This is a genomic window from Allomuricauda sp. d1 (genome assembly GCF_039592695.1).
In the GTDB taxonomy this organism is placed as follows: Bacteria; Bacteroidota; Bacteroidia; order Flavobacteriales; family Flavobacteriaceae; genus Flagellimonas_A.
This window is the reverse complement of the sequence record NZ_JBBUTK010000001.1, coordinates 343,849-459,191: the sequence shown is the minus strand read 5'-3', so window position 1 is coordinate 459,191 and position 115,343 is coordinate 343,849. Positions and strand designations below refer to the sequence as shown.

Here is a 115,343-nt window from a genome sequence, read left to right as displayed (position 1 = left end):
GTTGTACTTTACCCAAGGCATCCCCTACATCATGGTCGTTACGGTTTCGGTCATCATGTACAAACGTTTGGGCATCAGCAATGCCGATATCGGGCTGTATACCAGTTGGCTGTACCTGCCATGGGTCATCAAACCGTTGTGGAGTCCTTTTGTGGATTTAAAGAGCACCAAACGCAATTGGTTCTTGTTGATGCAGCTCATCATCAGCTTGGCATTTTTGGGCATCGGCCTAACGCTGCAGACCAATATCTTTTTCGTGACCACGCTGGCCTGCTTTTGGATGGCCGCCTTCGCCTCTGCCACCCACGATATTGCGGCAGATGGCTATTATCTTATTGGGCTGACCGAAAAAAAGCAATCCTTTTTTATTGGGGTACGCAGCACATTTTATCGATTGGCGATGATTACTGGGCAGGGGCTTTTGGTCATTCTTGCCGGGTTTTTGGAAAATCAATATGGTGACAATGCCAAGGCCTGGTCAATGACCATGATCTGTGCAGCGGTGTTGATGTTGGCTTTGACCATTTCCAACTTTTTTGCCACCCCAAAATTTGAGTCCGCTTTTTCGAAAAGTCTCGAAAAACCCACCAGTTTTTTCGAAGTATTCGCTTCGTTTTTCAAGAAAAAACAGATTTGGCTGGGCTTGGCATTCGTGCTCACGTATCGCTTGGGCGAATCACAGTTGGTCAAAATGGCGTCACCCTTTCTGTTGGATGAGAAAGAAGCAGGTGGGCTGGCACTCTCCACCGAAGCTGTTGGAACCATCTACGGCACGGTCGGGCTCATCATGCTTTCATTGGGGGGCATCTTGGGCGGCATATTGATTTCAAGGGATGGACTCAAAAAATGGATGTTACCCATGATCTTGGCGCTCAACCTGCCCAATGTGCTGTATGCGATTTTGGCCATTACCAAAACCTCAAGCTTGGTCGCCGTGGTGGGCACTGTGGTGCTGGAGCAGTTCGGCTATGGCTTTGGCTTTGCCGCATTTTTAATGTACCTCATCTATTTGGCTGAGGGTGCCTCAAAAACCAGTCATTATGCCATTGCCACTGGCTTTATGGCCTTGGGCATGATGCTGCCGGGCATGATCAGTGGCTATGTGCAAGAGTGGTTGGGCTATGGCGGATTCTTTATTTGGGTGGTCATTGCGGCCATCCCGGCCATCATATTGCTTCAGTTTTTGAAATATCCTGCAGATTATGGAAAAAAATCAACGGTAAACGATGGTTGATTTGATGACATATCAAGAGGCTGCCAAAAAAATGACCCTAGCTGAAAAACTGGGGCAGTGTTTTATGCCCGCAGCCTTTATCAACGATACTGAAGAAGAGGTGCGGAACATTGAGACACTGATTGCGGAACACCACATCGGAAGTATTTGTTTTTTTCACAGCCGAGCCAGTGCCGCCACCAATTTTGAAGGCAAAAAGAAGGTGGTGCACAACGAAAAAAGCTATGAACGCCTGTTGCAACTGATCGAACGGTATCAAAAAGCAGCTAAATATCCATTGCTCATTGCCATTGATGCGGAATGGGGCTTGGCCATGCGCATCGAAAATACGCCACAATATCCGTACGCATTGACGTTGGGAGCCATGCAAAATCGGGCTGATCTGGTTTTTGAGGTGGGTCGACAAATCGGAATGGATTGCAGAAAAGCGGGAATCCACTGGAATTTGGCACCCGTGGTCGACATCAACCTGAATCCTGAAAATCCGGTGATTGGCTATCGCTCTTTTGGTGCCGATCGAGAAAAGGTCACCGAATATGCGTGTGCCTACCTCGATGGTATGAAGTCTGTCGGAATCCTGAACTCCGTCAAACATTTTCCAGGGCATGGCGACACGGCGGTGGATTCGCACTTGGGGCTTCCAAAAATCGATAAGGACCAAAAAACGCTGCTCCAGCAAGAGCTCTATCCCTTTAAAAAACTGATAGCGCATGGGGTGGATTCGGTCATGGTGGGGCATTTGGCCGTTCCCGCCTTGAGCGGTGGTAAATCCATATCCGCTTCCATATCCAAAGAAATCATCACCGATTTTTTGAGGAAGGAATTGAAATATAAAGGGCTGATAATTTCAGATGCCCTGAACATGCATGCCATTTCAAAGGATTTTTCGCAGGAAGGTGATGTGGAATATCAAGCGTTTGCGGCCGGCAACGATGTGCTCTGTTTTGCCGACAACGTTGAGGCGGGCATCAAAAAAATAATGGAACATGCTGCGCCACATCGCATCGAGAGCAGTTTTGAGCGTATCTGGAAGCTCAAACAGAAGGCATTTTCGGTGGACGGGCACGACACAACCATTCCAAAAGAAACAAACCTCAACCATCAATTGGCCAAGGAAAGTTTGACATTTTTAAAGGGTGCCAAAAAAGATTTGGACAATTTTAGAAAAAGCGGTTTTCACTATGTTCAATTCGGAGATGCCAAAAACAACTTTTTTGCGTCTGAACTGCAATCCTATCAAAGCAACCCAAATAGCTGTGTGCTGGGTATTTTTCCACCAAACGCAAAGCCCAAGGGCAATTTTGGCTTCACGGATATGCAAATTGACGCCATTAACAGAATGGTGCTTGAAAAGGATTGCGTTCTGTATTTGTTCGGAAATCCTTTCTTTTTGAATTTATTGGATTGGCAAAAAGCACAGGCCGTTATCGTGGTGTATCAAGATTTCAAGGAATTTCAAGAAGTGACCCTGCAACATTTTTTAGGAAAATTAGATGCTAAGGGAAAACTTCCCGTGACCTTAAATGTTTGGCAAAATGGATGACCCCATCATCAAATCGTGGAACGAGAATGCCGAAGAGTGGATTTCATTACTCTCAGGTGGCGGTATCGAGTCAAGAAAATATACCAACGAGGCCATTATTGAAGCAATCAAGGGCACAGAGGCAAAAAAAGCGGTTGACATCGGTTGTGGTGAAGGCTGGTTGACGCGGCAAATGACCGAGATGGGCATCAGTGCCATGGGCATCGATGCCATTGAACCACTTTTGAACAATGCCCGGAAAAAAGGTTCGGAGACCTACCTTCAAATGACGTTTGAAGAATTGATCGCTGGAAAAATCATTGAAAAAGGTCCGTTTGATTTGGCAGTTTACAATTTCTGCCTTTACAAAAAAGAGGGTTTGAAAGAACTGATGCGGCAGACCCTTAAAAATCTCTCCGATGATGGAAAAATCCTGATACAGACGCTGCACCCCTATTTTTTGATAGCAAACGAATTGCCGTACAAATCACAGTGGCTTGATGATGCTTGGAAAGGGCTGCCCGGAAACTTTGTCAGCGGGCATTCTTGGTATGCACGAACCATAGAAGATTGGGCCAACAATTTGGGCCAAATTGACAATGTTACTTTGCGCTTGCAAGAGGTCGTAAACGATGAATTGAAGCCTATATCCATAATCTTTACATTGCAGAAAATATGAAAAAATATAATATTCTCGGTATGATGTCGGGCACCTCTTTGGATGGCCTCGATATCGCCCATTGTGAACTTTGGCAAGAAAATGGGCAGTGGAACTACAGCATCCATCAGGCGACAACCATCGGCTATTCCGAAAAGCTGAAAGAACGACTCAAAAACGCCATTCATCTCTCGGAAAAGGAACATGAACAGTTGCATCTTGATTACGGAAAATGGTTGGGCGAGCAGGCCAAAGATTTTATCTCAAAACACGGCTTGAAAATCGATTTTATCGCCAGCCATGGCCATACTTCGCACCACAGGCCCGATGAGGGTATTACCTTTCAGTTGGGTGAAGGGCAAGAATTGGCCAATGCATCGGTGCAACAGGTGATTAACAATTTCAGGACCTTGGATGTAAAACTGGGCGGACAGGGTGCCCCTCTGGTACCCATCGGTGACGAACTCCTATTCGGAGAGTATGATTTTTGCTTGAATCTGGGCGGTATCAGCAATATTTCCTTTAAAAAGGATGAAAAACGAATTGCCTATGATATTGGCATGGCCAACATGCCCTTGAACCACATCACCCAAAAAATTGGATTGGAATACGATGAGAACGGAAAATTGGCGGCTTCGGGAAAACTGATACCATCATTACTTGAAGCACTGAACACATTAGATTATTACCAACTGCCCTACCCCAAATCTACAGGTTACGAGTGGTTTACAGAAAAAGTGCTTCCGCTCATCGAACACTCCGACGCTTCACCCGAAGATTTATTGCACACCCTTATTGTTCATAATTGCGAACAGATATCCGTAGAGCTGAAAAAAAACAGCGCTAATACAGACACGACAATATTGGTATGCGGTGGTGGAGCCTTCAACGATTTTTTTATCCAAACCCTAGAAGAAAAACTGAACGGCCAGTGCAAAGTTGTCGTTCCCAATAAAAAACTCATCAATTTTAAGGAGGCCTTGGTCTTTTGCCTCATGGGTGTTCTCAAAAATGAGGGGGAAATCAATGTGCTCAAATCAGTGACCGGGGCAACTCAAGATTCGTGCAGTGGTGAAATTTTTTATACCAAAGTCACCGATAACGAACTGTAACAAATCCATGACAAAATCGTCTTGTGTGAAAGGCTTAGACGATGAAAACCTGTTTTCCAATCTTTTTCTCTCTTTTTATCACCGTATCCTCTTTTTCACAAGCAAATACAGCACCTCAAATTTTATGTACTTCCAATGAAAAACCCTATCGTGACTTTGATTTTGTGTTAGGAACGTGGGATTTTTTAACTGTCAATGGTAAAAAGATTGGCGAACAAATTTATACAAAACGTGAAAATGGCTGTTTGATTCTTGAGGAGTGGATCACAAATTCTGGAAGTTCGGGCACAGGAATGAGCTTTGTAGACCCAGCTACAGGACTTTGGCGACAGGTATGGATGAGCCCAACGTTCCATATAGACTATTCAGGAAGTCTTGACGAAAACGGAGATATGGTGCTCGAAGGAACCATGTATCCCAATAATGGTGAAAAAAGTTCCCCGGTAAGGGGTGTTTGGTCCAGGCAAGATGATGGTTCCATCAAACAGGAGTTTCTTAAATACAACGATGTATCTGAGAAATGGGAGTCTTTTTTTCTAGGCTATGCCCATAAAAAGACAACTACCAACGACTAATAATAAAAAAATGGAATCTACCTTTGGCTATTTATAATCGGAATAAAAAAGTAGACAGCACTATGCAGAAGCCTACACGGCCACCAATCTTTTTCTTCTTCTGGCGACCAAAATAATCGCCACGGAAAGAAATCCACAAATGGAAAGGCCCAAAAACAATGGCAGGGCCGTTTTATCCAAATAGGAACCGATCCACGAAGCGATGGGCACTGAAATCATGGTCGAAACAAAGCCGTTGATGGCAGCACCGATTCCCGCAATATGTCCGATAGGCTCCATGGCAATGGAGCGAAAATTGCCCCACATAAAGCCCAAACAGAAAAACTGAAAGAACAGAAAAGACACCAAAACCACAACACTGGGGTTGGGCGAATTCCAAAAAAGTAAAACATAGACCAATGCAATGCAACTGAACGCAATGGTGGCCGCCAGCGAAAGCTTTCGCATGCCAAAACGCAACACCATGGTACCGTTGGTGAAGGTTGAGGTGCCAATCGAAATTGCCAAGGCGGCGAAGAGATACGGAAAAGCCTCACGCATGCCGTATTGGTCTTCAAAAATATGTTGGGCAGAACTCAGGTACACCAAAAACGCCCCTGTCACCAAACCGGAAATAAAGGTAAACGCCACCGTTTCGGGAAAACGTAACATTTCTTTGGTGCCCGCCACAAAACTTTTCAGTGAAAACTTGATCTTGTATTCCGGGTGTAGCGTTTCGGGTTGGCGTTTCCAGAACCATATCCATAGCATCAATGCCAAAAACAAATGCACATAAAATATGGTCTGCCAATTGAACAAATCTAGAATCAACTTTCCGATAGCGGGTGCCACCACGGGCACCAAAATGAAAAATGCCGTTACAAAAGACATCACGCGGGCCATATAGTCACCCTTGTACAAATCACGAATAATCGAAATGGCAATGGTTCTGTGGGCCGAAAGTCCAATCCCTTGAAGAATTCTACCGATGACCATCATCTCAAGGTTTGGCGCCGACAAACAAATGACACTGGCCACGCCAAATACGACAAAACCGGCATAGACCATGGGTTTGCGTCCATATTGGTCAGAAAGCGGCCCAAAGAAGAGTTGCCCAAAACCCAAGCCCAAAAAAATCATGGTCACAAAGAGTTGGTGCTCAGCGGAATCGTAACTATTTATCGTCTCTCCAATATTGGGTATGGCGGGCAATAGGGTGTCAATGGCCAAGGCCACAATTGACATCAAAGACGCCATCAAAGCGATAAATTCGAAATTAGGTTTGTCAGCACTTTTTTGCATTCGGCAAAAGTACAGCTACCCCTTTAACTGGTGAAGTTTTAGGTGTGATTGTTTTGTTAAGGAAAAAGCTTAGAAAGCTTACTTAAAAGTCATGAAAATGTCAATTTGAGCCTTTCGGCTGCGCTCAAGACAGGCTAAAATCGAAAAGCTGTCATCATGTTGATTTTCAATTCGGTTTCGACTGCGCTCAACCTGACAATAATGATTATTTCGGCTTTTGAGACAGCTTCTTGTTTTTTACAACGGAATATTCCCATGCTTTTTCCATGGGGCTTCCACTTGCTTGTTTTCCAACATGGCAAAAGCCTTCAATAATTTTCTACGGGTATGCTCTGGCAAAATCACCTCATCAATGAAGCCCCGTCTTGCCGCACGATAGGGATTCGCAAATTTATCCGCATACTCAGCTTCTTTTTCCTTGAGCTTTGCTCCGGGGTCGTCGGCAGCGGCAATTTCGCGCCTAAAGATAATTTCACTGGCACCCTTGGCCCCCATCACGGCAATCTCAGCGGTTGGCCATGCAAAATTGAAATCGGCCCCAATATGTTTGGAGTTCATCACATCATAGGCCCCACCGTATGCTTTTCTCGTAATAACGGTCACCCTTGGCACCGTCGCTTCACTTAATGCGTATAATAATTTTGCTCCATTCGTGATGATGGCATTCCACTCTTGGTCAGTACCCGGTAAAAAGCCCGGCACATCGACCAAAACCAAAAGGGGAATATTGAAGGCATCACAAAAACGGGTAAACCGAGCCCCTTTAATGGAGCTGTCCACATCAAGAACCCCGGCCAATACCATAGGTTGGTTGGCGACGATTCCGATGCTTCGGCCACCCAATCGGGCAAAGCCTGTGATGATGTTCTCCGCATAATCTTTATGTATTTCGTAGAAGGAATCTTCATCAATGATGCCCGCTATTACATCGTGCATGTCGTAGGGTTTGTTGGGATTGTCTGGCACAATGTTCCGCAACTGTTCTCGAACTTCATCTCCCAACCCATAGGGTAACTTTTCTGGTTTCTCTTGATTGTTTTGTGGCAAATAAGACAATAGTTTTTTGATGTCTTGCAAGCAAGCCGCGTCGTTGGGTGATGTCTTATGGGCCACACCAGATTTTGAAGCATGGGTGCTTGCACCGCCCAACTCTTCTGAAGTCACCTCTTCATTGGTAACCGTCTTGACCACGTTTGGGCCCGTGACGAACATATAACTTGTTTGTTCGACCATAATGATAAAGTCTGTCATGGCAGGAGAATAAACTGCCCCGCCAGCACAGGGACCCATCACGGCTGAAATCTGTGGTATCACTCCTGAGGCCTGCACATTTCGATAAAAAATATCAGCATAACCGCCCAAAGACTTTACCCCTTCCTGTATTCGGGCCCCACCAGAATCGTTCAGACCAATTATGGGTGCCCCCACCTTCATTGCCAAATCCATCACCTTACAAATTTTTTCGGCATGGGTTTCAGAGAGTGCGCCACCGAAAACTGTGAAATCCTGTGCGTACACATAGACCAATCGCCCATCAATGGTACCATACCCGGTGACCACACCATCACCAAAATAGATTTCTTTGTCCATGCCAAAATCAGTGGTGCGGTGGGTGACCAAAATACCCATTTCTTCAAACGAGCCCTCATCCAAGAGATAATCAATACGTTCCCTTGCCGTCAATTTCTTTTTGGCATGCTGCTTTTCAATACGCTTTTCGCCACCACCCAGATGGGCCAGTGCCATGCGCTCTTCCAGTTTTTTTAACTTATCATCCATTGAAATCAGTTTGTAGGAAGTTTTAGTTGTTTTTGGTCTCCAAAATAGCGCTGCAAGACAGCCAGGGCAGCGATTCTCGCTTCTTGTTCCTTGGCTTGCTGAATCATTTTTGGAGCGTAGTAGTCTTTGACAAAGTGCGTATCAAAATTACCTGAACGGAAGGCTTCGTGCTGCATGACAAAAGCCCCAAAAGGCAAGGTCGTTTGGACTCCTTCCACCTCATAGGCCTCAATGGCCTTGGTCATCAACGCTATGGACTCTTCACGGGTCTTGCCATACGTGATCAATTTGGCCAACATCGGGTCGTAGTAGATAGGTATATCCATCCCCTCTTCAAAACCATTGTCGACACGAATGCCTTCACCTGCGGGCAATCGGTAGCGTTTCAACCTTCCGACACTCGGCAAGAAATCATTCAAAGGGTCTTCGGCATAGACCCGAAGCTCCATGGCATGCCCATTTATCTTCAGGTCTTCCTGCTCAAACGGTAATACTTCATCACGGGCCACTTTGATTTGCAGCTCCACTAAATCCACTCCAGTGATGAGTTCAGAAACAGGGTGCTCCACTTGTAAACGGGTATTCATTTCCAAGAAATAAAACTTATGGTCGGCATCCATCAAAAATTCGACCGTACCCGCCCCAACATAATCACATGCCTTGGCAACTTTGGTGGCCGCAATGCCCATTTCGTTGCGCAGTTCTGGAGTCAAAATGGATGACGGTGCCTCTTCCACAACTTTTTGGTGACGGCGTTGAATGCTACATTCACGTTCAAAAAAGTGTAGAATATTGCCATGGGTATCGGCCATCACCTGAATTTCAATATGTCTGGGGGAAGTGACATACTTTTCAATAAATACGGAACCATCACCAAATGCAGAGGTCGCCTCACTTATGGCACGTGTCATCTGTGATTCAAGATTTTCTTCTCGGTCAACGATGCGCATCCCCTTTCCACCACCACCTGCAGAAGCTTTTATCAGGATGGGAAATCCGATTTCCTTTGCGATTTTATGGGCCTTGTCGACATCGGTTATGGCCTCTTCGATTCCTGGAACCATGGGGATGTCGTATTTTTTCACGGCCTCTTTGGCGGCAAGTTTGCTTCCCATTACCCGAATAGCGTGGGATTTCGGACCAATAAAAATCAGTCCATTTTTTTCTACAGCTTCTGCAAAGTCTGCGTTTTCACTCAGAAAACCATATCCAGGGTGAATGCCATCCACATCTAAATCCAAGGCAACCTTAATTATTTTATCACCCAACAAGTAGGATTGATTGGATGGCGGTGGCCCCAGACACACCGCCTCATCCGCAAATCGAACATGGGGGGCATTTCTATCAGCCTCTGAAAAAACAGCTACCGTTTTTATGCCCATTTTTTTTGCTGTCCGCATCACGCGAATAGCAATTTCGCCCCTATTGGCGACCAATATTTTGTTCATAACCTCTTATTCAAAAGTGATCAATGTTTGTTTTTTCTCTACTGCCTGTCCTTGTTTTACAGTGATGCTTTTTATGATTCCGTTTCGGGGAGAGGTAATCGTATTCTCCATTTTCATAGCCTCGAGAATCAGCAGGGCATCACCTTCTTGTACTTCTTGTCCTTTAGCAACAGGCACCTCAAGGATAAGGCCTGGCATAGGAGCCTCAATGCTACTGACCAAACTTGCCGAATTCAGGGCAAATCCCATTTCATTGATCAGCAAATCCAACGGATTCGCAATTTCTACCACATAACTGGTATTGTTGACCTTGACCTGATATGTTTTTCCATTGAAATCTTCTGAAACAAAACTTACATGGTACGATTGGTTATTTTCCAATATATGAAGGGAATCTGTTCCGGTTTTGACCGAATCCAAAGATTTCAGATCGTTTTCGGCCAATTGAAACTCATATTGATTATTGACCTTGAGTTTGTATTTTTTTTCCATGTGGATTAAGGATATCTGAAGTGTTTTCTAAGATAACTCTTTCATCAAAACTAACCTGAAATGTTTCGTGATTTCATGAATAATGTCATATTCCCAACAGTGCTTTTGTTATATCTATGTATTGAAAATTGGGCAAACCCTGACTTCAAGAGATGCTTTCAAATGTGTACATTTGGGTCAAACTTTCATCAATGCTCATCATTGGAATAGCGGGGGGTACAGGTTGCGGTAAAACCACCGTGGTCAAACAGATTGTGGATGAACTTCCCAAAGATACGGTGGGGGTCATTTCGCAAGATTCTTACTATAACGACCTCTCGCACCTCACGAAAGAAGAACGGGGCAAGGTCAACTTTGATCACCCCAATTCCATTGATTTTGAGCTGCTGATTAAGCATTTGAAAGAGTTAAGGGAAGGTAAATCCATTGAAAAACCTAAGTATTCTTTTGTCGAGGAAACGCGGTTGGACGAAACCGAAACGGTAAGTCCTCGAAAAGTCATGATCATTGAAGGCATACTCGTGCTGAGCAACCCAGAGCTGCGGGAGCTCTTTGATATCAAAATCTATGTGCATGCCGATTCTGATGAACGCCTCATACGCAGATTGCAGCGTGACATCAAAGAACGTGGCCATGATTTGGAAAAAGTGCTCCACCGCTACCAAACTGCGGTAAAACCCATGCACAACCAATTTATAGAACCTTCGAAAGAATTTGCCGACCTCATCATACCCAACAACCATTACAACACGGTCGCGGTCGATATGGTGCGCACCATCATCAACGATAAATTAAAATAGGATGGGCTGGAGGGAACTGAAAGAAAAAAAATGGTTCAAATTCATGACGAACACCTATGTGTTGGTATTGACCATTTTTGTGATATGGATGCTCTTTTTTGATACCAATTCATTGTTGATCCACCACGAACTACGAAAAGAAATCAAAAAATTGGAAAGCCAAAAGCAATTTCTGGAAACCGAGATTGCCAAGGATAAAGAAGAACTAGAAAAACTATCGACCAAAGATGGGCTCGAAAAATATGCCCGTGAAAAATACTATATGAAGCGGGAAAATGAAGAAATTTATCTCATAGAGTACGAAGACAGTGTAAAACAGAAGAAAAATGACTGATGCATCCCTTTTCGGTGAATTTTCAAAAGTTTCTGCCAAAGAGTGGAAACAAAAAATACAATACGATCTCAAAGGCAAGGATTACAACGAAACCTTGGTGTGGGAATCTGTGGAAGGCATTCAGGTAAAACCTTTTTACACCGATGAGGATGTAAATGAAGGCACACCATTTGAGATTGCCAAGAATCACAATTGGCAAATTGCCCAAACGATTTATGTCGGGGATAACAAACAGGCCAATCAAAAGGCACACCGGGCAATCGAAAGCGGCGTAGAGAGGCTTATTTTTACTATTGTCGATGCCTCCGTTTCATGGGAAGCCCTGTTGTCAGATATTGACCTGGCCACTACCCTATTGCATCTTGACTTTCAGTTTTTGGATGTTGCTGCGGTCAAAACCCTTTTAACATTTGTGGATGTAAAAAAGGCAAATATCCATCTAAATATCGACCCGCTCGGCCATCTTGCCAAAACTGGAAATTGGTTTCACTCCAAGGAAAAAGACCACCATCTTTTGGATGAAATTTATACCCTGTGCCAAAACAGAGCTGAAATCTCAATCCTTTCTGTAGATGCATCCCGCTATCAAAATACAGGTGCAAACATCGTACAGCAATTGGCCTATGCATTGTCACATGCCAATGAGTACCTGAACCACCTTGATGTCACTTCGAGCGCAGTCGAGAAGTCTTTATCTGTAAATTTCAAGGTCGCCATCGGTGGCAACTATTTTTTTGAAATTGCAAAATTGCGTGCCTTGAGATGGTTGTGGAAATCGTTGACCTCTGAATACGGTATTGATGGGGCTTGCCACATTCTGGCCGTTCCCTCACGAAGAAACAAGTCCGTTTACGATTACAACGTCAACCAATTGCGCACCACCACGGAATGTATGGCAGCTATCTTGGGCGGTGCCGATACGGTTTGCAACCTACCCTACGATGCGCTGTACAAAAAAGATAATGAATTCTCAGAACGATTGGCCAGAAACCAATTGCTGGTCTTGAAGAATGAGAGTTATTTTTCTGAAGTGGCCCATGCTGTCAATGGTACTTACTACATCGAAACCTTGACCCAACAACTTGCCGAAAAGGCACTACTGTTGTTTAAGCAACTGGAAAAAGGGGGGGGATTTCTTTCGAACTTGAAAGAGGGCACCATCCAAAGGAAAACTAAAGAGAGTGCCGAGAAAGAGCAACGTCTCTATGATTCGGGTGAACTGCCACTGGTTGGAAGCAATGTGTACCAAAACGATGCCGACAAGATACAGCATGAGTTGGAACTTTACCCCTTTGTAAAAACCGAGAAACGCAAAACCGTAATTGAACCTATCATTGAAAAACGATTGGCAGAAGCATTGGAACAAAAACGATTGGTACAAGAAAAAACCGCTAAATCAAAATAGAAGGCCGAGGTAATTTCGTTCGATTTATTCCAATTTTTTGGCTTTTATGATTTGGTAAACAAAGGTTTAACTTTATTTAACCCAAAATAGCCCCTTTGTTCATTTACTGTTGACAAATTCCATTCTTTGGCGTTGTATTTAATTGTATTTTTAGCCCCTAACTTACTTGAAAAATGGGCAAAGTAATTGCGATTGCAAACCAGAAAGGAGGGGTGGGAAAAACGACCACAACGGTAAATCTTGCAGCCTCTCTTGGCGTGTTGGAAAAAAGGGTGTTATTGATAGATGCAGACCCCCAGGCCAATGCCACTTCTGGTCTCGGCATTGATGTAGATGGGGTTGAACAAGGCACGTACCAATTGTTGGAACATACGCTGTCGGCAAGTGATGTGATTGTTAAGACCGACTCTCCCAACGTAGATTTGATTCCGGCGCACATAGACCTTGTTGCCATAGAAATAGAGCTGGTCGACAAAGACAATCGTGAGTACATGCTCAAAGAGGCACTTTACGATATCCGAAATGCTTATGATTATGTGTTGATTGATTGTGCCCCCTCATTGGGGCTTTTGACGCTCAACGCATTGACTGCCGCAGATTCTGTCATTATACCCATTCAATGTGAATATTTTGCGCTTGAAGGCCTTGGCAAGCTGTTGAACACCGTGAAAAGCGTTCAGAAAATCCATAACATTGATTTGGATATCGAGGGTATGCTCTTGACCATGTACGACTCAAGGCTCCGTCTTTCAAACCAAGTGGTCGAAGAGGTCAAAAAACACTTTGCCGATATGGTATTTGACACCATCATTCAACGAAATGTCAGACTCAGCGAAGCTCCCAGTTATGGAGAAAGTATCATAAAATATGATGCGAGCAGCAAAGGAGCGGCCAACTACTTGAATTTGGCCAATGAACTGCTAAAAAAGAACAAAGCGATAGTATAAATGGCGAAGGCAACAAAAAAGCAGGCCTTGGGCAGGGGCCTATCTGCGCTTTTAAAAGACCCAGACAACGACATTAAATCGGTAAGCGATAAAAATGCTGACCAGGTCATTGGTAACGTGGTCGAGTTAGATATCGATACCATTGAGGTCAATCCTTTTCAGCCAAGATCTAACTTCAGCGACGAGGCGCTCAAAGAACTGGCCAGCTCTATACGAGAGTTGGGCATCATTCAGCCGATAACGGTCAGAAAAGTGGATTTTGACCGCTACCAATTGGTATCCGGTGAACGACGATACCGCGCCTCGAAAATGGTCGGGCTAAAAACGATTCCTGCCTACATAAGAATTGCCAACGACCAAGAATCGTTAGAGATGGCCTTGGTCGAGAACATTCAGCGGCAAGACCTTGATCCTGTAGAGATTGCCCTCTCGTACCAACGCTTGATAGAAGAAATAGAGGTTACCCAAGAAAAACTCAGCGACAGGGTCGGCAAGAAACGATCGACCATTACAAACTATCTGCGGTTGCTCAAGCTTGACCCAATAGTGCAGACGGGTATGAGAGATGGGTTCATCACCATGGGGCATGGCCGTGCGTTGGTGAATATTGAAAAAAAGAAAGATCAGATCTCACTGTATGAAAAAATTGTTTCTGACGCACTTTCAGTCAGGGACACAGAAAAATTGGTCAAAGAATACCAACAAGAAAAAACAGGAGGTACGACCAAAAAACCAACGTCAAAGACCAAAGAATTGCCGGGCTTTATTGAAAAAAGCATAGATGATATCAGAGAGCATTTGGCCGCCAAGGTCGATGTTTCCGCTTCAAAAACGGGCAAGGGCAAAATTGTCATCCCTTTTCATTCAAAAGAGGAATTTCAACGCCTCAAAAAATTGTTGTCAGGTGATTAAGCAATTTTTCTTCGTGTTGGTTTTTTCCTTCGGAATACCTTTCTGTTTTGCACAAGAGGATGAGAAAAAGGAAAGCCCGAAAGATACCGTTCAAAACCCGGTGGATTCCCTCAGAACCGATTTGAAACGAAAGGGTGTGACGGTTGATGCGGTCAGTTTTGAAAAAAAGCCCATCAATCCGTTGGCCCCGAGCAAAGCTGCATTCTACTCGGCAGTGATACCGGGGCTTGGCCAAGTTTATAATAAACGTTATTGGAAAGTACCGATTGTCTATGGGGCTTTGGGCACTAGTATCTATGTGTATTCGTTCAACAATACCGAGTACAACCGCTTTCGCAATGCGTTTAAAAGAAGGCGGGCCGGGTTTACCGACGATGAATTTTTTGATATAAACGGAGATGGCAATCCCAATGGAATGGCCGACGTTTCCGATGCAGCTCTCGAAGATGCCCAAGAACGTTTTCAGCGCGATCGTGATCTTGCCCTGCTCATTACCATTGTTCTATATGCCCTAAACGTCATTGATGCCAATGTTGATGCCCATCTAAAGCAATATAATGTGGATGAAGACTTGGTTTTGGACATCAAGCCGTATCTCGATTTGAATCCCATTGATTCAAATCCCAATTATGGCCTCACGATGATTGTAAAATTTTAGTCCATGAACATTGCGCTATTCGGCTATGGAAAAATGGGCAAAATGATTGAACAGCTCGCCGTCCAAAGAGGGCATTTCATTGTCGCAAAAATTGATGAGCATACCAAAAGTGTCGATTTCTCGGCTATGGACGTTGCCATTGATTTCAGTATACCTGAATCAGCTTTTAAAAACATCACGAATTGTTTTGATTATGGCGTACCCATAGTTTCGGGTACTACGGGCTGGTTGAAACAGTACGATAAAGCCGTAGCGTTATGCAAAGAAAAACAGGGTGCCTTTATTTATGCATCCAATTTTAGCCTTGGGGTCAATCTATTTTTCGAGCTGAATGCCAAACTCGCCCAAATGATGGGGCCTTTTAAAGATTACAAAGTTGCATTGGAAGAAATACACCACACCCAAAAGCTGGATGCCCCCAGTGGCACTGCCATCACCCTCACCGAAGGCATCATATCCAATTCAAGTTACAGTGCCTGGAAGATGGAAAATGCTTCAGAAAATGAAATTCCAATCATTTCAAAACGAATCGGTGATACTCCCGGAACACATTCGGTACACTATGATTCGGCTATTGATTCCATCGAAATCAAACACATTGCCCATAATCGTCAAGGTTTTGCACTCGGTGCCGTAATCGCTGCGGAATGGCTTGTGGGCAAAAAAGGGGTCTTCACTATGAAAGATGTACTCGGCCTTCAGTAAGCTACTTTTGGCAAAGCCTGCGAAGTATTGAAAAGAACCCTTGGTTTTGATTTTGACACGACATTCGTAACATTCAAATCTCGATTATCGAGTACGTAACAAAATGTATCTTTGCACGTCTAACACCAAAATTCTGACATGAACGGAACCCAGTGGATCATTTTCATTCTGATAGTACAGGTCATTCATTTTCTTGGCACTTGGAAATTGTATCTCAAAGCAGGAAGAAAAGCTTGGGAAGCCGCTGTACCCATTTATAATGGCATCGTTTTGATGAAAATCATCAGAAGACCGGCATGGTGGGTGTTTTTATTGTTCATACCCATTATCAATTTGTTGATGTTTCCCGTGGTGTGGGTCGAGACCATTCGAAGTTTTGGCAAGAACAAACTCATCGATACTTGGTTGGTCATATTGACGCTCGGTTTTTATATCTACTACATCAACTACTTTGAAGATGTAAAGTATATCGAGGATAGAAGCCTCAAACCAAGAACAGGCCTTGGCGAATGGGTAAGCTCCATCGTATTTGCGATAGTCGCCGCCACTTTTGTACACACCTATTTTATTCAACCCTATGTGATTCCAACAGGTTCGTTGGAACGTACATTGCGCGTCGGTGATTTTCTCTTTGTGAGCAAGTTTCACTATGGCGCACGAGTGCCGATGACGACAATCGCTGCGCCCATGGTACATGATACTATCCCCGGATTGGGCATTCGTTCCTATCTTCGAAAGCCCCAACTGCCTTACATGCGCTTACCCGGATTTCAAAAGGTCAAAAAGAATGACATCACAGTTTTTAGTTGGCCAGCGGATACTGTCAGGGTTTTCTTTAAGGCTGAAAAAGGAGTGGAAAAACCGATTGACAAAAAATCCAACTATGTGAAGCGTACCGTTGGAACGCCAGGCGACTCGTTGGAGGTCATTGATGGCTTTGTACACATCAACGGAGAAAGGCTTCAACTTTCAGATAGGGCCAAAGTAATGTATGACCACACAGTCTACGGAAGCAAGGGGGTATCTACACGTTTATTGAACGAGGTCGATGCCACCGACTATTTTCGATTTTATGTCCCAACCGGATTAAACCAAAACCAATTGAATGCCCTTCAACAATTGGGCTACCAAGTAGGTGGAGATGGGCAGGGCAATCCTAAGATCTATACCGATGAAAATGGCATTCCGCCCAACATCATCAGGCAATTGCGTCTTTCTTTAAAAGAAGAGATTCCTACAGAACGCGTTGCCAATATGACCTTGGCGATTGCCGATGAGTTGCAAAAGAAAGAAGGTATTGATTCTGTAGTTATGAAGATAGCGCCCAAAGGACAACCGGGAATCAATGTTTTTCCGCAAAGCCCCTATTATAAGTGGAACACAGACAATTTTGGACCCATTTACATACCAGAGGTTGGTGCAACTGTAGCAATAAATAAGATGACCATCCCTTTGTATAAAAAGATTATTCAAGATTATGAGAATAATGACGTCAAAGTCACCGCTGACAAGGTCTATATAAATGGAGAAGAAGCTAACTCATACACTTTTAAGCAAAACTACTATTGGATGATGGGTGACAATCGTGACCATTCAGAAGACAGTCGTTCTTGGGGCTATGTTGCCGAAGACCACATTGTGGGCAAGCCCGTATTTATTTGGTTGAGCTTTGATAATTTTCAAGACGGCATCCGTTTTAACGAAAAACCCAGATGGGACCGTATTTTCACCACTGTTGGTGGCGATGGCGAACCGATCTCCTACTTTAAATACTTTTTGATTGCCCTAGCAGGTTGGTTTGTTTTTGACTTCTTTAGAAAGCGAAGAAAGAAAACTGAAGGGTGATTTGAAAATGGTTTAATTTGAAGATTTGTAAATGGCTTACTGTAAGATGGGTATTCATACCAAAGAATCTTCAAATTTTCAAATCAGCACATCTTCAAATTGACCTCAGATGAAAACCCTGCTCCATCCCACATATTTTCCTGATATAGTCGCATTTTCAGTGTTGGCCCAAAACGAAATTATGTGGGAGCGGCACGATAATTACCAAAAGCAGACCTACCGCAACCGTTGTTACGTATGCACCGACCAAGGTAGGCACATGCTGAACATCCCCATAAAACACGTTGGTGGCGAACAGGGCCGACAAAAATATAACGAGGTCAAGATTGACAACAGCTATCCTTGGCAGGTGCAACATCTGAAAACATTGCAGACAGCCTATCGTTCCTCTCCCTTTTTTGAATTTTATGAGGATGATATCATGCCCTTGTTCAAAAAAAAGTTTGATTTTCTGTTGGATGCAAATCTAGAAATCACAAAAGTGCTCTGTGAATTATTGGGGGTGGATTTCCCGAAAGAAAAAACCGACCATTATAGCAAAGAGCATCCTGACTTGGTGGATGCCCGGTTTTTGGTCAATGCCAAAAAAGACATTTATTTTGACCAGCAATCCTATACACAGGTCTTTCAAGACCGACATGGTTTTCTCAAAAACGTCAGTGTGCTCGACCTTCTGTTCAATGAAGGAACCAATGCCCTTTCGTATCTCAAAAATCAAAGTTTAACCTTTTTGAATGCTTAGGTTTTTACTGCATTACGGGATTCATTTTTTGGTGCCACCACTTGTTGCATTTCTGTTTTTCAGACCAAAATGGTTCAAAATTACCTTAATACTATGGGCTGGAATCTTGATTGACCTTGACCATCTCTTGGCCAATCCGATATTTGACCCTGACCGCTGCAGCATTGGTTTTCATCCACTACATAGTTACGTTATGGTTGCTGTTTATTTGATATTGCTGGGATTCAGAAAAACCAGGATTTTCGGATTGGCTCTGCTCATACACATTCTTGCCGATGCCTGTGATTGTTTATTCCTCAGATTTCAGCTGTAGCGTGGCCATTACAGGATAATGGTCAGAAAGCACCACATCATAATTTTTATGCGAAACGACTTCAAATGTTTCATCGGCCAAAATGTAATCAATGCGCATTGGTAAACCAAAGAGACTATAGGTCTTGCCGAATCCAGACCCCTTTTCAAGAAAAGTGTCTGCCATATCACCCTTTACGGTCTGATAGCTGTTTGAGAATTGGGTATTGTTAAAATCGCCAACAACAATTTTAGGTGACTTTGTCGAATCTAGATATTTCGCTATTAATTCAGTCTGTTGCTGCTGTTTTTTGAATGCGGTCTGTAACCGGCCAAACAATTTCTTTGAGTCCTCTTTTTGAAGGGTACGCATTTCAGGAATAATATTGAACGATTGCAAATGCAGATTGAACAAACGAATTGTATCTACACCCATAAGAATATCTGCATACATGGCCGTGTTATGGCTTTTGCGAAAATCAATGGTATGGATCTTTAAAATGGGGTATTTGGAGTAAATTGCCTGAATGACGTTGCCGGTCGGTTCTCCATAGACAAAATCCACATACTTGTATTCATAACCTCTCGGCACATTGCTACGTTTTAGTGCATAGTTTGCTTCTTGTATACAAATGATATCTGGATTTTCACGCTCTAAGAATTTCATGATCAGGCTATCGACATCAGGTTTATCAATCTGTCTCATATTATTGAAATTGCGAACGTTGAAAGTCATCACCTTCAAAACATCGTCAGCAGTAGTACCGGCTGTGGCTGTGCCAAATCGATAAAATGAACCAAAAAAGATAAAACCCAAAAAAAGCGCCAATCCAGAAACCAGTGCTTTTCTTTTTTTCTTCAACATCCAGAAAATCAGGAAGATGATATTTACCAGAATAAGTAGAGGCACGGTAAGACTCAGTACCGAAAGAAAAGAGAAAATGGTTACTGAAATATATTTTGCCACTATTGACAGCAACAACAGGGCGGCAAAAAACAAATTAATCCAATATATAAGCCTGTGGAACAGTGATTTCTTTTTCAATAGTCAATTTTCTTTTCCGGCCTTGAACAAAAAGTCTTTCTCAGCTTTTGTTAAGCTCTCATAGCCCGATTGACTTATTTTATCCAAAATCGCGTCTATCTTTTTTTGCCGGGCCATTTTATCGTAATCTTTATCGCGGCGAGTACTTCTATCGGCGCTTTTCTTGTACACTGTTTTGAGGGGAGGTTTTTTCTCCCTTGGCTTGAACCATTCACCCATTGAGCTGAAAAAATTGGAAAATCCTTCCCCGATATCAAGCCCATTCAATAGCTGTCTAGCATAAAAATAGCCCAGGAAAGCTCCGCCCAGATGGGCCAATCTCCCCCCGATATTGCTCCCGGAGGCAATCTGCACCAAATCGACCAACACAAAGAAAAGTCCAATATGCCATAATTTGACATTGAAAAAAATGATGCGCACTTCTTGGTTGGGTATATAGGTACAGATGAAAATCAGCACGGCAGTAACGCCCGCAGAGGCACCGATCAAAGCCGTATTTTGGTTGATCAAGGTTGGAAAGACATTGTAACTGAGCAAAAATACCAGTCCGCCCACCAAAACCCCCATAAAATAGACGGTCAAAAAACGTTTGGAATCGAATAGATTCAGAAATATTCTTCCTGTAAAATAGAGCATCAGCACATTCCAAAAAATATGGCCCAGCCCTGCATGAAAGAACGAGTAGGTGAACAGTGACCATGGTTGGACCAAAAAATCAAAGAAATCCTTGGGCAGTTGAAACCATCTTGATATGGAAACATCAAAAAGGGCAAGCAGAAGCCCTTCTAAAATAAATACCAGAACATTGGCGACAATCAGTTTTTCCGATATGCCCAAGCGCTTGAACTGGTATTGTAGGTTGCCCTGTGCCATTACTTATCCCACCGATTTTTATCAAACTGATTTTTTTTCCAGTACCACATCATGATAAAGCCTATCAAGGCCCCACCGATATGGGCAAAATGCGCAATGCCTGTATTGACCCTTGTAAAACCAAAAATAAGGTCGCCCAGAATAATCAAGGGCACAAAATATTTCGCCTTGATGGGGATGGGCAAAAATATAAGCATCAATTCAGCCTGTGGATACATGAAGGCAAAAGCCACCAGAACTCCGTATACAGCACCTGATGCCCCGACTGCGGGACTATTGTAGGCGCTCAAAAAAGAATCTATGGTGCTTTGAGAGGCTACTTTGTACCATTCGGGACTGTACTGCCCCCCTGATATGATTTCCAAAACCTGTTCCTTTGAAATGCCGGTGCCCAGAATTGCTTCCAGCCCTTGCTCAAAGAAGAAATAATTGGCTCCTGTGTGAATCAGTGCGGCGCCTAATCCAGCCGAAAAGTAAAAGAACAGAAACTTGTTTCTGCCCCAGATACGCTCCAAAGGCGAGCCAAATGCCCACAATGCATACATATTGAACAGAATGTGCATGAAATTGCCATGCATGAACATGTGCGTACCCACCTGCCACCAACGAAAATTTTCATTTTCGGGAAACCACAATGAAAACCATTGGTACATTTGGTCACCATACAGAAGTGTGGCGATAAAAAAAAGCACATTGATGATCAACAAGTGCTTGATGGCATCTGTCAGTCTACCCATTTATAAAAATCTTTTTTCAATATCATTTACAAGCAAAGTAATATAGGTCTTTTTTTTAGAGGGACTCAACATGGGCTCCTTACAACTGAACAAATCATTGACCAAGGCCTCCTGTGATTCTTGTTCCAATGGTTCACCGTTTCGTATGGCCAGATTCTTACTCAACAAATGCGCTAAAAGCTCAGCTTGTGATGTACCGCCATGAGACCTGCCTTCTTGATACTCTGAAATCAAACCGTCAAGAAAAGACGCAATCTGATGCTCTGCCATAATCGAAGGCACGCCAGAAAGTTTTACCCTATTGTCTTTCTTTACGTCCTCAAAAATGAAACCAATGTTTGCCAAACTATCTTTGATTTCATTCAAAACAGTCAATTCCTTTTTTGAAAACTTCACTTCAATAGGAAAGAGCAATTGTTGGCTCACCCCTTCTTGAACCGTAATTTCCTTTAAAAACTTTTCATACAAGATTCTTTGGTGCGCCCTATGCTGGTCAATGACCAACATACCTGATTTTATGGTCGTTACAATATACTTTCGATGTAACTGAAATGTTGGGGTTTGTCTGGCATGTTCTAAATAATCACCCTCAAAGGTTTTCTGCTCAGATTCTGATTCAAATTCCAAGGAACTAAAGGATTGCCTATCATCAGTACTCAGCCCTGCATACAAATTTTCCCAGCCTTTTACACTTGGTCGTGCGGGCATGGGCTGCGTTGACTTTTGCTCAAAAGGATTAAAGCCCCTATCCACGGTAACCCTGGGAAGAACAGCTTCCTTTTGTACATAATCGTAAGGAGTGTCAAGATTGGGATCGTGCTCAAAATCAAGTACAGGTGCCACATTAAACTGCCCCAGTGCATGCTTAACCGTTGAACGGAGCATGGCATACAGTGCATGCTCATTTTCAAACTTGACCTCGGTCTTTGTGGGATGTATGTTGATGTCAACGGTAGAAGGGTCTACATTCAGGTATAAAAAATAACCCGGATATGTATCGGGCTTGATGAGACCTTCAAATGCCGAAACCACGGCATGGTGCAAATATGGACTTTTAATAAACCGCCCGTTGGCAAAAAAGAACTGCTCGCCCCTACTCTTCTTGGCAAACTCTGGCTTACAGATAAAGCCCGAGATGTTGACGACATCGGTTTCTTCATGAACAGGCACCAATCGTTCTACCATTTTACTGCCAATGACATTTGAAATACGCTTTCGATAGGTGGTTTCTGAAAGGTTGAAAAGCTCAGCCCCGTTGTTGTAAAAATGGAATTCAATATCAGGATGCACCAATGCTACACGATGAAACTCATCGGTTATGTGACGTAATTCCACTTGATTCGATTTCAAGAAGTTGCGCCGAGCTGGAATATTGTAGAATAAGTTCTTCACCAAGATTGAAGTTCCCTTCTGGGTAGTTATGGGTTCTTGTGAAACCATTTTGCTTCCTTCAATCTTCAGACGTGTACCGAGTTCATCTGTTTCGGTTTTGGTTTGCATCTCAACATGTGAAATCGCCGCTATTGAGGCCAAGGCCTCACCACGAAATCCTTTGGTCTGAAGGTTGAACAGGTCGTCAGCAGATTTGATTTTTGAGGTGGCATGCCGTTCGAAAGAGAGCCGGGCATCGGTAGTGCTCATGCCGACCCCATTGTCAACAACTTGAATGAGGGATTTCCCCCCATCCTTAACAATCAACTTGACTTGTGTCGCCCCGGCATCAATGGCATTCTCAAGCAGTTCTTTCACCACAGAAGCGGGGCGTTGCACCACCTCACCCGCTGCGATTTGATTGGCAACATGGTCTGGTAAGAGTTTTATGATATCAGCCATTGAAAAAGAGAAATTCCAGCCCAAAATACTTGATGGCCAGATATGCTATCAGACATAGAATGGCCAGAATCACAAAGAAACGCCCTGCATTGTTGCCCGCTGGCTTAAAAGCTTTTCTGTGATTCCATTCTTCACGGAAATTGATGCGTTGTCGCCGTTCCGCAAAAGAAGTGTTATCGGGTAAATTCTGGTATTTTTTGCGCAGGTTTTCCAAACGCTCTTTACGTTCATCGTAATAACGGGGGGTGTAGTTGAACGTATTGTTTTTTATCTGTTTGAAAACACTGAACCGCATACATCAAAAGTACTCAAAATCACCATGGATTTTCAACCAAACATGCCAAAAATTGTTAACAGCGGAAAAGGGTCGGTGGGGCGGTTATTGAGTTTGAGCTTGACTTTTGAACTTTAAAAATTATTGAACAGAGTCTTTTTCAACGAGTGCCATTGGAATTTGGTGCTTGGAGTTTGGAATTTTTTGTCTGACACGAATTCCACTAATTATTACGGATTGTGTTTGAGTTTGAGTTTGTGTTCGATTTTGAGCTTGAGCTTAATTTAGCACACTTTCGCTCAGTCTCCCAAGGCAGCCATCCTGATAGCAGCTATCGCTGCCTCGACGCCTTTGTTGCCATGCTTGCCACCGCTACGATCTACGGCCTGTTGCAAGCTGTCATCGGTGAGTACACAGAATATGGTGGGCACGTCAAATTGCACGTTCAAATCTTTGATGCCTTGGGCTACGGCCCCGCAAACGTAATCAAAATGACTGGTTTCGCCCCGTATCACGCTACCAATGGCGATGACGGCATCCACATTTTGGGTGGACAACATTTTTTTACATCCGAAAGTGAGTTCAAAGCTTCCGGGCACATTCCAGCGGATAATATTTTCTTCGAGTGCCCCACAATCGATCAATGCGGCATAGGCACCCTTGTAGAGTTGTTCGGTGATGCTTTCATTCCACTCGGAGACCACGATTCCGAAGCGAAAAGATTTTGCACCGGGAATCTCGTTCTTATCATAAACCGACAGGTTCTTGGTATCCGTGGCCATAAAAAATCAGCTTTTGGCCTGGCCTATGAGCACTTCAATATTGTTGGACTCCTTTGCATCGGGAAACTCTTCTTTCAATCGCTCAAAATAGCCCAAAGCGGTTTCCTTTTGGTCAAGGCTCAATGCCACTACCCCGGCTTTATAAAGATATTTTGGGGTGGTGTAGTCGTTCGTATTGTGCGCAATTGCCTTTTGGTAGTAATCAAGAGCATCCTCAGGTTGGTTTAGCTGTGAAAAGGCATCGCCAATACCCCCTTTTGCCAATGCGCCCAAAACGGCATCCTCAGAAGAAAATTTTTCAAGATAGGAGATGGCCTCTTCATAGTTTTGCATATTCAGATAAGCCATGCCCGCGGAGTAATTTGCCAGGTTTGCCGCTTTGGTCCCCCTATATTCCTCGATAATATCCAAAAAACCATATTTGCCTTCGGCACCATTCAATGCCAAGGTCATCAATGAGTCCTTACTTTCATCATTGGTAAGAGCCTGGTCGAAATATTGCTGCGGATAGTACAGTTCGTTGGCCGCACTTGCTTCTTTTGGTTCCTGTACAAATCGGGCATAAGCCAAATAACCTAGAACGCCAAGTGCAATGACACCAATGACCCCCAAAATGTAATTTTGGTTTTTCGACACCCACGCCTCGGTCTTTGACGCACCTTCATCCAAACTGCTGAACACTTCAGCAGTGGTACTGTTCTGTTCATCAAGTTCTACCCGTTCTTCCTTATTTTTTGGCTTGTAGCCCCGCTTCTTATATGTCGCCATCCTACTCTAATTTGGTCGCGCAAAAATAACGTATTTCTCCAAAACCGAAAGGCAAAATATTCGTTATTTTTGGTGGCTTTTCGCAACAAGAAAATATCCATTGACCGCTCTGAACCACGGTTGCATTATGCTTTTAAAATCTTTATCCTTAGTTAATTACAAAAGTTTTGAATCTATAAAACTGGATTTTGACCCTGTTATCAACTGTCTAGTAGGGCAAAACGGGGTAGGCAAAACCAACATTTTGGACGCTATTTACCACTTATCGTTTGGCAAAAGTTATTTCAATCCCGTTGCGACCCAAAACATCAAGCACGGCAACGATTTTTTTGTCATCGAGGGGGAGTTTGAAAAAGAGGGCCGCTCTGAAAAAATCAGCTGTAGCTTCAAACGGGGCATGAAGAAACTCATCAAACGAAACGGCAAGGCGTACGAAAAATTTTCAGACCACATCGGCTTTCTGCCCTTGGTCATCATCTCGCCCGCAGACCGTGACCTTATCATCGAGGGCAGTGAAACCCGCAGAAAATTCATTGATGGAGTCATCTCACAATCAGACAAAGACTATTTGAGAACACTCATCAAATACAATAAAGTCCTCGCCCAACGCAATTCGCTGCTGAAATACTTTGCCGTCAACAACACTTTTGACAGCGATACCCTATCGGTCTACAATGAACAACTGCACGATTTGGGAACCCTTGTTCATGGCAAAAGACTGGATTTCATGCAGGCTTTTATTCCCATCTTCAAAGAACAGTACAAAAACATCGTCGGTAAAGAAGAGAAGATTTCGCTTCATTACAACAGCCAGCTTTTAGAGAGTGATTTGTTGCGCCTTTTGAACGCCGCCGTTGAGAAAGACCGAGCCTTGCAATATACTTCGGTGGGCATTCACAAAGATGACCTTGAGTTTCAGATAGATGGTCACCCGATGAAGAAATTTGGCAGTCAAGGGCAACAAAAATCATTTTTGATCGCCCTGAAACTGGCCCAGTTCCATTTTATCAAGGCCCAGGCAAAGACCACGCCCATTTTATTGCTTGACGATATTTTTGATAAATTGGATGAAAACCGTGTCTCTCAACTGGTCAAGCTGGTCGAAGATGATAATTTCGGACAGCTGTTTATCAGCGATACCCATGCCGAACGTACTGAAAAAGTGGTCAAGAGCATTCATCAGAGCTATAAAATCTTTACCTTGTAACATGCGGTTTGCTGTATTGATTTTGATGGTTGTGCTTGCTCTAGGATGTACAACATCCGTTTCAAAAGAAGATTTGAAACACCTCAATGGCTATTGGGAAATTGCTTCGGTAGAATTTCCCAACGGGCAAAAAAAAGAATATGGCAAGGTCAACCCGACCATTGATTATTTGGAGTGGGATGGCTCAAAAGGATTCAGAAAAAAAGTATATCCAAAGTTGGATGGCACCTTCGATACCTCAGACGATGCAGAGCCCTTTGAAATCATGGAAAGCGATGGTAGTTTTTCGATATGCTACAATAACCCGCTCAGTTCTTGGAACGAAACCTTGACACGACTGGATGCGAATCGTTTTTCAGTGGTCAATGAGGAAGGAATCACCTACAATTACCGCCGTCATGAACCTATTAATATTGAGCAGTAATGGCAAAACGGCAAAACGAACATTTGAATCTTGGGGATGCCCTAAAGGAATTCATCAAAGAAAACCGTTTGCAAAAGGGCATGGATAAAGTCGATGCCCGTGCGGCCTGGATTAAACTTATGGGTAATGGCGTGAACAATTACACTACCTCGGTCGAATTGAAAAACGACATCCTTTTTGTTTCGCTTTCGTCGTCTGTGCTGCGTCAAGAACTGAGCTTGGGCAAAAGCAAAATTATCACCATGCTGAACGAAGAACTGGGTAAGGATTTGATCAAAAAATTGGTGTTGAGATAAAAAAAGGCCGTCCGCCAATTGGCGGATGGCCTGAAATTCTAATTTTCTTTTCCTGTTTAGAAAACCTCGCGCCCCGAAAAGTGAAAGGCACCCTCAATAGTTGCATTTTCATCACTATCAGATCCGTGCACTGCATTTTCAGCAATATCGGTGGCAAATAATTTTCTAATGGTACCTTCAGCAGCTTCAGCAGGATTTGTTGCCCCGATCAATGCCCTAAAATCTTCAACGGCATTGTCTTTTTCTAGGATGGCGGCAACTATCGGGCCACGGGTCATGAAATCGACCAATTCACCATAGAAAGGTCGTTCTTTGTGAACGGCGTAAAACTCTCGGGCATCCCTTTTGCTCAACTGGGTATATTTCATCGCCACAATCTTAAATCCTGCAGCGGTTATTTTTTCAAGAATGGCCCCAATGTGTCCATTTTCTACAGCATCGGGTTTTATCATGGTGAACGTTCTGTTTCCGGTCATTTCAAAAATTTTGCGCAAAAGTACGCTTTTTGGCATAAGGGGCAAACGTCAATATGCCTGTTTTAATTCGTTGAGCAGTTCCCCTTCATCTCCCAACATTTTAAAAATGACCTCCCTTTTCAATAAATCCATTTCCAGATAACCAAAACTTGTAGTCGAAACGACTTCGCCCACTCGATAGGGGTTGGGTTCGCCCGAGTAATCGCTGTACGAATGCGTAAGGCCACTACTCGTAAAATCAACAATGGGATATGGAACCCCTTCAATTGTTGTTCGGGAAAATTCGGAAATATGTCGATCCCCCGATAAAAAAACAATCCCCTTGGCACCAGACTTCGCCAAAAGTACTTTCATGCGTTCAACCTCATGTGGAAAATTGGCCCATTTTTCAAAGCCATGCTCGTTTGAAAGAAACTGGATGCTGGTCACAATCAAATTGAAGTCTGCGCTTGATTGGCCCAACTCACGCTCTAGCCATTGCCATTGTTCATCGCCCAAGACAGTACTCTCCGGATTTGTGTTCAATTCGTACCGAACACCCTTTTTTTGGCTCTTCTCGAGTTGGCTTCGAAAATAGCGTGTATCCAACAAAATCAATTTTACGGCACCCTCGGGCTTTGAAATCAGGTGTGATGTGTATACGCCTTCTTGGGTTCGGCGAGGGCTGTCACTGGGTACATCCATAAAATCCAAAAAAACCTGCTGGCTTTCCTGTTTTACTTCAAATTCTTCACCACCGTCATTGAGTCCGTAGTCATGATCATCCCATGTGCCCGTGATGAAAGTAGCTTCCTTGAGCTGTGCGTAGCCATCAACTGCATTCTGTTCGGCATACATGGCACGCATTTTAGCCATATCATCAGTATCGGCATAGATGATATCACCTCCCCAAATGAACACATCAGGGTTTAGGTCACTGATATCATCCCAAAAAACATTTTTTTTGTCGTGCTTGTTGCACGAACCGAAAGTAACGACCACTTTAGAATCGGTTGCTTGATTGACCTGAACGGATTGACCACTGCTTGAACCAACCGGCTTAGGGCCACAACCCATGATCATTGATGCCAGTACTATTGATAAGAATATGTATCTCATGTCTACCCTTTTACAGCAGGTAAAAATAGTACTTACAAGATTATCTGAAGATTATATTATTGTATCTTTGCCCGCATGAATTCAACGGATGCCGCCGTAGTCAAAACACTTCTTGACAAGCCCCAAAACATTGTAATAATTCCGCATAAAAACCCAGACGGTGATGCCATGGGCTCGTGTCTGGGATTGCAACATTATCTGAAATTGCTTGGCCAAGAATCCACAATTGTGGCCCCGAATGATTATCCCAAGTTTTTAAAATGGTTGCCGGGCAGTGAGAGTGTCTTGAATTTTGAGCTCGACAATACTAAAGCAAAAAAAGCCCTTGAAAATGCTTCCTTGATTTTCACGTTGGATTTTAACGACCTTTCACGAACGGGACAGTTAGAAAGCAACCTTAAAGAATCAAATGCCGATTTCATCATGATCGACCATCACCAGCAGCCAAGTGACTATGCCAAGGTGACCTATTCAGATGTGGGTATGAGCTCTACCTGTGAAATGATCTATAAATTTATTGAAGCCTTGGGCAGAATTGGGATGATCGATGCCCAAATTGCGACCTGTCTGTATACCGGAATCATGACCGATACCGGCTCTTTCAAATTTGCCGCTACAACAAGCCAGACGCATAGGGTCGCTGCAGAACTGATGGAAAGAGGGGCCGACCATGTTGCGATACACCAAAAGGTTTTTGACACCAATTCGCCGTCACGATTGCAACTTTTGGGCGTGGCCCTCAAGAACATGGTCATCTTAGAGAATCATCATACGGCCTACATCACCCTGACACAAGAAGAATTGGATGCCAGTAATTTTAAAAAAGGGGATACCGAAGGTTTTGTGAATTATGGTTTGACCATAGAAAATATCATCTTTGCAGTCATTTTCATCGAAAACAAAGAAGAGGGTATCATAAAAATTTCATTCCGTTCCATAGGTGATTTTTCAGTGAACGAATTTGCACGGGCCCATTTTAATGGTGGCGGTCACACCAATGCTGCTGGGGGTCGCAGTGAATTGAGCATGGCAGCTACCATCAAAAAATTTGAGTCCCTTTTGAACGATTATAAAGCGCAATTGACTACATGAAGCAATTGATTTTCATCCTCATAGCATGTTTTGTGGTGAGCTGTGGCGGCCCTGAACCCCGAAAACCTGTAGAAGTGAAATCGGGCAGCTTTTTCAAGGAATCTGTTGAACGCAGCAAAAGATTGCTGACCAAAGAGCAAGCAGCCATTCAAAAAATCATTGAAAGAGATACCTTGCACGAATATTTGACAAGCGCAAATGGGTTTTCGTACTATTTTGATGCAAAAGAGGATTCACTGGCACCACTTCCAGAGACAGATGATAAGGTATTGCTGACGTATAATGTCACGACCTTTGGCAATGACACGCTGTACACATCTGATGAAATCGGTGTGTTTGAGATGCTGGTCGACAAGGAACAGCTTTTTCAAGGGCTTAGAAGTGCCATAAAACTAATGCGTGAAGGCGAGAAAGCCACTTTTTTGTTTCCTTCTTCATTGGCTTATGGGTATCTGGGGGATGGAAATAAAATTGCACCTGCGACCCCAATCAAATCAACGGTCACGCTTTTAAAAATTGAACAAAAACAAGACAGTATAAACTAAAAGAATATCGAATGAAAAATATATTTAAGATCGCCTTTTTGTCGCTCATGCTAGTAATAGTATCTTGTAAGTCAGGAAAATATGCTGATTTGGGCGATGGTATTTATGCCGACATTCAGACTTCAAGAGGTGATATCGTTGTTCAGTTATACCATGAGGCCACACCGGTCACCGTGGCCAATTTTGTATCATTGGCCGAAGGCACCAGCCCTTTTGTAACCGATAGTCTAAAAGACAAAAAATACTTTGACGGTCTGGTTTTTCACCGCGTCATCAAAGATTTTATGATCCAGGGAGGTGACCCGACGGGCACAGGCAGAGGCAATCCGGGCTACAAATTCAAAGATGAGTTTGTAGATACGTTGAAGCATATCAAAAAGGGGCTTCTTTCCATGGCCAATTCTGGGCCAAAAACCAACGGTAGCCAATTCTTCATCACCCATAAGCCCACCCCTTGGTTAGATGGCAAGCACACGGTATTTGGTGAGGTAGTACATGGCTTAGAAGTGGTCGACACCATTGCCAATGTCAAAACCGCAGTGCAAGACCGACCTGAGGTTGAGGTCAAGATGAACAAGGTCGAAATCATCAGAAAAGGCAAAACCGCCAAAAAGTTTGATGCCGTTCAAATCATGACCGATTATTTTAAGGAAGAGGAAGAGATTGAGGCTGCCTTCAATGCCATGAAAGCAGAAATGGCCACAGAATTCGAGTCCCAAATGGCAGAAGCAAAAGAAACCGATTCGGGCCTCAAAATTTACAGTATCAAAGAGGGTGAAGGTGAACAACCAAAAACTGGGCAACAAGTGTTGGTATACTATGCCGGTTATTTTATGGATGGGGGATTATTCGACAGTAATATTGAAGAAATCGCTGAAAAATACGGCCAATTAAACCCCGGAAGAAGAGACCAAGGTGGTTATCAGCCCGTGCCGATGCTGTACAGCCCAGAGGCCAGATTGGTGCCAGGATTTAAGGAAGCACTGCAGGCCATGACCGTTGGCGATAAGATTCGGGTATTCATACCACCACATTTGGGCTATGGCGACAATGATTACGGCCCGATTCCCGGGGGGTCAACCTTGGTATTTGATTTAGAGATCACCGGAATGGCCAACTAAATGTGAAGGCAAAGCTTAAAAACGGTATCGCCATTTCGCTTCTTCCCCAGATTATTCTGGTGAAGTGGTTGGCAGGCCATCCTGACTGGGTTGAAAAATACTATAGCGAAGGCATCTATCCACCCATAGCTAAGTCTTTAAGGCTTCTATTCGGATGGATTCCCTTTTCAGTCGGAGATTTGCTGTACTTGACATTGGGTATTCTTGCCACTCGTTATATCTACAAAAACTTTCAGTCCATCCGTAGAAAACCTCTTTTTTTACTTCGGGATGTGGTCATGGTATTTTCAATCATCTATTTTGTGTTTCATCTATTTTGGGGCATGAACTACCATCGTTTACCCTTGACCGATAAGCTCAAAATCAGCGCAGAATATGAGCAAGAAGAGCTAATCGCATTTACCGAACACTTGATTTCAGAAGCCAACCGATACCACATACAGATCACCCAAGACAGTCTTGCACCCGTAAATTTGACCCAATCAACACGAAAGATTTTTGATGGTAGCCGCAACGGTTATACGGCTTTGGAAGAAAAATACCCATTCTTCACCTACAAACGACCGAGCGTAAAAAAATCATTGTTCAGCCTGCCGTTGACCTATATGGGGTATGGTGGCTATCTGAACCCCTTTACCAATGAAGCTCAGGTAAACTCAAAAATTCCTTCGTTTCGGTTGATGACCATCAGTGCACATGAAATTGGGCATCAATTGGGGTATTCGGCTGAGGATGCCACCAACTTTATCGGATTTCTGGCCTCAAAATCCAATCCAGATATCAACTATCGGTATGGCTCCTGTCATCATGCCCTCGCCTACTGCCTGTCGGATGTATTTTCTAGGGATGAAGCTCAGTTTGAACGGCTGTATGAAAAACTAAATCCTGGCATTCAAGAAAATTACCAACAACTCCGGGATTTCTGGGCGAAGTATGAGAACCCTACGGAACCTGTTTTTAAATCAATTTTCAATACTTTTCTAAAAGCAAACAATCAACAGCAGGGCATTGAGAGCTACAACTATGTTGTCGGGCTGTTGATTGGCTATCACCAAAAATACGGGTTTTAAAATCGGTTTGTGCATTAGCCCGTCATCCGTTACCTTTAGTCAGACTAATTCAATGCTGATCAAATGACAAAATTGCGATTCATGGTACTCGCATTATTTTGCTGTACCACTGCGTTGTTCGCACAAGATTATTTTCCTGAAAATGACGGTGTAAAATCAAAGAACAACAACTACAGGGCATTCACGAATGCCAAAATCCATATCACTCCGACAGAAATTATTGACAATGGCACACTGCTCATCCAAAATGGAAAAGTAGTGCAAGTGGGGCGCTCAGTGACGATACCCGAGAACACTGTGATTGAAGATCTCAATGGAAAATCCATCTACCCTTCTTTTATCGATGTATTCTCAAAATTCGGTGTAGAACAACCCAAAAAAGCCCAAGGCCAAGGTCGTTCACCACAATACGAACCCACCCGAGAAGGTTTTTATTGGAATGACCATGTGATGCCCGAAAATCGTGCCGTAGAAAAGTTTAAATATGACAAAAAGAAGGCAGAAGAATTGTTGAAAGCAGGTTTTGGGGTAGTCAACAGCCACGTTCAAGACGGCATTGCAAGAGGAACCGGGATTTTGGTTGCCCTGAACAATGAAGGCACGGATGCCGACCGCATTTTAGAAGATGATTCGGGCCAATTTTTCTCATTTTCAAAAAGTGTTGCAAAACGACAATCGTACCCCACCTCGCTGATGGGAGCGACAGCACTGATGCGACAGGTCTATCACGATTTAGATTGGTACAGCAAGGGCAACGTACAAAGCAAAGACCGCTCTTTAGAAGCCTTAATGGGAAACAAAGGCTTACCACAGATTTTCGCCGCAGGCGATAACGGCAATGTCTTACGTGCAGATAGAATTGGCGACCAATTTGGTATTCAATACACGATTTTAGCAGGTGGTGATGAGTATGAGCGCATTGAAAACATCAAGGCGACCAATGCAAAGCTGATTGTGCCCATTGATTTTCCTGCGGCTTATGATGTCTCAGACCCCTATCAAGCGCAATATGTGACGTTGAAAGATATGCGGCATTGGAATTTGGCGCCTTCAAATCCGAAAGTATTGGCAGATAATGGAGTATCATTTTCACTGACAGTGCACAAGCTGAAATCTCCCAATGATTTTAGCAAAAAATTGAAGAAGGCCATAAAATACGGTCTTTCGCAAACCAAGGCCTTGGAAGCCCTGACAACTGTTCCTGCCCAGATTTTAGGAAAATCAGATAAAATCGGTTCATTGCAAGTTGGTCGGCAGGCCAACTTTTTGATCACTTCAGGAAACATTTTTGACAAATCGACCACGCTCTACGAAAACTGGGTGCAAGGGCAGCGCCATGTCATCAACGACAAAAATATGAAAGACGTTCGCGGTGAGTATGACCTATCTGCTAGCGGCGCCACCTATAAGATGTCGATTACAGGAGAAGTTGCCAAACCCAAGTTGGAAATCAAACAAGACACCAACAAACTCAAATCGAAAATCAGTTATTCAGACAACTGGCTGAATTTCTCCTTTTGGAAGGATGAAGGCGAAAAAGTGTATCGTGCCACGGCACAAATCAATCCAGATAGTGAAAGTTTAAAGGGAAAGTTGGTGCTTCCCAGCGGAAACGAATCTTCGTTCACGGCCAACAAAACTTCGGCCTTTGAAGACAAGGAAAAAGAAAGTAAAAAAGAAGCGTCCGACCCTGAATTGATGGCCATCACCCATCCCAATGTAGGTTATGGTTACCGGTCCATACCAAAACAAGAGAATATCATCTTTAAAAATGCCACGGTATGGACAGGCAACGAAATATTGGAAAATACCGATGTGCTGGTCAAAAACGGAACAATTGCCAAGATTGGAAAAGATGTAAGTGCAGGCGGTGCCAAAACCGTCGATGCCACCGGAAAACACTTGACCGCGGGTGTCATTGACGAACATTCGCATATCGCTGGGCTCTCTATCAACGAGGCAGGCCATAATTCATCTGCAGAGGTGAAAATGACCGATGTGGTCGACCCAGAAGATGTGGATATTTACCGCAACTTGGCGGGTGGGGTCACCACGATACAATTGTTGCACGGTTCGGCAAACCCCATTGGTGGGCGTTCGGCCATTTTGAAGTTGAAATGGGGCGAAGATGCTGAGGGATTGTTGTTTCCCAATATGCCCAAGTTCATCAAGTTTGCCTTGGGCGAAAACGTGAAACAATCGAACTGGCAGAGCTTTGAACGCTTTCCTCAGACGCGAATGGGTGTTGAACAGGTGTTTGTCAACTACTTTCAACGCGCCAAAGAATACGAGGCCAAAAAGAAAAGCGGCCAGCCCTATCGTGTAAATGAAGAAATGGAAACCTTGGTTGAAATCCTGAACGGTGAACGCTTCATCAGCTGCCATTCTTACGTGCAAAGTGAAATCAACATGTTGATGAAGGTAGCCGAGCACTTCGGCTTTCGAGTGAACACTTTCACCCATATTTTGGAAGGCTACAAAGTCGCAGACAAAATGGCCAAACATGGTGTCGGTGGCTCTACCTTCAGTGATTGGTGGGCATACAAATATGAGGTCAAGGATGCCATACCCTACAATGCTGCCATCATGGCAAAGCAAGGGGTGACCGTGGCCATCAACAGCGATGATGCCGAAATGTCTAGGCGGTTGAATCAAGAGGCGGCCAAGACGATTAAATATGGCGGACTTTCAGAAATCGAGGCATGGAAGACCGTTACCTTGAATCCCGCAAAACTAATGCATATCGATAATCGGGTTGGAAGCATTGAAGAAGGTAAGGATGCTGATTTGGTATTGTGGAGCAACCACCCGATGTCGGTCTACGCAAAAGCAGAAAAAACCTTGATTGAAGGGGCTGTTTATTTTGATTTGGAAAAAGACAAGGCCCAACGCGAGGCCATTAAAAAAGAAAGGGCAGAGCTCGTCTCAATGATGCTCAAGGAAAAAGAAAACGGCGGAAAGACCCAAACGCCCAAACAAAGTAAAAAACAACGCTTCGAATGTGAAACGCTATAGTTAGGTGTTAACGATAAGAATTAAAAAATGAAAAAAATAGGTTTTAACAAAACAAATTTTCTCCTTAAGGGAACTTCAGGAGTGTCCTTAAAACACACATCAGCTCTTCTTTTGCTATTCATATTCATTAATGTTGGTTTCGGACAACAAACTCCAGCCCCGGCCCAATCAGAACCCGTTGCCATTGAAGGTGCCACCGCCCATTTGGGTAATGGCGAAGTCATTGAAAATGCACTCCTGATGTTTTCTGAAGGAAAACTAACTTTTGTGGGCAGTGCCAATGCGAGAATTGCACGACCCGAAAAAGTCATCGATGTAAAGGGCAAACATGTCTATCCAGGATTTATTGCCCCCGGAAAGTCGTTGGGTTTGATTGAAATCAATGCGGTCAGAGCCACTAATGACCAAGATGAAATTGGGCAGATGATTCCACATGTGCGGAGTCTGATTGCGTACAACGCTGAATCACAGGTAGTGGAAAGTATGCGCCCCAATGGGGTACTTTTGGGGCAGATTACACCAAAGGGCGGACGTATTTCAGGGACATCATCCATCGTACAGTTTGATGCATGGAATTGGGAGGATGCCGCGGTAAACGTAGATGATGGCATTCATCTCAATTGGCCCACAACTTTTCGACGTGGCCGTTGGTGGCTGGGCGAACCCCGTGGTTACCAGCCCAACAAAGACTATCAAAAAGATGTTGATAAGGTCAAGGTCTTTATGGCCAATTCTGCAGCATACGGTATGGGAGATATCAAAGAAAAAAACCAAGCCTTTGCCGCCATGCAAGGGTTGTTTGACGGTTCGCAAAAACTCTACATCTATGCCCATGGCGAAAAAGAAATGATGGATGCTGTAACCACGGCCAAAGAAACTGGTGTACAACACTTGGTAATCATGGGGGGCTACCAAGCACATCAAATCACTGATTTTTTGAAAAAACACAATGTAGCCGTTTTTGTACGCCAGACCCATACCCTACCCTTTTTGGATGACGATGACTATGACCATCCCTATAAGTTGCCCAAACTGCTGGTGGATGCAGGGCTCCTGGTCGGACTACAAAATTCGACTGCCAGTAATTTTCAGACCCGAAACCTGCCTTTTTATGCAGGGCAGACCGTGGCACAGGGCTTGGGCAAAGAACAAGCGTTGCAACTGATCACGGGCAATACCGCCAAGATTTTGGGCATTGATGATAATTACGGTACACTTGAAGTGGGCAAAAGTGCCACCTTGTTTATCTCAGAAGGCGATGCACTCGATATGCGTGGCAACCAATTGACCCATGCCTTTATCGATGGTCGTAAGCTCTCATTGGAGACCCACCAGACCGAACTCTGGAAACGCTATTCTGAAAAGTTTGAGGGAGAAAAATAAGCGTTACAACCAATAAAAACCTGCTTATAGCCATCCTAAATCGATATATAAACGCAACAAATCTGCGTTTATAAACAAGTTGCATATAATGCGAGAAATTGCAAATGAAAATTAAGCTTGAAACTACCAGACTCATAATCAGTTCTATTTCTTTTGATGATTTAGAAAAAATTCACGAATTACACTCTTTACCTGAAACAGATGAATTCAATACTCTTGGAATTCCTAAAAATATTGATGAAACCAAATCGGTAATAGCTGAGTGGATTGAAAAAAGTTCGGAAAAAAATGAAAGTTTCACACTCAAAATAGAGCTGTCGAAAAGCAAACAATTTATAGGACTGATTTCGCTGAATCTTGGAAGCCCGAAATTTAGAATCGCAGAAGTATGGTATAAATTACACTCGGACTTTTGGAACCAAGGTTACGCCACAGAATCGCTAAAAAAGGTTTTGGAATTTGGATTTACCGAACTAAACCTGCACCGAATTGAGGCAGGATGCGCTGTAGAAAATATCGGCAGTATTAAAGTTTTAGAAAAAGTTGGAATGATAAGAGAAGGAAGGAAAAGAAAAGTACTTCCGCTCAAGAAAGGTTGGAGCGACAATTTTCACTACGCAATTCTATCAACGGATAAAAAAAGTACTACACACAAAAATTAACACATACTAACTCGTAACTGATGATTGTACGAGACTGTTACTTTTCCTGTGACTTTTTATAATACATCCCGGCTGTAGGCTTTTGATAAAACCCTTTAGGCTTGGCCTCCTCTGAAAGTGAAATGGCCTCAAAAGGTACCTTGTTGCGTAAATCTTTGATTTGTCGGCCTTCATAGTTGTACCATGAAATGCTTTGTGGCAAGACCAGACCATCTACGGCCATCCAATCATCATAGCGAATCCATTTGATGTTGTCAGAATCTTCACCCGTACGGTAGGTGACGGTATAGCCCAACCATGCCATTTGATGGGTTTCCGGGTCGAAATGAATATAGTATTCGTCTTTGGGTGAAGTACCTACGCTACTATCGTAGGTAATCTGTATTCCTGGGTAGCTTTTGCCCTCAAATTCCAACGGTTCGGTATCGCCATAATTAATGCCACCATCGGCCAAAACAAAGGGCATCGCATAGAAATAGAACATGAGATTGTGATAAAATTCCGGATTGCCCTCATAAGCTCCACCAGTGTCTAAAATCCAGACCTTGCCATCAAATCCCATGCTGTAGTTGGGCGTCTCGATTTTATCATGCCTTGTCCATAAATCGGTGGTGTGCGTCTCCGGGTTATCGGCTTTGGGCATGGTATACTGTAAGGTGCGCTGTTGTTTCCAAAGTTTGAGTCCGCCATGAGCCTCAAACACTTTTTTCAAGGCTTCAGGATAGTCTTTTTCGACCATCGTTGTTTCCTCTTTAATATCGTCTCGATTTTCAATGTTTTCTTTGGATATTTGCTTACAGCCCACAAAAAGCATAAGTGAAAGAACAAAAGGTATTATTTTCATGGTGTTTCAATTATTTTGGGATGAGTCGTATCCAAAGATACTACCTGACACTTTGGTAGGTAATATCAAGCAAACCGTGGCTGGTCATATAATTTTGAGGCAATAAAAGCCCCAACCACCATTTCTAACCAACTCAACGGGAGGGTAATCCACAATATCTTCCAGTCGGCCAATCCCATATTGGCGGTGGCGACCCAAAAAATGACAAAGACCGATGCCCAGATAAAAGTGCCTGAAACAGTGGCGGTTTTTAAGGTATTGCCAAAAACTTGGGCGAAAAGCCAAAATCCTAAGACGAGCACAGCGGTGAGCAGTGTATCCCAAAAGGCCCAAATGGCGAAAATACCCCAATCCATTTCGGCGACCCCTGCCCTGCCCTGAAAAAAAGCCTTGGTCCTTGGCATAACAAGCAAAAAATAGCGAAAGACTTCAGAAATGTTAATCCAGATACTTGTAAACAAGGTGATAATGATAAAAGGCTTCCAGTGAAAAGAGGTATTCTTCATACGCTGTCTATTGATAGCGTTTTCTTTATTTTCTGCATAATCTCGTTTGGTGCTTGCATTTTTGGAACATGACGATAAATCGCTATGGATTTTTCAAGCTCGCCCAGTTTGCCAACCAGGTCAATACTACGTTTTGTGAATTGCGCAAATCGCAGATTTTTTGGGTCAATGATTTTCTGATTGGCCAAAAAGTCAATTTTCTTTGTGCACCGGCATGGATTTTCAGGATTTGCCAATCCGCATTTTTTATCCAAAAAGTTTCTGATTTTTGCTCGTGAGCGTGACAGTTTCTTCCGGAAGCTTTCAGGGGAAATCTGTAGGATCCCCGCTCCCTCGTTTCCATTGAATTCCAATAGCTCTGAGAGAATGTACACCATACGGTCTGTTTCGTTAAGGCACAGTAACAATCCCTGTGTACAGCTCACCTTGACTTCTTCTTCAAGCAACTGTAATTCGCCATCATTTTTTGCGTGCTTTACAGAATTGGAATGTCCTGAATCAATCAAATTCGCATAATCTTTAAAAGGCATGGCAAACTCTCGCGATTTTTTGCCTTTATGTGTCAGCAGATAGTTGGTCGCAACACGATATACCCACGTTTTGAACTGACTTTTATGGTCAAATGTGGAAAGATGGGTAATAATTCTGATCAATATTTCTTGGGTCGCATCTTTCGCATCCGCAGGAAAGAGCAGCATTTTCAATGACAGGTTGTACACCATATCTTGAACTTCAAGAATGACCAGCTCCAACGCCTTCCTGTCACCAGCTTTTGCCTTTTCAATCTTTGTTTTGCCGTTATTTTTCATAATCCTTCCATTAATTGGACAAATTAAAGGTACCGACTGTGACAAAAACCCCTAAAAATTTCACAGGCCAACATCTGAGAAGTCTATTTATCTTTAGCCCATGATGGAAACAAAGACCATTACAAGTCTTCAAAATCCTTTGGTCAAAAAAGTCTTGGCGCTCAAAGAAAAATCTCGTGAGCGCAAAAAATCCGGATTTTTTGTCATCGAGGGCCAGCGTGAACTGCAACTGGCGCTAAAAGGGGATTATGAAATCGAAACCATTTTGGTTTGCCCTGAAATCACTGGAAATTCCAATAGCCAAATTCCAAACGTGTCTGCCGACATTAAAGATTCCAACATTGAGAAGATTCACCTATCCAAATCCGTCTACGACAAGCTCGCCCACCGTGGCAGTACCGAGGGAATTTTGGCCATCGTCAGAGTCAAAAACCATACCTTAAAAAACATCCGTCTTTCAGAAAATCCATTGATATTGGTGGCCGAAAGTCCTGAAAAACCGGGCAATCTTGGCGCGCTGCTGCGCACGGCTGATGCTGCCCACTTAGATGCGGTGCTGGTGGCCAATCCGAAATCAGATATGTACAATCCCAATGTCATCCGATCTAGTGTGGGCTGTTTGTTCACAAACCAAGTTGGGGTTGGCACTTCTGATGAAATCATCAGGTTTTTAAAAGAGAAGAACATCAAAATTTATACTGCTGCACTCAGTGCTTCAAAAAATTATGTGGAAGCCGATTTCAGACAACCAAGTGCCATTGCAGTGGGTACTGAATCGACCGGCCTTACCAAGAATTGGCTCGAAAACTCAGACCAAAACCTGATTATTCCGATGCAGGGCGAGATTGACAGTATGAACGTTTCGGTCTCTGCCGCAATACTTATCTTTGAAGCCAAGCGGCAACGCGGATTTTAGTCTATGGAAAAAAATTACATGCTCTACGTAGTGGCTGTTATTCTGGTGGTTCAATTTCTTTTCGATACCCTATTGAACTATTTGAACACCAAGAATTTTGGAAAAAAACTCCCCCCAGAATTACAGGATGTCTTTGAGGATGATGAGCAACAAAAATCACTGGCCTATAAAAAGTCAAATTACCGATTCGGACTGGCCAGCGATACCTTTTCGCTGTTTTTGACCCTTGGTTTTTTATTCTTTGGAGGATTTGAATGGGTCGACCAAATTGTGAGGGGCATCACCAATCATCCCATAGTAATGGCATTGTTGTTTTTTGGCATCATTGTCTTGGGAAGCAGTTTGATTTCCATCCCTTTTTCGTACTACCAAACCTTTGTCATCGAGGAAAGGTTCGGCTTCAACAAAGCCACAAAAAAGACTTTCTTTCTTGATATTGTCAAAGGTTGGCTGTTGTCAATTTTTATTGGCGGGGGAATTTTGGCACTGGTCATTTTGTTCATTCAGAAAGCAGGTGAAAATTTCTGGCTCTATGCGTGGGCTTTGGTCGCCATTTTCATGGTATTTGTCAACCTGTTCTACAGCAAGTTGATCGTGCCGTTGTTCAACAAACAAACACCCTTGGCTTCCGGTAAGCTCAAAAATGCCATTGAAGCCTACGCCCAAAAAGTGGGCTTCGAACTCAAAAATATTTTTGTCATCGATGGGTCAAAACGTTCAACCAAGGCCAATGCCTATTTTTCAGGTTTTGGCAAACAAAAACGGGTGACCCTGTTTGACACGCTGATCAATGACCTTGACGAGGAGGAAATTGTAGCGGTACTGGCCCATGAGGTAGGGCATTACAAAAAACGGCACATTGTTTTCAATTTAATTGCCTCCGTTTTGGTAACGGGCGTCACTTTGTATATTCTTTCCCTTTTTATCAATAATCCGTTGATGTCACTGGCCATCGGGGTTTCAACCCCCAGTTTTCACGCTGCCTTGGTCGGCTTTGCGCTACTGTACAGCCCCATTTCTGAGATAACAGGGCTTTTGATGAATCTACTGTCCCGTAAATTCGAATATGAGGCCGATGATTTTGCGAAAACCACGTATGGTGCCGAACCTTTGATCACATCCCTAAAAAAATTGTCAAAGAACAGTTTGAGCAATCTGACACCGCATCCTGCCTATGTGTTCATGAATTACTCCCATCCGCCACTGATCGAGCGAATTCGCAATCTAAAGGCATAATTTTTGCAAGTAGGTTATAAAGTGGTAAATTTAATATAGGATGACAGCCACGGCAATAGCAAAAGAAAACAAAGAGATCGCGAAGCAGTACAAAGAACTGCTTCGTATCAGCTATCAGACACTTTCCGCTGGTGATAAGAAACTGATACGCTCAGCCTTTGACGTGGCCGTTGACGCCCATAAAGACCAACGCAGAAAATCGGGAGAAGCCTATGTGTTCCACCCCATTGCCGTGGCCAAAATAGTGGCTTCTGAAATCGGCCTTGACGCAGTTTCCATAGCCTCTGCCCTATTGCATGACGTGGTAGAGGATACGCCCTATACGCTCACGGATATTGAACGTATGTTCGGGGAAACCGTGGCCCGCATAGTGGACGGACTCACCAAAATAGCACATCTAAAGAAGGATAAGGATATTAGCCAGCAGGCAGAGAACTTCCGCAAGATGCTCTTGACCCTGCACGATGATGTTCGTGTCATCATCATCAAGATTGCCGATCGGTACCACAACATGCTGACCATGGATGCCATGCCTGAGCACAAACAGGTCAAGATTGCCTCAGAAACACTGTATATCTATGCTCCGCTGGCACACCGAATCGGACTTTATAACATCAAGACCCAATTAGAAGATTTAAGTCTTAAGTACACCGAACCCGATGTCTACAATGACATTTTGAGCAAAATCGAGGATACTGAGGAAGAACAACAAGCCTACATCGAGAACTTTTCAAAGGTCATCCGTGATTCTCTTGACAAAGAGGGCCTAAACTATGAAATCAAAGGTCGGATGAAATCCATCTTTTCAATACGCCGAAAGATGAAGGCCCAGAATATTTCCTTCGATGAAGTGTACGACAAATTTGCCCTGCGTATTATCTATAAATCCGACAGGCAAAATGAAAAATTTGTGGCCTGGAAAATCTATTCTATCGTCACCGACCACTTCACGCCCAACCCAATTCGTTTGCGTGATTGGATCACCTCACCAAAATCAACGGGATATGAAGCACTGCATATCACGGTCATGGGCCCCGGCGGAAAATGGGTCGAGGTACAGATACGCAGTGAGCGAATGCATGAGATTGCAGAAAAAGGCTACGCCGCACACTTCAAGTACAAGCACGGCGACCAAAAAGAACAGGGTATCGAGGTTTGGCTCAACCGTCTTCAAGAAGCATTGGAAACCGCCAATGGCAATGCGGTCGATTTTGTAGAGGAATTCAAGCTCAACCTCTACTCGAAAGAGATTTTTGTTTTTACCCCTAAGGGGGAATTAAAATCGTTGCCCAAAGGCGCTACTCCTTTAGATTTTGCCTTTAACATACATACCGAGGTCGGAATGAAGACGCGGGGAGCCCGTGTCAACGGTAAGCTGGTGCCCTTGAACACCATTCTGAACAGTGGCGATCAAGTGGAAATCATTACCTCTGAAAGTGCCAAACCCAACCAAAACTGGTTAGAGTATGCCAATACCGCACGGGCACGTTCGAAAATAAAATCTTCGTTGCGGGAAGAGAAAAAGGAAGTTGCCGAAGAGGGCAAGGAAATCCTCCGAAGAAAGTTGAAATCGCAAAAAGTCACGTTGAATGAAGATGTGGTCAATAAAATGGTCACCTATTTTAAATTGAAGACCAGTCTTGACCTTTTCTTCAGAGTCGGCAATGGAGTCATTGACAACCAAAAAATAAAGGATTTTGCATCTTCCTACAACAATTCGTTCTTCAATTTCTTCAAGAACAAAATACGCAAACCCGCAGTACCTGAAGACATTGATAAAGATGAAATCACTTCAAACTATGACCTTTTGGTCTTTGGCAGTGAAGAGGAGAAATTGGATTATAAACTCTCAAAATGCTGCAAGCCCATTCCCGGTGACGAAGTGTTCGGCTTTATCAGTGTGAATGATGGTATCAAGGTGCACACCAAGACCTGCCCCAATGCCATTTCATTGCAATCGCATTATGCATATCGCATCATCAGCGCCCGTTGGATAGACTCTACCCAAGAAGAGTTCAGTGCAGAAATCAAACTCACGGGTATCGACCATCTGGGGTTGGTCAATGACATCACCAACCTCATTTCTGACAACATGCACGTGAATATGCGCAATCTCAACTTCAGTACCGAAGGGGGTACTTTTACCGGAAAAATAACCTTGGTGGTTAAGAACAAGAATATCCTCAAAAAATTGGTCGACAACCTCAAACAGATTGAGGGCATCGATAAGGTCACCAGAATTTAAGAATAAAGCGTAAATTTGTTCCGTACTCGAGAATACTATGGGAAACAGTAAAAATCAAGAGATTGTAAAGAACGTTTTTACGGCCTTCTTAGAAGAAAAGGGGCACCGAAAGACCCCTGAGCGTTATGCCATTCTTCAAGAAATCTATGAAAGCGATGACCATTTTGATGTAGAATCGCTTTATATCAAGATGAAGACCAAAAATTACCGTGTCAGCCGTGCCACCCTTTACAATACCATTGAATTGCTGTTGGAGTGCAAACTGGTTCGAAAGCATCAATTCGGCAAGAACCAGGCGCAATATGAAAAATCATATTTTGATCGTCAGCATGACCACGTGATTCTTACCGATACGGGTGAAGTGGTCGAATTTTGCGACCCTCGTATACAATCCATCAAAAAAACGATTGAAGAGGTATTTGACATCAAAATCAATAACCACTCCCTCTATTTCTACGGAACCAGAAACAAGGAAGAAAAAGTAACCGACTAACCAATAACATTTCATGGTAGATTTATTGCTCGGGCTCCAATGGGGCGACGAAGGAAAAGGAAAGATTGTTGATGTTCTGACCAAAAACTATGATATCATCGCCCGCTTTCAGGGTGGTCCCAATGCAGGGCACACGCTTGAGTTCGATGGCATCAAACATGTACTGCATACCATCCCTTCAGGGATCTTTCACGAAAATGCCATCAATGTAGTTGGTAACGGTGTGGTCATCGACCCCGTGGTTTTTAAGCGTGAATTGGATAATCTTGAACAATTTGACATTGATATCAAATTACGTCTGTTGATTTCAAGAAAGGCTCATTTGATACTACCGACCCATCGTTTGCTCGACGCTGCCTCAGAAGCTTCAAAAGGAAAAGCCAAAATAGGATCCACGTTGAAAGGAATCGGCCCCACCTATATGGATAAAACTGGGCGCAACGGCCTTCGCGTGGGCGACCTTGAATTCAAAGATTGGAAAAAGAAATACCGTGCTTTGGCCGACAAGCACGAGAAAATGATAGGCCATTATGCAGCTGACATCATATATGACCTCGAGGAGTTGGAAGATGATTTTCATGAAGGGGTGAAAGCATTGAAACAATTGAACTTTATTGACAGTGAGCAATATATTTTTGATGCCATGGCCAGTGGCAAGAAAATACTGGCCGAAGGGGCGCAAGGCTCATTGTTGGATATTGATTTTGGTAGCTACCCCTACGTAACCTCATCAAACACCACGGCAGCAGGTGCATGTACAGGGCTGGGTGTCGCGCCTGGCAAAATAGGTAGTGTCTTGGGTATTTTCAAAGCTTATACTACCCGTGTGGGCAGCGGCCCTTTTCCGACCGAGCTCTTTGATGAAGATGGCAAGACCATGGGTAAAATAGGCAATGAATTTGGTGCAACCACTGGAAGACCCCGTCGTTGTGGCTGGCTTGATTTGGTAGCCTTAAAATATGCCGTACAAATCAACGGAGTTACCGAGTTGATGATGATGAAGGCCGATGTACTGAGTGGTTTTGACACCATCAAGGTTTGTACTGCCTATAAATACCAAGGAAAAGAAATTCAACATTTGCCCTACAACATCGAAAACGAGAATATAACCCCGATTTATACTGAAATGAAGGGCTGGGCCAAAAATCTGACAAAACTGACACAAGCCAAAGAATTGCCACCTGCGCTCAATGACTACATTGGTTTTTTAGAAAAAGAACTTGACGTACCCATCAAAATAGTCTCCGTAGGGCCAGATAGAACGCAGACCATCCATAGATAGCATATTCACATCACATATTTGATTTATTGTTAGATTTGGTAGCATACAAATCTAGCAACATGACCATCAAAACATCTCGCAGGGACTTCGTTAAAAAGAGCAGCCTTGGCATTCTTGCAGCTTCCATCGCTCCATCCGTATTAAATCAACTAGGCACTGATAAACGTTTGAGAACCGCCCATATTGGTGTGGGCAATATGGGCAGTGAAGATTTAAGGGATATTTCATCGCATCCGCTGGTAGATGTAGTGGCACTCTGCGATGTGGATTCCAACTACCTAATAGCTGCCAAAGTCTTGCATCCCCAAGCAAAAACATATTCCGATTATCGGATTATGCTCAATGAAATGGCAGATGGGATTGATGCGGTCATCGTTTCCACACCCGACCATACACATGCCCCAGCATCACTGATGGCCATGAACATGAACAAACCGGTCTACTGCCAAAAACCACTGACCCACTACGTTTCAGAAGCAAGGGCCATGAACAAATTGGCCCAAGAAAAGGGGCTGGTGACCCAAATGGGCATTCAGGTACATTCATTCTACGATTACAAACTGGCCACCTTGCTGATACAGTCGGGCATTATCGGAAAAGTGCACACGGTACGGGCGTGGTCACCCAAAAATTGGGGCTATGATGGTGCAATCCCTGAAGGGGAAGATACAGTGCCCGAGACATTGGATTGGAATCTTTGGTTGGGCACTTCACCAAAAAGGCCCTATAAAAAAGGCTATTATCATCCGGGAAACTGGAGAAAACTGGTCGATTATGGTTGTGGCACCTTGGGTGATATGGGAGTCCACATTTTTGACACCCCTTACAATGCATTGGCGTTAGACGTGCCCATGACCATTCGCAATGAGTGCAGGCCACCCAACGGGTACGGCTATCCTGAAAAGAATACGGTCACCTACGAATTTCCAGGCACAAAATATACCGCTGAAACCTTAAAATGGATATGGTACGATGGCCCAGGCACACCTGAAATGCATGAAGACCTCATGCTGCCTGGTTCCAACAAGATGGCAAAAAATGACGGTGGTTCAGAGCAATCCATGGAAGACAAAATGTCGTTGGATGCCAAAACCGCAGGCGAAGGTGAACTACCCGAACAGGGAGCTATGTTCATTGGTGAAAAGGGGCGCTTGCTCCTCCCCCATTTTATGCAACTGCCCAAGAAAATCGTAAACGGGGAATATGTGGATATTTCTGAGGAAATAGCCATGATAGAAAAAGTCCACAATATGGGCAAGCCCATACGCGACTACGCCTCCGAAGGCCCAAAACATTATCACCAATTTGTGGATGCCTGTTTAGGAAAGGCTGAATGCTCTGCACCATTTTCCTATGCGGCAAGATTGACCGAAACCATTTTATTGGGAGTTATCGCTGGGCGTTTTCCGAATAAAACTTTGCACTGGAGCAGTGCTACAGCCAAATTCAAGGAAGAGGAAGCCAATGCATTTTTAGATACCCAGTATCGGGAATTTTAATACGGGGCATTTTCACAGCTATTAAATCTATCCCAATCTTAGGAAGGGCGCATACAAAAAATGCTACTTTTGCGGCAAATTGCATGATTTGAAGCACCTTGCTTTTCTTTTAATACTACTCGTTTCTTTTAGTGGCATTGCGCAAAACACCAGTGCAGCAAAAGACACAGTCAATAGCCGTCAAATCAACATTGTTTACGGGGCAAATTTTACCAAAGATGAGGCGCAGTTTCCCGGAGCCTCCATTTTTAGTAAAGATGATGAACGGCAGGTACAGTTTGAGCACCAAGGAGCCGATCTATGGTGCGACATCGCTATTTTTTATTCCGGTGAAAATCGTTTGAAGGCCATCGGCAATGTACGGTTGCAGCAAGGTGACAGTATTGAAATGAACAGCGGAAAACTCGATTACGATGGAAATACAAAGCTGGCAAGGGCCTGGGAAAAGGTTGACCTTTCTGACGGACAAATGACCCTTACAACAGATACGCTCTATTTTGACCGTGAGGCCCAGCTATCGTATTATCGTTCGGGGGGTAGGGTCGTCGATTCCGTCAATGTGCTCACCAGCAGATTGGGCAATTATTTCATTGAACTGAAAAAAGTGCAGTTTCGTGACAGTGTTCACATTGACAATCCTGAATACATTATTGATTCTGAACAACTGGATTATTACCGCATCTCTAAAAATGCCTACATGTACGGTCCATCGACCATTACGGGCGAAGACTATAAAATCTACTGTGAACGTGGATTTTACGACACCAAAATTGAGCAAGGCTACGGAGTCAAAAACACCAAAATCAATTATAACAACAGAATTATAGAAGGCGATAGTGTCTACTTTGACAAAACCACTTCGTTTGCCTCGGCGACCAATAACATCAAAGTTACAGACACCATCAATCAAGGGGTGGTTCGCGCACACTATGCCGAAGTTTTCAAAGAAAAAGATTCTGTTTTTGCCACAAAACGTGCAGTCGCCATCAGTGTTAACGAGCAGGACAGAGACTCTTTGTACATTCACGGGGATACTTTGATGGTCACGGGTAAACCTGAATCAAGAATCATTCGGGCCTTTAGCAATGCCAAATTTTATAAGACCGATTTAAGTGGAAAGTGCGACAGCATCCATTCCGAAGAAAAAACAGGGCTGACCCAATTGATCACCGACCCCATTATGTGGAATGTCGACAACCAAATGACCGGCGACAGCATTCACCTGATTTCAGATAAGGAAACAGAACAATTGGATTCGCTCAAGGTCATCAACAACTCTTTTGTCATCGCCTTTGACACAATTGGCAAAACGGGTTACAACCAAGCGAAAGGAAAAGATCTCTTTGGAAAATTCATCGATAATGAACTGAAAATCATTGATCTGGTCAAGAATACCGAGGTCATCTATTATGTGTACAATGATGATGACGAACTCATCGGAATCAACAAAACGATTTGCAGTAAAATTCGGTTGCTGATGGAAAACAGCGATATTGAGGACATCACTTTTTTTGTGAATCCTGATGGAAATATTTTTCCTGAAAAAGACCTGCCCGTAGAAAGTCGAAAACTCAAGGGTTTTGTCTGGCGGGGCGATGAGCGCATCATGACCAAGGATGACATTTTTGATGAGGATGACAACAACATCGAATTGGTAAAAATTCGTGGTATTGATGACCCCATTGGTATTGATGCCGAAGAACAAGAGCGAAGTGGTCAGATTCCAAATTCCAATATTATAAATCCAAATTCCAAAGCAATAAAACCTAAACGGCCTGTTCAAAAAAAGGTGACGAGTGAACAATAATCAAACGTTTTTGAATGATCTCATACGTGCCAATTTGTGAAATTAGTGTCCATTGTGATTAAACCAAAAATCAATCAGCAATCATATTTGAAAGAAGATTTTCTAAAATACCAGGCACAGACCACGTCACACCCTTTGGGATTGGCCATTGAACGAGCCGAGGGCAGTTACATCTACGATACCAAGGGCAATGCCCATCTTGACTTCGTAGCAGGGGTCTCAGCCTGTAGTCTGGGGCATTGTCACCCTAAAGTGGTCAAGGCCATACAAGAACAGACCGTAAAGTACATGCACGTGATGGTCTATGGCGAGTATGTGCAAGAACCCGCTGTTGCCTACACGAAGTTGTTGGCTTCATTGCTTCCAGAAAATTTGAAGACCACCTATTTGGTCAATTCGGGCACCGAAGCCATCGAAGGGGCATTGAAGCTGGCCAGACGGTACACCGGTCGTTCACAAATCATTGCGGCCAACCATGCCTATCACGGCAATACCATGGGCAGTTTGAGCGTGATGGGCTTTGAAGAACGAAAAAGTGCGTTTCGTCCCCTGATTCCAGATGTATCCTTTATAGAATTCAATAAAAAGTCAGATTTGGAATGTATCACCGAAAAAACAGCCGCTATCATCTTAGAGACCATTCAGGGCGGGGCGGGTTTTATCCTTCCAGAAAATGGATATCTGAAAAAAGTGCGGGAGCGATGCAATGAAGTGGGCGCTTTGTTGATTTTAGATGAGATACAACCTGGTTTTGGCCGTACAGGAAAGCTTTTCGCCTTTGAACATTATGATTGTGTACCCGATATACTGGTCATGGGCAAGGGCATGGCTTCTGGGCTTCCTGTGGGTGCATTTACGGCATCACACAAAATGATGGCTGTGCTGCAGCAGCAACCTAAATTGGGCCATATCACCACTTTTGGCGGAAATCCTGTCATTGCGGCAGCCGGTCTGGCCACCTTAAAAGAAATCACCGAAAGCCAATTGATGGCACAGGCTTTGGAAAAAGAAAAACTGTTCCGATCACTTTTGGTACATCCTTTGATTGAAGAAATTAGGGGCAAGGGATTAATGTTGGCCCTAATGGTAAAAAATGCTGAAATCGCCAATGAATTGGTGCTCACGGCTGCCAAAAACGGTCTCATTCTTTTTTGGTTGCTTTTTGAGCCAAAGGCGGTAAGAATATCTCCGCCATTGACCATCAGTGAAGTTGAAATTCAACAAGGATGCCAGCAAATCTTGAGTATTTTAAACAGTTACGACAAACCGATTGTTGAATAAATTGTTGATAAGACCCAAATCACGGACGAAAAAGAGGCGTTGAAAAAGCTAATTTTAAGTCCATAGTTTAACCAAACCCACAACTATGGCGTTAGACGCTAACGATAACCACGATAAATCCATCCTTAAATTCGAATCGATGTTGAAGACAGATGATGTCTACTTCTTTGATGCGGAAGACTTTGAGGAAATCATTCACCACTACCTCAACAGCGGAAAAATAACGCTTGGAAAAAAGGCAATCCAACTCGGGCTGCAACAGCATCCGCAGTCAACAGAACTGAAATTGTTGCATGTGGAGACGTTGGTCTTTGAAGACAAATTTAAAGAGGCCGAGAAGCTATTGGATGAACTGCAGGATATTGATTACCTCAACGAAGAAATCTATATACAACGCGCGAACATTCAATCAAAAAAGGATAACCACCAAGAAGCGGTCGCTTTACTTTTAAAGGCATTGGAGGTTTCTGATAGCAGTTTTGACATCTATTCGTTGTTGGGCATGGAATATTTGTTCATGGATGATTACGAACAGGCAAAGCAAAGCTTTATGAAATGTGTCGATATCGATGATGGTGATTATTCATCTTTGTACAATGTAGTGTACTGCTTTGAGTTTTTAGAAGATTTTGAAGGCGCCATCCATTATTTGAACGACTATTTGGACAGAAACCCCTATTGTCAAGTGGCATGGCATCAATTGGGAAAAATGTACTTGGCAAAAGAAATGCTCAGAGAGTCATTGACCGCCTTCGATTTTGCCATTATTTCTGACGATGGTTTTATCGGTGCCTATTTTGAGAAAGGTAAAGTGCTTGAGAAAATGGGTCGCTACAATGAGGCCATCGAGAATTATGAAACGACCGTAAAGATGGATGACCCCACCTCTCATGCCTACTTACGAATTGGAAAGTGCCATGAAAAGTTGGGTAATTTTGAATTGGCCAAAGGGTACTTTTACAACACGGTTCATGAGGATCCATTGCTGGACAAGGGTTGGTTGGCCATTACCGATTTTTATTACCGCCAAGAAGATTACAAAAAAGCGTTGCACTATGTGAACAAGGCCATCAATATTGATGGTGAAAATCCACTGTACTGGAAACGCTGTGCAAAAATTTACACGGGCCTCAACAATTGGGATGAAGCCGATTTCGCCTACAAACAGACCATTGAGCTCGGCAATTATGAGTTGGATACTTGGTTGGAATGGGGCAATGTGCTGAACAGTCTTGGTGATTTTGAATCCGTAGTGCAAGTGTTGCTGCAGGGGCTGGAATTCTATCCTGAAAATGCTGAGATACGTTACAAATTGGCCGGGGTGTACCTCAAAACAAAAAACATCCCAAAAGCCCGTAAAGAATTGAAAGAGGCTGTGCGATTGGATGCCAAGAAGAAAAAAATCTTTCAACGCGAATTTCCTGAGTTCAGCAAGGTAAAATGGGTCATTGAGACATTTTCTGAATCGCAAAAGGCAAAAACCAAATAAACTGCCCAAGGGCAAACCCAAGCATTATAAAAAATCTAAAAAACCAAATTTCGGCACAAACGTCGGAGCTTATAAATCTCAATCATTGAGTAATTTCGACACTGACCCAGCTGTTTTGAAAATCAGACAACTTAAAGATTACTTTGTCATCACCCTGAAGGGCATTGCCATGGGAGCGGCAGATGTGGTGCCCGGAGTGTCAGGTGGCACAATCGCCTTTATTTCAGGTATTTATGAAGAATTGATTCTTTCAATCAACAACATCAACCTCAACCTGTTCAAAACGTGGAAAAAAGAGGGTTTTAAGGTATTTTGGAAGCAACTCAACGGCAACTTTTTATTGGCACTTTTTCTGGGCATTTTCATCAGCCTGTTCTCATTGGCCACACTGGTCAGTTGGCTGCTGGAAAACCACCCCATACTCGTCTGGTCATTTTTTTTCGGTTTGGTCGCGGCCAGTATCTTTTTTGTAGGCAAGGAAATCAAGAAATGGAACGTCGCCACGATGACATTTTTTCTTGCCGGTGCCATCATTGCATATTTCATCACGACGTTGCCCCCCAACGAAAACATCGAAAGCCTACCGTATCTGTTTTTGTCGGGTGCCTTGGCCGTCTGCGCCATGATCCTGCCCGGTATTTCTGGGGCCTTTATCTTGGTGCTCTTGGGTTCATACAAAACCATATTGGATGCCGTTCATGAACGCAACATTGTGACCATCGCCATTGTGGCACTTGGAGCAATTTTTGGTCTCTTGAGCTTCGCTCGTTTGCTGAAATGGATGTTCAAAAAATATCACGACATTACTTTGGCCTTGTTGACTGGATTCATACTGGGCTCACTGAATAAAATTTGGCCCTGGAAAAAAGTGCTCGAAGCCAAAACCTTTGGTGAGAAAGTGATAACCATCAAAGAAAAGAACATTTCCCCATTTGCCTTTGAGGGTGACAATCAACTATTATGGGCCGTTGTTTTAGCCATCATCGGTTTTTCCCTTATTTTTATCCTCGAAAGGGCGGCCGCAAAAAAATAGGTTGTGCCTTTTTTCATTTATGCACAGACCAAGAACCTTACTAGATCGATTTTTTTTGTTCATCAAAGGATTGATCATGGGTGCCGCAAACAAGGTGCCCGGTGTATCTGGCGGTATCGTGGCCTTTGTTGGCGGTTTTTACGAAGAATTTATCTATTCGTTGCAAAAAGTCAATCTCAAGGCATTCAAATTGCTTTTCAATGGTCGCTTCAAGAGCTTTTACCGTTATACAAATGGTCAATTTTTGACACTCTTGATTGCGGGTATGCTGTTCAGCTATTTCAGTGTTTCAAAGTTGTTGGATTATTTTTTGGAGCGCAAAGAACTTTTCGTTTGGGCTACTTTTTTTGGAATGATCCTGGGGTCGATTTATTACATTTCAAAAGATTTCAACCAATGGAATAAAAAAACAATACCTGCGGGAATCATTGGCCTTTTGATTGGTATCGCCATCAGTTTTTTGAATCCTGCGAAAGAAAATGACAACCTCTTTTTTATCTTCTTTTGTGGTATCATCAGTGTCTCTGGTATGACATTGCCTGGATTATCAGGTTCATTCATCCTAATTCTTTTGGGCAATTATGTATTGTTGCTGGTCGATTCGGTCAATGCACTCTATGACACGCTATCTGAGGTTTTTCAAGGTGATTTCAGCTTTGTTGACAATCCAAAACGTATGGAAACCCTGAAAATATTGACTGTGTTCACATTGGGTTCAGCGACAGGCCTTGTGACCCTTTCCCATCTTTTGGGCTATGTTTTGAAGCACTTTAAAACCATTGCCACAGCGGTCATCATCGGTTTCATCACAGGCTCTTTGGGTGTCTTATGGCCTTGGAAACGCACCATTTTTAAAACAGATGTAGATGGTACATTCCTATTGGACTCCAACGGTGATAAAGTCATTCAAAATTATGAGCGGTATTGGCCCGATATCACATTGATGGAAACTTGGGCCGCCATCTTTTTCATCGTATTGGGCATTTTTGTACTATTGGCCCTCGACTGGTATGGAAAGAACAGAAAAGAAAGAAAATAGGTACGGGTTGGTCGGTAGGCATATTTCCTATTCATTTTCGAAAGGATATTTTACCGAAAAGTTCAAAGAACTGGGGTTGTCTGGCCATAGTTATGAAAATTTTGACCTTGACGACATATCAGAATTTGAAAGCTTGATCGCCGAGAACACCTTGAGGGGCCTCAATGTTACCATACCCTATAAAGAAGCGGTGATTCCTTTTTTGGATGCCGTAGCGGAAACGGCCCAAGAAATAGGTGCGGTGAACACCATCGAATTTTCAGAAAACAGGTGCATCGGCCACAACACAGATGCTTTCGGCTTTCAGAAATCACTGGAGCCCCTTTTGCAATCCCATCATAACAAAGCCTTGATTTTGGGCACTGGTGGCGCATCAAAAGCAGTGGCACATGTGTTAGAATCCTTGGGTATCGTTTATACTTTTGTTTCGCGCTCCGTAAAAAAGGATTCCTACGATTATGGGCAGCTCGACAAAAATATCATGTCTGAACATCATATCATCGTGAACTGTACGCCTTTGGGCACGCATCCGAACATTGATGAAAAACCTGAAATCCCCTATCAATATTTAGATTCAAGACATTTGCTGTACGACCTCATCTACAATCCTGAAAAGACTGCATTTTTATCCGAAGGAGAAAAAAGAGGCTGTATGATTAAAAACGGACTCGAAATGCTGCAGCTACAGGCAGAAAAGTCTTGGCAAATCTGGAATTCTTAGCGCATCCTTTTTTTGTTTATCCCGTTATCGAAAAGCCATCATTCACCCCCAAATGCCAAAAGTAGAATGCGTATTTTTGCTTTGAGTGACTATTGTTAGTAACTTACCATTACAACCATCGACCTAAACCGATAAATACATTTTGATGGATGACAACGAGCACAAACTACAGGAAGAAACTGTAGGGGAACAAGAACATACTGAAACTGGCGAAAAGGCAACACCGCAAGAGGAAAAAAACACTGAAGAACCCGTTACGACCGACACTTCTGAACATGAGAAAAAAAAGGAAGCCGTCAAAAAGAAAGAAGCCACCGAAGATGTTCAAGAAGAAATAGATGAGTCAAATGCCGAAGACGCTGAAGATGAAGAAAATCAGAAACGGCATCACATCCCTATGCTCGATTACCATGCCATGTCGCTCGAAAATTTGGTCGGCGAACTGCAGCGGTTGGTAAAGAATGAAAAGGTACAGGCCATTCACAGGCATGTCAACAATATCAAACACGAGTTTGATAGCAAGTTCAAAGACTTCATTGAAGAGAAAAAAGAAGAGTTTGTTTCCAATGGTGGCAATGAAGTTGACTTTCGTTACAATTCGGTGACCAAAAGACAATTCAACGAGGTCTATTCTGAATACCGTGAAAAAAGAGATGCCTACTACAAGAATTTAGAAAAAACCCTGAAAGCCAACCTTGAGAACCGACTGAACATCATTGAAGAACTAAAAGGGCTGGTCAATGTCGAAGAAGACATGAATACCACCTACAAAAGTTTTAAGGAGCTTCAAGAGCGGTGGCGTAATGCCGGGCCAGTACCAAGAAACCAATACAATGACGTCTGGCGCACCTATCATCACCATGTCGAGATTTTTTACGACTTTCTGCATTTAAACCGTGAGCTACGCGATCTAGATTTCAAACACAATCTTGAAGAGAAACTAAAATTGGTCGAAAGAGCAGAAGCTTTGGCCAGTGAGCCTGATTTGGGCAAAGCGTTCAGAGAATTGCAGACCCTGCACAAAATCTGGAAAGAAGACATCGGCCCTGTCGCCAAAGAGCAACGAGAAGAAATCTGGGAGCGTTTCAGCAATGCGACCAAGGCCATGCACCAACGTCGCCAAGAGCACCACAAGGAACTTGAAGACCGTTATGCCGAAAATCTTGTCAAAAAGCAAGAATTGATACAAGCCATCAAGCAGATTGCCGAAAATACGGCCAGGGTGCATAGCGGTATTCAAAAGCAGATCAAAGAGGTAGAAGCCTTGCGCGAGCAATTTTTCAAAGCTGGCAGGGTACCCCAAAAAGACAATGATGCCACTTGGACGGAGTTCAAAAATGCAGTGCGCTCTTTCAATAGGAACAAGAACAATTTTTACAAAGGACTCAAAAAAGAGCAACTTGAAAATTTAGAGAAGAAGAAAGCACTTTTGCAGATTGCCCAGTCGCTCAAAGACAGTGAAGATTTTGATGCCACCACTCCTGAGATGAAGCGCATACAGAGCGAGTGGAAAAAAATCGGCCATGTACCCCGAAAATATTCGGATAAAATCTGGAAAGAATTCAAAGCGGCCTGCAACCATTACTTTGACCGCTTGCATTCACAACGCAACCATGCCCAAAAGGAAGAATACGCCAATTACGAAAAAAAGAATGCCTGTTTAGATCGTCTCAAAAATTTCAAATTGACAGGCACTAAAGATAAAGACCTCGAGACCATCAAAGGTTTCATTAATGAATGGAAAACGTATGGGCGCCTACCCTACAACAAGAGACACCTCAATGGCAAGTTCAACAAAATCATCGATGCTTTGTTGAAAAAAGTGGGTGTGGGCAGACATGAGGCCGAACTCTTGAAATATGGCAACAAAATTCAGCAGCTAACCAAAGCAGAAGACGAACGTGCCATCAACAACGAACGTACGTTTATTAAAAGAAAGATTTCTGAAAGTAAAAACGAACTACGACAGCTCGAAAATAACCTCCAGTTCTTTTCAAATGCATCAGAAGATAGTCCGTTGGTACAAGAGGTCATCAAAAATATTGATCGCCACAAAGAAGCTCTCGCCACTTGGAAAGGCAAATTGAAAAAGCTGAACATCATGCAGAACCAGCTAGAACGAGAGGCTGATCAAGAGGAAAGTACCACTTCTTCTGAGGAAGAATGATACAGATTGGAAATGGACATGCCCCCCATTTATGATCCCATAACGCAATTAGAATGAATAACCTTCTTTTGAGCTTAGTACTCGGGCAATAACCTATTTCGCCACGTTCACCGAACGGGTCTCGCGAATCACAGTAATCTTTACTTGACCGGGATAGGTCATTTCGGTCTGTATCTTTTGTGAGATGTTGAATGAAAGCTCGGCGGCCATATCATCACTTACTTTTTCGCTTTCTACGATTACCCGCAGCTCGCGACCCGCCTGTATGGCATAGGCCTTTTGTACCCCATTAAACCCAAAGGCAATATCCTCAAGGTCTTTTAAACGTTGAATATAAGAGTCAAGCACTTGACGTCGCGCCCCAGGTCGAGCACCGCTAATGGCATCACAAACCTGTACAATGGGAGAAATCAAGGTGGTCATTTCAATTTCGTCATGGTGCGCCCCGATAGCATTGCAGACCTCTTTCTTTTCCCCGTATTTTTGTGCCCATTGCATGCCCAAAATAGCATGGGGAGTTTCAACCTCTGATTCGGCCAAAGGTACTTTTCCGATATCGTGCAACAATCCAGCCCTTTTGGCCAGTTTCGGGTTGAGTCCCAATTCAGCGGCCATGACCCCACAGAGTTTGGCCACTTCTCGAGAGTGCTGCAACAAGTTTTGACCATAGGAAGAACGGTACTTCATGCGCCCCACGGCTTTGATCAATTCTGGATGCAGTCCGTGTATGCCCAAATCAATGACCGTGCGCTTACCGATTTCGGCAATTTCTTCATTGATCTGTTTTTCGGTCTTTTTGACCACTTCTTCGATACGTGCGGGGTGTATACGCCCATCGGTCACCAATCGGTGCAGTGATAAACGTGCTATTTCTCGCCGCACCGAATCAAAGCAAGAAAGAATGATTGCTTCCGGGGTATCATCAACGATGATTTCTACCCCGGTGGCAGCTTCAATGGCCCGAATGTTTCGACCTTCACGGCCGATGATTCGGCCTTTCACATCATCAGATTCAAGATTGAACACCGAAACGCAATTCTCAATGGCCTCTTCGGTACCAATGCGCTGAATGGTGCTAATAATAATCTTACGGGCTTCTTGCTGTGCGGTAAGTTTTGCTTCCTCAAGCGTACCCTGAAGGTAGGCCATGGCATCGGTCTTGGCGGTTTCTTTTAAAGACTCTAAAAGCTGGCTTTTGGCATCTTCGGCCGATAGCCCAGAAATCACTTCAAGCTGCTGCACTTGATTTTTGTGCAGTTTCTCGACCTCTGACTTCTTTTTATCAAGTATTTCACTTTTATGGGTTACTTCTTTGATTTGCTCCTCAAGCTTATCATTGAGCTTTTTGTTCTTTGCCAGCTCATTGCTGACCTGTGATTCTTTATCCCGTGTTCGTTTTTCGGCTTCGGCTATTTTTTTGTCTTTACCGATAATGACTTTTTCATGCTCGGCCTTTAGTTCTAGAAATTTCTCTTTGGCCTGAAAAATTTTATTCTTTTTAATGTTCTCCCCTTCAGTTTTTGCGTCTTTTATGATGGATGCTGCTTCTTTTTTGGCACCTGCCAAAATTTTGCCCGCTTTGCCCTTTTCGAGCATTTTTGCGATGGCAAAACCAATGGCCAGACCAATAAGGGCAACAATCACGATGATGATATTACTATCCATATAGAAACTATTTGGTTATAAAAAAAGCCCACATTGACTGAAGTTCTGTACAAACTCCTATAGACAGGTTTAGGGCTACCAAGCTGCTCAAGGATCCCTATACAGGTAGGGCCTGCTTTTACAACCTAAACTCACCCTTTTTAATTGTAATAATGTTGAGTTTGTCAAAAAATAGATGCCAATGTGGGCAGTAACAATATGTTATGTCAAAAGAACTTATTCAAATTCGAGCTTTGATTGCACCAAAGCCTCCAGGGCCTGTAAGCGCTCTGTGGCCGCTTTGGTGTTCTCAGAGCGGTCAATGCCACTCTGCTCTATTTTAGAGGCAAATTGCAAGGCACACATCGCCAGCACATCTTGCTTATCTCGTACCGCATAGTTTTGCTCAAACTTTTTTACCAAATGCTCGATGTTCTTCGCAGCCTTTCGTAATCCTTCTTCTTGCTTCGGATCAATCGTCAATGGATACACCCTGTCAGCAATAGAAAGCTTGATTTTGAGCTTTTCCTCCATATTTTTCTACACTATTCTGCCAATTGCGCTATACAATGGTCTATATCTCGAATCAGTGCGTTTATCTTGAGTTTGGCCTCTGTTTTATTCGTGTTACCACCCAGCATTGTGTTTGCCATTTTGAGAGAATTGTATTTCTCTTCCCATTTTGTAACGGCGGTCTTGAAATCATCGTTCTCTTGTTGCATTGTCGCTAAGTCAGACTGCAATTTAGAATTCGCCCGATGCAGCAGCTCCATTTTATGCAGCAGCTTGCTGATTTTATTTTCAAGTGAATCTACGACTTCAATGAGTTCACCCATTGCAAACATCAATACTTATCTTTCAAATTTAACCATCCTACGGCAACCTACCAATATTTTTGTGATTAATCTGCTGATTGTGCCCCCTTTCGATAATACCCGATGATTGGTTACTTTCGTATAAAATTATTGCTTGGTTATGTCAAGACGCTTTTGCGGTATCCTCATTTTCTTTATTACCTTTTCTCTTTTGGGTCAGGAAAAGTATCCGAAAGATCAATTTCAATCCCCCATGGGTATCCCATTAATATTGGCGGGTACCTTTGGTGAGCTACGCTCGAATCACTTTCACGCTGGAATCGATATCAAAACCCAGCAAAGAGAGGGGCTGCCCGTTTATGCCATTGCCGATGGCACCGTGACCCGTATCAAGGTTTCTCATTGGGGCTATGGCAAGGCATTGTACATCGCACACCCCAACGGATTCACCTCGGTCTATGCACACCTGCAAAAATTTGGCCCTGAAATTGACGCCTATATCAGAAAACTGCAATACAAAAAGCAATCGTATGAAGTAGAGACTTTTCCCGATTATGGGGAACTAAAGGTCATAAAGGGTGATGTCATCGCTTATTCTGGCAATACGGGTGGATCTAGCGGCCCCCACCTACATTTTGAAATCAGGAACAGCGTCAATGAAAAACCAGTAAATCCGTTGCTTTTTGATTATGAGGTCAGGGATGCGACCGACCCCACTTTAGTGGGGTTGTATGCGTATCCCCTCTCAGATGATGCGCAAGTGAACCAGAGCGCTGAAAAGGTACAGGTCAATTTCAAAAAGCAACCCGATGGCTCTTTTTTAGCCGATGCAATCACTGCAAGCGGTACTATCGGTTTTGGTTTTAACGGTTTTGACCGTTTGGATATGGCCGCGAACAAGAACGGGGTCTATACGGTTCAGCAATCGGTCAACGGAAAGGTGTATTCTGAATATGATTTTGAGACTTTTTCCTTTGGGGAAAGACGCTATATCAACACCTTGATCGATTATGAACATTTTAGCAAGTACCGTCAACGCATACAGAAGTTGTTCAAAGAGCCCAGTAACCGATTGAGCATTTACAAAACCCTTTATAATGATGGAAAGATTAAGGTTGAGGATGGATTGTCGTACAATGTTGAAATCTTAATCGCTGATATTGAGGGCAATGATATCAAAGTTGTGATTCCGGTCGAAGGCAAAAAGCTTCCCATCTTGGTTGTAGACGATGAAGAAAAAACCGAACACTATATTCTCGCCAACCGCCCCAATAATTTTGATCTGGGTGTGGCGAAAGTGTATTTTCCAACAAACACCTTCTATGAAAATTTCTACATGCATCTAGAAAAGGGGAGCGATACGGTCACCATTCACAACAATACCGTTGCCGCCCACCGCAACTTTACCATTTCTTTTGATGTGTCAAAATATCCAAAATCAGAAAGAAAACAGCTTTTCATCGCACGATTGGATGAAAAACTGAGACCCAACCATGCGAGAACCTACAAACGTGACGGTACTTTTTCGACACGAACAAGAAACCTGGGTACATATACGTTGGTAAAAGATTCCGTAGCACCCAAAATCAGGCCCAAAAACTTTAAAGACAAGCAATGGCTCAACAATTACAGATATCTGAGCCTTGAGATAGCAGACGACCTCAGCGGCATCAAAGAATACAATGCCACGTTGAACGGGGAATGGATTTTGATGGAGTATGAACCAAAGACTAGAACCATCACCTACAATTTTGACGACAAGATTGCCGACAAGACACAATGTGACCTAAAAGTCACCGTTACCGATAATGTTGGTAATTCAAGTACTTTTGAAAGTACTTTTTTCAGAAAATAACCGGTGGCCCCCAGAAAGACCATATTCTTTTCTTTCTTTTTAATTTGCCTGTACACGAGCTGGTCGCAGACCGCCACATTGACCGGCGTGGTGTTGGATGGGCAAGACCAGCCTTTGCCCAACGTGAACGTGAAAGCCAATGAGGATGGCACCACGACCGATGAGAACGGTTTTTACCTTTTGCAGCTTGTTGCCGACACAGAGACCACTGTCATTTTTTCACATATAGGCCACAAAGATGTCGTGCTACAAGCACTGATTCTGAATACCAATGAGACTTTTGAGTTCAATCCGGTCATGGATACCGAAACGGTACAGATAGATGGGGTTGAAGTCGCTGCAACAGGTGAAAAGAGTGTAGAGGGAATCATTACGATCGCCCCAGAACTGGTTCGCAAAATACCTGGTGCGAATGCTGGGGTCGAAAATGTACTGAAACTGTTGCCCGGCGTGTCATTCAACAACGAGCTCAGTACCCAATACAATGTGCGCGGTGGCAATTTTGATGAAAACTTGGTGTATGTCAACGGTATTGAAGTCTATCGACCTTTCTTGGTGCGTTCAGCCCAACAAGAAGGACTCAGTTTCGTGAACAGCACCATGGTCGAAAAATTAGATTTTTCCGCGGGGGGATTTCAAGCCAAATACGGCGATAAACTATCCTCGGTGCTCGATATTGGCTACAAAACCCCGACTTCGTTCGGGTTGCAGGTTGAAGGCAGTCTTTTGGGTGCCGGTGCGACTCTGCAGTCCCTTTCCAAAGAAAAAAATTTTACCAGCCTTACAGGAATCAGGTACCGTACCAATGCTCTTTTTGTCAACAGCCAACAGACCCAGACCAATGTCAAACCCAGCTTTTTTGATGCCCAGAGCTATCTGACCTATCAACTTTCTGAAAAAATTCGGTTCAACCTTTTGGGCACCTACTCTATCAACGATTATGAAAACCAACCTTTGAACCGACAGACCAATTTTGGTACCATTACAGCACCGCGTGCACTATTGGTAGCATACGAAGGCAATGAGAACAATCGATACGAAACCCAATCCGTGGCTGTTAAAGGAGATTACCGACCCAACGATGAAACCCTTTTAAGTCTCACTTCTTCTGTTTACCATGCCATTGAAGAGGAGTTTTCAGACATCATAGCCTCGTATGAACTTGGTGAGGTGGAAACCAATTTAGGAAATGAAAACCTTGGAGAGGTCACCAATTCGAGAGGACTGGGCTCAGAGATCAGTCGTGCCCGCAATGAATTGGATGTGCTGATATTAAATCTCACCCACCAAGGGAAACATTCACACAACGGAAAGTTATTGGAGTGGGGCATTCGTTATAGCCATGAAGATGTTCGCGACCAATTACGCGAGGCCACTTTTCTGGATTCTGCTGGGTTTTTTGTTCGTCCACCAAATGCTGGCTTTATCAACAACCAACCTGAAGAGCCGTTCGAAGGAGACCTTGTACCTTTTGAGGGTGCAAGGGCAACTAATTTTACAAAGACCGATCGGTTGTCGGCATATTTTCAATTCGGGCGCCAGACACAATGGGGCATTCATGAAATATATTACAATGCGGGCCTGCGTGCACAATTCTGGTCGCTTTCTGGGGAAGGATTTGAAACAAACAGTCAATTTTTGTTCAGCCCAAGGGTTCAATTTGCCATAAAACCAGATTGGAAAAAAGACTTGCTGTTCCGGTTTGCCGTGGGAAGCTATCAGCAGCCCCCATTGTACCGCGAACTTCGTAACAGCAGTGGAGCAATAAATCCACAGGTTGAGGCACAAAGGTCAATCCATTACATCTTGGGCAACGAATACAGCTTTACGCTATGGAACCGCCCTTTCAGGCTGACCAGTGAAGCCTATTATAAAAATTTGACCAACGTAAATACCTATACCGTTGAAGATGTCAGAATACGCTATGTGGCAAACAACAATGCCAAAGCCTATGTTTATGGCATCGATTTCAGATTGAACGGCACTTTCGTGCCGGGAGCTGAGTCATGGGTCAGTTTGGGCTACTTGAGAACGGAGGAAAACAGTGAGAACCGCGGCTATATTTCTCGACCAACAGATCAGCGCCTGAAGCTCGCCGTACTTTTTCAAGATTATGTGGCGACCATACCCGATTTGAAACTGTACATGAACCTTGTGTACAACACTGGGGTGCCGGGCGGGTCGCCAAGCTATGCCGATCCATACGATTTTCAGAATAGATTAAGAGACTATCGGCGTGTAGATCTTGGAATTTCCTATATTTTTGCCGACAGAAAAAAGACCTATCCTGAAGGGCACTGGTTGCATAAAACGAAAGAACTCAGTATAGGTTTTGAAATATTCAACCTTTTTAACAACCAAAACTCCATAACCAATACTTGGGTACGTGATGTAGACAGCCAAAACCAGTTTGCGGTACCCAATTTTTTGACCTCTAGGGTTTTGAACCTAAAATTGAATATGAGATTTTAAAGTGGAATGAAACAATATTTATTAATACTTTTTTTTCTTACAGGCACGTTTCTTCAAGCGCAGAAAGACATCTATGAAAGTCCGCGATTTGATGAATTGAGCGAAGAACATGAAGTCTTGGCCATTGTGCCATTCATCACCCAGTTAAAACTCGATTCTGGCCAATCGCAAAACGAGGTGAAAGAGTTGGCTGAAAGAGAAGGCTATGCAGTTCAAGACGCTCTGGAGAGTTATTTTTCAAGGAGAAAAAAACGAAAAAAATTCAACGTAGAGTTTCAAAACACCGAGAACACCAACGCCCTTTTGTTGAAAAACAATATCAACTACGACAATATCGATGTTTATACCGTCAAGGAACTTTCTGATATCTTAGGCGTTGACGGAATCATCAGCGGCAATCTTGACCTGAACATTTTGTTATCAAAGGGGGTGCCCACTGATTTCAACATTCTCGATTTTTTTAGTGGCGAGGCCAACTATGGGCGTATCGGCATCAAGGTAAGTGATGGGCAAACGGGCAAGCTGTTGTGGCGCTATGAAAACAACATCACCAAAAAGACAGGCAAAAACACCATGGAACTCATCGACAAGATGATGAAAAAAGCCACTAGAAAATTTCCCTACGATAGAGAAAAGAAACGCAAAAGGAAGCAATCTTAATTGTCTGAAAACTCCTTGAGCACGCCGATGACGTAATCCAGCTCTTGCTTGGTGTTGTATTTTGAGAATGAAAATCGAATTGAGGGTTTTTCCAAATCTTCATCACTGCAGATTTCGGTAAGTACATGGGATCCCATTTGGCTTCCCGATTGACAGGCGCTTCCTTTTGAACAGGCGATTCCCTTTAAATCCAAATGAAACAAGAGCATCATCGATTTTTCCTTATCAAACGGTAGACAGACGTTCACCAAGGTGTAGGTGCTTTTTTCCAAATCCCCAGAAAGACCATTGAACTTTACTCCTGGAAGCACATTTGCGATTCGTTGTATAAAATACCTTTTGAGCCCTTCAACATACTTTCGTTCCTGCTCTAAATTGTCATAGGCCGCGACAAAAGCTTCCTCAAGGCCCACAATATTATGAAACGGTTCAGTACCCGCCCGAAAACCGCGTTCTTGGGATCCACCCACGATCAAAGGCTTTAAACCGGTATTCTTTCGTAAATAGGCAAAACCAATGCCCTTGGGCCCGTGAAATTTATGGGCGGCGGCAGTCAAAAAATCAATAGGGGTTTTTTCTAAATCCCATTCATAATGGCCTACGGACTGCACCGTATCAGAGTGAAAAAGTGTTCCGTGTTCTTTACAGATTTTGGCCACTGTATCAATATCCATCAAGTTGCCCACTTCGTTGTTGACGTGCATCAAGCTGACCAGTTTTTTCGAACTATCTTTTTGGAGCAATGCCCTCAAATGGTTCATGTTAATATTTCCATCCCCATCCAAATCAACGAACCAAAGCTTGATGCCATATTCTTTTTCAAGCTCTTCAGCGGTATGCAGCACGGCATGGTGCTCAATCTTTGAGGTGATGATGGTCTGAACGCCCAAATCGCGGACGGCACAGCGCAATATCATGTTATCTGCCTCGGTACCACCTGAAGTGAAAATGATCTCAGCAGGTTTTGCGTTGATATAACTGGCAATGGTTTTACGGGCCTTCTCAATTGTTGTCTTGGCGGTGCGCCCAAAACTATGCGTAGAAGAGGGGTTGCCATAGAAATTGGCAAGGGCTTCCTGCATTTTGGCAATCACCTCATCACGAACCTGTGTGGTGGCAGCATTATCAAGATATACTTTCTGCATAAAAAAAGCTACATCGTTTGAGAAGGCCAAAAATAGGATTAAAAATAGTTTTGTAAAAGATTCTTAAATCGATTCGATTATTCTCGCAAATGCGTTTAGTTTTGTAACCCATGAGAAAGATTGCTACTGTTTTGGTATTGGCCTTTGTTGCTTCTTGCAGTGATGGGGATTTGGAAATTGAGGCCATTGATTTTGACAGTGTCGCTGTTGAGAACTGTGGAACAGTTGCCGAAGACACACAAATTTTTTTCAAGAGAAACGGCACGGAAGCGTTAATTCTGACCCTTCAAAATGGTCTTTTGGATGATGGCACTGTTGGTGATACTACAATAACATCCCAAACTAGTTCTATACCGAGCCAATCGCAGCTCGTCTATCGAATTTTCAACGATGATGTGCCCAGCAATTATTTTTGTGATGCTTTTCCACCTGTTTCGCCTACAGTAATTGAAGAAGTGGAGGCTGAAGATGGCATTCTTACCATTGAGACCAAATCTACCGCCGACGGCACTGCATTTGAACACACCTTGACATTATCAGAAATTTCATTGGTCAATGACCAAGGTGAACGTATCACCGATTTAAGCATCAACGAATTCGGTGAAATAACAATTGCTATACCCCAAAACTAAAGATTCTGAAAAATATAGACCTCGGTGGCTCCCAAACCATATTTTTGGTATTCTGCATCATAAAACTTCACATTGTCATATTTTTTGAACAAATATTTAAGCTCTTCTTTTAGTACTCCCTCACCTACCCCGTGAATGAACACCACTTTTTGGATGCGCTTTCTCATGGCAAACTCCAGTTGTCGTTTGGCGGTATCTAGCTGAAGGTTGAGCATGTCAAAATTGGTCATGCCCCGTGTTGATTTGGTCAATTTTGAAATGTGAAGATCCACTTCCATTTTTGGTGCGTTTCGCTCCTTCTTTTTGGAAATGACATTCTTTTTTCTTCTGGGCACTTCTTTTTCAGATTTCACTTGCGCCACTTCGTGATTGGTCACCCGTAAACTTTTGCCTAGTTTGACCAGTTGCGAAGCGTCGTATTGCATCGGGAAGCCCTCTTGGTCAACAATTGTAATGTCTGTACCCTTAATCGATTCTACGATTCCTTCAATGACATCATCAAGCACCGCTACTTTGTCCCCTACTTTGAATTCCATCGATTTTTTATGGGTTTTTGTGAACAAAATCAAAAATAATGGTATTTTCAACCCCGTAAAGCATCAAATCTGATGAATATCTTCCAGACCATCGTTTTGTCATCGACCAAAGAATATTACATGATGCCATGCGTGAACAAACAGCTAACAGGATTTGATTGTCCGGGCTGTGGTATCCAGAGGTCTATTGTTCATCTCATCAATGGGGAGTTCATTGCTGCCTTTAAGATATTTCCTGCGATTTATTTTCTGATTTTTCTTGCGGGTTTTCTACTTTTTAACAAACTGTATTCCACCAAGTATGCCAACCAAATCATTATCGCTTTAAGCATAGCCAGTGTGGCCACCATACTAATCAATTTCTTTTACAAACTTTTACAATAAACTTTAAATCATGGAACAACAAAAATTACCCAATGTTACCATTGCCATTGTCTTAGCCATTCTCTCATTTATATGTTGCTGCTTTGGTGGTGTACCGGGATTGATCATGGCAACAATCGCTTTCTTTTTGGTGAGAGGGGATGAGAAAAAATTAATGGCAAATCCAGATGGGTATTCTAACGCAAGTACCTTAAAAACAGCGAAAATCTTGGCGATAATTGGCATGGTAATAGGTTTACTGTACTTTATTTATACCATATACTCAATCAATCAAATGGGTGGCTGGGAAGGCTACATGGAGAAGGTCAATGAAATGATGGAACAGTACGGAGTAGAACAATAAACTATTTTTATGGAAAACAACACAAACAAACCCCCAAAACCAGACAATTATTTGGTCTGGGCCATTTTAAGTACTGTTTTATGCTGTATCGTAACGGGCATACCCAGTATCATCTATGCTTCAAAGGTCAATGAGGCCTATGAACGTGGAGAATATGAAAAAGCCATCGAGTCTTCAAAAAAGGCCAAGAACTGGGCCATAGCTGGGCCGATTATCGGCGTGGTATTTTGGATCCTCTATATTGTTGTGTTCGGCGGCTTGGCCATGTTGGGGGGTGCAATGGGAGGTTAGTGACCAAAAAGACAATTAAGATCATATCTATTGGGGTACTGTCACTTCTGGCAGTACTCCTTTATTTTTGGTTCAGTCCTGAGAAATACGAAACTTTCTTCCCAAAATGCCCAGTTTATACTGGATTAGGGATTTACTGCACCGGTTGTGGGAGTCAAAGGGCACTTCACGATATTTTTCATCTTAGGCTAGGCGAAGCTTTTTCCCATAATCTATTGCTTATTCCAACACTTCTGCTGGTAGCGATACATTTTGGCATCAAAATATTCAATCCTTCAAAACAGAGTTTTTTGGAAAAGAGAAAAGCTCCCCTGATTATTCTAGGAGTATTGCTGTTGTTTACAGTTCTAAGAAATATTGATAAATCGCCATTTAACTACTTGGCCCCTTAGTTGGCCACCTCACTGATAAACTTAAGACGGTATAACCGAAGTTCTTCATCTTCATAGTCGCCATCAAATTCTTCCATGGCCTCTTCGATGGAGTCGCTTTCAGCTTCCAGAAAATAATCATGTATTTCTTCTTGTTGGTCTTCGTCCAGAATCTCATCGATCCAATACGAAATATCCAGTTTGGTACCACTGAAGACAATCTGCTCCATTTCTTTGATGAGATCGGGCAGTTCGATTCCCTTGGCAGACGCGATATCATCCAAAGATAGTTTCCTGTCCACATTTTGGATGATGTAGAGTTTCAACCCTGAATTGGCTCCCGTGCTCTTGACCACAAGATCGTCGGGGCGTACCACATCATTTTCTTCCACATACTTTTTGATGAACGCCACAAAAGGGTTACCGTATTTTTTGGCTTTGCCCTCGCCTACCCCGTGTACATTTTGCAGCTCTTCCATAGTAATCGGGTATTTCAGTGCCATATCATCCAATGACGGATCTTGAAATACAACAAAAGGTGGAACCTCGTGTTTTTTGGCCTCGCGTTTTCTCAAATCTTTGAGTTGTGCCAATAGTTTTTCATCTGCAGCACCATTTGACTTTGCAGCTACGATGATATTGTCGTCCTGGTCTTGTTCATACACATGGTCTTTGGTCATCATAAAAGAAGTAGGGGTTTTCAAAAAATCTTCTCCTTTTTCCGTGACGTGCAGAATTCCGTACTGTTCAATCTCCTTCTTTAGTAGTCCAGCTACCAAGACTTGCCGTATCAAGGCTGTCCAATAGTGTTCATCGTTATCTTTCCCGATTCCAAAAAAATCTTTTTCATCGGTCTTATGCGATGAAATCAAGGCATTGGTCTGACCGACGAGGGTCTTTACGATTTCCTTGGTCTTGAATTTTTCGTTGGTCCCTTTGACCACCTTTAACAAAGCAGCGACCTCATCTTTGGCTTCTTGTTTTGGTTTAGGATTGCGCACATTGTCATCCATATCAGCTCCCTCGCCATTGACTTCGTCAAATTCCTCCCCAAAATAATGTAGGATGAATTTTCGCCTTGACATCGAGGTTTCGGCATAGGCGACCATTTCTTGCAAAAGTGCATTACCGATTTCTTGTTCGGCCAAAGGCTTGCCAGACATGAATTTTTCCAGTTTTTCGATGTCTTTATAAGAATAAAATGCCAAACAGTGGCCTTCACCGCCATCACGGCCTGCCCTGCCCGTCTCTTGATAATAACTTTCGATACTTTTGGGGATGTCTTGATGTATGACATAGCGGACGTCAGGTTTGTCGATGCCCATTCCGAACGCAATGGTAGCCACAACGACATCTACATCTTCCATCAAGAACATGTCTTGATATTTTGAACGTGTCTTGGCATCAAAACCTGCATGATAGGGTACTGCACTGATGCCGTTGACCTGTAGCACTTGGGCCAACTCTTCGACCCTTTTTCGGCTCAAACAATAGATGATGCCCGATTTACCCTCGTTTTGCTTCACGAACCGAATTGTATCGGCATCAACATTCTTGGTCTTGGGCCGCACTTCATAAAAAAGATTCGGGCGGTTGAAAGATGCCTTGAAAACTGTGGCATCGCCCATACCCAAGTTTTTGATAATGTCTTCTTGTACCTTTGGGGTTGCTGTGGCCGTGAGCCCAATAATGGGTATGTCGTCTCCCAACCGGTCGATGATACTCCTCAAATTGCGGTATTCGGGCCTGAAATCATGGCCCCACTCTGAAATACAGTGGGCTTCATCAATCGCCACAAACGATATCTTTAAGGTGCGCAGCAGTTCTACATTTTCTTCTTTGGTCAATGATTCCGGCGCCACATACAACAATTTGGTAACCCCATGGGTAAGGTCATCCCTGACTTCTTTTACTTCTGTTTTGGTAAGCGACGAGTTCAACACATGGGCCACACCTTTATTCGCCGAGACACCCCGAATGGCATCGACCTGATTTTTCATCAGTGCAATCAATGGCGAAACAACAATAGCTGTGCCTTGTGTCATCAAGGCCGGTAATTGGTAGCACAATGATTTGCCCCCACCGGTAGGCATGATGACGAAGGTGTTGTTGCCCTTCAACACATTCTTGATGACCTCTTCTTGTAGGCCCTTGAACTTTGAAAAACCGAAATATTTTTTTAGCGCGCTATGTAAGTCTACGTTTTGTAAATCCATCATGCGATAGACAATTTAGTCAGAAAATTACTGTCTGGTCATGTTTGAAAAGCAAAAGACAATGGTTGGGGTTGACTTGATGGACAATTCTAGGTTGATAAAATATAGTTTGTTTAATTTTGTAATCTTAAATATAAGACATTCTTTCAGTAATCCCATCTGATAATCCAATTATTCCATTGAAAGACGAAACGTCAATTTTATCCATCGCCAAACGCACAATCAAAACCGAGAGCGGTGCCATAGCAAACCTTATTGATTTGCTCGATGACCAGTTTGAAGGCGCTACCCGATGCATTTTAGAATCAAAAGGCAGGGTGGTCATCACCGGGGTGGGAAAAAGTGCCCTGATTGCAGGAAAGATTGTGGCGACCTTCAATTCAACGGGTACTCCAGCCATTTTTATGCACGCTGCGGATGCCATTCACGGTGATCTGGGCACAATCCAAAAAAACGATGTGGTCATCTGTCTTTCTAAAAGTGGCAATACCGAAGAAATTAAAATGCTGGTCCCCCTCATTAAAAGAGGAGACAACAAACTGGTGGCCATCACTGGAAACATGGAATCTTTTCTAGCCAAACAGGCTGATTTTGTATTGAATACTTTTGTGGAAAAAGAGGCCTGCCCCAATAATTTGGCGCCGACCACCAGCACTACGGCACAGTTGGTCATGGGTGATGCGCTGGCGATAAGCCTTTTGGAGCTGCGAGGCTTCAGCAGTCAGGACTTTGCAAAATACCATCCCGGCGGTTCATTGGGCAAGCGGCTTTACCTAAGAGTGGCGGATATTGTGGGTAATAATCTTAAGCCCCAGGTTGATCTCAATGCCAAGGTCAAAGAGGTCATTGTTGAAATCTCTGAAAAAATGCTGGGTGTGACTGCGGTAATTGAGGATAAAAAAGTGGTCGGTATTGTCACAGATGGTGATATTCGAAGGATGCTCAACAAATATGACAATATCAGCGGCCTCACTGCCCGTGATATCATGACTTCGAACCCCAAAACCATAAAACCCGATGTGCTGGCCATCAAGGCTCTTGAGTCAATGCAGAAAAAGGGCATTTCGCAGCTCTTGGTCATGGAAAATGAGGAATATATCGGTGTAGTTCATATTCACAACCTTATAAACGAGGGCATTTTGTAATGGCAAAGACCAGAAAAGACCCCAATGAAATGTCGTTTCTTGACCATCTCGAAGAGTTGAGATGGCATTTGATACGCTCTACATTGGCCATTGTCATCGTCGCTGCTGTGGCTTTCGTGATGAAGGATTTAATTTTCGGTATCATTTTCGGCCCAAAAAGCCTTGATTTTCCGACCTACAAGTTTTTCTGTAACATCGCCACCTATTTCAACATCGATTCTGAGTTTTGTGGTGATGAACTGCCTTTTACCATTCAGAGCCGTTTGATGGCCGGACAGTTTTCTGCCCACATCTGGACATCGATTTGGTCAGGGTTCATCATTGCCTTCCCTTATGTGCTATGGGAAATATGGCGCTTTATAAGCCCTGGTTTGCACGAAAACGAGCGAAAATATTCCAGAGGATTCATTTTGACAGCCTCAGCCCTCTTCTTCTTGGGCGTGCTTTTTGGTTATTACGTGGTCGCCCCATTATCCATCAACTTTTTGGGTACGTATCAGGTCAGCGATGTGGTGAACAATGAAATTGATCTGGGCTCATACATTGGTACGGTCAGAGCATCGGTCATCGCCTGTGGCATCATGTTCGAGCTGCCCATCATTATTTTCTTTTTGACCAAAGTCGGTCTGGTCACTCCAGAAATCCTGAAAAAATATCGAAAAATTGCCCTGGTCATCGTATTGATCCTTTCAGCGATCATAACCCCACCTGACGTGGCAAGCCAGATCGTAGTAGCTGTTCCCGTACTCATCTTATACCAAATCAGTATTTATATCTCAAAACTGGTACTGAAACGACAAGCAAAAAAAGAAAAACAACATGCCCAATAAAGTAGAAGAATTCAATGCCTACCGTTCAAAAATGAACGAAAAACTATTGGCTGAGAACAACAAAATCATCAAACGCATTTTCAATCTCGACACCAACGCCTTTATGCCCGGTGCCTTGGATGTAAAAACCAAAGAATTGCTGGGCCTTGTCGCCTCAGCGGTACTTCGATGCGACGACTGTATAAAATATCATTTGGAAAGCTCGAAAAAGGAAGGCGCCACAAAGGAAGAGGTCATGGAAACCTTGGGCATTGCTACCTTGGTGGGCGGTACTATTGTGATTCCGCATCTGCGAAGAGCATACGAATATTGGGAAGCTTTGGAAGCAACAGAAAATTAAAAATATCACAAAGTCCAATAGCTGCCTTAAAATATATGTAGCTTTGGCAACCACAAATGAAACTGCGCGCTGAAAATATTATGAAGGCCTACCGGGGCCGAAAAGTGGTCAAGGGCATTTCTTTGGAAGTCAACCAAGGAGAAATCGTGGGTCTTTTAGGACCCAACGGTGCCGGAAAGACTACTTCATTCTACATGATTGTGGGATTGGTAAAGCCCAATGGTGGAAACATTTATTTAGATGACATTGACATCACCGACTTCCCGATGTACAAAAGGGCGCAGTATGGTATCGGTTACTTGGCCCAAGAAGCGTCGGTTTTCAGGAAGCTGAGTATTGAAAAGAATATTTTGAGCGTGTTGCAGACCACCAACCTCAGCAAGAAAGAGCAGCACATGAAGATGGAGTCGCTCATAGATGAGTTCGGTCTGGGCCATATCAGAAAAAACCGCGGGGATTTACTTTCCGGCGGCGAACGCCGCCGTACCGAGATTGCACGGGCCCTCGCCACCGACCCCAAGTTTATTTTATTGGATGAGCCTTTTGCCGGGGTCGACCCCGTAGCCGTGGAGGATATTCAACGTATTGTCGCCCAGTTGAAGAACAAAAACATCGGCATTTTGATTACCGACCACAACGTTCAGGAAACCCTCGCCATCACCGAACGTTCGTATTTGATGTTTGAAGGAGGCATCCTCAAAGCGGGTGTGCCCGAAGACCTTGCCGTTGATGAAATGGTCAGAAAAGTGTATCTCGGCCAGAATTTCGAGCTTCGCAAGAAAAAGTTGGATGTGTAATTCTTTTACTTCACTGCAAAAGTTAACGTTGCCCAATTTGATTCGTAATCCACTCCATCTTCATCACTTTCGACCATGTGAATGGTTGCGACATACCATTTTCCTGCTTGGGTAGGGGTCATTGTCATGACGCCCTTTTCATCGGTTTTTGTGGATTTTTCATTGGCATGGGCATCCTTTCCGGGCATTGAGGTGCTGTAATGTACGGTTTGGTTGGGCAAAGGGTTGCCCCCAACAAGCAATTGAAAAGAAAATTCATCTCCGGCTTTTTTTGAATAGGGATTGTCAACTGGCACAAACTCAATCGGATAACCCAAAACAGTGCTGAAATCATCAGTGTTTTTATCCCCTACTTGCAAAATGGCCTTTACGTGCTTTGAATAAATTTCTTTGGCTTCATCGTCAAGAATTCCGGCTTGCTCTCTATTGGCCATGACATGGTCAAGCCCTTCGTGCGTTAGGTAATCATTGAATTGCTTACCCGTCAGTTCAATGGTTCTGGGCAATGTGGACACTCCGGCCACATACGTTCCTGCTTTTGATGATTTGAATTTTAGATAGGTGGCCTTATCCTTATCGTAGTAATCTTTATCCTCAGGCATAAATTCATGATCTGGTCCGAGAATTTTGGCATTGATAATTCTGTCTCTGGTAATCTCATTCTCACTTTGGTCAAAAGTGCCGTTGAAAAGATAGAGCTCGCTGGCTTGGCCAGGTTGCAAAAAATAGGCATCCGTCTTTAAGAAAAGTTCATGGGATGTCAATACAATGCTTCCTAAAATGGCAGCAAAAAGAATCAGTTGTTTCTTCATGATGTGGTTGTTTTGTATATCTACGTGAAAATAGAAGCAGTGGTTTTAAAAATTCATATTACCCATCCCGCCTTGAGCTCAATTTATTGATCAATGATGCCACTATATATAACAAAATGATTAGGGGTATGGCCAAAAACCTTAGGGTCAACAACAAAACCAAGCTCCCGATTAAAAAAAGATACTTTATGGCATTTTCCCTGAACGAGTACGTTTCAAATTTCAGTGCAAACAGTTCAATTCTTGAATTCAATAAGAATGCACTGGTGACCGTAAGTACCATCAAAAACCACGGATTGAGGATCATTTCATTGAGTACATCATTGTGATGGTATATCAAAATCATGGGCAAAGAAAGAATCAAAAGCGCATTGGCCGGTGTGGGCAGGCCCAAAAACGAGGACACCTGATTTTCATCCACATTAAAATTGGCCAACCGATAGGCTGAGGCCAAGGTGATGATAAAACCAAAAAGCGGTAAAACGCCGACCTCGGTATGGGTACCGAACAAATCGAGGTTCCACCCTCCTTTCTGTGCCATGGTCAGCAGTTGAAACATAACGATGCCCGGCACAAGACCACTGGTGACCATATCTGCCAACGAATCCAATTGAACGCCCAAATCACTTTTGACTTTCAAGAGTCTTGCGGCAAATCCATCAAAAAAATCAAAGAAAATTCCAAGAAACATGAACACGGCAGCAAATTCCAATTGGTTGAGCACCGCAAAAACAGTGGCGATACATCCTGAAAAAAGGTTCAACAATGTGATAAAGTTGGGGATGTGCCGTTTCATTTTTGGTCAGTTTTCGCAAAAGTAAGCGAAAAAACGATTTTTTTGATATCGTATTCTATAGGTGCTTGTTTTTATTTTGATATTTGTCAAATGACCAAACGACCCTACCAGACCGCCATAGTCCTTCTAATTTTCTTTTGCTCGTTTATGGTAGGGCAAGCCCAGTTGCCGCAACTTTCTGAGGATGCAAAAATAAGTGTGCTTACCTGTGCCGCTGGCGATGAGCTCTATTATGCTTTCGGCCACAGTGCCTTCAGGGTACAAGACCCCAAGATGGGTATTGATGTGGTCTACAACTACGGAACATTTGACTTCAACCGACCAAATTTTTACTTGAACTTCGCAAAGGGAAAATTAATTTACTCGCTTTCCCGCCGAAGATTCGATATTTTCTTGTATGAGTATGAGCTTGAAAAAAGATGGGTCAAAGAGCAGATTTTAGATCTTGACCAAGCAGAAGTCAATCAACTTTTTCAGTTTTTTGAAAAGAACTACCTCCCCAAAAACAGAGATTATCTGTACGACCCACTCTTCAATAATTGCTCGACCATTACGGCCGATGTGTTGAAAAACGAGTTTGGTGAGGCCATAACATTTGATGGCGATCATCTTGATAAGAGATACACGTTCAGGCAATTGGTTCGGCAGTTCATCCCCATCAATTCTTGGGGAGCCTTTGGTATTGATTTGGCCTGGGGTTCGGTGGTCGACCGTAAAGCTACCGTGAGAGAGCACATGTTTCTGCCCTACTATGCCATGTACCAACTGCGAAATACTTCAAAATCAGGAAAGCCCTTGGTGTTGCGCGAACGTGAGGTACTTGATTATTCAGAAAGAGAACAAAATGGCTATTTTGCAACCTCCCCCCTATTCTGGTTTTTACTGCTTTTCTTGTTCGTCGGTATCATCACCTATTTAGATTATACGCATAAGAACCGAAACCGTTGGTTGGATATGGCCCTTTTTCTGCTTTCTGGCCTCGTTGGTGTCTTTCTTTTATTATTATGGTTTGCCACAGACCATGTCTCAACAAAGTATAATTTCGATGTCTTATGGGCGCTGCCCCTCAACGCCATAGCTGCATTTTATGTTTTCAAGAGAGCACTTCCATCTTGGCTTCCAAAATACCTTTGGACGGCTTTTGCACTTTTTGGCATTATGATTTTGTTATGGATTTTTGGGGTACAATCTTTTTCACCCCTCACTCTGATATTGATGGCGATGCTCGGTCTGAGATACGTTCTCTTAATAAAGGCAGCAAAATAGTCTGGGGCCACGATCTGATTTTATCTTTAAGTGTAATTCGCTTATTTTTATATAAATCTTTTCAATTGTGGATTTTGGCATATTACTCATTCTCGGTGCGCTTGTAGCGGTCTATGTTTTTATCCTATTAAAAAACAGAAAAGGAAGGCGTAAAAGAAAATCAAAAAAGTTTATGGATGGTAAGCGTAGGCACAGAGACTAAATTCCAGAGCAATCAAAAACCATGAAAATCTATACCAAAACCGGCGATGACGCCACTACCTCTCTTTTTACGGGCGCAAGGGTCTCAAAGCACCACATACGCATTGAAAGCTACGGAACCTTGGATGAGCTCAACTCATGGCTCGGCCTCATTCGAGACCAAGAAATTGATACGCACTCCCAAGAAATTTTAATAAAAATTCAAGAAAAGCTCTTTACCGTTGGGGCAATTCTGGCCACAGAGCCTAAAAAAGAGAATCGATTGAAAATTCCAAAAATCAATAAAGATGATATTGGTTTGCTTGAAAAAGAGATTGATGCCATGAATGAAAAGCTTCCCACCATGACCCATTTCATCCTTCCTGGTGGTCATTCCACGGTGTCATACTGTCATATCGCCCGAACGGTCTGCCGCCGGGGAGAACGAATGATATCCATCCTCAATGAGAAAGAACCGCTACCCGAAGCTGTTTTGGCATACATAAACAGGCTTTCAGACTTTCTCTTCGTATTGGCACGAAAGTTGTCTGCACAGTTGAAAGCCAATGAGATAAAGTGGATTCCTGAGAAATTGGACTAATAAATTTTTATTTTCTGCGTTATCGATTTGGTGATTTCAAATTTTTTTTGAATTATATCAGAAATCACTTGGCAAATTGCTCGTAAAAATTATTTTTGCAAAAATTTTAAAAATCAAACTGCTGCTATGTATTGGACATTGGAATTGGCCTCATATCTAAGCGATGCACCTTGGCCCGCGACTAAGGACGAGCTCATCGATTACGCGATTCGTACCGGTGCCCCATTAGAGGTTGTCGAAAACCTACAATCTATGGAGGAAGAAGGGGGCGAAATCTACGAATCGATAGAAGAGATTTGGCCAGACTACCCTACAGAGGAAGATTACCTCTGGAACGAGGACGAATACTAGAAATCACGATACGCTATAAATCAAAAGTCCTGACGGCGCCGTCAGGACTTTTTTTATGTAATTTTGTCACCCTTACGTGATGATTGCATGCCATACCGTACTGTGGAATGGCTTTTGTGCAGCAAATGAAAACATAATCCATGAGTTTACTCAATTCAGTACTGAAGGTTTTTGTCGGCGATAAATCTGAAAAAGATGTCAAGGCCCTACAACCTTTGGTAAAACAGATAAAATCTTTCGAAACTGAACTCGAAGGCCTGACCCATGATGAGCTTCGCCAGAAAACAGCTGATTTCAAAAAGAGCATTGAAGATGAATGTGCCGATATAGACAAGAACATCGCCGAACTCGAAGAAGAGGTCAAAAACTCGACAGACATTGACCGAAATGAAGAAATCTACGGTGAAATAGACGCTTTGAATGAAAAGCGTTACGAGATTTCTGAAAAAGTGTTGAACAATATTTTGCCCGAAGCTTTCGCAGTGGTAAAAGAAACGGCCAAAAGATTTGCCAATAACGAAACCTTAAAGGTCACGGCGTCTGAATTTGACCGTAAACTATCAGGTGAAAAAGAGTATGTCTCCTTGGATGGGGATTCTGCCGTTTGGAAAAATTCTTGGGATGCTGCTGGCAAAGAAGTTACTTGGGATATGGTGCATTACGATGTACAGCTCATCGGAGGTATTGCCCTGCATGAAGGAAAGATTGCCGAGATGCAGACCGGTGAGGGTAAAACGTTGGTTGCCACCTTACCTTTGTACCTCAATGCACTCTCAGGCAAAGGTGCCCATTTGGTCACCGTAAACGATTACCTTGCAAAACGTGACAGCGCATGGATGGCGCCCATATTCGAGTTTCATGGGCTCTCAGTAGATTGTATCGACAAGCACCGACCAAACTCCGACGGTCGCCGTGCGGCATACAATGCTGATATCACCTACGGCACGAACAACGAATTTGGTTTTGATTACCTGCGCGATAATATGGCGCATACTCCCAATGATTTGGTACAACGACCACATCACTATGCCATTGTCGACGAGGTCGATTCCGTATTGATTGATGATGCACGAACACCTTTGATTATCTCTGGGCCTGTGCCAGAAGGTGATCGTCACGAGTTCAATGAATTGAAGCCCAAAGTGGCCGACATCGTTCAAAAACAGCGGCAGCATCTGACAGGCGTTCTTGCCGAAGCCAAAAAATTGATAAAGGAAGGTGATACCAAAGAAGGGGGTTTCCTGTTGTTGCGCGTACACCGTGGATTGCCAAAAAACAAGGCACTGATTAAGTTTTTGAGTGAAGAAGGGGTAAAACAACTCCTCCAAAAAACCGAAAACTTCTACATGCAAGACAACAACCGTGAAATGCCAAAAGTGGATGAGGATTTGTTGTTTGTTATCGAAGAAAAGAACAATCAAATTGAACTGACCGACAAAGGGATCGAATACATTTCTGGCAATCAAGACAAAGACTTCTTCGTCATGCCCGATATGGGAGCAGAAATTGCCAAAATCGAGAACCAAGACCTTGAGATTGAAAAAGAGGCCGAGCTCAAAGAAGAGCTTTTTAAAGAATTTGCGGTAAAAAGTGAGCGCATCCATACGATGAGCCAATTGCTCAAAGCCTACACCCTCTTTGAAAAGGATGTGGAGTATGTGGTCATGGACAATAAGGTCATGATCGTTGATGAACAAACGGGTCGTATCATGGATGGCCGTCGCTATTCCGATGGGTTGCACCAAGCCATTGAAGCCAAGGAAAATGTAAAGATTGAGGCGTTGACCCAGACCTTTGCGACCATCACGTTGCAGAACTATTTTAGAATGTACAACAAACTGGCGGGTATGACCGGTACAGCGGTCACTGAAGCCGGTGAATTTTGGGAAATCTATAAGTTGGATGTGGTCGAAATACCGACCAACAGGCCCATTGCCCGTGATGATCGTGAAGATTTGATCTACAAGACAAAACGTGAAAAATACAATGCCATCATTGAAGAGGTCACCGACTTGTCAAAAGCGGGCAGACCTATATTGATTGGTACAACTTCTGTTGAAATTTCTGAGCTGCTCTCCAAATTATTGAGCGTCCGCAAGATTCCGCACAACGTATTGAACGCAAAATTGCATAAAAAAGAGGCTGATATTGTTGCAGAAGCCGGTAATGCCGGTGTGGTCACCATCGCCACCAACATGGCGGGTCGTGGTACGGATATCAAATTATCTCCTGAAGTGAAAGAAGCAGGCGGATTGGCCATCATCGGTACCGAGCGCCACGACTCTAGAAGGGTTGACCGTCAGCTGCGTGGCCGTTCTGGGCGCCAAGGTGATCCCGGTAGCTCACAATTTTATGTTTCACTGGAGGATAATCTGATGCGGCTCTTCGGTTCAGACCGAGTGGCAAAGATGATGGACCGTATGGGCCTTAAGGAAGGTGAGGTCATTCAGCATTCCATGATGACAAAATCCATAGAACGGGCACAAAAAAAGGTAGAGGAAAACAACTTTGGCATCAGAAAGCGCCTTTTGGAATATGATGATGTCATGAACGCCCAACGAGAGGTGGTCTACAAGAGAAGACGCCACGCATTGCAGGGTGAGCGGTTGAAGGTCGATATCGCCAACATGATCTACGATACTTGCGAGGTCATTGCCGAGACCAATAAAATGGCCGATGACTACAAAAACTTTGAGTTTGAGCTCATCAAATACTTTTCGATGACCTCGCCCATTTCTGAAGAGGATTTTAAACGAATGGGCTTCCAAGAGATTGCCAATAAGGTATACCAAGCTGCGTACGAGCATTACCAAGACAAGATGCAGCGTAGTGCCACAACGGCTTTTCAGGTCATCAAAAGAGTATATGAAGACCAGAGCAACAAATTCGAGCGTATCGTGGTACCTTTCACCGATGGTATCAAATCGCTCAACGTGGTCACCAACCTTGAGGAGGCCTACAGCAGTGATGGCAAGCAATTGATCACTGATTTTGAGAAAAATATCACTCTGGCCATTATCGACGACTCTTGGAAAACACATCTTCGAAAGATGGATGAACTCAAGCAATCGGTACAATTGGCCGTTCACGAACAGAAAGACCCTTTGCTTATTTATAAGTTTGAGGCCTTTGAGCTTTTTAAGGAAATGATTGATAAAGTGAACAAAGAGGTCATTTCATTCTTATTCAAAGGAGAGCTTCCGTCTGGCAATGAACAACAAGTGCAAGAAGCACGCTCGGTTCGTCGCCCAAAAGAGAAGTTGAAAACGACCAAAGAAGAAATTCCGAACAGCGACGAACTGGCAGCCCAAAACCGTGCTGCTGGGCAAACCCAAAGACAACGCCCCCAGGTCACCGAAACCATTGTTCGTGAAAAACCAAAAATCGGAAGAAACGAACGTGTCACCATAAAAAATGTGATGTCGGGCGAAAGCAAGGTCGTAAAATTCAAACAAGCTGAGCCTTTGATAGATAGAGGCGAATGGGTATTGGTGGATGAGTGATACCTGTATATCAAACTAAAACAAGGGCAGCTAAAAATTAGGCTGCCCTTTTTGTTTATAGATGAAACATGGTTAGTTTTACAGCACCATATCTCCACCAAGCCACCAGCCCTAAAAGTGAATTCAACGGCTGGAATGATTGACCAAAATGGTATGAAAATAACCACCAAAGACGATTATCGGTTAGAAGACAAGACGCAACTTGTATTGAAGGTAAATTATTTTGCCTCATTGTTTTCTTTATTGTTCGGGTTGGTCTGTTATTTTTTCTTGGACATCAAGACAGTCATACCTTTCGTGTTCTTGGGGTTTGCCGCCCTGAATTTCACCAACACGTTTTTGCTCAAATTTCACCAGAACCTCGTCATAACGTACAATGTGACTTCGGTTTTGGCCATGATTTCCGCAATTTTGATCACTGTTTACAGTGGCGGAATACAGAGTCCGTTCATCTATGTACTGGGCATCGTGGTTTTTGCCGGATATGTGACCACAAAAGTATACGGCAAGATATACCTCATCATCAATCTTGTGGTGGTGGGCCTTATTTTTTTACATGATTTGAGCGATTTCAACTTGGCCAATGATGTGGTGCCCTTGGCATCAAAAGACTGGTTTGCTTTTCTCAGCATTGTTCTGGCCGTATACCTTTTGGGAGGCGTTTTTGGGAAAAACCTTTTGGAAGCCCACCACAAACTGTACAAATCAAGACGTGAAATCGAAGAACGTATCGATGAAAAGGAAACCCTTTTAAAAGAAGTGCACCATCGGGTGAAAAACAACCTTCAAACCGTTTCTAGCCTTTTGAGCCTTCAATCACGCTCTTTGGATGATACCCAAATGAGCAATATCATCAAGAGCAGCCAGAACAGGGTGGTCTCCATGGCCATGGTGCACGAAATGCTCTACAAAAGAGATGATTACCTCTCAAAAGTTGAACTGGAGCCTTATGTCAGGGAGCTTAGCGAGTATCTGGTGCGCTCCATCAGAGATAATGCGGATGATATTGCCTTGAATCTACAGGTACCAAAATTGAAGCTGAGCATCGACACGGTGATTCCGCTGGGATTGATCATCAACGAAACCGTGACCAACGCATTGAAGTATGGTTTGCCCGAGGGTACAAAGGGAGAAATATACATCCGCATGAAGCCGCTCAATGATAGCAAGTACGAGCTTTATCTTGGTGACAATGGCATTGGCTTTCCTGAAGATATCAATCCCAAAAACACAAAATCGTTAGGCCTAAAATTGATTCACAATCTTTCAAGGCAGCTTAGGGGCACCATCAGTAGGGATGCTTCAAAAAAAGGCACATATTACCATATCATTTTCGAAGAAATAGTGGAAGAGTTCAGTTCTGTTGATTGATGTTTCCTATATTAGGAGATTCAAAACATACACATGACGAGATTACTATCCACTACACTTTTAGTGCTATTCTGCACTATTGTTTCTGCCCAAGATTATTTTTTCGAACGCTATACGCCATTTGATGAAAAAATTCCCTCTCCAAAGGAATTTTTAGGCTATGGCATCGGTGAACATCATACCCGTCACGACTTAATCGTGGCCTACTTGACCAAACTGGCCGAAGTTTCTGACAGGGCCAGCATTCAAGAATATGGCAAGACCCATGAAGGTCGAAAACTGGTCATCTTGACGGTATCCAATCCTAAGCATTTAAAAAATCTAGAAACGCTTCAATCAGAACATCTGGCCTATACCGACCCTACAAAAAATGTTTCTGATTACGATGGTCTTCCGACATTCATCAATTTAGGATACAATGTACACGGCAATGAACCCTCAAGTTCTGAAGCCGCGCTGTTGACCGCCTATACTTTTGTGGCGTCCAAAAATCCAGAGATATTGAAGTATCTCAACGATGCTGTACTTTTTATCGACCCGACCATCAACCCTGATGGGCGTGACCGCCATACGCAATGGGCCAACATGTACCAGGGCAATCCGTTGGTAGCCGACCCACAAGACGCAGAACATAACGAATACTGGCCTGGCGGGCGTACGAATCATTATTGGTTTGATTTGAACAGGGATTGGCTTCTGGGCATCCATCCAGAAAGCAGGGGCAAATTGACTTGGTACCACGAATGGTACCCCAATGTGGTGACCGATTTTCATGAAATGGGCACTCAGAGCACCTATTTCTTTGAACCCATGAAAGACAACGCCTCTTTGAACCCCATCATGCCCAAAGAAAATTATGAGGATCTCAACAACCTGTTTGGCGATTATTTCGCCAAAGCACTGGACAGTATCGGCTCGTTCTATTTCACCAAAGAGGTGTTTGACGGCACGTACCCAGGTTACGGTTCTTCTTACCCTGATTTGCAGGGCGGACTTGCCCTGCTTTTTGAACAGGCCAGTTCTCGAGGTCACAAACAGACGACTGCCTTTGGTGAGATTACCTTTCCATTTACCATTCGCAATCAATATGTATCGAGCTTGGCAACCGTGAAGGCCGCAGTTGAGAACAAGGCCATCTTGCGAAAATATCAACAGGACTTTTTCAAAAGTGCCCTGGGCAACGCTTCAAAAAGTCGTATCAGGGGCTATTCGTTCAAAGATGGTTATGACCAAAATCGGGTCAAGGCCTTTATCGACAAGCTGTTGTTGCATGAAATCGAGGTTTACTCGTCGGGAGATTCGTATGTGGTGCCCACCAATCAACCACAATATCGTATGGTACAGACCATGTTTGAAACCTACGATAAATATCGCGATAGTGTATATTACGATGCTTCGGCATGGTCAGTGGCCAATTTTTATAATATGAAATACAAACCTGTGACCAGTTTAAATCTGGGTGAGAAGATTATGGATACGGATGGATTGGTCACAGTAAATCCCGTCACAAAGTCTGATTATGCATATATCATCGATTATGACGATTACAATGCGGTGGCGACCCTGAACTTTTTACAAGAGAATGGATTGGTCGTATCTTCAGCTTTCAAACCTTTTTCCATCAACACCTCTGAAGGAAAAAAGGATATGAATTACGGGGCTCTGGTGATTCCGATCAGTTTACAGAAAAAAACATCCGATGAAATCTATCAACTTGTTGAAAAGGCGCAAAAAAAGTATGAGGTGCCCATCTACGCTGTCAATTCTGGCTACAGTATCGCTGGAATCGATTTGGGAAGCCGTTATGTGGATCCGTTAACAAAACCCAAGGCGGCCATGCTCATCGGCACCGGAGTTCGCTCTTACGAGGCCGGTGAAGTTTGGCATTTGTTGGATACCCGGGTACACATGCCCATCACCAAAATACCAATGCGGAATTTCAACAGGGCCAACTTTGACAAATACAACACTCTGGTCATGGTCTCAGGACGTTATGATTTGGATGAAAAACAACAAGAAAAGATTAAAAATTGGGTCAAAAAAGGAAACACGCTAATCACCATCGGCACTGCCACAAAATGGACCATTGACAAAAAACTGGTCGAAGAGCAATTGGTTGAAGAAGAAAAAGATTCCACCAAAGCAGTCGAAAGAAAACCTTATGTTGATGCCCCGGAGAATATCGGCAAAGAAGAAGTGGGCGGGATTATTCTAAAGGTAAATTTAGATACTACGCATCCGCTTGCTTTTGGGTATCGAGATGAACAAATTCCCGTATACAAAAACAACACCGTGTGGTTAAGACCCAGCAAAAATGAATATGCCACAGTGGCCAAGTATGCCAAAGACCCGCACATTGATGGCTTTGTGACCCAAAAGAACATGGAAGCGTTTTTAAAGCCATCCGCATCACTTATTATCAGTAAGTTGGGTAGCGGCAGGGTGGTCTTGTTTGCCGATAACCCCAACTTCAGGGGCTCATGGTATGGCACCAACCGATTGTTTTTGAACGCACTGTTTTTAGGCAACCATATTAGAATTCCAGAATAATCAACTATGAAAAGATTCTTAGTCCTTGCATTTTTAGTTACATTTTTTCAAAACCATGGCCAAGAAGCCCTGAGTGAAGGTCCATTTGACCAACTCATCATCCGCGGGGTGACTTTGATCAACGGTAATGGTGCTCCGCCACGGGGCCCGGTTGACATTGTGGTAGAGAACAACAAAATTGTCGACATACAGGTGGTGGGCTACCCCGGTGTCGCAATTGACAAATCAAAAAGGCCCCAATTGAAACAAGGAGGCAAAGAGTTGGATGCTGAAGGCATGTACCTTTTGCCAGGTTTCGTTGACATGCATGGGCATATCGGTGGTAAGTCGCAAGGTGCGGACTATGATTATGTATTCAAATTATGGATGGGCCATGGTATCACGACCGTGCGCGAGCCCAGCGGTAGGGGCATTGATTGGGCATTGGATCTTAAACGAAAAAGCGAAAAAAATGAAATTATCGCCCCACGAGTCTTCGCGTATACGGGTTTTGGCCAAGGTAGTGACCAGCCCATCAGTACTCCTGAAATGGCAAGGGAATGGGTGCGCAACAATGCCAAAAAAGGTGCCGACGGCATCAAATTTTTTGGGGCACCGCCAGAAATCATGGCTGCAGCATTGGACGAAAACAAAAAATTGGGATTACGCTCCGCCATGCACCACGCCCAAATGGATGTTGCCCGATGGAACGTACTTCATTCCGCTCGAGCGGGATTGACCAGTATGGAACATTGGTACGGCCTGCCCGAAGCCTTGTTTGAAGACCGCACGGTACAATATTATCCACTGGACTATAACTACCAGAACGAGCAGCACCGCTTTGAGGAAGCAGGAAAACTATGGCAACAGGCGGCAAAACCCTATTCTGAACACTGGAATAAGGTCATGGATGAACTCATCGCCTTAGATTTCACGCTAGATCCAACCTTCAATATTTATGAGGCCAGTCGCGACCTCCACCGTGCACGCCGTGCCGAATGGCATGAAGAATACACACTGCCATCTTTATGGGAATTCTACCAACCCAGTAAAATCAGCCATGGCTCGTACTGGCATGATTGGGGCACCGAACAAGAAGTGGCCTGGCGCAACAACTACAAATTATGGATGGCCTTCGTGAACGAATACAAGAACCGGGGCGGTCGAGTCACGACAGGTTCAGATTCTGGTTTTATCTTTCAATTGTATGGCTTCGCCTACATACGTGAGATGGAATTGTTGCGTGAAGCGGGTTTTCATCCTTTGGAAATCATTCGAGCTGCAACCCTGAACGGTGCAGAAGCCCTTGGTATGGATGATAAGATTGGCACCGTCGCCGTCGGCAAATTGGCCGATTTTGTCGTCTTGGAAGAAAATCCCTTAAAAAACCTGAAAGTGCTCTATGGCACTGGAGCTATCAAATTGACCGAAGACAATGAAGTGGTGCGTGTTGGTGGCGTCAAATACACCATCAAAGATGGTATCATTTACGACGCCAAGAAACTCTTGCAAGACGTAAAGAAAACAGTAGCGACGCAAAAAGAAACATCAAATTACAAACTACTACAACCTGGAATAAAAAATTGAATGTACTCATATTAGAAAGGGATTTTGATTAGGCCAATTTTGCTTTGTTTCTTTTGGTGGTGAAAACCAATTCTTTCTTTGCACGGGCATTCTTATGCTTGTAAAGTCTAGCGACTTCTTTTCCGCCTTCTAATTTAGAACTCTCTTGAACTTGGTTTTCTGTAAGAACAACACCCATTTCAACAGTAGCTACCTTTTGGTTTGGTGTAGGCTCTTGTGCCAATGCCACTGTTCCGAAGAAAATTACAAATGTTAAGGTTAAAATAGCTTTCATCACTTTGGGTTTTGTTATTATTAGAACGGGGTACGGTATGCTGTGGGTGGTTTGATTCGTCAAAAAGCACCTATTTTTCGATATTCGACCACACATAAGACAAAGTGCATAAAACCCTCGATGAATGCACATTATCGCCAATACCGTTCACCTTGATTTTGTGCATATTATCGGTCTTTATCAAAAGATATTTTGGATTGAAATATGAAATTCAGTTATTTTTCTTGATTGTTTTTCCTTTTCGTTCTTACCAACAAATAGATTGAGATGAGAACAAAGGCAGCACTAAATGCAAGTGTGAAAAAGATGAGCACTGTGGTGGTCATGACTAAGCCAATTTGGCCCTATTGCGCTTTGTGCGAAAAGCCAATTCTTTTTTGATGCGTGAATTCTTGTATCGGTACAACCTAGCGACCTCTTTCTGTGGCTCTTGTTGCTTTGTAAGGTCAATATCCAACTCAACTGTCTTTGTGATAGGCTCAACCTTTATCTCTTTTGTGCTTTGGGCCGTAACTGTGACTCCGAAGAAAAGAACTGCGATAAAGGTTAAAACTGTTTTCATCACTTGGGCACTTTTGTTACATTAAAAATACCCTGACATGGACCTAGCCCAGAGAATACTCGGCCTATCCGCCTTATTTTTCGGTAAAAAACCAAAGTATGGATAAAGTGTAAAAAACTATCGATGAGCGTTTTGTAGCTGTAAAACGGCACAACGAGATGAAGTGCATTTCACCGATAATACCTACATTATAATTGTAGAAGATGGTTGGGGTCAGGGCAGTTGCTTTTGTAAAGTTCCAGGTCTTTTTCTGCGCAAACTCCCGGGTAATCGCCTCTAAATTCATGAAGATTGATGATAATTTGAAAATGGAGATGCGGTGCATAACCGACATTGACATCCGGGGTGCCCAACCACCCCAAAACGGCTCCTTTCTTGAACAGTTTGCCATTTTTATACAATGACAATGATTTCAAGGATAGGTGCCCATACAGTGTGTAGAATGTAACAGAAGCAATGGAATGCTCTAAAATGAGGGTTGGCCCGTAGTTGCCGTTATCTAAATTGTTGTTGAAACTGTGCACAACCCCATCCAACGGTGCAATGACCTCTGTGCCTGCTTTGCACCAGAAATCCATGCCTAAATGGATGTCTCGCATGTTTCCTTCAGAAAATCGCTCAGATTTAGAATACAGGTTTCGCCGCTCCAAATAACCTCCGTAGGCTACTTTACAGCCCTTGCGCTCAAGAACCAAATCAATGTACCGCTGGCATTGTGAAGCATCTGAAATGGAGAAAGTTTTCAATTCTGGATTATGAACAGAAAGATCGATGTGACAATAGTGCTTATAGGCAATACGGCCATCCAATAAAAGAATGGGCATTCTTTCCGTGTTCAGTTTTGCTAGAAAATCCAATTTTTTAAAAGGCAAAAATCTACCAAGAAAGATAAGATTGTTTTCATAAGAACAAAAAGCTTTACGTTGAATTACTTATTTTGAAAACCGTTTAAAAACTTAAAATGAGTACAATGAAAATCACATATCTCGGCCATGCCGCGCTGCATCTGGAAATAGATGGCGCCCACATCATTGTTGACCCGTTTATCAGTGGTAACGACCTCGCAAAAGACATTGAAATAGATGCGTTGAAAGCAGATTATATTTTGGCCACCCATGGTCACGAAGACCATGTTCTTGATGTTGAGACCATTGCCAAGAACAATCCAAAGGCCAGATTGGTATCCAATTATGAAATCGTTCAATGGTTTTCTAAAAAAGGTATTGAAGGCCACGGAATGAACCATGGTGGCAAAGCAACATTTGATTTTGGAACCATAAAATATGTCAGTGCCATTCATTCAAGTGTGCTTCCAGATGGTTCTTATGGTGGCAATCCAGGTGGATTTGTCATTTCTACCAAAGACCGATGTATCTATATTGCAGGTGACACCGCGCTCACCATGGATATGAAATTGATTCCCGAAACCTGTCCGTCCATCAATTTGGCGGTGCTTCCCATCGGTGACAATTTTACCATGGGCTACGAAGATGCGGCCATTGCAGCAGGTTTTGTGAACTGCAACAAAGTTCTGGGGTGTCACTATGATACCTTTCCTCCCATAAAACTGGACAAAAATATGGCGAAAGCCCATTTTAAATCCAAGAACATAGAACTATTGTTGCCTAATATTGGCGATACGGTGACCATTTGAAGTTTTTACGAAACCCGGCGTAATTTTTTACCGTAAATAACTACTAAACACTAAAATAAAAAATCATGATCCGTACTACTTTTTTGGCCCTGCTGCTCTTAATTTCTGTCAGCTGCCAACCCAAGAGCACCAAAAAAAAGGCTGTAGAGGCCACCGCCAAAGCTGAACTGCCCGAAAAAACAGTGTACACTTCAGCACAATTGCAAGAATTTGAGACGGCATATTTTGCCAGTGGTTGTTTTTGGTGTGTGGAAGCTATTTTCGAGAGTGTCAAGGGCGTGAAAGAAGTAGTTTCAGGTTATTCTGGCGGTAAAGAGGAAAATCCGACGTATGAACAAGTGGCCTATGGCCGTACCAGCCATGCGGAAGCTGTTGAAGTATACTACGACCCCAAGGTCATTTCATTCTTTCAGCTGGTACAGGTGTTTTTTGGGTCTCATGACCCCACAAGCCTGAACCGTCAAGGGCCTGACCGCGGAGCCCAATACCGATCTATTGCCTTTTATAAAAACGAAGACCAAAAAGATGTCATTGAAAGCTATATCAAAGCGTTGGAAGCAGAAAATGTCTATGGTCGCCCCATTGTGACCGAGGTCACTGAGTTTGATACTTTTTACAAGGCCGAGGAATACCATCAAGATTTTGAGCGGAAAAATCCCAACAACTCCTACGTTAGAAACGTTTCAATACCCAGGTTGAACCGATTCAAAGAAAATTTTCAAGATTATTTAAAAGAAGATGCCCATTGAGTAGGTCGAAAGGAAGGACAAGCAGACTTGGGAAACTGTGCTAATCTTCTAAGACCACATCACTGTACCTTGAATTGATTTTGATGAACTTGGGGCTTTTGTTGTTCACATGATACCCAGAGTGTACAACATTGCTGAACCCTGTTGACTTTTCTAAAACCAAAGTGTTGGGGTATTTTACATCAGAATGGGTCTCGTCTACCTCGACCAAAAAAGCACTATTTGGAATTTTACAGTGCAACTCGCCATTTTTCACATCGATACTGAGCGTCTTAAAATCATCTTGTATCTTTTTGATGTTCAATACGCCGAGATTCGCATTCATCTTTGCCCCTTGTGTCAATTTATGTATGATGATGTTTGAAGAGACCGAATTAAGGTCTAGTTCAGTAACCTCATAGAGTTCAACATCATCGGTATAATCGATTTTTAACGCCCCATAATTCCATTTGTCGATAAAAACGGGTGAATAGGAAGCGCGAATATCTGTATTTCTGCCTTCAACAATAGAACCCGTCAAACTGGAGTAGCGAAGATTTGCATCAACGTCTTTGGCAAGTGCGGCCAACTTGACCGCACCATGCCTGACATTCATTTTCAATTTGACCGACTTGGGCATCTTGATTTTGATGGATTTTTTCACTTTGTATCGCTTATCCTCCCCATCTGATGAAAAGTAAAAGATGCTGGGTTCTTCATCGCCGTCTCTAGAAATGATGACGTTACGGCCGTAGTGCCTTCTCAATGAGTTTCGCTGTTCCCTAAGTGCCTCACGCTGCTCTCTGAGTGCCTCTCGGTTTTCGGCAAGTGCTTTTTTGCGTTCTTCCATCGCTTTCTCGCGCTCGGCTTTTCGTTCTTCAATTCTTGCCTTCATGCGCTCTGAGCGTTCCTTCATTTCTTCACTCCAAGCTTCAAGCCGTTTTTGATATTCTTTGTCAAAATTCTTGTCAAATTCTTTCTTCCATTCTTTGAGATATTTATCTCCATCCTTCTTATATTTTCCATAATCAAAATTGGTAAAGGGGATGGGCGGCATAGGGGGCAGTTCGGGCATCTCTGGAATCACGGCCAATTCTGGAAGTTCAGGAAATTCAAGGTCTTCAAATAAAAGTTCCATCTTCGGAACATCAAAATTGAAATCGAAGTTACTGTCGGCAATAAAGTTCCAAGAGTCTTTGGAAGAGGTGGTAATTTCGATTTCGTTGCTATTTCCTTTAATTTCTACAGGTGATTTATCGAAATACTTTTCCATCTCCTCATCCGTTGCTCCTTCCAATGTGACAATAGCAGTGATTTCAACTTGGTTTTTATCCCACGTCTCAAACTCAATGTCTGCATGACTTGTATTGATTTCCAGCACTGCATCATCAGAGACAATGAACGTTTCTTTATAAGTCTTTGATTGTTCTTGGGCGGTCATCCCAAGGGCAACCATAAAAGCCAGTGCGGTGTTAAATAATAGTTGCTTGTTGTTCATTTTTTGATGATTTAAATTGATTCAACTTTGTTTTTAATTTCTGAAGCAATTGCAGCCTCAATTGCAGATTCTTTATGAGGGCCGTTATGGTCTCGTCGTTGGGGCCAATATCATTGAGCTCATGGTTGAGATTTTGATACTCTTCGTTGAGTTCTGCCAATTGCTCAAGGTATCCATCGACCAATTCTTTGTTTTCATCTGAAATTTCTAGACTGGCCAATTCAAGATTGATGTTTGCCGTGTAATAGTTTTCAAGTTTCTGCAGATCTGGTGAAAGATCCCCGAGAGATATGCCCGTTTCAGTGTTTTGGTTTTCTGATGTATCTACAATCGTTGTTTTTGTAGTGGGATTGCTATTTTGGGGACTTAGAAAAAAGTAGGTCCCCACCCCTAGCATTATCGCAACAGAGGCGACGATACCCAGCCATCGATAATTGTAGGACTTCTTTTTGACGGGCAGGTTTTTCTCCAACCGTTCTAAAAATCGGTCTTCGTGCCCTTCTTTCATCTTGAACTTTTTCTTGCTGCGCTCTTCCTCAAAAAGCTTTCTAAGATCCTGTGCCATAATTCTTCTTTTTAAGCGATTCTTTCACGTAGTTTTTTCCTCTCGATAGCCTTGTTCTAGAAGCGGTCTCTGAAATTTCCATTATCTGCGATATTTCAGCATGGTCATAGCCTTCCACCAAATACAACTGAACCACAAATCGGTATTTATCGGGCAATTGTTCAATCTCACGCTTTACTTCTTCAATACCAATGCCGTCATCCACTTTCCAATCCCTGTCGTCGGTAATATGCATATAGCCTTCATTCAACTCGATCGTTTTTTGCTGTTTTGACTTCAAAAAATCAATACTTCGGTTGACCACAATACGCTTCAACCATGCCCCAAAAGTGACCTCGCCCTTGAACTGGTGCAATTTTTGAAAAGCCTTTATAAATGATTCTTGCAACACATCTTCAGCGTCATCGGCATTTTTTAAAAACCGCATCGCAACACAGAACATGCCCTCACTGTACTTTCGATACAGCTGAATCTGTGCCTTACGGTCATTTTTCTTGCACTGTTCTACCAACTCAAGGTGCATGATTGGTGCTGGGTTTGGTTTTGTTGTTTATCTAATAGACTCTCAGAAATAGGTTGCGTTGCAAAATTGCTTGCCTTTAGTGGAATTTTAACAAAAAAATCCTGAAAGCCGAAACTTTCAGGATTCCCAATATATTCTTTTGCAGCCTGTTATTCGTCCATCAGCAGATTCAAATGAACTGTGATGTTGTCTCTGGTCGCTTTGCTGTACGGACATATTTCATGCGCGGCGTTGACCAATGCCTCTCCTTTTTCCTTATCAACGGTAGGTATGTAAGAATCCAATATGGCTTCTATGAAAAATCCATCATCATCTTTGTTGAACGAAACGGTTGCGGTCACATTAAAGTCGCCCAAGTCATCCACACCATGTTCTTTGGCCACGGCTTGTATCGCTCCTGCAAAACAAGTGGAATACGCTGCGGCGAACAACTGTTCTGGATTTGTGGACTGACCATCGGATTTTCCATCAGGTCTGGGCATTTTGATATCAAAATCAATTACACCATCGTTGCTCCTCACATGACCTGCACGACCTCCTGTATTGGTGGCCTGGGTATCAAAAATTGTTTTCATTGTTCATCATTTATTTGCCAAAAGGTAGTATTTGACAATTGAATACACGAATGACCGCTATTAAATTTATGTGAAAACAGAAAGTGTCAACAAATCAACTACCTTAGCCTAGTATCAATCTTGGGTTTGGATAGAAAAAAAACCACATTTTCAATTTCAGATTTAGCAAACCGAATTAAAGCGGGCGATGTGGCCGCTTTGGCCAAGGGTATTACCTTGATTGAAAGCACATTGCCAGAACATGCCGAGCAAGCATTTTTCTTGATTGAAAAATGTATGCCCCATCGGGTCGAGTCCGTCAGGGTGGGCATCACCGGGGTGCCAGGGGTTGGCAAAAGCACTTTTATTGAGGTCTTGGGGAAGCAGCTGACCCAAATGAATAAAAAGGTGGCCATTCTTGCCGTAGATCCCACCAGTACCATCAGCAAGGGTAGTATTTTGGGCGATAAGACCCGAATGGAGGAACTCTCTAAAGACCCGCTCGCATTCATCAGGCCCACTGCTTCGGGGGAATCTTTGGGGGGTGTGGCCAGAAAGACCCGTGAGAGCATTTTATTATGTGAAGCTGCCGGTTATGAAATAATTTTGGTAGAAACCGTTGGCGTTGGCCAAAGTGAAGTTGCAGTACATAGCATGGTCGATTTCTTCCTTTTGCTGAAATTGGCGGGGGCCGGTGATGAGCTACAGGGTATGAAACGCGGCGTGATGGAAATGGCCGATGCCATCGTCATCAACAAGGCAGATGGCGACAACAAGAAAAAGGCCGAAGCGGCCAAAAGTGAATTTGCAAGGGCACTGCACCTATATCCGCCCAAACCGAACAATTGGATTCCAAAAGCAGTGACCTGCTCAGCTTCAGAAAACCAAGGAATTTTTGAGATTTGGGAAATGGTCACAGATTTTGCCGCCCAAACCAAAAAAGAAGGGCATTTTAATAAAAATCGCCAAGACCAGAACCAAAATTGGTTTTTACAGGCCATTGAAGATGCCCTAAAGTCCGATTTTTACCAAGACCAGAAAATCAAGTCACGTATGGCACCGTTGATAGACCAAATTCAATCCAATAAAATTTCGCCATACAAAGCGGCCCAGCAGCTGGTCAGTGAATACCTATCGGGTCTGAAATAAAAAAGGTAAATTTGCCCAGCCAAAAATGACCTATGGGCGTTGTCACCGATTCTCTTTTATCTATAGTCGTTCCACTTTACAATGAAGAGGAAAATGTGGTGCTGCTTACCAAGAAAATTCACGAAGCCCTTGCAGGGTATAACTATCAAATCATTTATGTGGATGATTTTTCTACCGATGCTACCCGAACGGTGGTCAAGAACATGGATGATGAAAAGGTGCACCTTATTGAACTGAAGAAAAACTACGGGCAAAGCCTGGCCCTGGCTGCTGGAATCGATTATGCTGAAGGTGAGTATATCATCACAATGGATGGTGACCTTCAGAACGATCCCTCTGACATACCACAGATGTTAGAACATGCGGTCAGCGGTGAATATGACTTGATTACGGGCATCCGGCAAAAAAGGAAAGATTCTTTGGTCAAGAAAATACCGTCAAAGATTGCCAATTTCTTGGTACGCAGGGTGACCAAGTTGGATATCAAAGACAATGGCTGTGCCTTGAAGGTCTTCACCAAAGACATAGCAAAAGGGTTGAACCTCTACGGTGAAATGCACCGTTTCATCACACTGCTGGCGCATTTAGAGGGGGCACAGATAAAACAAGTGCCCGTAAAGCACCATGCGCGCCATGCCGGTAAATCAAAATATGGTCTAGAGCGTGTTTTCAAGGTGGTGGCCGATATGATGCTCTTGCTCTTCATCAGAAAATATTTTCAACGCCCCATACACCTTTTCGGCATTTTTGGGGTATTGCTCATCATCTTGGGGGTACTGATAGAAGCTTATCTTTTGGTCGTGAAATTTGGTTTTGGCGAAGACATTGGCACCCGCCCCCTGTTGATCTTTGGTATGATGTTCATCCTTGGGGGGATACAGTTATTTACAATTGGCATTGTGATGGAACTGTTGATACGCACCTACTACGAATCGCAACAGAAGCGCCCCTACCGCATCAAAAAAATCACTATCGGTGACGGAAAAGCAGCGTAAAAAACTTTTTGCCGTACTCAAAGTCGTTATCAGTGCGGCACTCATCTATTTCATTTTCACTAAAATAAATCTTAAGGATGTTGTTGAAGTATTTCAAACATCGAAGCCTTTTTACTTGCTGTGCGCATTGCTGCTTTTTATTGCTTCAAAAATCTTCAATGCGTTTCGGCTGAACCTTTATTTTCATCAAATTGATGCCCCCCTGACCGAACTCAGCAACCTGAAACTCTACCTTTTGGGCATGTTCTACAACCTTTTTCTTCCGGGCGGCATCGGGGGTGATGCCTACAAGGGTTACGTAGTGCAAAAACGGTTTCAACCCGGCACAAAAAAGGTAGTGGCGGTATTATTGTTGGACAGGCTAAGTGGAATGTTATTGATTTTTATCTATGGATGTATTTTGGCGCTCGTACTCAAAAATGAATTTTTATTTAGATTTCGATATCTTTTTTTGGTTGGCATCCCCCTAGCGATAGTGATTTTCTGGACAGCCACTAAAAAATTCTTTTCTTATACGCTTCCGATTTTCTGGAAGTCTTTTGGCTATTCGGCCATCATTCAATTGCTACAATTGATAGCGGTGTTTTTCATATTGAAATCCCTATCCATAGAAATGCACATGCTCTCCTATTTGTTCATTTTTCTGGCATCCTCCATTGTATCCGTGCTGCCCTTGACCATTGGCGGCATCGGTAGTCGTGAGGTCACTTTTCTGTACGGGGCAAAATGGTTGGGCTTGGATGCGAACACTTCCATAGCGGTGAGCTTGGTCTTCTTTTTGATAACAGCATTGGTATCCCTTACGGGGATTTTCTACCACTTTAAGAAACCTAAACTGGAGGCCACAGAATCATAGATTCAGTGAAGGTGTACTAAATATCTATTGCTCAATTGACTTTCGCGCATCAATGAATTTAAAAATTTCAAGTTCAACCGGGTAATCCTAAAGTGGTTGACGGTCAACTGGCGGTCCCAATCAAATCCTGCATTTTCTAATTGTTGCAAATCATTGTCATCGCCATAAATCCAAATATTTTCTTTATTGGCCAGTTCAGAGAGTGTGGTGATCTTTATGGGTTTGCGATTGTAAAAATCAAGTGCCCAGGTGTGGTCTTTGCCAATCTTGTAGATATCATCCGAAGCAATTTCATTTTCCTTCACCAAATGGGCCATTGATGACCCTGCTTGGTATTTTAATAAGTCGGGATAAAAATGGCCGTTCAGCACCGCATTCAGCAATAAAGAACTGCAAACAGAGATAGTAACTATCCGCATATAATAGGCTTCTTGTTTTAAGCAGAAATATGCCGTGACCAGAAGAACGGCAAAAAGGGCCACATAATTCCAAATCGATTCGTGCTTAAAAACATAGAAGCAGACCAACAGCACTGCAATAAAGACCAGACTGAGAATGAAGTATTGAATGCCGAGCAAAAAACGGATTTCCTTTCCTTTACCATGTTCATACAGTTTGTGCAGGTAAGAGGCAGTCAAAACAGCATAAAGCGGTATCAAAACGTTCATGTAGTGGGGCAGTTTGAACTGGGCAAAGCTTATGATGAAAAAAATGATGGTAATACCACCTACCGTCAAAAACTCAAATTTACCGTTGTACCGAAACTTGATTTTGATAAAGGCCTTTACACGCCACCAGTAAGCAAAAAGTGCCAATACCGTCCACGGTAGAAAAACCCATAAAAATGTATGGAAAAAGAAAAAATAATCTTCACTGTTCTTGCCATGCCCCTCACCGCTGAGGCGTTCAAAACTTTGCTCCCAAAGAATGAACAATATTCCACTGCGGTTGCTTTTACCGCGAATCACCTTTTCAGGATGCAAATCAAACTGTTGGTAGTACGCATAGAGTATTGGAGTGATTGTCAAACAAAAAATGACCAATGCCAGCAATACCTTATAGCTCAACAAACATTTCCATTTTCGGGTATAGGCCAAATGGCAAAGCAAAGAGATGCCAATGACCAACAAAGCGATTTGGCCTTTGGTCGAAAAGGCAATGCCCGCACCAAAAGCGCCCAACAAAATATTGGTCAATGAATTCTTTTCAATGTAAGTTGCCAGTTGCCAGATGGAAAAAATGGTAAACCCTGTCAATACGGCATCGGTACGAACATCGATGACAGAGAGTACGATGGTCTGGGCGGTCATGAAAATCAAGGCCGAAAACTTTCCGACATCACTGTTGTAGAGCAATTTGCCCAAACCGTAGCAACTGTAAGCCCCCAAAAGGGTCGCAAGTAAGGCTGGAATGCGATACGCCCAGTCGTGAATACCGAAAATCTTGAAGGAAAGAGCCGCCAGCCAGTAGTGCATGTGCGGTTTGTCAAGATAGTCGTTGGGGCCTTTAAAAAGGCTTATAAAATCATTTTCTTGTACCATGCGCATGGCCATGACGGCAAACTGTGCCGAGTCATTCTCAAAAAGAGTGACAAAAAGCCCTAAAATATATACCAGTACAATGAGTGAAAGCAGAAACCAATATCTGGTCGATGATATCATAGCCCAAATTTCTGAGCCGCAAATATATACAACTTGTAATACAACCAACCGAAGAAACCACCCACAAGTGCTCCGGTCAACACATCAAGCGGAAAATGCACCCCAATATAGATTCTGCTGTAGGCCACGATACAGGCCCAAAGCACTAAAAAAGAGACCAATATCTTGTATTTTTTTCCGAAAAGAAAAGTGAAAAACGATGCCACGGCAAACGAATTGGCCGCATGTGCCGAAAAGTAGGCAAACTTACCGCCACAGTAGCTTTTGACCAACCGCATCACATCACTGATTTCAGGGTCATGACAGGGTCGTAAACGTTGAACGCCATATTTAAAAAAATTTGAAAGTTGGTCCGTGTTGGTAATCAAAAGCACTACGGCCATAATAATCAGACCTGTTTTTTTCAAGCCCAAATAGCGATAGGTTAAAAAGAGCAGTACCGCATACAAGGGTATTGAGGTGATGCTGTCGGTAATGAACATCCAGAAGGCATCCCAAGTTTCGGTGCCCAGCCCATTGAGATAGAGAAAGGTTTCCCGATCCCATTGTACGAGTTTCTCAATCATGGTCAGTCATCATATCGTGCAATTTCACGGTCGTAAAATGCTGTTGCCGCTTCAATCAAACGTTCTGCCTCAGCGGCCAGTTCTTTTTCATCCTCTTGAGAAAATTCTTCAAGCCATTCGACCTCATCATTTTCCAAATTGATGATGAATCTGGGATATTCGGTGTGGATGATAAAAATCGCCGATGGATAATCCGTATTGTCTCCAAGAAGAAATTTTGGCAACTCCATTAGTCACTTTTTATGATTAACGCCCTGGTCAAATTGTTGAATCGAAGATACAACAATATGGCAGATACGGTCAGGCCAGAAAGCAATCCGATCCAAATTCCCATACTCTTCAATTCGGTGTGCAGACCCAAATAATAGGATATGGGGAAACCCACCAACCAATACGCAACAAAAGTGATAAGTGTCGGAATCTTGACATCTTGCAATCCTCTGAGGGCCCCGAGAACAACAACCTGAATGCCATCAGAAATCTGAAAAAATGCGGCGACCAACAATAGTTTTGCAGCCAATACGATTACTTCTGCATTGTCCATCTTATTAGCAGGGTCATCCAAATCCAAATAAATGGTGGGCAACCAATCTCGGCCCAATAAGAACAATGCAGCAAAAACAATTTCAATGATCAATGCCAGAAAAAAAATGGATTTGCCAATTCGACGGAGTTCCCCAAAATTTTGCAATCCTTTCTGGTTGCCCACGCGTACCATGGCCGCAACACCAAGCCCCACACCCACCATATAGGTCATACTGCTCAGATTGAGCGCAATCTGATTGGCAGCCTGTGGATTCTTACCGAGGATTCCACTCAACCAAATGGCGGCAGTGAATATGGCCACTTCAAAGAACACCTGCATCGATGACGGAAAACCCAAATTGATTTGCTTCTTCAGCATATTGGTTTCTATAGTCCTGAAATTGAAACCGGTGACAAATCCTTGATATTTTTTATTGTATCGGAGCAAAAAATACAAAAAGCCCAACATGACGACCCGTGATACCAAGGTTCCGATTGCAGCACCGACAATACCCATTTTAGGAAATCCAAGCGCACCAAAAATCAACAGGTAATTGATGATAATGTTCAGCACATTTGCCAAAATAGTGGCATACATGGGGTATTTTGTTTGCGACATTCCCTCTGAAAACTGCCGAAAGGCCTGAAAAATAATCATGGGTATGATTGAGGCCGCTACTAGATTCAAATAGGGGATCGCCAATGTGACCACTTCTTCGGGTTGCTTGGCCATGTACAAAAGTGGTTTGCAGGCCAAAATCAAAATAAAAAGGGTCGCACCGAGAATGGTACAAAGCAATAGGCCATGCTTCATCACCTTTTTGGCTTCTGATGGGTCATTCGCACCATCTGCTTCGGCGACCAATGGCGTGATGGCGGTTGAAAAGCCAATGCCCACATACATGAACATGAGCACCAAACTGTTGCCCAATGAAACTGCAGCTAGCTCTGCGGTACCCAACTGACCTACCATGATGTTATCGGCAAATGCCACAAAAGTGTGGCCGAGCATGCCCAAAACCACAGGCGATGCCAATTTTAGATTGTAACGAAATTCTTTGGTGTATCGGTCAAACAATTTTCAATCTGATTTGATGGTTGGCACTTCGACTGCGCTCAGTATGATATGTTTAGTTTTAAAAAAATCGATTGCTTTTCAACTATAACCCCTTTGCCTCTTCCCAAAACATATCCATTTCTGCCAAAGACATCTTTTTTAGGGTCTTGCCATTTTCTTTGGCACGTTTTTCAAGATGCTGAAAGCGTTTTATGAATTTCTTGTTGGTTCTTTCCAAAGCATTTTCGGGGTTAATATCTAAAAACCGTGCATAGTTGACCATTGAAAACAGTACGTCACCAAATTCGGCCTCGATTTCATCACTATGACCCAATCTGATTTCATCTTGTAGTTCACCCAATTCTTCTTTCAACTTCTCAAAGACCTGTTCAGGCTTTTCCCAGTCAAAACCGACCCCAGCTACCTTTTCTTGAATGCGATTGGCCTTCACCAAGGCAGGCAGACTTTTCGGTACGCCCTGTAACACACTTTTTTTGCCCTCTTTGAGCTTGATGCTCTCCCAGTTTTGCTTGACCTCCTCTTCATTGTTGACCTTTACATCACCATAAATGTGTGGATGACGATTAATCAGCTTTTCACAGATATCATTGGCTACATCGGCAATGTCAAAATCATTGGTTTCAGAGCCGATTTTCGCATAGAATACGATATGCAACAACAAATCACCCAACTCTTTTTTGACCTCATCCAAATCGTTATCGAGTATGGCATCCCCAAGTTCATACGTCTCTTCAATGGTCAGGTGACGTAAAGATTGTAGGGTCTGTTTTTTGTCCCACGGGCACTGCTCCCGAAGCTCATCCATAATGGTCAACAATCGGTCAAAGGCTTGTAACTGTTCTTCTCTCGTATTTATCATCAAAATTATATGTTCTCAAAGCTAAGAAGTACGGGGCAATTCGAATCCATCTTAATAAAAAACTTACCGAGCTATAAATTTTAAAAAAGCTAATCGTTGTCCTTTTTTCATTCTTCTATGGAATCGTATCTTGTAGGCTACAACTAATCAGAGCATTATGAAACTTCGAACCTCTTTCATTGCATTTCTACTTCTTTTGATTTTCAACACGAATCTAACGGCCCAACAAGATTTTGAACAACAGATTGATGAGCTACTTGTCAAAATGACACTTGAAGAGAAAGTTGGCCAAATGAATCAATACAACGGTTTTTATGATGCCACAGGCCCAGCACCTGAAGGGGGCAATGCCGCCATGAAATACGAACATCTAAAAAAAGGGTGGGTAGGATCGATGTTGAATGTACATGGGGTCGATGAAGTCAGAAAATTACAAGAATTGGTCGTGAAAGAGAGTCGATTGGGCATTCCTTTGATTTTTGGATATGATGTGATTCACGGCTACAAAATCCAATCCCCTATTCCGTTGGCGGAGGCTGCGAGTTGGGATTTGGAGGCTATTCAAAAATCTGCGGCTATTGCAGCTGATGAGGCCTCTGCTGTTGGCCTTAATTGGACCTTTGCCCCGATGGTCGATATCTCGCGTGATGCTCGTTGGGGGCGGGTCATGGAAGGTGGTGGCGAAGACCCTTATCTGGGTTCAAAGATAGGTGTTGCGCGCGTAAAAGGGTTCCAGGGCGATGACCTATCCGCCAATTACACCATAGCCGCCTGTGCCAAACATTTTGCAGGCTATGGGTTTGCCCAGGGCGGGCGTGATTACAATACTGTGGATATAGGCACCAATACACTCTTCAACGTGGTTTTGCCTCCATTCAAAGCAGCCGTAGAAGCCGATGTGAAGACACTTATGAATGGTTTTAATATTCTTAATGGAATTCCCGTAACCGGGGATGGTTTTCTGCAACGCGACATTTTAAAGGGGAAATGGGGTTTTGATGGCTTTGTGATTTCCGATTGGGGATCCATTGGTGAAATGGAACCTCATGGCCATGCCAAAAATTTGGCCCATGCGGGGGAATTGGCTGCAAAAGCAGGTTCCGATATGGATATGGAATCCACTGCCTATGTCACCCATCTGGCTGAAAGTGTAAAAGCTGGTAAAGTGGATAAAAAACTGATTGATGATGCCGTACGGCGGATTCTACGTGTGAAATTTGAACTGGGTCTGTTTGACGACCCTTATCGGTATTGTAATCCAACGCGAGAAAAAGAACGGCTTTTTCATGAAGACCATTTGGCAGGGGTGCTTGATATGGCGAAGAAATCCATCGTTTTATTGAAAAACGAGAACAACCTCTTGCCTTTGAAAAAAGACCAAAAAGGCATCGTGGTCATTGGTGATTTGGCAGATGATAAAAACAGTCCACTGGGTAGCTGGCGTTTGGCATCAGATAACAACTCTGCCGTTTCATTTTTGGAGGGATTGGATAATTACACCAAAGATTACCTATTTGTACAAGGGCCAAAGATTTTTGATGACAAAGCCGATTTTCTGCATCATGTGACCATAAAGGATGATAAAAAAGGTATGCAAGAAGCGGTAGAGGCTGCGGCAACTGCCCAAGTGGTGGTCATGGTATTGGGCGAACATGGTTTTATGAGCGGTGAGGGCCGTAGCCGCACCCAATTGGATTTACCTGGCCTACAACCCGAATTGCTCAAAGCGGTTTACGAAGTAAACAAAAATATCGTGCTCATTTTGATGAACGGCAGACCGTTGGCCTTGCCCTGGGAAGATGAACATATCCCCGCCATTATAGAAACCTGGCAGTTGGGCAGCCAAACCGGCAATGCCATTGCACAGGTCCTGTTCGGCGATTATAACCCAGGTGGTAAGTTGCCCATGAGTTTTCCACGAAGTGTTGGACAAATGCCACTATATTACAATCGCTACAGTACGGGTAGGCCAGATGACAATCAATTGGTTTTTTGGAGCCATTATGGGGATGAAAAAAATACAGCTCTCTATCCTTTTGGGTATGGTCTCAGTTACACCACTTTTGCTTATGATAACCTCCAAATTGATGCTACCGATCCTAAGGCCGTAAAAGTTTTGGCAACTGTCACCAATACAGGCAATTTGGCCGGCGAAGAGGTGGTACAACTCTACCTTAACGACCCGGTGGCAAGTATCGTACGCCCCATCAAAGAATTAAAGGGCTTTGAAAAAATTGCTTTGGATGCAGGCGCATCACAAACCGTGAACTTTACCTTGACCGAAAAAGAATTGGGCTTTTATGACCACAATTACGATTGGGTAGTCGAAGGCGGAACATTCAATATCATGGTTGGGGGTAGCTCGGTAGATGGATTGACCGGAAGTTTTGAGATAGAATAAAAACAATGATGACAATATGGCAACAACACCAGAACACGATAAACGGGTGGCAGAATTGACTTTCGTATCGGTTTATCCGCATTATGTCAATAAAGTAGAAAAAAAGGGCAGAACCAAAGAAGAATTGCATCAGGTAATCGAATGGCTGACCGGTTTTGATGATAACAAGCTGCAAGAGCTGATTGATGAAAAGGCCACTTTTGAAACCTTTTTCGCCAAAGCCACATTGCATCCCAATGCAGAATTGATCAAAGGCGTGATTTGTGGTTATCGCATCGAAGAAATCACAACCCCGCTTACCAAACAAGCACGTTATTTGGATAAATTGATTGATGAGTTGGCCAAGGGCAGGAAAATGGAGAAAATTTTAAGAAAGTAGAAGGGCTATGGGCATAAATCTATATTTTTAGGAAAACATTCATCTTTCATGAAATCAATACTTATTTCAACAGGAATTCTGCTATGCACCCTAACCTCTTTTTCCCAAGAATTCATCAAATTGCCTTATGACAAGGCAGAAGAGGTGACTTGGGAGAATGATGAAAAACAATATTACTCCAATGTCTGGCAGACCGAGGTGGTGACCAATGTGTCCGCGCCCACCATGCGAGTCTTTAAAGCTGACGAAGCCAAGAATACTGGGGTCGCGGTAATCGTCGCTCCCGGGGGTGGCCTTTACGGCCTCAGCATCAACAGTGAGGGCAATGATGTGGGCCAATGGTTGGCCGAACGTGGCATTACCACTTTCGTACTGCGCTATCGATTGGTGCCCACTGGTGAAGATGGTGCCGCCGAAATCATGAAATTGGGCAATGAGAATCCACAACAGTTGATGAAAAACGTGGCAGAGGTCATCCCCTATTCCATACAAGATGGCCTGAACGCCATTTCACATGTTCGTGAGAATGCAACTTCATACGGAATCAATCCCAATAAAATCGGATTTATGGGTTTTTCTGCTGGAGGGGCAGTGGCCATGGGAGTGGCATACAATTATGATGAAAAGACAAGACCAGATTTTTTGGTGCCTGTCTATTACTGGTATGATGCCATGCCCGTGCAGCCCGCAAAAGACGATGCCCCTCCAGCATTTATCATTTGTGCGACTGATGACCCGCTCGGATTGGCCCGCGGCTCTGTGGCACTGTACAATTCGTTTTTAGAAAAAGGGAAACCCGTTGCCCTTCAAATGTACAGCAAGGGTGGGCACGGTTTCGGAATGAAAGATCAGGGATTGCCCTCCGATACTTGGATAGAGCGCTTTCATGAATGGGCCATGGCGCAAGGTATTGTCAATCCATAACCAATTGCTTTGAGAAATTTTTTTTGTGTTCTTTTTCTTGGGATGGGATGTTTATATGCCCAAGAGAGCGAGAATTTTAAAGAAGAGGTCGCTTCTATCACCAAAAAATATGACTCGCTTTGGAATGCTTCCAAAGAAACCATCGTCTTCACGGGAAGCTCAAGCATACGCCTTTGGGCAGATTTGCAAGAACGCTTTCCGAACCATCAAATTCTAAATACGGGGTTTGGCGGTTCACAGGCCTACGACCTTTTGGTGCATCTTGATGATTTGGTGTTGAAGTACCGACCCAAAAAAGTGTTCATCTATGAGGGTGATAATGACATTTCCGACAAAAAAAGACCTAGACAGATTCTATCGGTCTTCAACGATATTGTAACGCGGATACATTCCACAAACCCGAATACAGAAATTGTATTGATTTCAACCAAACCCAGCATCGCCCGTTGGAAATTCAAGGGCCGTTACCGAAGACTGAACCGAAGACTCGAAAAATGGGCCAATAAGAACGAGCACCTCTACTATGCCGATGTCTGGTCTGTCATGCTCAACGGCCGAAAATTGAACCGAACACTTTTTATAGAAGATGGTCTGCACATGAATCCCTCAGGGTATGAGCTGTGGTATCAAGCACTTAAAACGTATGTGGAGTAAACTATCTTGGGCAATCCCGATAGCTATCGAGACATGAGGCATTAGATGGAAACCTATCTTAGATTTCGACGCAAGCATCGGAGCATTATAAATCTCGATTTTCGGGTAAGCTATAAAATTGACAAGATAGTACAGAAGTCTTTCGGGCATATCCACTATCTTGAACCCCAATAACCCATAAATATGATAAAGTCAGCCGTACTGAAAAGTGTGTTCTTGCTCTCCACCACACTTAGTTTTATCGCTTGTGTACAGGAAAAAGCCAAAATCGAATATCCAAAGACCGATTTGGCAGCCGCACCGTTGATTCCGAAACCTTTGGAGGTCATTCCGACCAACAGTGCCTTCGGTCTGGATGCAAAAACGGCCATTTTCACCAATCAAACCTCAGCTGGCTTTGAAGAAGTTGGTCAGTTTCTGGCCAAAAAAATAAAAAATCAGCTACAGCTTGATTTGCCGGTAAACGGCGACGATGATGAAACCATCGAACGCATCATTTATATCAACCAGACCGATTCACTGCAATCAGATGCTAATGAGGCCTATCAGCTGTACATCAAAAATGACTCCATTTTATTGAACGCCAAAACGGCCGCAGGTGCCTTCAGGGGCATTCAAACGTTACGCCAACTGCTGCCAGAGGCCAGCAACGATACCTTGGCCGAACAGCCCTTATGGTTGATTCCCTCGGGTAAAATCATCGATGCGCCAAGTTTTGAATATCGTGGGGCGATGCTCGATGTGGCTCGGCATTTTTTTAGTGTCGAGGAGGTCAAAAGGTTCATCGACCTGCTCGCCTACTACAAGTACAACAAATTTCACATGCACTTGACCGACGACCAAGGGTGGCGCATTGAAATCAAATCGTGGCCCAAATTGACCGAAGTGGGCGCACAGACCGAAGTGGGTGGTGGCAAGGGCGGGTTTTACACCCAAGAAGATTTCAAAGATTTGGTGACCTATGCCGCTGAACGCCATATCGAAATCATTCCCGAGGTTGATATGCCAGGGCATACCAATGCCGCCTCGTTCAGCTATCCCTTTTTAAATGGCAATGGCAAGGCCGTAAAAAATTATACGGGCACCCGAGTGGGATTCAGCACCTTTGATGCCCGAAAAGATACCGTTTATGCTTTTTTGGATGATGTCGTTCGAGAAATTGCGGCCATTTCTCCTAGCAAATATTTTCACATCGGTGGTGACGAGAGCCATGTGACCAAAAAGGACGATTATATCCATTTTGTAGAAAAAGTGGAAAAAATCGTGAACAAACACGACAAAACAATGGTTGGTTGGGAAGAAATCGTTCAAGCTGACCTTGATTCCACTTCTGTGGTGCAGTTTTGGAGCGATTCTACAAACGCCATCAAGGCCGCAAAAAAAGGCAACAACATCATATTTTCTCCCGCACATAAGACATATCTAGACATGCAGTACGATACACTTTCTGAATACGGGTTGCATTGGGCGGCGTACATTCCTGTGGATACCGCCTACAATTGGAATCCGAATTCTTATGTCAAAGGCTTACCAAAAGAGAATATTTTAGGTATCGAGGCCCCGCTTTGGTCAGAGACCATCAGCAACAGTGCCGAAATGGAATATCTGGCATTCCCGAGGGCAATCGGATATGCCGAGTTGGGGTGGACCTCCACTGAAAACCGAGATTGGCAGGACTATAAAAAACGGTTGGCCCAACAGACCCCGTTTTTAGACCGTATGAAAGTTGACTACTATCCTTCAAAGCTTATTGACTGGAAAGAGAACACGTACACCTATCGGGAAATCAAAAAAGACTGACATGAAAACGGTAATATATAGAGTATTGATTTTTTTTGCCTTGACTTCCGTAAGTTGTCAAACAAAATACATAGAGGTAGATGAAACCGAAATAGATAGAGAAACTCTCGAATTAGCGAGGAATTTATCAAACAAAATCCTTACGGAGCAGAGAAATGGCGGGTTTTACAGCTTAAACGAAAAAGAGGCAACAACTCAAATGATTAATGGATTGAGCGAATCGGTTCAAAAGGAGTCTTACAAGACCATTAAAAACCTATTCGGTGACTATGAAGGTCTGAAATTTGAATCGCTTATGGTAGGTACCGATGAAAAAAACTACATGATTTATAGGTTCATGGGTGATTTTGAATCCAATGCAGCTATTGAAATCAGAACGGTTCTTGATGCAGAAAACAAACTTGCTGGATTTTTTATAAAGCCTTGGAGTGATAAGCTATAAAAACCGGCTACCACTCATTGCCGTTTCATAATTGGTTTCAATGTACCAGCCTTAAAATGAGCTAGATTGCACATAGACAATTTCTTACCGAAATATACGTCTGAAACTGTAACAAAGTATATTTCTACTTTTTTACACCAGGCAAATTCTCTGGTTTTTCTATTTGCCATTCAAAAGATTCGGCCTTTCGCTCCTCGGGCCAAATTTCATTTAAGGTATCTGCTTCGTAGACCGTTCCGTTTTTAATGACATGGGTCACGGTATTGGTGTGCCGCAGGTTATCCAATGGGTTTTTGTCCAATATCACGATATCGGCCAGTTTTCCAGCTTCCAAGCTTCCTAAATCTTTATCTAGACCGATGGCCTCGGCCCCGATGATGGTCGCTACGCGAAGCGCATCGCGATTGTTCATACCACCGCTGGCAACGCTCCACAATTCCCAATGAAAACCAAGGCCCTGTAGTTGTCCATGGCTCCCGACACCTGCCAAACCACCGGCTTGGACAAGCTCTGCCATAAATTCGGCATGTTTCTGAAATACGTGCTCCTCATCCATAAACCAACCTGGTCTACGCCGTGCCTTTCTGGCCAAATCGCTGTAGGGAGTGAAATGCTTTATCTTCTCATCGCCCCATACATCCTCTGTCGAATAATAATAATTCTCGGCCCACGGTCCGCCGTACGACACCAAAAGTGTGGGTGTGACCGCCATTTTCGATTCAGCAGTAGCCTTGAGCACATCCTCATAAATCGGATAAATCGGATAGCTATGCTCATGCCCGGGATACCCATCAACCAGCTGGGTCATGTTCAACTTAAAATCAAGGCCCCCTTCGGTAGTGGGCATCAATTTCAATTCATTACTGGCTTCGATGACCCATTGACGGTGTTGGCGATTGCCCACCAAATACATTTTTATGGTCTTGGTATCAAAATAATCACTGTATTGCTTGAGCACTTCTTTGGTCTGCTCCAAACTGGTCAGTTTATAGAACCAAAAACCAAGGCCTGGACCCGTACTGTAGATTCGGGGACCATCGAGCATGCCCGCCTCGACCATGTCTGAATAGGTCAAAACATCTGTGGTTCCTGTCTGTGGGTCACGAGTGGTGGTCACGCCATAGGCCAGATTGGCCGTATATGACCATACTTGGTCTTTATGAATGCCCCATGCCGGACGCATGTGTGCATGGGTGTCCACAAAACCAGGGACAACCGTCTTCCCAGAAATATCAATCGTTTTTGTACCATCTGGCATCGTCAAACTACCCGAACCGCCGATGGCCTTGATACGGTTGTTCTCAATCAAGATATCCCCATTTTCGATGACCTCTTTGCTGTTCATGGTAATCAAACGGCCTCCTTTTAAAAGCACGGTACCCTTTGGGGTATCTTTCTTATACGGAACCTTAATTTTGTGCTCTTCGGGCCTGAATTTTGGCTCTTCTTTTTTTTCGTCGTCTTTTTTATCTGTGTCGGTGGAATCGTTTTCCTTTTCGGATTTTTTCAATTCCTTTTCCTTCTTTTTGACAGCCCTGAGACTATCTAAAAATTTCTTGCCGTCAGCAATGTCGTAACTGAAATGACTGGCGCCGAGAGACCAATGTACTTTTTTTCCATCATCGGACCACACGGGAAACTCCCCGCCGATAATCGTCAGTTTCATCGCTGGAAAAGCTGATTTCTTGACATCGGCCACAGAAACCGTGGGCGTTTTTCCGTAACGTGGAATCGCCACATGAAAAATATCGTTGTTGATTTTGGCCAAGGCGAACTTGCCGTCGGGCGAAATACGGATCTCTTGGGGTTGTGACGATTTGTCTTCGGGCTCTTCTGCACCATTATTACTCTTCAACATATCATGACCACCAAACTTGTCATGAAAAACATCTTGTGAACCGTAGGTCTCGATTCCCTTGAGTTTCAAGTGCTCCTTTTGGTCGGTACCATCCCAACGGATGGAGACCAACTGCCGCTCACCATCATGCAAATAGATGCGGTCATCAACCTTTGTGAAATGGGGTCGTGACCGGCCTTTGCTCTTGTCAATGAAATTGATGTCGCCCCCTTCTGAACTTACCCAGACCAAGTCTTCTTGTGTGCGTCTTGAAAGCGGGCCGACCAAATCTTCAAAAACCTGTGCGCTACCACGGTGAAAGGCGATACGGTTGCTTTTGTACGACCATTCAGGAAAGGTGTACAGCCCAGCTATCTTGGTCAACCGAACCGGTCTCGGCCTACCATCAATGTTCACTTTGTACAAATGACCCTCATTTTTGTTCCATGTGGCGAAAGCCAAATATTTACCGTCGGGTGACCATGCAGGATGCGCCTCTATAAAATCGTTTGAAGTCACACGCCGCGGTGTTCCATTGGGATAATCCATCACGTACAATCGGTTCAATGCCGTAAAGGCCAGTTTGCTTCCATCGGGTGAGGGTTTTGCATTGCGGATTTGCGTCACAAAGGCTTCCTCAGTGTCTTCAATAGGATATTTGAAAGCCAACAAAGGCCCCACATCAAGCTTTACATCCACCTCAAAAGGAATCTCGGTGGCGGTTTTGTTTTCGATAGAAACGGAATGGATTTTTCCTCCGTAGGAAACCACCAGATTTTTACTGTCTGGGGTAAACGACATTGCCGGCAATACCCCCAAAGGTGCAATCGACTCTTGTTCATCGCGTTGCACGGGATAGGCCAGCCATTCTTCGGCACCTGTTGTCAAATCACGGAGTATAAGCCCGGTCTCGTCTTCATAACGGGAGCCGTAGACCAGCCATTTGCCATCGGGCGACAATGTTGGTGTAAAAGCTGAGCCATATTTTGAGGTTATGGTCGCCATGTCACCGTCTTCCATATCATACGTACCAATTTGATACTGGGGTAATTGGGCATTATAGTTCCATGCATTGGTGCGCTGTGAAAAATAGAGCAGCTTGCCATCTGGGCCAACCGCAGGATCTGTCAGTTTCATGTTTTTTGGCTCAGAGACCAGCTGACTGCCTTTGCCCCCATCTTTATGGTAGATATGGGGTTTGATGTTCCTACGTCCCTTTACTCCAACGATATACTCGCCATCTGGTGTCCATTCTGCCGAGAAAAAATTGTGCCTTTTATCTTCGGTAATCTTTTTGTCCTCTTTCGTTTCTAAATCCATTGTCCAGATATTGTCCGACCCGCTTTTGTCAGAAATAAAAAGGAGTGATTTTCCATCAGGGCTGTACCGCGGGTGCACATCATAGGCCATGCCCGAGGTGAGTTGTGTAGCTTTTCCTCCTGTAATCGGAATCATGTACAGGTCACCCATCAAATCAAAGACAATGGTTTTACCATCTGGGCTTACATCCAAAGAAATCCATGTGCCCTCTTTGGTGTTGAATGTAATCGTGCGTTCAGGTTCTAAGGGCAATTCTTTGGTCGCCTTTTTCGTAGAATCTTTTTCTTTTTCTTGGGAAAAAATGGTTTGTGAAGCGGTGAAAATGACGGCCATTACCATCATTGTTAAAAGATTGCTTGTCATCGGGTCGAAAGTTTGGATTTACTATATAATTTGTACAATATAGTAAGAAAGTCGACATGATGCCGTCTGCAAAAACATACGTGCCTTTTGGATTGGAAGGAAAGCTCTAGCCGAAGAAAATCATTCTTCTTCAGAGCTGTTTTCAGACACTTCTTCAGATTCTGAAAAGTCGGTGATGTCTTGGTCGTGCAAAATGTTGTACCATTGGATTACTTTTTTGATATCACTGGCATAAACACGGTCTTCGTCGTAGTTGGGGAGTATGTCAAAAAAATATTCTTCCAATTTGATTTTTTCTTCTTTATGGCCGATAGATGTCTTACCGCCTTTTTCCTTTTCCTTGATTTTTTTGAAGACCTCGCGAAGCGGAAGCTCTTCTTCCAAAGTGTAAATTGCAATCTCAGAAAGTACGCTGACGTTGTTTCTCATGCCCACGGTCACCCTTTTCCCATCCAACAAAGATTCGGCCACAAAGCCTGTACGGGTTTGGGTCAGCAGTTTGTAAAGACCGGGTTTGCCACCGATTGAGAGAATTTTATCCAACGTCATATTGAAAGAATTTTGAGCGCAAAATTAGCCTTTTGAAGGTATCAGCAAATTTTTTAACGTCCTTTTTTGAGGTTCGGAAAACGCATTTTGTACTCCACATTGATTTTTCCCTTGGATATTTTGTCCAACCGACTCTTCAATAGGCGTTTCTTCAACGATGACAACTTATCGGTGAACAGAATGCCTTCAATGTGGTCGTATTCGTGCTGAATGACCCGTGCCAAAAGTCCATCGTAGGTTTCTGTGTGGGTATTGAAGTCAGGGTCTTGGTACGTAATCGTGATGGTGTCTTTGCGATTGACGTCTTCACGCACGTCGGGTATGCTCAGACAACCTTCGTTGAAGGCCCAATCTTTGCCTGTCTCTTCTTCAATTTTTGCATTGATGAAGGCTTTTTTGAATCCTTCGACCGCTTTTTGTTCGTCTTTTGTCAAATCTTCGTCATCGGCAAATGGTGTTGTATCAACCACAAAAAGTCGTATCGGCAATCCTACTTGGGGTGCTGCAAGGCCGACTCCATTTGCGTTGTACATGGTCTCCCACATATTTTCGATAAGTTCGTTCAGATTGGGATATGCATTCGATATGTCTTTGGCCTTTTTTCGCAACACGGGGTCACCATAGGCCACAATGTGTAAAATCATAATTTTCTATCAAGATAAGCCTGCAATATGAGGGTCGCACTGATTTCGTCGACCAAGGCTTTATTTTGTCTTTTTTTCTTTTTGAGTCCGCCTTCGAGCATACTTTGCACGGCTAGTTTTGAGGTAAAACGCTCGTCTTGCCTAATAATCGGAATGTTTGGAATTGCTTTTTTCAGTTTTTCCAAGAAGGATGAAATGAGCGTTTCCGATTTCGATGCTGTGCCGTCCATTTGCTTTGGTTCGCCAACAACGATATGTGCCACTTGTTCTTTTGCAAGATAATCTTTCAAAAAAGGAATCAACTCGTTTGTGTTGACCGTTGTAAGCCCAGAAGCAATCAATTGTAGCTCATCGGTCACGGCAATCCCCGTGCGCACTTTTCCAAAATCCAAAGCCAAAATTCGAGCCAAACGTAAAATTTTGGCAAAAATAACCCTAAAAACGGTACTCCCTTAAAATCGAGCCGAATATTGTATTCAAGTGGTTATTTTAGCAAAAAACTTAAAAACTATATGGAGGCACTTAGAACCCAGATTGAAAAAGCTTGGGACAATAGGGAGTTGTTGAAAGAACCCGAAACCCAAGAAGCCATTCGAGAGGTCATCAATCTGATTGATGCCGGAAAATTGCGCTGTGCGGAACCCACTGCTAATGGTTGGCAAATCAATGAATGGGTAAAAAAAGGGGTGGTTCTATATTTTCCCATCCAAAAAATGGAGGTGCTCGAAGCAGGAATCTTTGAATACCATGACAAGATTCCGTTGAAAAAAGGCTATCAAGAAAAAGGCATACGAGTGGTACCCCACGCTGTGGCCCGTCATGGGGCCTACATTTCTAAAGGCACCATTTTGATGCCAAGTTATGTCAATATCGGCGCGTATGTTGATGAGGGCACCATGGTCGACACTTGGGCCACAGTGGGCAGTTGTGCCCAAATCGGCAAGAACGTACACCTCAGCGGGGGCGTCGGCATCGGCGGAGTTTTGGAACCTTTACAGGCAGCACCCGTGATCATTGAAGACAATGCCTTTATCGGTTCGCGATGTATCGTGGTAGAGGGCGTTCGAGTACAAAAAGAAGCGGTTCTTGGCGCCAATGTAGTGCTCACTGCATCCACTAAAATCATTGATGTGACTGGTGACAAACCTATTGAAATAAAAGGCAGGGTGCCCGCCCGTTCGGTGGTGATCCCCGGTAGTTATACCAAAAAATTCCCAGCGGGGGATTATCAAGTGCCCTGTGCCCTTATCATCGGCAAACGCAAAGAAAGCACCAACAAAAAGACCTCACTGAACGATGCGCTCAGGGAACATGATGTCGCGGTCTAAGTACTCACTATGAAAATTCTGGTCATACAGCAAAAAATGATTGGCGATGTTCTGGCCAGTACTCTTATCTGTGAGCACCTGAAAAGAGAGCTACAAAACGCCAAGGTGCATTTTCTCATCAATGAAAATGCCACAGCGGTCGTTGAGGGCAATCCGTTTGTAGACAAAACCGTAATTTTCAAAAATGAGTACCGCAAAAGTAAAATTGAATTTTACAGGTTTCTGAAATCCATCCGCAATGCAAAATACGATGTGGTGATTGATGTGCTCTGTAAACTGGAGAGCAACCTCATTGCATTGTTTTCAGGGGCAAAAACGAAAATATCCTACAAAAAATGGTATTCTAGATTCGTTTATGACCACGTTTTTGAGTATTCCCAAAATGAAGGCAAAAGAGTTGGGTTGGCCATTGAGAACCGCCTTCTATTACTGTCACCTCTCATAAAAAAGCTCCAAAACCCATTACTTGAGCCAAAAGTCTATTTATCTAAGGATGAGATTGAAGCAGCCAGAGAACTGCTCATGAATTCTGGAATACCTGATGATAGGCCGAAAATCATGGTAGGTGTTTTGGGAAGCGGGCCTACAAAAACGTATCCCCTGCCCTATTTGGCCAAATTGCTGGATGACATTTCTGCCAAATGTTCGGTGGCTTTTTTTCTGAATTACCTCCCCAGCCAAAAAGAGGCGGTCGATGAGTTGTTGCAGTTATGTAATGAAAAAACCAGAGAGAGTATTCATGGGGAGGTTTTTTGCCTTTCATTGCGTTCGTTTCTGGCACTTTTATCACAATGTGATGCCTATTTTGGCAATGAAGGTGGGGTTACCAACATGTCAAAAGCATTGGGGTTGCCCAATTTTTCCATTTTCAGTCCATGGATTTCAAAGAAAGGATGGTTCACGTATCCTGAGAAAAGTTCAAATGAAGCGGTGCACCTTTCCGATTTTGAACCCAAAATTTTAGACATTCCAAAAAAAGAACGGAAACAAAACGTTCAACAATATTATAAAAGGTTCACACCTGAATTGTGCAAACCACTGCTACTTGACTTTATCGAGCGGGAAGTCATTGCGGACCAATAGCACCTGATAGGCCTGCATGGCAATTTTCCAATCGTTTTGCAACATATATTCGATGGCCATTTTGCCCTTGCCTCCATTCGGCAAGTCACAGTCATCAATCAATACAATCGTATGCCCGTAAAGCCGGTCTTCAATGGCCTTGAATTCTTTCAAATGATGTTCTTGGCTTTTTCTCTGTACTTCGGGGTCATCACTGTAATCGTAGCTATCGAGATACAACAGATTTACCTGTTGGTCAAAATTTGACAAAAACTGAACGGAATCAGAGGTGTGGATTTTGACCACATTGGAAAGCCCTTGCCTATCGACTTCTGCTTGGGCATTGTTGACAGATTCTTGGCTAATGTCCACAGAATGCACAAAAGCCCCATTTTCTCTGGCCCATTTACCAAAGACGATTGTAGCGGCCCCATTGCTCTTGGCACCTCTAAGGCCCTCACGTGAGGTGCCCGTTTCAACAATTGTTTTGGCATGGGTGAAATCCATCAGTTTCATGGCGAGCCGGAATGAATCTCGCCGCTTTCTAAAATCATATCTAAAGGGCATAAATGGGTAGAGTGATTTATGCTTGATCCACTTGCCCACAAAAAAACCTGTGATTCCCAAAAAGAGAATCCATCCTAAGATTTCCATAAATTAGTGTTGGTTTTCAAATATAAGCCAACCTTTTTCCATTTTCTGCATCTATATTTTGACAACAACCCTATTTTTGTGGCTTTTTTTGAAAAAAGACATTGTAAGAAAATTATGCGCTTAAACAATTTTCTAACTGTTTTTTTGTTATAATTTTACAAAGCCAAACGAACGGAACCAAAAAATAGACTGATTTGAGCACCCCAAAGCAAAAAGTTTCAGCACTGGTCATTACCTACAATGAGATGGGCTATATTGAGCGATGTATCGACTCAGTAAGTTTTGCCGATGAAATCATTGTGGTCGATTCATACAGTACTGATGGCACTTACGAATACCTGAGCAACCATCCTAAGGTCAAGGTGATTCAAAATCCATTTGAAAATTTTACCGCCCAAAAATCATTTACCCTGAAGCAAGCAAGCAACGATTGGGTTTTGTTTGTGGATGCCGATGAGGTGGTGTCACCATCCCTTCAAAAAGAAATCATTGAAACGGTCAACAACCCCAATGCCTGTGAAGCATACTGGTTTTACCGAACTTTTATGTTCAAAAACGAAAAACTGCGTTTCAGTGGTTGGCAGACCGATAAGAACCATCGCCTGTTCAGAAAGAGCAAGGCAAAATTTACCGACAAAAAAATTGTTCATGAAACACTT

General features: G+C 43.3%; 111 protein-coding genes and 1 other RNA gene (2 of these 112 only partly in view). 70 read left to right on the top strand and 42 right to left on the bottom strand.

Annotated elements, in window-relative coordinates:
• The 5 genes in view from AAAH86_RS02215 to AAAH86_RS02195 are tightly spaced (at most 41 nt apart) and all read left to right on the top strand, a layout consistent with a single transcriptional unit that may run on beyond the window.
• Nucleotides 1–1,234, top strand: partial view of an MFS transporter gene (locus tag AAAH86_RS02215; RefSeq protein WP_343485865.1) — the 3' portion only. Its footprint begins 47 nt before the window's first position; only the last 1,234 of its 1,281 coding nucleotides appear in the window; its start codon lies off the left edge, out of view; its stop codon occupies nucleotides 1,232–1,234.
• Nucleotides 1,227–2,777, top strand: a complete 1,551-nt coding sequence (locus tag AAAH86_RS02210; RefSeq protein ID WP_343485864.1) for a glycoside hydrolase family 3 protein — start codon at nucleotides 1,227–1,229, stop codon at nucleotides 2,775–2,777. The genes AAAH86_RS02215 and AAAH86_RS02210 overlap by 8 nt, the downstream gene beginning before the upstream one ends.
• Nucleotides 2,770–3,435 (top strand): methyltransferase domain-containing protein, encoded by a 666-nt coding sequence (locus AAAH86_RS02205; RefSeq protein WP_343485863.1) that lies wholly within the window; start codon nucleotides 2,770–2,772, stop codon nucleotides 3,433–3,435. Before AAAH86_RS02210 ends, AAAH86_RS02205 begins: the two co-directional genes overlap by 8 nt.
• Complete coding sequence (locus AAAH86_RS02200) at nucleotides 3,432–4,526, top strand: anhydro-N-acetylmuramic acid kinase (RefSeq protein WP_343485862.1); 1,095 nt, start codon at nucleotides 3,432–3,434, stop codon at nucleotides 4,524–4,526. The genes AAAH86_RS02205 and AAAH86_RS02200 overlap by 4 nt, the downstream gene beginning before the upstream one ends.
• 41 nt (nucleotides 4,527–4,567) lie before the next feature.
• A complete protein-coding gene (locus tag AAAH86_RS02195) occupies nucleotides 4,568–5,101 on the top strand; it encodes a hypothetical protein (RefSeq protein ID WP_343485861.1) in 534 nt (177 codons plus the stop codon).
• Between the two features lie 72 nt (nucleotides 5,102–5,173).
• On the opposite strand, the gene AAAH86_RS02190 is transcribed toward AAAH86_RS02195, so the two are convergent.
• The 4 genes from AAAH86_RS02190 to AAAH86_RS02175 all read right to left on the bottom strand — a co-directional run bounded on the left by AAAH86_RS02190 (nucleotide 5,174) and on the right by AAAH86_RS02175 (nucleotide 10,101).
• Nucleotides 5,174–6,382: a multidrug effflux MFS transporter gene (locus AAAH86_RS02190; RefSeq protein WP_343485860.1), complete on the bottom strand. Its 1,209-nt coding sequence runs from the start codon at nucleotides 6,380–6,382 to the stop codon at nucleotides 5,174–5,176.
• A gap of 237 nt (nucleotides 6,383–6,619) precedes the next feature.
• Nucleotides 6,620–8,161, bottom strand: a complete 1,542-nt coding sequence (locus tag AAAH86_RS02185) for an acyl-CoA carboxylase subunit beta (protein ID WP_343485859.1) — start codon at nucleotides 8,159–8,161, stop codon at nucleotides 6,620–6,622.
• Nucleotides 8,162–8,166: 5 nt separating this feature from the next.
• Nucleotides 8,167–9,609, bottom strand: coding sequence for an acetyl-CoA carboxylase biotin carboxylase subunit (gene accC, locus AAAH86_RS02180; RefSeq protein WP_343485858.1), 1,443 nt, complete (start codon nucleotides 9,607–9,609; stop codon nucleotides 8,167–8,169).
• 6 nt (nucleotides 9,610–9,615) lie between these two features.
• Complete coding sequence (locus tag AAAH86_RS02175; RefSeq protein WP_343485857.1) at nucleotides 9,616–10,101, bottom strand: acetyl-CoA carboxylase biotin carboxyl carrier protein subunit; 486 nt, start codon at nucleotides 10,099–10,101, stop codon at nucleotides 9,616–9,618.
• A 191-nt stretch (nucleotides 10,102–10,292) separates the two neighbouring features.
• On the opposite strand from AAAH86_RS02175, the gene udk reads away from it, so the two are divergent.
• From udk to AAAH86_RS02125, 10 genes are all read left to right on the top strand, one after another.
• Nucleotides 10,293–10,901: a uridine kinase gene (gene udk / locus AAAH86_RS02170; protein ID WP_343485856.1), complete on the top strand. Its 609-nt coding sequence runs from the start codon at nucleotides 10,293–10,295 to the stop codon at nucleotides 10,899–10,901.
• Nucleotide 10,902: 1 nt separating this feature from the next.
• Nucleotides 10,903–11,235, top strand: coding sequence for a septum formation initiator family protein (locus AAAH86_RS02165; protein WP_343485855.1), 333 nt, complete (start codon nucleotides 10,903–10,905; stop codon nucleotides 11,233–11,235).
• Nucleotides 11,228–12,640, top strand: a complete 1,413-nt coding sequence (locus tag AAAH86_RS02160; protein WP_343485854.1) for a methylmalonyl-CoA mutase subunit beta — start codon at nucleotides 11,228–11,230, stop codon at nucleotides 12,638–12,640. The genes AAAH86_RS02165 and AAAH86_RS02160 overlap by 8 nt, the downstream gene beginning before the upstream one ends.
• A 173-nt stretch (nucleotides 12,641–12,813) precedes the next feature.
• Nucleotides 12,814–13,587 (top strand): AAA family ATPase, encoded by a 774-nt coding sequence (locus AAAH86_RS02155; protein WP_343485853.1) that lies wholly within the window; start codon nucleotides 12,814–12,816, stop codon nucleotides 13,585–13,587.
• Nucleotides 13,588–14,499, top strand: a complete 912-nt coding sequence (locus AAAH86_RS02150) for a ParB/RepB/Spo0J family partition protein (protein WP_343485852.1) — start codon at nucleotides 13,588–13,590, stop codon at nucleotides 14,497–14,499.
• Nucleotides 14,492–15,157: a DUF5683 domain-containing protein gene (locus AAAH86_RS02145; protein WP_343485851.1), complete on the top strand. Its 666-nt coding sequence runs from the start codon at nucleotides 14,492–14,494 to the stop codon at nucleotides 15,155–15,157. Before AAAH86_RS02150 ends, AAAH86_RS02145 begins: the two co-directional genes overlap by 8 nt.
• Nucleotides 15,158–15,160: 3 nt before the next feature.
• Nucleotides 15,161–15,862, top strand: coding sequence for a 4-hydroxy-tetrahydrodipicolinate reductase (dapB, locus tag AAAH86_RS02140; RefSeq protein WP_343485850.1), 702 nt, complete (start codon nucleotides 15,161–15,163; stop codon nucleotides 15,860–15,862).
• Nucleotides 15,863–16,000: 138 nt separating this feature from the next.
• Entirely contained in the window at nucleotides 16,001–17,707 is a 1,707-nt protein-coding gene (gene lepB, locus AAAH86_RS02135; RefSeq protein ID WP_343485849.1) for a signal peptidase I, read from the top strand.
• Between the two features lie 109 nt (nucleotides 17,708–17,816).
• Nucleotides 17,817–18,449 carry a WbqC family protein gene (locus tag AAAH86_RS02130; RefSeq protein ID WP_343485848.1) on the top strand — a complete coding sequence of 211 codons (633 nt, stop codon included), beginning with the start codon at nucleotides 17,817–17,819 and terminating at the stop codon, nucleotides 18,447–18,449.
• Nucleotides 18,442–18,762, top strand: a complete 321-nt coding sequence (locus AAAH86_RS02125; RefSeq protein WP_343485847.1) for a DUF6122 family protein — start codon at nucleotides 18,442–18,444, stop codon at nucleotides 18,760–18,762. The genes AAAH86_RS02130 and AAAH86_RS02125 overlap by 8 nt, the downstream gene beginning before the upstream one ends.
• Here the strand turns inward: AAAH86_RS02125 and AAAH86_RS02120 are convergent.
• From AAAH86_RS02120 to AAAH86_RS02090, 7 genes are all read right to left on the bottom strand, one after another.
• Nucleotides 18,739–19,605 (bottom strand): endonuclease/exonuclease/phosphatase family protein, encoded by an 867-nt coding sequence (locus tag AAAH86_RS02120; RefSeq protein WP_343485846.1) that lies wholly within the window; start codon nucleotides 19,603–19,605, stop codon nucleotides 18,739–18,741. The two genes, AAAH86_RS02125 and AAAH86_RS02120, sit on opposite strands and share 24 nt — an antisense overlap.
• Before the next feature lie 183 nt (nucleotides 19,606–19,788).
• Nucleotides 19,789–20,658, bottom strand: coding sequence for a rhomboid family intramembrane serine protease (locus AAAH86_RS02115; protein ID WP_343485845.1), 870 nt, complete (start codon nucleotides 20,656–20,658; stop codon nucleotides 19,789–19,791).
• The gene (locus tag AAAH86_RS02110) at nucleotides 20,658–21,395 is read right to left on the bottom strand and encodes a rhomboid family intramembrane serine protease (RefSeq protein ID WP_343485844.1); all 738 of its coding nucleotides are present in this window, start codon (nucleotides 21,393–21,395) and stop codon (nucleotides 20,658–20,660) included. The genes AAAH86_RS02115 and AAAH86_RS02110 overlap by 1 nt, the downstream gene beginning before the upstream one ends.
• Nucleotides 21,396–23,228, bottom strand: coding sequence for a DNA mismatch repair endonuclease MutL (gene mutL, locus AAAH86_RS02105; protein ID WP_343485843.1), 1,833 nt, complete (start codon nucleotides 23,226–23,228; stop codon nucleotides 21,396–21,398).
• Entirely contained in the window at nucleotides 23,221–23,523 is a 303-nt protein-coding gene (locus AAAH86_RS02100; protein WP_343485842.1) for a hypothetical protein, read from the bottom strand. Before AAAH86_RS02100 ends, mutL begins: the two co-directional genes overlap by 8 nt.
• Before the next feature lie 278 nt (nucleotides 23,524–23,801).
• Nucleotides 23,802–24,284: a 6,7-dimethyl-8-ribityllumazine synthase gene (gene ribH / locus AAAH86_RS02095; RefSeq protein WP_343485841.1), complete on the bottom strand. Its 483-nt coding sequence runs from the start codon at nucleotides 24,282–24,284 to the stop codon at nucleotides 23,802–23,804.
• 6 nt (nucleotides 24,285–24,290) lie between these two features.
• The gene (locus AAAH86_RS02090; RefSeq protein ID WP_343485840.1) at nucleotides 24,291–25,052 is read right to left on the bottom strand and encodes a tetratricopeptide repeat protein; all 762 of its coding nucleotides are present in this window, start codon (nucleotides 25,050–25,052) and stop codon (nucleotides 24,291–24,293) included.
• A gap of 127 nt (nucleotides 25,053–25,179) precedes the next feature.
• Between AAAH86_RS02090 and AAAH86_RS02085 the strand changes: the two genes are divergently transcribed.
• The 3 genes from AAAH86_RS02085 to AAAH86_RS02075 are packed head-to-tail and all read left to right on the top strand — an operon-like array spanning nucleotide 25,180 to nucleotide 26,979.
• On the top strand, nucleotides 25,180–26,259 hold the full coding sequence (locus AAAH86_RS02085; RefSeq protein WP_343485839.1) for a DNA replication/repair protein RecF: 1,080 nt from the start codon (nucleotides 25,180–25,182) through the stop codon (nucleotides 26,257–26,259).
• Nucleotide 26,260: 1 nt separating this feature from the next.
• Complete coding sequence (locus AAAH86_RS02080; RefSeq protein ID WP_343485838.1) at nucleotides 26,261–26,683, top strand: hypothetical protein; 423 nt, start codon at nucleotides 26,261–26,263, stop codon at nucleotides 26,681–26,683.
• Nucleotides 26,683–26,979 (top strand): DUF721 domain-containing protein, encoded by a 297-nt coding sequence (locus tag AAAH86_RS02075; protein ID WP_343485837.1) that lies wholly within the window; start codon nucleotides 26,683–26,685, stop codon nucleotides 26,977–26,979. The genes AAAH86_RS02080 and AAAH86_RS02075 overlap by 1 nt, the downstream gene beginning before the upstream one ends.
• Nucleotides 26,980–27,035: 56 nt before the next feature.
• On the opposite strand, the gene AAAH86_RS02070 is transcribed toward AAAH86_RS02075, so the two are convergent.
• Both AAAH86_RS02070 and AAAH86_RS02065 read right to left on the bottom strand, forming a co-directional pair.
• Nucleotides 27,036–27,455, bottom strand: coding sequence for a nucleoside-diphosphate kinase (locus AAAH86_RS02070; RefSeq protein ID WP_343485836.1), 420 nt, complete (start codon nucleotides 27,453–27,455; stop codon nucleotides 27,036–27,038).
• A 48-nt stretch (nucleotides 27,456–27,503) separates the two neighbouring features.
• A complete protein-coding gene (locus tag AAAH86_RS02065) occupies nucleotides 27,504–28,553 on the bottom strand; it encodes an alkaline phosphatase D family protein (RefSeq protein WP_343485835.1) in 1,050 nt (349 codons plus the stop codon).
• Nucleotides 28,554–28,628: 75 nt separating this feature from the next.
• Between AAAH86_RS02065 and AAAH86_RS02060 the strand changes: the two genes are divergently transcribed.
• From AAAH86_RS02060 to AAAH86_RS02030, 7 genes are all read left to right on the top strand, one after another.
• On the top strand, nucleotides 28,629–29,645 hold the full coding sequence (locus AAAH86_RS02060) for a bifunctional oligoribonuclease/PAP phosphatase NrnA (RefSeq protein ID WP_343485834.1): 1,017 nt from the start codon (nucleotides 28,629–28,631) through the stop codon (nucleotides 29,643–29,645).
• Nucleotides 29,642–30,190, top strand: coding sequence for a gliding motility-associated peptidyl-prolyl isomerase GldI (gene gldI / locus AAAH86_RS02055; RefSeq protein WP_343485833.1), 549 nt, complete (start codon nucleotides 29,642–29,644; stop codon nucleotides 30,188–30,190). The genes AAAH86_RS02060 and gldI overlap by 4 nt, the downstream gene beginning before the upstream one ends.
• 11 nt (nucleotides 30,191–30,201) lie before the next feature.
• Nucleotides 30,202–31,311 carry a peptidylprolyl isomerase gene (locus AAAH86_RS02050; protein WP_343485832.1) on the top strand — a complete coding sequence of 370 codons (1,110 nt, stop codon included), beginning with the start codon at nucleotides 30,202–30,204 and terminating at the stop codon, nucleotides 31,309–31,311.
• 2 nt (nucleotides 31,312–31,313) lie between these two features.
• Nucleotides 31,314–32,381, top strand: coding sequence for a DUF3810 domain-containing protein (locus tag AAAH86_RS02045; protein ID WP_343485831.1), 1,068 nt, complete (start codon nucleotides 31,314–31,316; stop codon nucleotides 32,379–32,381).
• Nucleotides 32,382–32,462: 81 nt separating this feature from the next.
• Complete coding sequence (locus tag AAAH86_RS02040) at nucleotides 32,463–35,396, top strand: amidohydrolase family protein (protein ID WP_343485830.1); 2,934 nt, start codon at nucleotides 32,463–32,465, stop codon at nucleotides 35,394–35,396.
• Between the two features lie 27 nt (nucleotides 35,397–35,423).
• On the top strand, nucleotides 35,424–36,779 hold the full coding sequence (locus AAAH86_RS02035; protein WP_343485829.1) for an amidohydrolase family protein: 1,356 nt from the start codon (nucleotides 35,424–35,426) through the stop codon (nucleotides 36,777–36,779).
• A 104-nt stretch (nucleotides 36,780–36,883) separates the two neighbouring features.
• A complete protein-coding gene (locus tag AAAH86_RS02030; protein WP_343485828.1) occupies nucleotides 36,884–37,441 on the top strand; it encodes a GNAT family N-acetyltransferase in 558 nt (185 codons plus the stop codon).
• Nucleotides 37,442–37,478: 37 nt separating this feature from the next.
• Here the strand turns inward: AAAH86_RS02030 and AAAH86_RS02025 are convergent, their stop codons facing one another.
• The 3 genes from AAAH86_RS02025 to AAAH86_RS02015 form a co-directional block, all read right to left on the bottom strand.
• On the bottom strand, nucleotides 37,479–38,285 hold the full coding sequence (locus AAAH86_RS02025; RefSeq protein ID WP_343485827.1) for a DUF6503 family protein: 807 nt from the start codon (nucleotides 38,283–38,285) through the stop codon (nucleotides 37,479–37,481).
• Between the two features lie 65 nt (nucleotides 38,286–38,350).
• A complete protein-coding gene (locus AAAH86_RS02020) occupies nucleotides 38,351–38,791 on the bottom strand; it encodes a hypothetical protein (protein ID WP_343485826.1) in 441 nt (146 codons plus the stop codon).
• Nucleotides 38,788–39,600 (bottom strand): RNA polymerase sigma factor, encoded by an 813-nt coding sequence (locus tag AAAH86_RS02015; RefSeq protein ID WP_343485825.1) that lies wholly within the window; start codon nucleotides 39,598–39,600, stop codon nucleotides 38,788–38,790. The genes AAAH86_RS02020 and AAAH86_RS02015 overlap by 4 nt, the downstream gene beginning before the upstream one ends.
• 100 nt (nucleotides 39,601–39,700) lie before the next feature.
• On the opposite strand from AAAH86_RS02015, the gene AAAH86_RS02010 reads away from it, so the two are divergent.
• From AAAH86_RS02010 to AAAH86_RS01950, 13 genes are all read left to right on the top strand, one after another.
• Nucleotides 39,701–40,516 (top strand): RNA methyltransferase, encoded by an 816-nt coding sequence (locus AAAH86_RS02010; RefSeq protein ID WP_343485824.1) that lies wholly within the window; start codon nucleotides 39,701–39,703, stop codon nucleotides 40,514–40,516.
• 3 nt (nucleotides 40,517–40,519) lie between these two features.
• Nucleotides 40,520–41,752 carry a M48 family metallopeptidase gene (locus AAAH86_RS02005; RefSeq protein ID WP_343485823.1) on the top strand — a complete coding sequence of 411 codons (1,233 nt, stop codon included), beginning with the start codon at nucleotides 40,520–40,522 and terminating at the stop codon, nucleotides 41,750–41,752.
• Nucleotides 41,753–41,792: 40 nt separating this feature from the next.
• A complete protein-coding gene (locus tag AAAH86_RS02000; RefSeq protein WP_343485822.1) occupies nucleotides 41,793–43,997 on the top strand; it encodes a RelA/SpoT family protein in 2,205 nt (734 codons plus the stop codon).
• Nucleotides 43,998–44,034: 37 nt separating this feature from the next.
• Complete coding sequence (locus AAAH86_RS01995) at nucleotides 44,035–44,490, top strand: transcriptional repressor (protein WP_343485821.1); 456 nt, start codon at nucleotides 44,035–44,037, stop codon at nucleotides 44,488–44,490.
• A gap of 13 nt (nucleotides 44,491–44,503) precedes the next feature.
• The gene (locus AAAH86_RS01990; RefSeq protein ID WP_343485820.1) at nucleotides 44,504–45,772 is read left to right on the top strand and encodes an adenylosuccinate synthase; all 1,269 of its coding nucleotides are present in this window, start codon (nucleotides 44,504–44,506) and stop codon (nucleotides 45,770–45,772) included.
• A gap of 59 nt (nucleotides 45,773–45,831) precedes the next feature.
• On the top strand, nucleotides 45,832–47,271 hold the full coding sequence (locus AAAH86_RS01985) for a Gfo/Idh/MocA family oxidoreductase (protein ID WP_343485819.1): 1,440 nt from the start codon (nucleotides 45,832–45,834) through the stop codon (nucleotides 47,269–47,271).
• Nucleotides 47,272–47,407: 136 nt separating this feature from the next.
• Entirely contained in the window at nucleotides 47,408–49,078 is a 1,671-nt protein-coding gene (locus AAAH86_RS01980; RefSeq protein WP_343486815.1) for an OstA-like protein, read from the top strand.
• Nucleotides 49,079–49,165: 87 nt separating this feature from the next.
• Nucleotides 49,166–50,359 (top strand): aspartate aminotransferase family protein, encoded by a 1,194-nt coding sequence (locus AAAH86_RS01975; RefSeq protein WP_343486814.1) that lies wholly within the window; start codon nucleotides 49,166–49,168, stop codon nucleotides 50,357–50,359.
• An 85-nt stretch (nucleotides 50,360–50,444) separates the two neighbouring features.
• Nucleotides 50,445–51,848, top strand: coding sequence for a tetratricopeptide repeat protein (locus tag AAAH86_RS01970; RefSeq protein ID WP_343485818.1), 1,404 nt, complete (start codon nucleotides 50,445–50,447; stop codon nucleotides 51,846–51,848).
• Between the two features lie 169 nt (nucleotides 51,849–52,017).
• On the top strand, nucleotides 52,018–52,881 hold the full coding sequence (locus AAAH86_RS01965) for a DUF368 domain-containing protein (protein ID WP_343486813.1): 864 nt from the start codon (nucleotides 52,018–52,020) through the stop codon (nucleotides 52,879–52,881).
• 19 nt (nucleotides 52,882–52,900) lie between these two features.
• Nucleotides 52,901–53,920, top strand: coding sequence for a DUF368 domain-containing protein (locus AAAH86_RS01960; protein ID WP_343485817.1), 1,020 nt, complete (start codon nucleotides 52,901–52,903; stop codon nucleotides 53,918–53,920).
• Nucleotides 53,892–54,641: a shikimate dehydrogenase gene (locus AAAH86_RS01955; protein WP_343485816.1), complete on the top strand. Its 750-nt coding sequence runs from the start codon at nucleotides 53,892–53,894 to the stop codon at nucleotides 54,639–54,641. Before AAAH86_RS01960 ends, AAAH86_RS01955 begins: the two co-directional genes overlap by 29 nt.
• Before the next feature lie 145 nt (nucleotides 54,642–54,786).
• Nucleotides 54,787–56,808, top strand: a complete 2,022-nt coding sequence (locus AAAH86_RS01950) for a DUF349 domain-containing protein (protein ID WP_343485815.1) — start codon at nucleotides 54,787–54,789, stop codon at nucleotides 56,806–56,808.
• Between the two features lie 93 nt (nucleotides 56,809–56,901).
• Here AAAH86_RS01950 and rny read toward each other — a convergent pair whose 3' ends face one another.
• From rny to AAAH86_RS01930, 4 genes are all read right to left on the bottom strand, one after another.
• The gene (gene rny, locus AAAH86_RS01945) at nucleotides 56,902–58,473 is read right to left on the bottom strand and encodes a ribonuclease Y (RefSeq protein WP_343485814.1); all 1,572 of its coding nucleotides are present in this window, start codon (nucleotides 58,471–58,473) and stop codon (nucleotides 56,902–56,904) included.
• Nucleotides 58,474–58,524: 51 nt separating this feature from the next.
• Nucleotides 58,525–58,634, bottom strand: a non-coding RNA gene (gene ssrS / locus AAAH86_RS01940) — 6S RNA.
• A 55-nt stretch (nucleotides 58,635–58,689) separates the two neighbouring features.
• Nucleotides 58,690–58,986 carry a cell division protein ZapA gene (locus tag AAAH86_RS01935; RefSeq protein WP_343485813.1) on the bottom strand — a complete coding sequence of 99 codons (297 nt, stop codon included), beginning with the start codon at nucleotides 58,984–58,986 and terminating at the stop codon, nucleotides 58,690–58,692.
• An 11-nt stretch (nucleotides 58,987–58,997) separates the two neighbouring features.
• A complete protein-coding gene (locus AAAH86_RS01930) occupies nucleotides 58,998–59,288 on the bottom strand; it encodes a hypothetical protein (protein ID WP_343486812.1) in 291 nt (96 codons plus the stop codon).
• A gap of 232 nt (nucleotides 59,289–59,520) precedes the next feature.
• Between AAAH86_RS01930 and AAAH86_RS01925 the strand changes: the two genes are divergently transcribed.
• Genes AAAH86_RS01925 through AAAH86_RS01915 form a run of 3 tightly spaced genes read left to right on the top strand, consistent with a single transcriptional unit; the run spans nucleotide 59,521 to nucleotide 64,254 of the window.
• Nucleotides 59,521–61,122, top strand: a complete 1,602-nt coding sequence (locus tag AAAH86_RS01925; protein ID WP_343485812.1) for a M23 family metallopeptidase — start codon at nucleotides 59,521–59,523, stop codon at nucleotides 61,120–61,122.
• Between the two features lie 3 nt (nucleotides 61,123–61,125).
• On the top strand, nucleotides 61,126–63,594 hold the full coding sequence (locus tag AAAH86_RS01920; protein ID WP_343485811.1) for a carboxypeptidase-like regulatory domain-containing protein: 2,469 nt from the start codon (nucleotides 61,126–61,128) through the stop codon (nucleotides 63,592–63,594).
• Nucleotides 63,595–63,600: 6 nt separating this feature from the next.
• On the top strand, nucleotides 63,601–64,254 hold the full coding sequence (locus AAAH86_RS01915) for a hypothetical protein (protein ID WP_343485809.1): 654 nt from the start codon (nucleotides 63,601–63,603) through the stop codon (nucleotides 64,252–64,254).
• Here the strand turns inward: AAAH86_RS01915 and AAAH86_RS01910 are convergent.
• Nucleotides 64,251–65,399, bottom strand: a complete 1,149-nt coding sequence (locus AAAH86_RS01910; RefSeq protein WP_343485808.1) for a cysteine desulfurase family protein — start codon at nucleotides 65,397–65,399, stop codon at nucleotides 64,251–64,253. The genes AAAH86_RS01915 and AAAH86_RS01910 overlap by 4 nt on opposite strands.
• A 110-nt stretch (nucleotides 65,400–65,509) precedes the next feature.
• On the opposite strand from AAAH86_RS01910, the gene AAAH86_RS01905 reads away from it, so the two are divergent.
• Entirely contained in the window at nucleotides 65,510–66,031 is a 522-nt protein-coding gene (locus tag AAAH86_RS01905) for a hypothetical protein (protein ID WP_343485807.1), read from the top strand.
• Here AAAH86_RS01905 and AAAH86_RS01900 read toward each other — a convergent pair.
• Nucleotides 66,028–66,567 (bottom strand): Smr/MutS family protein, encoded by a 540-nt coding sequence (locus AAAH86_RS01900; RefSeq protein WP_343485806.1) that lies wholly within the window; start codon nucleotides 66,565–66,567, stop codon nucleotides 66,028–66,030. The two genes, AAAH86_RS01905 and AAAH86_RS01900, sit on opposite strands and share 4 nt — an antisense overlap.
• A 72-nt stretch (nucleotides 66,568–66,639) precedes the next feature.
• On the opposite strand from AAAH86_RS01900, the gene AAAH86_RS01895 reads away from it, so the two are divergent.
• Genes AAAH86_RS01895 through AAAH86_RS01885 form a run of 3 tightly spaced genes read left to right on the top strand, consistent with a single transcriptional unit; the run spans nucleotide 66,640 to nucleotide 67,585 of the window.
• Nucleotides 66,640–66,951, top strand: a complete 312-nt coding sequence (locus AAAH86_RS01895; RefSeq protein ID WP_343485805.1) for a DUF2752 domain-containing protein — start codon at nucleotides 66,640–66,642, stop codon at nucleotides 66,949–66,951.
• Nucleotides 66,952–66,961: 10 nt separating this feature from the next.
• Nucleotides 66,962–67,294, top strand: coding sequence for a CCC motif membrane protein (locus AAAH86_RS01890; RefSeq protein ID WP_343485804.1), 333 nt, complete (start codon nucleotides 66,962–66,964; stop codon nucleotides 67,292–67,294).
• A 9-nt stretch (nucleotides 67,295–67,303) separates the two neighbouring features.
• Nucleotides 67,304–67,585, top strand: a complete 282-nt coding sequence (locus AAAH86_RS01885; protein ID WP_343485803.1) for a CD225/dispanin family protein — start codon at nucleotides 67,304–67,306, stop codon at nucleotides 67,583–67,585.
• Between the two features lie 388 nt (nucleotides 67,586–67,973).
• On the opposite strand, the gene recQ is transcribed toward AAAH86_RS01885, so the two are convergent.
• Nucleotides 67,974–70,172, bottom strand: coding sequence for a DNA helicase RecQ (gene recQ, locus AAAH86_RS01880; protein ID WP_343486811.1), 2,199 nt, complete (start codon nucleotides 70,170–70,172; stop codon nucleotides 67,974–67,976).
• Between the two features lie 179 nt (nucleotides 70,173–70,351).
• Between recQ and AAAH86_RS01875 the strand changes: the two genes are divergently transcribed.
• Genes AAAH86_RS01875 through lptB form a run of 4 tightly spaced genes read left to right on the top strand, consistent with a single transcriptional unit; the run spans nucleotide 70,352 to nucleotide 73,284 of the window.
• Nucleotides 70,352–71,317 carry a KpsF/GutQ family sugar-phosphate isomerase gene (locus AAAH86_RS01875; protein ID WP_343485802.1) on the top strand — a complete coding sequence of 322 codons (966 nt, stop codon included), beginning with the start codon at nucleotides 70,352–70,354 and terminating at the stop codon, nucleotides 71,315–71,317.
• Complete coding sequence (tatC, locus tag AAAH86_RS01870; protein WP_343485801.1) at nucleotides 71,317–72,147, top strand: twin-arginine translocase subunit TatC; 831 nt, start codon at nucleotides 71,317–71,319, stop codon at nucleotides 72,145–72,147. The genes AAAH86_RS01875 and tatC overlap by 1 nt, the downstream gene beginning before the upstream one ends.
• Entirely contained in the window at nucleotides 72,137–72,487 is a 351-nt protein-coding gene (locus AAAH86_RS01865) for a carboxymuconolactone decarboxylase family protein (protein WP_343485800.1), read from the top strand. The genes tatC and AAAH86_RS01865 overlap by 11 nt, the downstream gene beginning before the upstream one ends.
• A gap of 56 nt (nucleotides 72,488–72,543) precedes the next feature.
• On the top strand, nucleotides 72,544–73,284 hold the full coding sequence (gene lptB, locus AAAH86_RS01860) for an LPS export ABC transporter ATP-binding protein (protein WP_343485799.1): 741 nt from the start codon (nucleotides 72,544–72,546) through the stop codon (nucleotides 73,282–73,284).
• 5 nt (nucleotides 73,285–73,289) lie between these two features.
• On the opposite strand, the gene AAAH86_RS01855 is transcribed toward lptB, so the two are convergent.
• The gene (locus AAAH86_RS01855; RefSeq protein WP_343485798.1) at nucleotides 73,290–74,096 is read right to left on the bottom strand and encodes a DUF4198 domain-containing protein; all 807 of its coding nucleotides are present in this window, start codon (nucleotides 74,094–74,096) and stop codon (nucleotides 73,290–73,292) included.
• A gap of 58 nt (nucleotides 74,097–74,154) precedes the next feature.
• Nucleotides 74,155–74,892: a CDP-alcohol phosphatidyltransferase family protein gene (locus AAAH86_RS01850; protein ID WP_343485797.1), complete on the bottom strand. Its 738-nt coding sequence runs from the start codon at nucleotides 74,890–74,892 to the stop codon at nucleotides 74,155–74,157.
• Between the two features lie 90 nt (nucleotides 74,893–74,982).
• Here AAAH86_RS01850 and AAAH86_RS01845 point away from each other — a divergent pair, with 90 nt between their 5' ends.
• The 7 genes from AAAH86_RS01845 (at nucleotide 74,983) to AAAH86_RS01815 (ending at nucleotide 86,280) form a co-directional block, all read left to right on the top strand.
• Complete coding sequence (locus tag AAAH86_RS01845) at nucleotides 74,983–76,158, top strand: DUF4105 domain-containing protein (protein WP_343485796.1); 1,176 nt, start codon at nucleotides 74,983–74,985, stop codon at nucleotides 76,156–76,158.
• Between the two features lie 223 nt (nucleotides 76,159–76,381).
• Entirely contained in the window at nucleotides 76,382–76,939 is a 558-nt protein-coding gene (locus tag AAAH86_RS01840) for a cob(I)yrinic acid a,c-diamide adenosyltransferase (RefSeq protein WP_343485795.1), read from the top strand.
• A gap of 126 nt (nucleotides 76,940–77,065) precedes the next feature.
• Nucleotides 77,066–77,290 carry a DUF2795 domain-containing protein gene (locus AAAH86_RS01835; protein ID WP_013551418.1) on the top strand — a complete coding sequence of 75 codons (225 nt, stop codon included), beginning with the start codon at nucleotides 77,066–77,068 and terminating at the stop codon, nucleotides 77,288–77,290.
• 140 nt (nucleotides 77,291–77,430) lie between these two features.
• Nucleotides 77,431–80,793 (top strand): preprotein translocase subunit SecA, encoded by a 3,363-nt coding sequence (gene secA / locus AAAH86_RS01830; RefSeq protein ID WP_343485794.1) that lies wholly within the window; start codon nucleotides 77,431–77,433, stop codon nucleotides 80,791–80,793.
• Between the two features lie 153 nt (nucleotides 80,794–80,946).
• The gene (locus tag AAAH86_RS01825; RefSeq protein WP_343485793.1) at nucleotides 80,947–82,164 is read left to right on the top strand and encodes a histidine kinase dimerization/phosphoacceptor domain -containing protein; all 1,218 of its coding nucleotides are present in this window, start codon (nucleotides 80,947–80,949) and stop codon (nucleotides 82,162–82,164) included.
• Between the two features lie 33 nt (nucleotides 82,165–82,197).
• The gene (locus AAAH86_RS01820) at nucleotides 82,198–84,714 is read left to right on the top strand and encodes a M14 family zinc carboxypeptidase (RefSeq protein WP_343485792.1); all 2,517 of its coding nucleotides are present in this window, start codon (nucleotides 82,198–82,200) and stop codon (nucleotides 84,712–84,714) included.
• Between the two features lie 6 nt (nucleotides 84,715–84,720).
• Nucleotides 84,721–86,280 (top strand): amidohydrolase family protein, encoded by a 1,560-nt coding sequence (locus tag AAAH86_RS01815; RefSeq protein WP_343485791.1) that lies wholly within the window; start codon nucleotides 84,721–84,723, stop codon nucleotides 86,278–86,280.
• 28 nt (nucleotides 86,281–86,308) lie between these two features.
• Here the strand turns inward: AAAH86_RS01815 and AAAH86_RS01810 are convergent, their stop codons facing one another.
• From AAAH86_RS01810 to AAAH86_RS01800, 3 genes are all read right to left on the bottom strand, one after another.
• On the bottom strand, nucleotides 86,309–86,554 hold the full coding sequence (locus tag AAAH86_RS01810; RefSeq protein WP_343485790.1) for a hypothetical protein: 246 nt from the start codon (nucleotides 86,552–86,554) through the stop codon (nucleotides 86,309–86,311).
• A gap of 328 nt (nucleotides 86,555–86,882) precedes the next feature.
• Nucleotides 86,883–87,116, bottom strand: coding sequence for a hypothetical protein (locus AAAH86_RS01805; RefSeq protein WP_343485789.1), 234 nt, complete (start codon nucleotides 87,114–87,116; stop codon nucleotides 86,883–86,885).
• Nucleotides 87,117–87,304: 188 nt separating this feature from the next.
• Nucleotides 87,305–87,940, bottom strand: coding sequence for a peptidoglycan DD-metalloendopeptidase family protein (locus AAAH86_RS01800; RefSeq protein ID WP_343485788.1), 636 nt, complete (start codon nucleotides 87,938–87,940; stop codon nucleotides 87,305–87,307).
• 146 nt (nucleotides 87,941–88,086) lie between these two features.
• On the opposite strand from AAAH86_RS01800, the gene AAAH86_RS01795 reads away from it, so the two are divergent.
• Both AAAH86_RS01795 and msrA read left to right on the top strand, forming a co-directional pair.
• Entirely contained in the window at nucleotides 88,087–88,770 is a 684-nt protein-coding gene (locus AAAH86_RS01795; RefSeq protein WP_343485787.1) for a metal-dependent hydrolase, read from the top strand.
• 65 nt (nucleotides 88,771–88,835) lie between these two features.
• Nucleotides 88,836–89,519: a peptide-methionine (S)-S-oxide reductase MsrA gene (gene msrA / locus AAAH86_RS01790; protein WP_343485786.1), complete on the top strand. Its 684-nt coding sequence runs from the start codon at nucleotides 88,836–88,838 to the stop codon at nucleotides 89,517–89,519.
• Nucleotides 89,520–89,559: 40 nt separating this feature from the next.
• Here msrA and AAAH86_RS01785 read toward each other — a convergent pair whose 3' ends face one another.
• The 4 genes from AAAH86_RS01785 to AAAH86_RS01770 all read right to left on the bottom strand — a co-directional run bounded on the left by AAAH86_RS01785 (nucleotide 89,560) and on the right by AAAH86_RS01770 (nucleotide 92,659).
• Complete coding sequence (locus tag AAAH86_RS01785; protein ID WP_343485785.1) at nucleotides 89,560–90,996, bottom strand: DNA-binding protein; 1,437 nt, start codon at nucleotides 90,994–90,996, stop codon at nucleotides 89,560–89,562.
• The gene (locus tag AAAH86_RS01780; protein WP_343485784.1) at nucleotides 90,971–91,561 is read right to left on the bottom strand and encodes a hypothetical protein; all 591 of its coding nucleotides are present in this window, start codon (nucleotides 91,559–91,561) and stop codon (nucleotides 90,971–90,973) included. Before AAAH86_RS01780 ends, AAAH86_RS01785 begins: the two co-directional genes overlap by 26 nt.
• Nucleotides 91,545–92,084, bottom strand: coding sequence for an RNA polymerase sigma factor (locus AAAH86_RS01775; protein ID WP_343485783.1), 540 nt, complete (start codon nucleotides 92,082–92,084; stop codon nucleotides 91,545–91,547). The genes AAAH86_RS01780 and AAAH86_RS01775 overlap by 17 nt, the downstream gene beginning before the upstream one ends.
• Nucleotides 92,085–92,233: 149 nt before the next feature.
• Nucleotides 92,234–92,659 carry an organic hydroperoxide resistance protein gene (locus AAAH86_RS01770; RefSeq protein WP_343485782.1) on the bottom strand — a complete coding sequence of 142 codons (426 nt, stop codon included), beginning with the start codon at nucleotides 92,657–92,659 and terminating at the stop codon, nucleotides 92,234–92,236.
• A 126-nt stretch (nucleotides 92,660–92,785) separates the two neighbouring features.
• Between AAAH86_RS01770 and meaB the strand changes: the two genes are divergently transcribed.
• From meaB to AAAH86_RS01755, 3 genes are read left to right on the top strand one after another with little or no spacing between them, the layout of a single operon-like run.
• Nucleotides 92,786–93,787 carry a methylmalonyl Co-A mutase-associated GTPase MeaB gene (meaB, locus tag AAAH86_RS01765; protein WP_343485781.1) on the top strand — a complete coding sequence of 334 codons (1,002 nt, stop codon included), beginning with the start codon at nucleotides 92,786–92,788 and terminating at the stop codon, nucleotides 93,785–93,787.
• 32 nt (nucleotides 93,788–93,819) lie between these two features.
• Nucleotides 93,820–94,782, top strand: coding sequence for a glycosyltransferase family 2 protein (locus tag AAAH86_RS01760; RefSeq protein ID WP_343485780.1), 963 nt, complete (start codon nucleotides 93,820–93,822; stop codon nucleotides 94,780–94,782).
• A complete protein-coding gene (locus AAAH86_RS01755; protein ID WP_343485779.1) occupies nucleotides 94,763–95,638 on the top strand; it encodes a lysylphosphatidylglycerol synthase transmembrane domain-containing protein in 876 nt (291 codons plus the stop codon). The genes AAAH86_RS01760 and AAAH86_RS01755 overlap by 20 nt, the downstream gene beginning before the upstream one ends.
• A gap of 2 nt (nucleotides 95,639–95,640) precedes the next feature.
• Here AAAH86_RS01755 and AAAH86_RS01750 read toward each other — a convergent pair whose 3' ends face one another.
• From AAAH86_RS01750 to mazG, 5 genes are all read right to left on the bottom strand, one after another.
• Nucleotides 95,641–97,299 (bottom strand): glycosyltransferase family 39 protein, encoded by a 1,659-nt coding sequence (locus tag AAAH86_RS01750; RefSeq protein WP_343485778.1) that lies wholly within the window; start codon nucleotides 97,297–97,299, stop codon nucleotides 95,641–95,643.
• The gene (locus AAAH86_RS01745) at nucleotides 97,296–97,865 is read right to left on the bottom strand and encodes a phosphatase PAP2 family protein (RefSeq protein WP_343485777.1); all 570 of its coding nucleotides are present in this window, start codon (nucleotides 97,863–97,865) and stop codon (nucleotides 97,296–97,298) included. Before AAAH86_RS01745 ends, AAAH86_RS01750 begins: the two co-directional genes overlap by 4 nt.
• 2 nt (nucleotides 97,866–97,867) lie before the next feature.
• Nucleotides 97,868–98,095 carry a hypothetical protein gene (locus AAAH86_RS01740; RefSeq protein WP_343485776.1) on the bottom strand — a complete coding sequence of 76 codons (228 nt, stop codon included), beginning with the start codon at nucleotides 98,093–98,095 and terminating at the stop codon, nucleotides 97,868–97,870.
• Nucleotides 98,095–99,468, bottom strand: coding sequence for an MATE family efflux transporter (locus AAAH86_RS01735; RefSeq protein ID WP_343485775.1), 1,374 nt, complete (start codon nucleotides 99,466–99,468; stop codon nucleotides 98,095–98,097). Before AAAH86_RS01735 ends, AAAH86_RS01740 begins: the two co-directional genes overlap by 1 nt.
• Before the next feature lie 82 nt (nucleotides 99,469–99,550).
• A complete protein-coding gene (gene mazG / locus AAAH86_RS01730) occupies nucleotides 99,551–100,324 on the bottom strand; it encodes a nucleoside triphosphate pyrophosphohydrolase (protein ID WP_343486810.1) in 774 nt (257 codons plus the stop codon).
• Nucleotides 100,325–100,484: 160 nt separating this feature from the next.
• On the opposite strand from mazG, the gene bglX reads away from it, so the two are divergent.
• The 6 genes from bglX to AAAH86_RS01700 all read left to right on the top strand — a co-directional run bounded on the left by bglX (nucleotide 100,485) and on the right by AAAH86_RS01700 (nucleotide 106,927).
• Nucleotides 100,485–102,728: a beta-glucosidase BglX gene (bglX, locus tag AAAH86_RS01725; RefSeq protein WP_343485774.1), complete on the top strand. Its 2,244-nt coding sequence runs from the start codon at nucleotides 100,485–100,487 to the stop codon at nucleotides 102,726–102,728.
• Nucleotides 102,729–102,744: 16 nt separating this feature from the next.
• Nucleotides 102,745–103,107, top strand: a complete 363-nt coding sequence (locus tag AAAH86_RS01720) for a DUF2200 domain-containing protein (protein ID WP_343485773.1) — start codon at nucleotides 102,745–102,747, stop codon at nucleotides 103,105–103,107.
• Between the two features lie 48 nt (nucleotides 103,108–103,155).
• Nucleotides 103,156–104,031, top strand: a complete 876-nt coding sequence (locus tag AAAH86_RS01715; protein WP_343485772.1) for an alpha/beta hydrolase — start codon at nucleotides 103,156–103,158, stop codon at nucleotides 104,029–104,031.
• Between the two features lie 9 nt (nucleotides 104,032–104,040).
• Nucleotides 104,041–104,685, top strand: coding sequence for a GDSL-type esterase/lipase family protein (locus tag AAAH86_RS01710; RefSeq protein ID WP_343485771.1), 645 nt, complete (start codon nucleotides 104,041–104,043; stop codon nucleotides 104,683–104,685).
• A gap of 183 nt (nucleotides 104,686–104,868) precedes the next feature.
• Nucleotides 104,869–106,485, top strand: coding sequence for a family 20 glycosylhydrolase (locus AAAH86_RS01705; protein ID WP_343485770.1), 1,617 nt, complete (start codon nucleotides 104,869–104,871; stop codon nucleotides 106,483–106,485).
• A gap of 1 nt (nucleotide 106,486) precedes the next feature.
• On the top strand, nucleotides 106,487–106,927 hold the full coding sequence (locus AAAH86_RS01700) for a hypothetical protein (protein WP_343485769.1): 441 nt from the start codon (nucleotides 106,487–106,489) through the stop codon (nucleotides 106,925–106,927).
• Nucleotides 106,928–107,051: 124 nt separating this feature from the next.
• On the opposite strand, the gene AAAH86_RS01695 is transcribed toward AAAH86_RS01700, so the two are convergent.
• The 4 genes from AAAH86_RS01695 to ruvX form a co-directional block, all read right to left on the bottom strand.
• Nucleotides 107,052–110,447, bottom strand: a complete 3,396-nt coding sequence (locus AAAH86_RS01695; protein ID WP_343485768.1) for an amidohydrolase family protein — start codon at nucleotides 110,445–110,447, stop codon at nucleotides 107,052–107,054.
• A gap of 120 nt (nucleotides 110,448–110,567) precedes the next feature.
• Nucleotides 110,568–110,996: a DUF5606 domain-containing protein gene (locus AAAH86_RS01690; RefSeq protein WP_343485767.1), complete on the bottom strand. Its 429-nt coding sequence runs from the start codon at nucleotides 110,994–110,996 to the stop codon at nucleotides 110,568–110,570.
• Nucleotides 110,997–111,049: 53 nt separating this feature from the next.
• Nucleotides 111,050–111,640 (bottom strand): peptide deformylase, encoded by a 591-nt coding sequence (def, locus tag AAAH86_RS01685; protein WP_343485766.1) that lies wholly within the window; start codon nucleotides 111,638–111,640, stop codon nucleotides 111,050–111,052.
• Nucleotides 111,637–112,050: a Holliday junction resolvase RuvX gene (gene ruvX / locus AAAH86_RS01680; RefSeq protein WP_343485765.1), complete on the bottom strand. Its 414-nt coding sequence runs from the start codon at nucleotides 112,048–112,050 to the stop codon at nucleotides 111,637–111,639. The genes def and ruvX overlap by 4 nt, the downstream gene beginning before the upstream one ends.
• A gap of 102 nt (nucleotides 112,051–112,152) precedes the next feature.
• Here ruvX and AAAH86_RS01675 point away from each other — a divergent pair, with 102 nt between their 5' ends.
• Together AAAH86_RS01675 and AAAH86_RS01670 are read left to right on the top strand one after the other, a co-directional pair.
• A complete protein-coding gene (locus AAAH86_RS01675) occupies nucleotides 112,153–112,968 on the top strand; it encodes a 2,3,4,5-tetrahydropyridine-2,6-dicarboxylate N-succinyltransferase (protein ID WP_343485764.1) in 816 nt (271 codons plus the stop codon).
• 9 nt (nucleotides 112,969–112,977) lie between these two features.
• Nucleotides 112,978–114,051, top strand: coding sequence for a glycosyltransferase family 9 protein (locus AAAH86_RS01670; RefSeq protein ID WP_343485763.1), 1,074 nt, complete (start codon nucleotides 112,978–112,980; stop codon nucleotides 114,049–114,051).
• On the opposite strand, the gene AAAH86_RS01665 is transcribed toward AAAH86_RS01670, so the two are convergent.
• Nucleotides 114,010–114,684, bottom strand: coding sequence for a class I SAM-dependent methyltransferase (locus AAAH86_RS01665; RefSeq protein WP_343485762.1), 675 nt, complete (start codon nucleotides 114,682–114,684; stop codon nucleotides 114,010–114,012). The genes AAAH86_RS01670 and AAAH86_RS01665 overlap by 42 nt on opposite strands.
• 194 nt (nucleotides 114,685–114,878) lie before the next feature.
• Here AAAH86_RS01665 and AAAH86_RS01660 point away from each other — a divergent pair, with 194 nt between their 5' ends.
• A protein-coding gene (locus AAAH86_RS01660) for a glycosyltransferase family 2 protein (RefSeq protein WP_343485761.1) crosses the window boundary here: on the top strand, nucleotides 114,879–115,343 show its 5' portion. It continues 330 nt past the right edge of the window; only the first 465 of its 795 coding nucleotides appear in the window; the start codon lies at nucleotides 114,879–114,881; its stop codon lies beyond the right edge, outside the window.

Bases quoted from the DNA above. Each gene is read 5' to 3' on its own strand.
- AAAH86_RS02150 (WP_343485852.1), top strand. From the start codon at position 13,588: ATGGCGAAGGCAACAAAAAAGCAGGCCTTGGGCAGGGGCCTATCTGCG.
- AAAH86_RS02075 (WP_343485837.1), top strand. From the start codon at position 26,683: ATGGCAAAACGGCAAAACGAACATTTGAATCTTGGGGATGCCCTAAAG.
- AAAH86_RS01715 (WP_343485772.1), top strand. From the start codon at position 103,156: ATGAAATCAATACTTATTTCAACAGGAATTCTGCTATGCACCCTAACC.
- bglX (WP_343485774.1), top strand. From the start codon at position 100,485: ATGAAACTTCGAACCTCTTTCATTGCATTTCTACTTCTTTTGATTTTC.
- AAAH86_RS01795 (WP_343485787.1), top strand. From the start codon at position 88,087: ATGAAAATCACATATCTCGGCCATGCCGCGCTGCATCTGGAAATAGAT.
- AAAH86_RS02100 (WP_343485842.1), bottom strand. From the start codon at position 23,523: ATGCGGTTCAGTGTTTTCAAACAGATAAAAAACAATACGTTCAACTAC.
- AAAH86_RS02060 (WP_343485834.1), top strand. From the start codon at position 28,629: ATGAATTCAACGGATGCCGCCGTAGTCAAAACACTTCTTGACAAGCCC.
- AAAH86_RS02020 (WP_343485826.1), bottom strand. From the start codon at position 38,791: ATGAAGAATACCTCTTTTCACTGGAAGCCTTTTATCATTATCACCTTG.
- AAAH86_RS01995 (WP_343485821.1), top strand. From the start codon at position 44,035: ATGGGAAACAGTAAAAATCAAGAGATTGTAAAGAACGTTTTTACGGCC.
- AAAH86_RS01990 (WP_343485820.1), top strand. From the start codon at position 44,504: ATGGTAGATTTATTGCTCGGGCTCCAATGGGGCGACGAAGGAAAAGGA.
- AAAH86_RS02035 (WP_343485829.1), top strand. From the start codon at position 35,424: ATGAAAAAAATAGGTTTTAACAAAACAAATTTTCTCCTTAAGGGAACT.
- AAAH86_RS02080 (WP_343485838.1), top strand. From the start codon at position 26,261: ATGCGGTTTGCTGTATTGATTTTGATGGTTGTGCTTGCTCTAGGATGT.
- AAAH86_RS01930 (WP_343486812.1), bottom strand. From the start codon at position 59,288: ATGGGTGAACTCATTGAAGTCGTAGATTCACTTGAAAATAAAATCAGC.
- AAAH86_RS01775 (WP_343485783.1), bottom strand. From the start codon at position 92,084: ATGCACCTTGAGTTGGTAGAACAGTGCAAGAAAAATGACCGTAAGGCA.
- def (WP_343485766.1), bottom strand. From the start codon at position 111,640: ATGATTTTACACATTGTGGCCTATGGTGACCCCGTGTTGCGAAAAAAG.
- AAAH86_RS02090 (WP_343485840.1), bottom strand. From the start codon at position 25,052: ATGGCGACATATAAGAAGCGGGGCTACAAGCCAAAAAATAAGGAAGAA.
- AAAH86_RS01915 (WP_343485809.1), top strand. From the start codon at position 63,601: ATGAAACAATATTTATTAATACTTTTTTTTCTTACAGGCACGTTTCTT.
- AAAH86_RS02010 (WP_343485824.1), top strand. From the start codon at position 39,701: ATGATGGAAACAAAGACCATTACAAGTCTTCAAAATCCTTTGGTCAAA.
- gldI (WP_343485833.1), top strand. From the start codon at position 29,642: ATGAAGCAATTGATTTTCATCCTCATAGCATGTTTTGTGGTGAGCTGT.
- rny (WP_343485814.1), bottom strand. From the start codon at position 58,473: ATGGATAGTAATATCATCATCGTGATTGTTGCCCTTATTGGTCTGGCC.
- AAAH86_RS01905 (WP_343485807.1), top strand. From the start codon at position 65,510: ATGAGAAAGATTGCTACTGTTTTGGTATTGGCCTTTGTTGCTTCTTGC.
- AAAH86_RS02050 (WP_343485832.1), top strand. From the start codon at position 30,202: ATGAAAAATATATTTAAGATCGCCTTTTTGTCGCTCATGCTAGTAATA.
- AAAH86_RS01670 (WP_343485763.1), top strand. From the start codon at position 112,978: ATGAAAATTCTGGTCATACAGCAAAAAATGATTGGCGATGTTCTGGCC.
- dapB (WP_343485850.1), top strand. From the start codon at position 15,161: ATGAACATTGCGCTATTCGGCTATGGAAAAATGGGCAAAATGATTGAA.
- AAAH86_RS01810 (WP_343485790.1), bottom strand. From the start codon at position 86,554: ATGAAAGCTATTTTAACCTTAACATTTGTAATTTTCTTCGGAACAGTG.
- AAAH86_RS01750 (WP_343485778.1), bottom strand. From the start codon at position 97,299: ATGATATCATCGACCAGATATTGGTTTCTGCTTTCACTCATTGTACTG.
- AAAH86_RS02125 (WP_343485847.1), top strand. From the start codon at position 18,442: ATGCTTAGGTTTTTACTGCATTACGGGATTCATTTTTTGGTGCCACCA.
- AAAH86_RS01675 (WP_343485764.1), top strand. From the start codon at position 112,153: ATGGAGGCACTTAGAACCCAGATTGAAAAAGCTTGGGACAATAGGGAG.
- secA (WP_343485794.1), top strand. From the start codon at position 77,431: ATGAGTTTACTCAATTCAGTACTGAAGGTTTTTGTCGGCGATAAATCT.
- AAAH86_RS02205 (WP_343485863.1), top strand. From the start codon at position 2,770: ATGGATGACCCCATCATCAAATCGTGGAACGAGAATGCCGAAGAGTGG.
- AAAH86_RS01900 (WP_343485806.1), bottom strand. From the start codon at position 66,567: ATGGAATTCAAAGTAGGGGACAAAGTAGCGGTGCTTGATGATGTCATT.
- AAAH86_RS02210 (WP_343485864.1), top strand. From the start codon at position 1,227: ATGGTTGATTTGATGACATATCAAGAGGCTGCCAAAAAAATGACCCTA.
- AAAH86_RS01825 (WP_343485793.1), top strand. From the start codon at position 80,947: ATGAAAATAACCACCAAAGACGATTATCGGTTAGAAGACAAGACGCAA.
- recQ (WP_343486811.1), bottom strand. From the start codon at position 70,172: ATGGATTTACAAAACGTAGACTTACATAGCGCGCTAAAAAAATATTTC.
- AAAH86_RS01745 (WP_343485777.1), bottom strand. From the start codon at position 97,865: ATGATTGAGAAACTCGTACAATGGGATCGGGAAACCTTTCTCTATCTC.
- AAAH86_RS02110 (WP_343485844.1), bottom strand. From the start codon at position 21,395: ATGGGTAGACTGACAGATGCCATCAAGCACTTGTTGATCATCAATGTG.
- AAAH86_RS02005 (WP_343485823.1), top strand. From the start codon at position 40,520: ATGGAAAAAAATTACATGCTCTACGTAGTGGCTGTTATTCTGGTGGTT.
- AAAH86_RS02165 (WP_343485855.1), top strand. From the start codon at position 10,903: ATGGGCTGGAGGGAACTGAAAGAAAAAAAATGGTTCAAATTCATGACG.
- AAAH86_RS02195 (WP_343485861.1), top strand. From the start codon at position 4,568: ATGAAAACCTGTTTTCCAATCTTTTTCTCTCTTTTTATCACCGTATCC.
- AAAH86_RS02000 (WP_343485822.1), top strand. From the start codon at position 41,793: ATGACAGCCACGGCAATAGCAAAAGAAAACAAAGAGATCGCGAAGCAG.
- AAAH86_RS01890 (WP_343485804.1), top strand. From the start codon at position 66,962: ATGGAACAACAAAAATTACCCAATGTTACCATTGCCATTGTCTTAGCC.
- AAAH86_RS02130 (WP_343485848.1), top strand. From the start codon at position 17,817: ATGAAAACCCTGCTCCATCCCACATATTTTCCTGATATAGTCGCATTT.
- AAAH86_RS02085 (WP_343485839.1), top strand. From the start codon at position 25,180: ATGCTTTTAAAATCTTTATCCTTAGTTAATTACAAAAGTTTTGAATCT.
- AAAH86_RS02040 (WP_343485830.1), top strand. From the start codon at position 32,463: ATGGTACTCGCATTATTTTGCTGTACCACTGCGTTGTTCGCACAAGAT.
- AAAH86_RS01805 (WP_343485789.1), bottom strand. From the start codon at position 87,116: ATGAAAACAGTTTTAACCTTTATCGCAGTTCTTTTCTTCGGAGTCACA.
- udk (WP_343485856.1), top strand. From the start codon at position 10,293: ATGCTCATCATTGGAATAGCGGGGGGTACAGGTTGCGGTAAAACCACC.
- ribH (WP_343485841.1), bottom strand. From the start codon at position 24,284: ATGGCCACGGATACCAAGAACCTGTCGGTTTATGATAAGAACGAGATT.
- AAAH86_RS01865 (WP_343485800.1), top strand. From the start codon at position 72,137: ATGCCCAATAAAGTAGAAGAATTCAATGCCTACCGTTCAAAAATGAAC.
- AAAH86_RS01770 (WP_343485782.1), bottom strand. From the start codon at position 92,659: ATGAAAACAATTTTTGATACCCAGGCCACCAATACAGGAGGTCGTGCA.
- AAAH86_RS01760 (WP_343485780.1), top strand. From the start codon at position 93,820: ATGGGCGTTGTCACCGATTCTCTTTTATCTATAGTCGTTCCACTTTAC.
- msrA (WP_343485786.1), top strand. From the start codon at position 88,836: ATGATCCGTACTACTTTTTTGGCCCTGCTGCTCTTAATTTCTGTCAGC.
- AAAH86_RS01840 (WP_343485795.1), top strand. From the start codon at position 76,382: ATGAAAATCTATACCAAAACCGGCGATGACGCCACTACCTCTCTTTTT.
- AAAH86_RS01935 (WP_343485813.1), bottom strand. From the start codon at position 58,986: ATGGAGGAAAAGCTCAAAATCAAGCTTTCTATTGCTGACAGGGTGTAT.
- AAAH86_RS01925 (WP_343485812.1), top strand. From the start codon at position 59,521: ATGGGTATCCCATTAATATTGGCGGGTACCTTTGGTGAGCTACGCTCG.
- AAAH86_RS01910 (WP_343485808.1), bottom strand. From the start codon at position 65,399: ATGCAGAAAGTATATCTTGATAATGCTGCCACCACACAGGTTCGTGAT.
- accC (WP_343485858.1), bottom strand. From the start codon at position 9,609: ATGAACAAAATATTGGTCGCCAATAGGGGCGAAATTGCTATTCGCGTG.
- AAAH86_RS01850 (WP_343485797.1), bottom strand. From the start codon at position 74,892: ATGAAACGGCACATCCCCAACTTTATCACATTGTTGAACCTTTTTTCA.
- AAAH86_RS01690 (WP_343485767.1), bottom strand. From the start codon at position 110,996: ATGACGTTGGATAAAATTCTCTCAATCGGTGGCAAACCCGGTCTTTAC.
- AAAH86_RS01815 (WP_343485791.1), top strand. From the start codon at position 84,721: ATGAAAAGATTCTTAGTCCTTGCATTTTTAGTTACATTTTTTCAAAAC.
- AAAH86_RS01665 (WP_343485762.1), bottom strand. From the start codon at position 114,684: ATGGAAATCTTAGGATGGATTCTCTTTTTGGGAATCACAGGTTTTTTT.
- mutL (WP_343485843.1), bottom strand. From the start codon at position 23,228: ATGGCTGATATCATAAAACTCTTACCAGACCATGTTGCCAATCAAATC.
- AAAH86_RS02175 (WP_343485857.1), bottom strand. From the start codon at position 10,101: ATGGAAAAAAAATACAAACTCAAGGTCAATAATCAATATGAGTTTCAA.
- AAAH86_RS02115 (WP_343485845.1), bottom strand. From the start codon at position 20,658: ATGGCACAGGGCAACCTACAATACCAGTTCAAGCGCTTGGGCATATCG.
- AAAH86_RS01885 (WP_343485803.1), top strand. From the start codon at position 67,304: ATGGAAAACAACACAAACAAACCCCCAAAACCAGACAATTATTTGGTC.
- AAAH86_RS02185 (WP_343485859.1), bottom strand. From the start codon at position 8,161: ATGGATGATAAGTTAAAAAAACTGGAAGAGCGCATGGCACTGGCCCAT.
- AAAH86_RS01960 (WP_343485817.1), top strand. From the start codon at position 52,901: ATGCACAGACCAAGAACCTTACTAGATCGATTTTTTTTGTTCATCAAA.
- AAAH86_RS01950 (WP_343485815.1), top strand. From the start codon at position 54,787: ATGGATGACAACGAGCACAAACTACAGGAAGAAACTGTAGGGGAACAA.
- AAAH86_RS02200 (WP_343485862.1), top strand. From the start codon at position 3,432: ATGAAAAAATATAATATTCTCGGTATGATGTCGGGCACCTCTTTGGAT.
- AAAH86_RS02190 (WP_343485860.1), bottom strand. From the start codon at position 6,382: ATGCAAAAAAGTGCTGACAAACCTAATTTCGAATTTATCGCTTTGATG.
- AAAH86_RS01780 (WP_343485784.1), bottom strand. From the start codon at position 91,561: ATGGCACAGGATCTTAGAAAGCTTTTTGAGGAAGAGCGCAGCAAGAAA.
- AAAH86_RS01695 (WP_343485768.1), bottom strand. From the start codon at position 110,447: ATGACAAGCAATCTTTTAACAATGATGGTAATGGCCGTCATTTTCACC.
- AAAH86_RS01785 (WP_343485785.1), bottom strand. From the start codon at position 90,996: ATGAACAACAAGCAACTATTATTTAACACCGCACTGGCTTTTATGGTT.
- AAAH86_RS01800 (WP_343485788.1), bottom strand. From the start codon at position 87,940: ATGCCCATTCTTTTATTGGATGGCCGTATTGCCTATAAGCACTATTGT.
- AAAH86_RS01820 (WP_343485792.1), top strand. From the start codon at position 82,198: ATGACGAGATTACTATCCACTACACTTTTAGTGCTATTCTGCACTATT.
- AAAH86_RS02155 (WP_343485853.1), top strand. From the start codon at position 12,814: ATGGGCAAAGTAATTGCGATTGCAAACCAGAAAGGAGGGGTGGGAAAA.
- AAAH86_RS02160 (WP_343485854.1), top strand. From the start codon at position 11,228: ATGACTGATGCATCCCTTTTCGGTGAATTTTCAAAAGTTTCTGCCAAA.
- lptB (WP_343485799.1), top strand. From the start codon at position 72,544: ATGAAACTGCGCGCTGAAAATATTATGAAGGCCTACCGGGGCCGAAAA.
- AAAH86_RS01705 (WP_343485770.1), top strand. From the start codon at position 104,869: ATGATAAAGTCAGCCGTACTGAAAAGTGTGTTCTTGCTCTCCACCACA.
- AAAH86_RS01985 (WP_343485819.1), top strand. From the start codon at position 45,832: ATGACCATCAAAACATCTCGCAGGGACTTCGTTAAAAAGAGCAGCCTT.
- lepB (WP_343485849.1), top strand. From the start codon at position 16,001: ATGAACGGAACCCAGTGGATCATTTTCATTCTGATAGTACAGGTCATT.
- AAAH86_RS02120 (WP_343485846.1), bottom strand. From the start codon at position 19,605: ATGTTGAAGAAAAAAAGAAAAGCACTGGTTTCTGGATTGGCGCTTTTT.
- AAAH86_RS02070 (WP_343485836.1), bottom strand. From the start codon at position 27,455: ATGACCGGAAACAGAACGTTCACCATGATAAAACCCGATGCTGTAGAA.
- AAAH86_RS02065 (WP_343485835.1), bottom strand. From the start codon at position 28,553: ATGAGATACATATTCTTATCAATAGTACTGGCATCAATGATCATGGGT.
- AAAH86_RS01895 (WP_343485805.1), top strand. From the start codon at position 66,640: ATGAATATCTTCCAGACCATCGTTTTGTCATCGACCAAAGAATATTAC.
- AAAH86_RS01965 (WP_343486813.1), top strand. From the start codon at position 52,018: ATGGGAGCGGCAGATGTGGTGCCCGGAGTGTCAGGTGGCACAATCGCC.
- AAAH86_RS01700 (WP_343485769.1), top strand. From the start codon at position 106,487: ATGAAAACGGTAATATATAGAGTATTGATTTTTTTTGCCTTGACTTCC.
- AAAH86_RS01955 (WP_343485816.1), top strand. From the start codon at position 53,892: ATGGAAAGAACAGAAAAGAAAGAAAATAGGTACGGGTTGGTCGGTAGG.
- AAAH86_RS01845 (WP_343485796.1), top strand. From the start codon at position 74,983: ATGACCAAACGACCCTACCAGACCGCCATAGTCCTTCTAATTTTCTTT.
- AAAH86_RS02030 (WP_343485828.1), top strand. From the start codon at position 36,884: ATGAAAATTAAGCTTGAAACTACCAGACTCATAATCAGTTCTATTTCT.
- AAAH86_RS01740 (WP_343485776.1), bottom strand. From the start codon at position 98,095: ATGGAGTTGCCAAAATTTCTTCTTGGAGACAATACGGATTATCCATCG.
- AAAH86_RS02025 (WP_343485827.1), bottom strand. From the start codon at position 38,285: ATGAAAATAATACCTTTTGTTCTTTCACTTATGCTTTTTGTGGGCTGT.
- AAAH86_RS01970 (WP_343485818.1), top strand. From the start codon at position 50,445: ATGGCGTTAGACGCTAACGATAACCACGATAAATCCATCCTTAAATTC.
- AAAH86_RS01720 (WP_343485773.1), top strand. From the start codon at position 102,745: ATGGCAACAACACCAGAACACGATAAACGGGTGGCAGAATTGACTTTC.
- AAAH86_RS01855 (WP_343485798.1), bottom strand. From the start codon at position 74,096: ATGAAGAAACAACTGATTCTTTTTGCTGCCATTTTAGGAAGCATTGTA.
- AAAH86_RS02015 (WP_343485825.1), bottom strand. From the start codon at position 39,600: ATGAAAAATAACGGCAAAACAAAGATTGAAAAGGCAAAAGCTGGTGAC.
- tatC (WP_343485801.1), top strand. From the start codon at position 71,317: ATGGCAAAGACCAGAAAAGACCCCAATGAAATGTCGTTTCTTGACCAT.
- AAAH86_RS01835 (WP_013551418.1), top strand. From the start codon at position 77,066: ATGTATTGGACATTGGAATTGGCCTCATATCTAAGCGATGCACCTTGG.